At 30.1% G+C, this 115,343-nt stretch carries 118 protein-coding genes, 2 tRNA genes, 1 rRNA gene, 2 pseudogenes and 1 riboswitch (2 of these 124 running past the window's edge); of the genes and pseudogenes, 80 read left to right on the forward strand and 43 right to left on the reverse strand.

Annotated features, from left to right (window positions below; translation table 11 throughout):
- The 8 genes and pseudogenes from AC5SL9_RS00895 to AC5SL9_RS00930 all read left to right on the forward strand — a co-directional run.
- A pseudogene (locus AC5SL9_RS00895) lies at positions 1 to 823 on the forward strand (NAD-dependent epimerase/dehydratase family protein) (it extends 88 nt beyond the left edge of the window).
- 44 nt (positions 824 to 867) lie between these two features.
- Positions 868 to 982 (forward strand): 5S ribosomal RNA (gene rrf, locus AC5SL9_RS00900).
- Positions 983 to 994: 12 nt separating this feature from the next.
- Entirely contained in the window at positions 995 to 1,120 is a 126-nt protein-coding gene (ykgO, locus tag AC5SL9_RS00905; protein WP_006997331.1) for a type B 50S ribosomal protein L36, read from the forward strand.
- A gap of 5 nt (positions 1,121 to 1,125) precedes the next feature.
- Complete coding sequence (locus AC5SL9_RS00910; RefSeq protein WP_494574155.1) at positions 1,126 to 1,236, forward strand: aa3-type cytochrome c oxidase subunit IV; 111 nt, start codon at positions 1,126 to 1,128, stop codon at positions 1,234 to 1,236.
- A gap of 10 nt (positions 1,237 to 1,246) precedes the next feature.
- A complete protein-coding gene (locus AC5SL9_RS00915; RefSeq protein WP_494574156.1) occupies positions 1,247 to 2,335 on the forward strand; it encodes a Re/Si-specific NAD(P)(+) transhydrogenase subunit alpha in 1,089 nt (362 codons plus the stop codon).
- A gap of 4 nt (positions 2,336 to 2,339) precedes the next feature.
- The gene (locus AC5SL9_RS00920) at positions 2,340 to 2,648 is read left to right on the forward strand and encodes a proton-translocating transhydrogenase family protein (protein WP_494574157.1); all 309 of its coding nucleotides are present in this window, start codon (positions 2,340 to 2,342) and stop codon (positions 2,646 to 2,648) included.
- Positions 2,649 to 2,650: 2 nt separating this feature from the next.
- The gene (locus AC5SL9_RS00925; protein WP_494574158.1) at positions 2,651 to 4,045 is read left to right on the forward strand and encodes an NAD(P)(+) transhydrogenase (Re/Si-specific) subunit beta; all 1,395 of its coding nucleotides are present in this window, start codon (positions 2,651 to 2,653) and stop codon (positions 4,043 to 4,045) included.
- A 5-nt stretch (positions 4,046 to 4,050) separates the two neighbouring features.
- Positions 4,051 to 4,749 carry a transaldolase family protein gene (locus AC5SL9_RS00930; protein WP_494574159.1) on the forward strand — a complete coding sequence of 233 codons (699 nt, stop codon included), beginning with the start codon at positions 4,051 to 4,053 and terminating at the stop codon, positions 4,747 to 4,749.
- An 18-nt stretch (positions 4,750 to 4,767) separates the two neighbouring features.
- Here the strand turns inward: AC5SL9_RS00930 and AC5SL9_RS00935 are convergent.
- From AC5SL9_RS00935 to tkt, 11 genes are all read right to left on the reverse strand, one after another.
- Positions 4,768 to 4,844, reverse strand: a tRNA-Met gene (locus AC5SL9_RS00935).
- A gap of 6 nt (positions 4,845 to 4,850) precedes the next feature.
- Complete coding sequence (gene rpsU, locus AC5SL9_RS00940) at positions 4,851 to 5,045, reverse strand: 30S ribosomal protein S21 (RefSeq protein ID WP_006997326.1); 195 nt, start codon at positions 5,043 to 5,045, stop codon at positions 4,851 to 4,853.
- A 55-nt stretch (positions 5,046 to 5,100) separates the two neighbouring features.
- On the reverse strand, positions 5,101 to 5,688 hold the full coding sequence (locus tag AC5SL9_RS00945; RefSeq protein ID WP_011281790.1) for a DUF1013 domain-containing protein: 588 nt from the start codon (positions 5,686 to 5,688) through the stop codon (positions 5,101 to 5,103).
- A complete protein-coding gene (gene rpmE / locus AC5SL9_RS00950) occupies positions 5,689 to 5,919 on the reverse strand; it encodes a 50S ribosomal protein L31 (RefSeq protein ID WP_271512504.1) in 231 nt (76 codons plus the stop codon).
- 35 nt (positions 5,920 to 5,954) lie between these two features.
- Positions 5,955 to 6,695, reverse strand: coding sequence for an inositol monophosphatase family protein (locus AC5SL9_RS00955; RefSeq protein ID WP_494574160.1), 741 nt, complete (start codon positions 6,693 to 6,695; stop codon positions 5,955 to 5,957).
- A gap of 5 nt (positions 6,696 to 6,700) precedes the next feature.
- A complete protein-coding gene (efp, locus tag AC5SL9_RS00960; RefSeq protein ID WP_494574161.1) occupies positions 6,701 to 7,261 on the reverse strand; it encodes an elongation factor P in 561 nt (186 codons plus the stop codon).
- A complete protein-coding gene (gene thiE, locus AC5SL9_RS00965; RefSeq protein WP_006997321.1) occupies positions 7,258 to 7,881 on the reverse strand; it encodes a thiamine phosphate synthase in 624 nt (207 codons plus the stop codon). The genes efp and thiE overlap by 4 nt, the downstream gene beginning before the upstream one ends.
- Entirely contained in the window at positions 7,868 to 8,878 is a 1,011-nt protein-coding gene (locus AC5SL9_RS00970) for a class I fructose-bisphosphate aldolase (RefSeq protein WP_494574162.1), read from the reverse strand. Before AC5SL9_RS00970 ends, thiE begins: the two co-directional genes overlap by 14 nt.
- Position 8,879: 1 nt before the next feature.
- Complete coding sequence (locus AC5SL9_RS00975; protein WP_494574163.1) at positions 8,880 to 10,058, reverse strand: phosphoglycerate kinase; 1,179 nt, start codon at positions 10,056 to 10,058, stop codon at positions 8,880 to 8,882.
- Positions 10,058 to 11,065: a type I glyceraldehyde-3-phosphate dehydrogenase gene (gene gap, locus AC5SL9_RS00980; RefSeq protein WP_494574164.1), complete on the reverse strand. Its 1,008-nt coding sequence runs from the start codon at positions 11,063 to 11,065 to the stop codon at positions 10,058 to 10,060. Before gap ends, AC5SL9_RS00975 begins: the two co-directional genes overlap by 1 nt.
- 2 nt (positions 11,066 to 11,067) lie before the next feature.
- A complete protein-coding gene (gene tkt / locus AC5SL9_RS00985) occupies positions 11,068 to 13,026 on the reverse strand; it encodes a transketolase (RefSeq protein WP_494574165.1) in 1,959 nt (652 codons plus the stop codon).
- A gap of 53 nt (positions 13,027 to 13,079) precedes the next feature.
- Here tkt and AC5SL9_RS00990 point away from each other — a divergent pair, with 53 nt between their 5' ends.
- The 18 genes from AC5SL9_RS00990 to AC5SL9_RS01075 all read left to right on the forward strand — a co-directional run bounded on the left by AC5SL9_RS00990 (position 13,080) and on the right by AC5SL9_RS01075 (position 28,796).
- Positions 13,080 to 13,403, forward strand: a complete 324-nt coding sequence (locus AC5SL9_RS00990; protein WP_494574166.1) for a 5-formyltetrahydrofolate cyclo-ligase — start codon at positions 13,080 to 13,082, stop codon at positions 13,401 to 13,403.
- Positions 13,391 to 13,837, forward strand: coding sequence for a cell division protein ZapA (locus tag AC5SL9_RS00995; RefSeq protein ID WP_494574167.1), 447 nt, complete (start codon positions 13,391 to 13,393; stop codon positions 13,835 to 13,837). The genes AC5SL9_RS00990 and AC5SL9_RS00995 overlap by 13 nt, the downstream gene beginning before the upstream one ends.
- Before the next feature lie 4 nt (positions 13,838 to 13,841).
- Positions 13,842 to 14,285, forward strand: coding sequence for a 5-formyltetrahydrofolate cyclo-ligase (locus AC5SL9_RS01000; protein WP_494574168.1), 444 nt, complete (start codon positions 13,842 to 13,844; stop codon positions 14,283 to 14,285).
- A 100-nt stretch (positions 14,286 to 14,385) separates the two neighbouring features.
- Complete coding sequence (locus AC5SL9_RS01005; protein WP_494574169.1) at positions 14,386 to 15,192, forward strand: TIGR00282 family metallophosphoesterase; 807 nt, start codon at positions 14,386 to 14,388, stop codon at positions 15,190 to 15,192.
- A gap of 5 nt (positions 15,193 to 15,197) precedes the next feature.
- Entirely contained in the window at positions 15,198 to 15,923 is a 726-nt protein-coding gene (locus tag AC5SL9_RS01010; protein WP_018413878.1) for a YebC/PmpR family DNA-binding transcriptional regulator, read from the forward strand.
- Positions 15,923 to 16,417, forward strand: coding sequence for a RuvC family protein (locus AC5SL9_RS01015; RefSeq protein WP_271742019.1), 495 nt, complete (start codon positions 15,923 to 15,925; stop codon positions 16,415 to 16,417). The genes AC5SL9_RS01010 and AC5SL9_RS01015 overlap by 1 nt, the downstream gene beginning before the upstream one ends.
- Before the next feature lie 53 nt (positions 16,418 to 16,470).
- Positions 16,471 to 17,145: a protein TolQ gene (gene tolQ / locus AC5SL9_RS01020; protein WP_018413880.1), complete on the forward strand. Its 675-nt coding sequence runs from the start codon at positions 16,471 to 16,473 to the stop codon at positions 17,143 to 17,145.
- A gap of 1 nt (position 17,146) precedes the next feature.
- Complete coding sequence (gene tolR / locus AC5SL9_RS01025; protein ID WP_006997309.1) at positions 17,147 to 17,563, forward strand: protein TolR; 417 nt, start codon at positions 17,147 to 17,149, stop codon at positions 17,561 to 17,563.
- A 5-nt stretch (positions 17,564 to 17,568) separates the two neighbouring features.
- On the forward strand, positions 17,569 to 18,378 hold the full coding sequence (gene tolA / locus AC5SL9_RS01030; RefSeq protein ID WP_271617246.1) for a cell envelope integrity protein TolA: 810 nt from the start codon (positions 17,569 to 17,571) through the stop codon (positions 18,376 to 18,378).
- 2 nt (positions 18,379 to 18,380) lie between these two features.
- Positions 18,381 to 19,721: a Tol-Pal system beta propeller repeat protein TolB gene (gene tolB, locus AC5SL9_RS01035; RefSeq protein WP_006997307.1), complete on the forward strand. Its 1,341-nt coding sequence runs from the start codon at positions 18,381 to 18,383 to the stop codon at positions 19,719 to 19,721.
- Between the two features lie 24 nt (positions 19,722 to 19,745).
- Positions 19,746 to 20,288, forward strand: a complete 543-nt coding sequence (gene pal / locus AC5SL9_RS01040; RefSeq protein WP_006997306.1) for a peptidoglycan-associated lipoprotein Pal — start codon at positions 19,746 to 19,748, stop codon at positions 20,286 to 20,288.
- Positions 20,289 to 20,374: 86 nt separating this feature from the next.
- A complete protein-coding gene (gene ybgF, locus AC5SL9_RS01045; RefSeq protein WP_006997305.1) occupies positions 20,375 to 21,349 on the forward strand; it encodes a tol-pal system protein YbgF in 975 nt (324 codons plus the stop codon).
- Positions 21,309 to 22,364 carry a tRNA lysidine(34) synthetase TilS gene (gene tilS, locus AC5SL9_RS01050; protein ID WP_494574170.1) on the forward strand — a complete coding sequence of 352 codons (1,056 nt, stop codon included), beginning with the start codon at positions 21,309 to 21,311 and terminating at the stop codon, positions 22,362 to 22,364. The genes ybgF and tilS overlap by 41 nt, the downstream gene beginning before the upstream one ends.
- A 51-nt stretch (positions 22,365 to 22,415) precedes the next feature.
- A complete protein-coding gene (gene ftsH / locus AC5SL9_RS01055; RefSeq protein WP_494574382.1) occupies positions 22,416 to 24,302 on the forward strand; it encodes an ATP-dependent zinc metalloprotease FtsH in 1,887 nt (628 codons plus the stop codon).
- Positions 24,303 to 24,582: 280 nt separating this feature from the next.
- Positions 24,583 to 25,359: a dihydropteroate synthase gene (folP, locus tag AC5SL9_RS01060; RefSeq protein WP_494574171.1), complete on the forward strand. Its 777-nt coding sequence runs from the start codon at positions 24,583 to 24,585 to the stop codon at positions 25,357 to 25,359.
- Positions 25,359 to 26,690, forward strand: coding sequence for a phosphoglucosamine mutase (glmM, locus tag AC5SL9_RS01065; protein ID WP_494574172.1), 1,332 nt, complete (start codon positions 25,359 to 25,361; stop codon positions 26,688 to 26,690). Before folP ends, glmM begins: the two co-directional genes overlap by 1 nt.
- Position 26,691: 1 nt before the next feature.
- Complete coding sequence (gene thiD / locus AC5SL9_RS01070; protein WP_006997300.1) at positions 26,692 to 27,504, forward strand: bifunctional hydroxymethylpyrimidine kinase/phosphomethylpyrimidine kinase; 813 nt, start codon at positions 26,692 to 26,694, stop codon at positions 27,502 to 27,504.
- Complete coding sequence (locus tag AC5SL9_RS01075; RefSeq protein ID WP_011281807.1) at positions 27,504 to 28,796, forward strand: adenylosuccinate synthase; 1,293 nt, start codon at positions 27,504 to 27,506, stop codon at positions 28,794 to 28,796. Before thiD ends, AC5SL9_RS01075 begins: the two co-directional genes overlap by 1 nt.
- Here AC5SL9_RS01075 and rpoH read toward each other — a convergent pair.
- Together rpoH and AC5SL9_RS01085 are read right to left on the reverse strand one after the other, a co-directional pair.
- The gene (rpoH, locus tag AC5SL9_RS01080) at positions 28,793 to 29,674 is read right to left on the reverse strand and encodes an RNA polymerase sigma factor RpoH (protein WP_494574173.1); all 882 of its coding nucleotides are present in this window, start codon (positions 29,672 to 29,674) and stop codon (positions 28,793 to 28,795) included. The genes AC5SL9_RS01075 and rpoH overlap by 4 nt on opposite strands.
- Before the next feature lie 54 nt (positions 29,675 to 29,728).
- The gene (locus AC5SL9_RS01085; protein WP_494574174.1) at positions 29,729 to 30,709 is read right to left on the reverse strand and encodes an RluA family pseudouridine synthase; all 981 of its coding nucleotides are present in this window, start codon (positions 30,707 to 30,709) and stop codon (positions 29,729 to 29,731) included.
- Between the two features lie 23 nt (positions 30,710 to 30,732).
- Here AC5SL9_RS01085 and AC5SL9_RS01090 point away from each other — a divergent pair.
- Positions 30,733 to 30,809 (forward strand) — tRNA-Arg (locus AC5SL9_RS01090).
- A 16-nt stretch (positions 30,810 to 30,825) separates the two neighbouring features.
- Here AC5SL9_RS01090 and AC5SL9_RS01095 read toward each other — a convergent pair.
- Positions 30,826 to 31,758 (reverse strand): L-threonylcarbamoyladenylate synthase, encoded by a 933-nt coding sequence (locus tag AC5SL9_RS01095; protein ID WP_494574175.1) that lies wholly within the window; start codon positions 31,756 to 31,758, stop codon positions 30,826 to 30,828.
- A 20-nt stretch (positions 31,759 to 31,778) separates the two neighbouring features.
- On the opposite strand from AC5SL9_RS01095, the gene AC5SL9_RS01100 reads away from it, so the two are divergent.
- From AC5SL9_RS01100 to dxs, 3 genes are read left to right on the forward strand one after another with little or no spacing between them, the layout of a single operon-like run.
- A complete protein-coding gene (locus AC5SL9_RS01100) occupies positions 31,779 to 32,024 on the forward strand; it encodes a hypothetical protein (RefSeq protein ID WP_006997295.1) in 246 nt (81 codons plus the stop codon).
- Positions 32,014 to 32,886 (forward strand): polyprenyl synthetase family protein, encoded by an 873-nt coding sequence (locus tag AC5SL9_RS01105; protein ID WP_006997294.1) that lies wholly within the window; start codon positions 32,014 to 32,016, stop codon positions 32,884 to 32,886. The genes AC5SL9_RS01100 and AC5SL9_RS01105 overlap by 11 nt, the downstream gene beginning before the upstream one ends.
- On the forward strand, positions 32,886 to 34,799 hold the full coding sequence (dxs, locus tag AC5SL9_RS01110) for a 1-deoxy-D-xylulose-5-phosphate synthase (protein ID WP_006997293.1): 1,914 nt from the start codon (positions 32,886 to 32,888) through the stop codon (positions 34,797 to 34,799). The genes AC5SL9_RS01105 and dxs overlap by 1 nt, the downstream gene beginning before the upstream one ends.
- Positions 34,800 to 34,807: 8 nt before the next feature.
- Here dxs and aroC read toward each other — a convergent pair whose 3' ends face one another.
- The gene (aroC, locus tag AC5SL9_RS01115) at positions 34,808 to 35,890 is read right to left on the reverse strand and encodes a chorismate synthase (protein ID WP_006997292.1); all 1,083 of its coding nucleotides are present in this window, start codon (positions 35,888 to 35,890) and stop codon (positions 34,808 to 34,810) included.
- 33 nt (positions 35,891 to 35,923) lie between these two features.
- Between aroC and pdxH the strand changes: the two genes are divergently transcribed.
- Positions 35,924 to 36,550, forward strand: coding sequence for a pyridoxamine 5'-phosphate oxidase (gene pdxH / locus AC5SL9_RS01120; protein WP_494574176.1), 627 nt, complete (start codon positions 35,924 to 35,926; stop codon positions 36,548 to 36,550).
- Here pdxH and AC5SL9_RS01125 read toward each other — a convergent pair.
- Complete coding sequence (locus AC5SL9_RS01125; protein ID WP_006997290.1) at positions 36,547 to 37,560, reverse strand: polyprenyl synthetase family protein; 1,014 nt, start codon at positions 37,558 to 37,560, stop codon at positions 36,547 to 36,549. The genes pdxH and AC5SL9_RS01125 overlap by 4 nt on opposite strands.
- A 112-nt stretch (positions 37,561 to 37,672) precedes the next feature.
- On the opposite strand from AC5SL9_RS01125, the gene AC5SL9_RS01130 reads away from it, so the two are divergent.
- From AC5SL9_RS01130 to ppdK, 4 genes are read left to right on the forward strand one after another with little or no spacing between them, the layout of a single operon-like run.
- Entirely contained in the window at positions 37,673 to 38,479 is an 807-nt protein-coding gene (locus tag AC5SL9_RS01130; protein ID WP_494574177.1) for a S49 family peptidase, read from the forward strand.
- Positions 38,469 to 39,353: a glycine--tRNA ligase subunit alpha gene (locus AC5SL9_RS01135; RefSeq protein ID WP_006997288.1), complete on the forward strand. Its 885-nt coding sequence runs from the start codon at positions 38,469 to 38,471 to the stop codon at positions 39,351 to 39,353. Before AC5SL9_RS01130 ends, AC5SL9_RS01135 begins: the two co-directional genes overlap by 11 nt.
- The gene (glyS, locus tag AC5SL9_RS01140) at positions 39,353 to 41,422 is read left to right on the forward strand and encodes a glycine--tRNA ligase subunit beta (RefSeq protein ID WP_494574178.1); all 2,070 of its coding nucleotides are present in this window, start codon (positions 39,353 to 39,355) and stop codon (positions 41,420 to 41,422) included. The genes AC5SL9_RS01135 and glyS overlap by 1 nt, the downstream gene beginning before the upstream one ends.
- Complete coding sequence (gene ppdK, locus AC5SL9_RS01145) at positions 41,419 to 44,082, forward strand: pyruvate, phosphate dikinase (RefSeq protein WP_494574179.1); 2,664 nt, start codon at positions 41,419 to 41,421, stop codon at positions 44,080 to 44,082. The genes glyS and ppdK overlap by 4 nt, the downstream gene beginning before the upstream one ends.
- Here the strand turns inward: ppdK and nadC are convergent.
- From nadC to ygfZ, 3 genes are read right to left on the reverse strand one after another with little or no spacing between them, the layout of a single operon-like run.
- The gene (gene nadC / locus AC5SL9_RS01150) at positions 44,079 to 44,912 is read right to left on the reverse strand and encodes a carboxylating nicotinate-nucleotide diphosphorylase (protein WP_494574180.1); all 834 of its coding nucleotides are present in this window, start codon (positions 44,910 to 44,912) and stop codon (positions 44,079 to 44,081) included. The genes ppdK and nadC overlap by 4 nt on opposite strands.
- A 5-nt stretch (positions 44,913 to 44,917) precedes the next feature.
- Positions 44,918 to 45,907 carry a quinolinate synthase NadA gene (nadA, locus tag AC5SL9_RS01155; RefSeq protein ID WP_006997284.1) on the reverse strand — a complete coding sequence of 330 codons (990 nt, stop codon included), beginning with the start codon at positions 45,905 to 45,907 and terminating at the stop codon, positions 44,918 to 44,920.
- Positions 45,908 to 45,958: 51 nt separating this feature from the next.
- A complete protein-coding gene (gene ygfZ, locus AC5SL9_RS01160; protein WP_494574181.1) occupies positions 45,959 to 46,846 on the reverse strand; it encodes a CAF17-like 4Fe-4S cluster assembly/insertion protein YgfZ in 888 nt (295 codons plus the stop codon).
- A 43-nt stretch (positions 46,847 to 46,889) separates the two neighbouring features.
- Here ygfZ and AC5SL9_RS01165 point away from each other — a divergent pair, with 43 nt between their 5' ends.
- Entirely contained in the window at positions 46,890 to 48,194 is a 1,305-nt protein-coding gene (locus tag AC5SL9_RS01165; protein WP_006997282.1) for a dihydroorotase, read from the forward strand.
- On the opposite strand, the gene AC5SL9_RS01170 is transcribed toward AC5SL9_RS01165, so the two are convergent.
- Positions 48,191 to 48,523: a DMT family transporter gene (locus AC5SL9_RS01170; protein ID WP_006997281.1), complete on the reverse strand. Its 333-nt coding sequence runs from the start codon at positions 48,521 to 48,523 to the stop codon at positions 48,191 to 48,193. The genes AC5SL9_RS01165 and AC5SL9_RS01170 overlap by 4 nt on opposite strands.
- Positions 48,523 to 50,418, reverse strand: a complete 1,896-nt coding sequence (locus AC5SL9_RS01175; protein ID WP_494574182.1) for a propionyl-CoA synthetase — start codon at positions 50,416 to 50,418, stop codon at positions 48,523 to 48,525. Before AC5SL9_RS01175 ends, AC5SL9_RS01170 begins: the two co-directional genes overlap by 1 nt.
- A gap of 216 nt (positions 50,419 to 50,634) precedes the next feature.
- Here AC5SL9_RS01175 and AC5SL9_RS01180 point away from each other — a divergent pair, with 216 nt between their 5' ends.
- From AC5SL9_RS01180 to AC5SL9_RS01195, 4 genes are all read left to right on the forward strand, one after another.
- Entirely contained in the window at positions 50,635 to 51,402 is a 768-nt protein-coding gene (locus tag AC5SL9_RS01180) for a bacteriorhodopsin-like (protein ID WP_011281819.1), read from the forward strand.
- An 83-nt stretch (positions 51,403 to 51,485) separates the two neighbouring features.
- A complete protein-coding gene (locus AC5SL9_RS01185; protein WP_011281820.1) occupies positions 51,486 to 51,806 on the forward strand; it encodes a 2Fe-2S iron-sulfur cluster-binding protein in 321 nt (106 codons plus the stop codon).
- Entirely contained in the window at positions 51,807 to 52,823 is a 1,017-nt protein-coding gene (locus AC5SL9_RS01190; RefSeq protein ID WP_006997277.1) for an NAD(P)/FAD-dependent oxidoreductase, read from the forward strand.
- A complete protein-coding gene (locus tag AC5SL9_RS01195) occupies positions 52,820 to 53,446 on the forward strand; it encodes a glutathione S-transferase family protein (RefSeq protein ID WP_006997276.1) in 627 nt (208 codons plus the stop codon). The genes AC5SL9_RS01190 and AC5SL9_RS01195 overlap by 4 nt, the downstream gene beginning before the upstream one ends.
- A 4-nt stretch (positions 53,447 to 53,450) precedes the next feature.
- Here AC5SL9_RS01195 and AC5SL9_RS01200 read toward each other — a convergent pair whose 3' ends face one another.
- Positions 53,451 to 54,782: a pectin acetylesterase-family hydrolase gene (locus AC5SL9_RS01200; protein WP_494574183.1), complete on the reverse strand. Its 1,332-nt coding sequence runs from the start codon at positions 54,780 to 54,782 to the stop codon at positions 53,451 to 53,453.
- 134 nt (positions 54,783 to 54,916) lie between these two features.
- Between AC5SL9_RS01200 and AC5SL9_RS01205 the strand changes: the two genes are divergently transcribed.
- The gene (locus AC5SL9_RS01205) at positions 54,917 to 55,702 is read left to right on the forward strand and encodes an MOSC domain-containing protein (RefSeq protein WP_494574184.1); all 786 of its coding nucleotides are present in this window, start codon (positions 54,917 to 54,919) and stop codon (positions 55,700 to 55,702) included.
- 34 nt (positions 55,703 to 55,736) lie between these two features.
- Here AC5SL9_RS01205 and AC5SL9_RS01210 read toward each other — a convergent pair whose 3' ends face one another.
- Entirely contained in the window at positions 55,737 to 56,279 is a 543-nt protein-coding gene (locus tag AC5SL9_RS01210) for a TraR/DksA C4-type zinc finger protein (protein WP_018413907.1), read from the reverse strand.
- Positions 56,280 to 56,357: 78 nt separating this feature from the next.
- Between AC5SL9_RS01210 and AC5SL9_RS01215 the strand changes: the two genes are divergently transcribed.
- The 4 genes from AC5SL9_RS01215 to AC5SL9_RS01230 are packed head-to-tail and all read left to right on the forward strand — an operon-like array spanning position 56,358 to position 61,163.
- Positions 56,358 to 57,680: a glycosyltransferase family 39 protein gene (locus AC5SL9_RS01215; RefSeq protein WP_494574185.1), complete on the forward strand. Its 1,323-nt coding sequence runs from the start codon at positions 56,358 to 56,360 to the stop codon at positions 57,678 to 57,680.
- Entirely contained in the window at positions 57,677 to 58,549 is an 873-nt protein-coding gene (locus AC5SL9_RS01220) for a glycosyltransferase (RefSeq protein WP_494574186.1), read from the forward strand. The genes AC5SL9_RS01215 and AC5SL9_RS01220 overlap by 4 nt, the downstream gene beginning before the upstream one ends.
- A gap of 5 nt (positions 58,550 to 58,554) precedes the next feature.
- On the forward strand, positions 58,555 to 60,000 hold the full coding sequence (locus tag AC5SL9_RS01225) for a DUF1800 family protein (protein WP_494574187.1): 1,446 nt from the start codon (positions 58,555 to 58,557) through the stop codon (positions 59,998 to 60,000).
- Complete coding sequence (locus AC5SL9_RS01230) at positions 59,997 to 61,163, forward strand: DUF1501 domain-containing protein (RefSeq protein WP_494574188.1); 1,167 nt, start codon at positions 59,997 to 59,999, stop codon at positions 61,161 to 61,163. Before AC5SL9_RS01225 ends, AC5SL9_RS01230 begins: the two co-directional genes overlap by 4 nt.
- A gap of 13 nt (positions 61,164 to 61,176) precedes the next feature.
- Here the strand turns inward: AC5SL9_RS01230 and AC5SL9_RS01235 are convergent, their stop codons facing one another.
- Together AC5SL9_RS01235 and AC5SL9_RS01240 are read right to left on the reverse strand one after the other, a co-directional pair.
- Positions 61,177 to 62,457 (reverse strand): Y-family DNA polymerase, encoded by a 1,281-nt coding sequence (locus AC5SL9_RS01235; protein ID WP_494574189.1) that lies wholly within the window; start codon positions 62,455 to 62,457, stop codon positions 61,177 to 61,179.
- On the reverse strand, positions 62,435 to 62,830 hold the full coding sequence (locus AC5SL9_RS01240; protein WP_018413913.1) for a LexA family protein: 396 nt from the start codon (positions 62,828 to 62,830) through the stop codon (positions 62,435 to 62,437). Before AC5SL9_RS01240 ends, AC5SL9_RS01235 begins: the two co-directional genes overlap by 23 nt.
- A 165-nt stretch (positions 62,831 to 62,995) precedes the next feature.
- On the opposite strand from AC5SL9_RS01240, the gene AC5SL9_RS01245 reads away from it, so the two are divergent.
- From AC5SL9_RS01245 to alaS, 6 genes are all read left to right on the forward strand, one after another.
- Positions 62,996 to 63,565 (forward strand): SOUL family heme-binding protein, encoded by a 570-nt coding sequence (locus AC5SL9_RS01245; RefSeq protein ID WP_018413914.1) that lies wholly within the window; start codon positions 62,996 to 62,998, stop codon positions 63,563 to 63,565.
- A complete protein-coding gene (locus AC5SL9_RS01250) occupies positions 63,566 to 63,928 on the forward strand; it encodes a GFA family protein (protein ID WP_011281829.1) in 363 nt (120 codons plus the stop codon).
- Between the two features lie 7 nt (positions 63,929 to 63,935).
- Positions 63,936 to 64,862 carry a uridine kinase gene (locus tag AC5SL9_RS01255; RefSeq protein WP_494574190.1) on the forward strand — a complete coding sequence of 309 codons (927 nt, stop codon included), beginning with the start codon at positions 63,936 to 63,938 and terminating at the stop codon, positions 64,860 to 64,862.
- On the forward strand, positions 64,862 to 66,160 hold the full coding sequence (locus AC5SL9_RS01260) for a TolC family outer membrane protein (protein ID WP_494574191.1): 1,299 nt from the start codon (positions 64,862 to 64,864) through the stop codon (positions 66,158 to 66,160). Before AC5SL9_RS01255 ends, AC5SL9_RS01260 begins: the two co-directional genes overlap by 1 nt.
- Positions 66,161 to 66,264: 104 nt before the next feature.
- Complete coding sequence (gene recA, locus AC5SL9_RS01265; protein WP_018413918.1) at positions 66,265 to 67,416, forward strand: recombinase RecA; 1,152 nt, start codon at positions 66,265 to 66,267, stop codon at positions 67,414 to 67,416.
- Positions 67,417 to 67,513: 97 nt separating this feature from the next.
- Positions 67,514 to 70,183, forward strand: coding sequence for an alanine--tRNA ligase (gene alaS / locus AC5SL9_RS01270; RefSeq protein WP_494574192.1), 2,670 nt, complete (start codon positions 67,514 to 67,516; stop codon positions 70,181 to 70,183).
- On the opposite strand, the gene AC5SL9_RS01275 is transcribed toward alaS, so the two are convergent.
- Positions 70,176 to 71,390 (reverse strand): NADP-dependent isocitrate dehydrogenase, encoded by a 1,215-nt coding sequence (locus AC5SL9_RS01275; RefSeq protein WP_006997261.1) that lies wholly within the window; start codon positions 71,388 to 71,390, stop codon positions 70,176 to 70,178. The two genes, alaS and AC5SL9_RS01275, sit on opposite strands and share 8 nt — an antisense overlap.
- A 77-nt stretch (positions 71,391 to 71,467) precedes the next feature.
- Here AC5SL9_RS01275 and AC5SL9_RS01280 point away from each other — a divergent pair, with 77 nt between their 5' ends.
- From AC5SL9_RS01280 to panB, 9 genes and pseudogenes are all read left to right on the forward strand, one after another.
- Positions 71,468 to 72,115, forward strand: coding sequence for a phosphatidylserine decarboxylase (locus AC5SL9_RS01280; RefSeq protein ID WP_011281835.1), 648 nt, complete (start codon positions 71,468 to 71,470; stop codon positions 72,113 to 72,115).
- Between the two features lie 3 nt (positions 72,116 to 72,118).
- Positions 72,119 to 72,922: a CDP-diacylglycerol--serine O-phosphatidyltransferase gene (pssA, locus tag AC5SL9_RS01285; protein ID WP_006997259.1), complete on the forward strand. Its 804-nt coding sequence runs from the start codon at positions 72,119 to 72,121 to the stop codon at positions 72,920 to 72,922.
- Positions 72,923 to 73,834, forward strand: a complete 912-nt coding sequence (locus tag AC5SL9_RS01290) for a glycosyltransferase (protein ID WP_494574193.1) — start codon at positions 72,923 to 72,925, stop codon at positions 73,832 to 73,834. It begins immediately after the preceding gene.
- Positions 73,835 to 74,446, forward strand: coding sequence for an RlmE family RNA methyltransferase (locus tag AC5SL9_RS01295; protein WP_006997257.1), 612 nt, complete (start codon positions 73,835 to 73,837; stop codon positions 74,444 to 74,446).
- 37 nt (positions 74,447 to 74,483) lie between these two features.
- Positions 74,484 to 75,560: an IMP dehydrogenase gene (gene guaB, locus AC5SL9_RS01300; RefSeq protein ID WP_011281837.1), complete on the forward strand. Its 1,077-nt coding sequence runs from the start codon at positions 74,484 to 74,486 to the stop codon at positions 75,558 to 75,560.
- Positions 75,560 to 75,997 (forward strand): tetratricopeptide repeat protein, encoded by a 438-nt coding sequence (locus tag AC5SL9_RS01305; protein ID WP_494574194.1) that lies wholly within the window; start codon positions 75,560 to 75,562, stop codon positions 75,995 to 75,997. Before guaB ends, AC5SL9_RS01305 begins: the two co-directional genes overlap by 1 nt.
- The gene (guaA, locus tag AC5SL9_RS01310; protein ID WP_494574195.1) at positions 75,987 to 77,552 is read left to right on the forward strand and encodes a glutamine-hydrolyzing GMP synthase; all 1,566 of its coding nucleotides are present in this window, start codon (positions 75,987 to 75,989) and stop codon (positions 77,550 to 77,552) included. The genes AC5SL9_RS01305 and guaA overlap by 11 nt, the downstream gene beginning before the upstream one ends.
- 26 nt (positions 77,553 to 77,578) lie before the next feature.
- Positions 77,579 to 77,998 (forward strand): VOC family protein, encoded by a 420-nt coding sequence (locus tag AC5SL9_RS01315; RefSeq protein WP_011281839.1) that lies wholly within the window; start codon positions 77,579 to 77,581, stop codon positions 77,996 to 77,998.
- A 3-nt stretch (positions 77,999 to 78,001) separates the two neighbouring features.
- Positions 78,002 to 78,774: pseudogene (panB, locus tag AC5SL9_RS01320) on the forward strand (3-methyl-2-oxobutanoate hydroxymethyltransferase).
- Between the two features lies 1 nt (position 78,775).
- Here panB and AC5SL9_RS01325 read toward each other — a convergent pair.
- The 3 genes from AC5SL9_RS01325 to AC5SL9_RS01335 are packed head-to-tail and all read right to left on the reverse strand — an operon-like array spanning position 78,776 to position 80,690.
- Complete coding sequence (locus AC5SL9_RS01325; RefSeq protein WP_006997251.1) at positions 78,776 to 79,390, reverse strand: YjbE family putative metal transport protein; 615 nt, start codon at positions 79,388 to 79,390, stop codon at positions 78,776 to 78,778.
- A 41-nt stretch (positions 79,391 to 79,431) separates the two neighbouring features.
- Complete coding sequence (locus tag AC5SL9_RS01330; protein WP_494574196.1) at positions 79,432 to 79,914, reverse strand: tetratricopeptide repeat protein; 483 nt, start codon at positions 79,912 to 79,914, stop codon at positions 79,432 to 79,434.
- A 2-nt stretch (positions 79,915 to 79,916) separates the two neighbouring features.
- Positions 79,917 to 80,690: a 5-oxoprolinase subunit PxpA gene (locus AC5SL9_RS01335; RefSeq protein ID WP_494574197.1), complete on the reverse strand. Its 774-nt coding sequence runs from the start codon at positions 80,688 to 80,690 to the stop codon at positions 79,917 to 79,919.
- Between the two features lie 27 nt (positions 80,691 to 80,717).
- Here AC5SL9_RS01335 and AC5SL9_RS01340 point away from each other — a divergent pair, with 27 nt between their 5' ends.
- From AC5SL9_RS01340 to AC5SL9_RS01385, 10 genes are all read left to right on the forward strand, one after another.
- Positions 80,718 to 81,404, forward strand: coding sequence for a 5-oxoprolinase subunit B family protein (locus AC5SL9_RS01340; RefSeq protein ID WP_494574198.1), 687 nt, complete (start codon positions 80,718 to 80,720; stop codon positions 81,402 to 81,404).
- Positions 81,397 to 82,350, forward strand: coding sequence for a 5-oxoprolinase subunit C family protein (locus AC5SL9_RS01345; protein ID WP_494574199.1), 954 nt, complete (start codon positions 81,397 to 81,399; stop codon positions 82,348 to 82,350). Before AC5SL9_RS01340 ends, AC5SL9_RS01345 begins: the two co-directional genes overlap by 8 nt.
- On the forward strand, positions 82,337 to 83,218 hold the full coding sequence (locus AC5SL9_RS01350) for a DMT family transporter (protein WP_011281851.1): 882 nt from the start codon (positions 82,337 to 82,339) through the stop codon (positions 83,216 to 83,218). Before AC5SL9_RS01345 ends, AC5SL9_RS01350 begins: the two co-directional genes overlap by 14 nt.
- A 24-nt stretch (positions 83,219 to 83,242) precedes the next feature.
- Positions 83,243 to 83,332, forward strand: a riboswitch (glycine riboswitch).
- A gap of 77 nt (positions 83,333 to 83,409) precedes the next feature.
- Complete coding sequence (gene gcvT / locus AC5SL9_RS01355) at positions 83,410 to 84,516, forward strand: glycine cleavage system aminomethyltransferase GcvT (RefSeq protein ID WP_271479812.1); 1,107 nt, start codon at positions 83,410 to 83,412, stop codon at positions 84,514 to 84,516.
- The gene (gene gcvH, locus AC5SL9_RS01360) at positions 84,513 to 84,893 is read left to right on the forward strand and encodes a glycine cleavage system protein GcvH (protein WP_006997244.1); all 381 of its coding nucleotides are present in this window, start codon (positions 84,513 to 84,515) and stop codon (positions 84,891 to 84,893) included. The genes gcvT and gcvH overlap by 4 nt, the downstream gene beginning before the upstream one ends.
- Positions 84,894 to 87,752 (forward strand): aminomethyl-transferring glycine dehydrogenase, encoded by a 2,859-nt coding sequence (gene gcvP / locus AC5SL9_RS01365; RefSeq protein WP_494574200.1) that lies wholly within the window; start codon positions 84,894 to 84,896, stop codon positions 87,750 to 87,752.
- 12 nt (positions 87,753 to 87,764) lie between these two features.
- Positions 87,765 to 89,009: an NAD(P)/FAD-dependent oxidoreductase gene (locus AC5SL9_RS01370; RefSeq protein WP_271564715.1), complete on the forward strand. Its 1,245-nt coding sequence runs from the start codon at positions 87,765 to 87,767 to the stop codon at positions 89,007 to 89,009.
- On the forward strand, positions 89,002 to 89,769 hold the full coding sequence (locus tag AC5SL9_RS01375; RefSeq protein ID WP_271479803.1) for a DUF1365 domain-containing protein: 768 nt from the start codon (positions 89,002 to 89,004) through the stop codon (positions 89,767 to 89,769). Before AC5SL9_RS01370 ends, AC5SL9_RS01375 begins: the two co-directional genes overlap by 8 nt.
- Positions 89,769 to 90,947: an SAM-dependent methyltransferase gene (locus AC5SL9_RS01380; RefSeq protein ID WP_020169185.1), complete on the forward strand. Its 1,179-nt coding sequence runs from the start codon at positions 89,769 to 89,771 to the stop codon at positions 90,945 to 90,947. The genes AC5SL9_RS01375 and AC5SL9_RS01380 overlap by 1 nt, the downstream gene beginning before the upstream one ends.
- A 13-nt stretch (positions 90,948 to 90,960) precedes the next feature.
- Entirely contained in the window at positions 90,961 to 91,509 is a 549-nt protein-coding gene (locus AC5SL9_RS01385) for a DUF3833 domain-containing protein (protein ID WP_018413933.1), read from the forward strand.
- On the opposite strand, the gene AC5SL9_RS01390 is transcribed toward AC5SL9_RS01385, so the two are convergent.
- Positions 91,506 to 92,267, reverse strand: a complete 762-nt coding sequence (locus tag AC5SL9_RS01390) for an SDR family NAD(P)-dependent oxidoreductase (RefSeq protein ID WP_494574201.1) — start codon at positions 92,265 to 92,267, stop codon at positions 91,506 to 91,508. The genes AC5SL9_RS01385 and AC5SL9_RS01390 overlap by 4 nt on opposite strands.
- 21 nt (positions 92,268 to 92,288) lie before the next feature.
- Between AC5SL9_RS01390 and AC5SL9_RS01395 the strand changes: the two genes are divergently transcribed.
- Together AC5SL9_RS01395 and AC5SL9_RS01400 are read left to right on the forward strand one after the other, a co-directional pair.
- Positions 92,289 to 92,756: a TspO/MBR family protein gene (locus tag AC5SL9_RS01395; RefSeq protein ID WP_494574202.1), complete on the forward strand. Its 468-nt coding sequence runs from the start codon at positions 92,289 to 92,291 to the stop codon at positions 92,754 to 92,756.
- Between the two features lie 8 nt (positions 92,757 to 92,764).
- Positions 92,765 to 93,868, forward strand: a complete 1,104-nt coding sequence (locus AC5SL9_RS01400) for an NAD(P)/FAD-dependent oxidoreductase (RefSeq protein WP_494574203.1) — start codon at positions 92,765 to 92,767, stop codon at positions 93,866 to 93,868.
- A 4-nt stretch (positions 93,869 to 93,872) separates the two neighbouring features.
- Here the strand turns inward: AC5SL9_RS01400 and AC5SL9_RS01405 are convergent, their stop codons facing one another.
- From AC5SL9_RS01405 to AC5SL9_RS01430, 6 genes are read right to left on the reverse strand one after another with little or no spacing between them, the layout of a single operon-like run.
- Positions 93,873 to 95,324, reverse strand: a complete 1,452-nt coding sequence (locus AC5SL9_RS01405; RefSeq protein WP_494574204.1) for a protein adenylyltransferase SelO — start codon at positions 95,322 to 95,324, stop codon at positions 93,873 to 93,875.
- 8 nt (positions 95,325 to 95,332) lie between these two features.
- A complete protein-coding gene (fdhF, locus tag AC5SL9_RS01410; protein WP_494574205.1) occupies positions 95,333 to 98,101 on the reverse strand; it encodes a formate dehydrogenase subunit alpha in 2,769 nt (922 codons plus the stop codon).
- Positions 98,101 to 99,759, reverse strand: coding sequence for an NADH-ubiquinone oxidoreductase-F iron-sulfur binding region domain-containing protein (locus tag AC5SL9_RS01415; RefSeq protein ID WP_018413938.1), 1,659 nt, complete (start codon positions 99,757 to 99,759; stop codon positions 98,101 to 98,103). Before AC5SL9_RS01415 ends, fdhF begins: the two co-directional genes overlap by 1 nt.
- Before the next feature lie 3 nt (positions 99,760 to 99,762).
- On the reverse strand, positions 99,763 to 100,605 hold the full coding sequence (gene fdhD / locus AC5SL9_RS01420) for a formate dehydrogenase accessory sulfurtransferase FdhD (RefSeq protein ID WP_271615945.1): 843 nt from the start codon (positions 100,603 to 100,605) through the stop codon (positions 99,763 to 99,765).
- A 4-nt stretch (positions 100,606 to 100,609) separates the two neighbouring features.
- On the reverse strand, positions 100,610 to 101,086 hold the full coding sequence (locus AC5SL9_RS01425; protein WP_271626525.1) for an HPP family protein: 477 nt from the start codon (positions 101,084 to 101,086) through the stop codon (positions 100,610 to 100,612).
- A gap of 2 nt (positions 101,087 to 101,088) precedes the next feature.
- Positions 101,089 to 101,487: an iron-sulfur cluster assembly scaffold protein gene (locus AC5SL9_RS01430; RefSeq protein ID WP_006997229.1), complete on the reverse strand. Its 399-nt coding sequence runs from the start codon at positions 101,485 to 101,487 to the stop codon at positions 101,089 to 101,091.
- A 43-nt stretch (positions 101,488 to 101,530) separates the two neighbouring features.
- On the opposite strand from AC5SL9_RS01430, the gene AC5SL9_RS01435 reads away from it, so the two are divergent.
- From AC5SL9_RS01435 to AC5SL9_RS01460, 6 genes are read left to right on the forward strand one after another with little or no spacing between them, the layout of a single operon-like run.
- Positions 101,531 to 102,151 (forward strand): molybdenum cofactor guanylyltransferase, encoded by a 621-nt coding sequence (locus AC5SL9_RS01435; RefSeq protein ID WP_027306676.1) that lies wholly within the window; start codon positions 101,531 to 101,533, stop codon positions 102,149 to 102,151.
- A complete protein-coding gene (locus AC5SL9_RS01440; RefSeq protein ID WP_494574206.1) occupies positions 102,144 to 103,391 on the forward strand; it encodes a molybdopterin molybdotransferase MoeA in 1,248 nt (415 codons plus the stop codon). The genes AC5SL9_RS01435 and AC5SL9_RS01440 overlap by 8 nt, the downstream gene beginning before the upstream one ends.
- Positions 103,392 to 103,439: 48 nt before the next feature.
- On the forward strand, positions 103,440 to 104,345 hold the full coding sequence (locus AC5SL9_RS01445) for a DMT family transporter (protein ID WP_271564170.1): 906 nt from the start codon (positions 103,440 to 103,442) through the stop codon (positions 104,343 to 104,345).
- A gap of 5 nt (positions 104,346 to 104,350) precedes the next feature.
- Entirely contained in the window at positions 104,351 to 105,568 is a 1,218-nt protein-coding gene (locus tag AC5SL9_RS01450; protein WP_494574207.1) for an aminopeptidase P family protein, read from the forward strand.
- Between the two features lie 3 nt (positions 105,569 to 105,571).
- Positions 105,572 to 106,684: a serine/threonine protein kinase gene (locus AC5SL9_RS01455; RefSeq protein WP_006997224.1), complete on the forward strand. Its 1,113-nt coding sequence runs from the start codon at positions 105,572 to 105,574 to the stop codon at positions 106,682 to 106,684.
- A 2-nt stretch (positions 106,685 to 106,686) separates the two neighbouring features.
- On the forward strand, positions 106,687 to 107,739 hold the full coding sequence (locus AC5SL9_RS01460; protein ID WP_006997223.1) for a threonine aldolase family protein: 1,053 nt from the start codon (positions 106,687 to 106,689) through the stop codon (positions 107,737 to 107,739).
- On the opposite strand, the gene AC5SL9_RS01465 is transcribed toward AC5SL9_RS01460, so the two are convergent.
- On the reverse strand, positions 107,732 to 107,959 hold the full coding sequence (locus AC5SL9_RS01465; protein ID WP_494574208.1) for a hypothetical protein: 228 nt from the start codon (positions 107,957 to 107,959) through the stop codon (positions 107,732 to 107,734). The genes AC5SL9_RS01460 and AC5SL9_RS01465 overlap by 8 nt on opposite strands.
- Before the next feature lie 10 nt (positions 107,960 to 107,969).
- Entirely contained in the window at positions 107,970 to 108,455 is a 486-nt protein-coding gene (locus tag AC5SL9_RS01470) for a YajQ family cyclic di-GMP-binding protein (protein WP_006997221.1), read from the reverse strand.
- 90 nt (positions 108,456 to 108,545) lie between these two features.
- Between AC5SL9_RS01470 and AC5SL9_RS01475 the strand changes: the two genes are divergently transcribed.
- Positions 108,546 to 108,752: a SlyX family protein gene (locus tag AC5SL9_RS01475; RefSeq protein WP_027306671.1), complete on the forward strand. Its 207-nt coding sequence runs from the start codon at positions 108,546 to 108,548 to the stop codon at positions 108,750 to 108,752.
- 16 nt (positions 108,753 to 108,768) lie between these two features.
- Entirely contained in the window at positions 108,769 to 109,950 is a 1,182-nt protein-coding gene (locus AC5SL9_RS01480) for a BaiN/RdsA family NAD(P)/FAD-dependent oxidoreductase (protein WP_006997219.1), read from the forward strand.
- 24 nt (positions 109,951 to 109,974) lie between these two features.
- Here AC5SL9_RS01480 and AC5SL9_RS01485 read toward each other — a convergent pair whose 3' ends face one another.
- From AC5SL9_RS01485 to purF, 5 genes are all read right to left on the reverse strand, one after another.
- Positions 109,975 to 111,297, reverse strand: coding sequence for an MFS transporter (locus AC5SL9_RS01485; protein ID WP_011281876.1), 1,323 nt, complete (start codon positions 111,295 to 111,297; stop codon positions 109,975 to 109,977).
- Positions 111,298 to 111,355: 58 nt separating this feature from the next.
- Complete coding sequence (locus AC5SL9_RS01490; RefSeq protein WP_011281877.1) at positions 111,356 to 112,216, reverse strand: DMT family transporter; 861 nt, start codon at positions 112,214 to 112,216, stop codon at positions 111,356 to 111,358.
- Positions 112,213 to 113,142 carry a glutathione synthase gene (gene gshB, locus AC5SL9_RS01495; protein ID WP_494574209.1) on the reverse strand — a complete coding sequence of 310 codons (930 nt, stop codon included), beginning with the start codon at positions 113,140 to 113,142 and terminating at the stop codon, positions 112,213 to 112,215. Before gshB ends, AC5SL9_RS01490 begins: the two co-directional genes overlap by 4 nt.
- On the reverse strand, positions 113,132 to 114,427 hold the full coding sequence (locus AC5SL9_RS01500; protein WP_494574210.1) for a glutamate--cysteine ligase: 1,296 nt from the start codon (positions 114,425 to 114,427) through the stop codon (positions 113,132 to 113,134). The genes gshB and AC5SL9_RS01500 overlap by 11 nt, the downstream gene beginning before the upstream one ends.
- A gap of 81 nt (positions 114,428 to 114,508) precedes the next feature.
- A protein-coding gene (gene purF, locus AC5SL9_RS01505) for an amidophosphoribosyltransferase (protein WP_051316545.1) crosses the window boundary here: on the reverse strand, positions 114,509 to 115,343 show its 3' portion. Its footprint extends 647 nt past the window's final position; the window shows 835 of its 1,482 coding nt (coding positions 648–1,482); its start codon lies beyond the right edge, outside the window — the gene reads right to left on this strand; the stop codon is at positions 114,509 to 114,511.

Consider the following 115,343-nt stretch of genomic DNA (forward strand, 5'->3'; position numbering starts at 1 on the left):
AGTTAAAGATTATTAGCTTAGACAACTATAGCAGTGGAAAAAAAATTAATCATATAGAAAATAATAGAGTTAAATATATTAATGGTTATACAAAAAATATAGCCTCTATTTTTAAAGATAAAAAAAATAAAATAAAAACAATTTTTCATTTTGGAGAATTTTCAAGAATATATCAAAGTTTTTTAAATATGAATGAATGCATTGATTCCAATTCTATAGGCACTAATGCAGTTTTTAATTTTTGCTTAAAGTATGATATTAAATTAATATATTCAGCCACATCTGCGAGTCTTGGTAACAAAGGAAGAGATAAGAACTTATCCCCATACGCATTTACTAAATCAAAAAATTTAGAAATGTTAGAAAACTTAAAAAAATGGTTTAAAATGAAATATGAAGTAATTTATTTTTATAATGTATATGGTCCTGGGCAAATAGAAAGTGGACCTATGTCTACAGTAATTGGAATTTTTGAAAATTATTATAAAAAAAAAAACCATTACCAATCGTAAAGCCAGGCACTCAATCTAGAAGATTTACACATATTAATGATACGATAAATATTTGCTATTTAGCATGGAAAAGAAACCTTTGTAGACATTATAGTATCTCAAATAAAAAGAGTTACTCAATTAATCAGGTGGCTAAATTATTTAGATCAAAATTATATTATTTGCCTCCCAGGAAAGGCGAAAGATATGCATCTGCTTTAACAAGGTTTAGTCAATCTAATAAGATATATAGCTATTTTGGTAGCTTAAAATTATCAGATTATGTGAATGATTTCCTTAAAAAGCATAATAATAAACTTAGATTTAATTGATAAAAGTTTGTTTACAATAAAATTAATTTAGGTATAAATGCGGCGCCGGTGATTATTGCGAAGGAGTTATACCCGATCCCATTCCGAACTCGGAAGTCAAGCCCTTCAGCGCCAATGGTACTTTGTCTTAAGACACGGAAGAGTAGGACATTGCCGGCTATAAAAAATATTATGAAAATTAAAAGCTCGTTAAAATCATTAAAAAAAAGAGACCTTAATTCTAAACTTGTTAGAAGAAGAGGAAGAGTTTACATAATTAATAAAACAAACCCAAAATTTAAAGCAAGACAGAAGTAGTTTTTATGGAGAACCAAGACCATAAAAGTACCTGGAATAATTTCACAAAGTTTGTGTTGTGGGGAACTGTCGCTGTTATAGGTGTTTTAGTTTTAATGGCAATATTCTTACTATAGAGTTTACTCTATGAGAATCGTTTCAATTTTAGAAAATCAAAAAGTAGAAAAAAGAATAGCAATCACTCCTGATATTGCAAAAAAATATATAGCTCTTGGTTTTAAAATTTCTATAGTTGAAAAATATGGAGAACACTTAGGATTTAAAGATAGCGACTATAAGGAGTTAGGTGTCGAAATCTCAAGTAATAAATCTGAAGTTTTAAATAGTGCTGATATCATTATTCAATTAGGTTTATTATCAGATGAAAATATATCAAATTTAAAAGAAAACCAAACTTTAGTTGGGGTGTTTAATCCCTATGTAAATAAAGAAAAAATAGAAAATTTATCTAAAAAGAATATTAATATTTTTTCCTTAGAAATGTTACCCCGAATAACTAGAGCTCAATCAATGGATATTCTCTCTTCACAAGCCAACCTTGCTGGCTATAAAGCAGTAATAGAGTCGTTCGCAAATTTTGAAAAAGCAATACCAATGATGATGACTGCAGCGGGTACAATTCCGGCAGCAAAAGTATTGGTGGTTGGTGCGGGTGTGGCTGGCCTTCAAGCTATTGCAACTGCAAAAAGAATGGGTGCCATTGTTTTTGCAACAGATGTTAGAATGGCTTCAAAGGAACAAGTTGAAAGTTTAGGAGGAAAATTTTTAACAGTTGAGGGTTCAGAAAATTTAGAGACGGAAGGTGGTTATGCAAAAGAAGCATCTGAAGAATTTAAAAAAAAACAAGAAGATCTTTTAGCTGAAACTTTAAAGAAAATTGACATTGTAATATGTACTGCTCTAATCCCAGGTAAAAAAGCTCCATTAATTATTAAAAGCTCTATGATTGATAATATGAATTCTGGATCAGTTATTTATGACTTAGCTGCAGTTCAGGGTGGAAATGCAGAATTTACTGAAGTTGATAAAGTTGTGGTAAAAAATGGAGTAAAGATTATGGGTGAAACAAATATTTTAAATAAGCTTCCTGTTTCGGCTTCAAATCTATATTCAAAAAATGTATTTAATTTTGTGTCCAATTTATATGATAAAGAAAATAAAAAGATTAATATTAATTTAGAAGATGAGATAATTGAGAAAACTTTAATAAAATAGATTTATGGAAATAGACCCTTTTATATTTAGATTAAGCATATTTATTTTATCAATTTTTATTGGTTATTATGTTGTATGGAGCGTAACTCCATCTTTACACACACCATTAATGTCAGTTACTAATGCCATATCGTCAGTAATTATTGTTGGTGCTATAATCGCAGGGCTAGCTGGAAGTGCAGACAATGTATTTACAGTCTCTAATATTCTCGGTTTTTTAGCAATATCACTTGCAGCTGTTAATATATTTGGTGGATTTTTGGTCACTCAAAGAATGCTACAAATGTATAAAAAAAAGAAGAAAGATAAATAATTATGTCAGCAAATTTATCAGCAATATTCTATTTAATTTCAGGGGTTCTGTTTATATTGGCATTAAGAGGTCTTTCATCTCCAGAAACATCAAGACAAGGGAATTTCTTTGGAATTATAGGTATGGTGATAGCCATTACAGTTACTTTTTTATCGGTTGGAAGTTTTTCTAGTGGACTAATTTATGTACTAATTTTTTTACTGGTTGGAGGACTTATAGGGGCATTCATAGCTTACAAGATACCAATGACGGCTATGCCAGAATTAGTGGCAGGGTTTCACAGCTTAGTTGGATTATCAGCAGTTTTTGTTGCAATCTCAGCTTTTTTGAATCCTGAAGCATTTAATTTAGGATCAGTAGGCTCTATTAAACTTGCAAGCTTAATCGAGATGTCAATTGGTGCTGCAGTTGGTGCGATAACATTCTCAGGTTCAATAATTGCTTTTTTAAAACTTCAAGGAATAATGTCAGGGTCACCAATCACTTTTAAGGGGCAGCATTTTCTTAATGCTTTATTGTTAATTTCAATTCTAATTTTAACTTACTTACTTTGCTCATCGCAGTCATCTAGCTTTTTTTGGATATTAATAGCAGTTTCATTTCTAATTGGGTTTTTATTAATCATTCCAATTGGTGGAGCAGATATGCCCGTGGTGATTTCGATGTTAAATTCATACTCTGGTTGGGCTGCTGCAGGAATTGGTTTTACTTTAGAAAATACCGCATTAATTATAACAGGTGCTCTTGTTGGATCTTCTGGTGCAATTTTATCCTACATAATGTGCAAAGGTATGAACCGTTCTTTCTTTAATGTAATTTTAGGAGGGTTTGGTGCAACAGAACAGTCGGCATCAACTGGAAATAAAGAACAAAGGCCAGTTAAGAGTGGTAATGCGGAAGACGCAGCTTTCTTAATGAAAAATGCATCATCAGTTATAATTGTTCCAGGTTATGGAATGGCTGTAGCTCAAGCACAACATGCGCTAAGAGAAATGGTAGATACCTTAAAGAAAAATGATATTAAAGTTACTTATGCAATTCATCCTGTTGCAGGAAGAATGCCAGGACACATGAATGTATTATTAGCTGAAGCTAATGTTCCATATGATGAAGTATTTGAGCTAGAAGAAATTAACAATGATTTTGCTAATGCAGACGTTGCATTTGTAATTGGGGCAAATGATGTAACAAATCCTGTTGCAAAAACTGATCCACAAAGTCCAATCTATGGAATGCCAGTTTTAGATGTTGAAAAATGTAAATCAGTATTATTTGTAAAAAGAAGTTTATCTCCTGGATACGCTGGAATTGATAATGACTTATTTTATAAAGAAAATACTCTGATGTTATTTGCAGATGCAAAAAAAATGACTGAGGATATAACTAAAAATCTTTAAAATTAATGACAACAAAAATATTTTGTGACATTGCAGAATTAAATTTAATAAAGAAATTTAATAAGAAAAAAATAGTTAAAGGTTTTACAACCAATCCCAGCTTAATGAGAAAAGCTGGAGCGAAAGATTACAAGTCTTACTCAAAGAAGATATTAAAAATTTGCAAGAATAAACCTGTTTCACTAGAGGTGTTTGCTGATGAATATAAAGAGATGAAAAAACAAGCTCTTCAGATTAATACCTGGGGAAAGAATGTTTATGTAAAAGTACCAGTTGCTAATTCTAAAGGAATTTTTATGGGTAAAATTATTAAAGAGCTTAACAATTTAGATATTAAGCTTAATATCACAGCAGTTTATAGTGCAAAGCAAACAGAAAAAATTCTAAAATTAATTAATAAGAAGACTAGAGTTATAATTTCAATATTTGCTGGTAGAGCAGCGGATACTGGTAAAGATCCAGTTCCAGAATTTAAAAAAAGTATAGCTTTAGCAAAAAAATTTAAAAATGTAGAGATACTTTGGGCGAGTGTTAGAGAGCCCTATAATTACTTACAAGCAAAACAATTGGGTTGTCATATTATTACTATTCCACCAACAACTATTGAAAAAATAGAAAATTTTGGAAAAACATTTGATCAACTAACAATAGAAACCGTTAAAGCATTTTTAGTTGATAGTAAAAAATCTAGGTTTAAAATTTAAGTAATTTGTCGAGAGGATTGGTTGCGGGGGACGGATTTGAACCGCCGACCTTCAGGTTATGAGCCTGACGAGCTACCAGACTGCTCCACCCCGCGGTATATTTAAATTCTATTTTTAAGCTTATTAAGCTTTTTAACTCTTTTAATGTTCTCTTGTAGAATTCTTTTTTTCTTTTCAGAAGGTTTTTCATAAACACTTTTTAATTTCACTACTTTAAAAAAACCATCTCTTTGTAATTTTCTTTTAAGCACTCTAAGTGCTTGTTCAATATTATTATCTTTAACTTCTATTTTCATAAATATTTTTTAAGAATGTTTAACTACCATTATATAATTTTGGTGTCTATTAAAATTATTCAATGTTTGAAACTTCTCTTGTTAGTTTTGCTTTCTCTTTTTCTTTTTTTTCTCTTTTTATTCTTCTTTCAGCTTTTTCAATAGCTTCGATTAGATCCTTTTGAGAAAATAGACCTAATGCTACAGGGTCTTTAGGATTTAAATTGTTATAATTCCAATAACTTTTATTTTTAATTGCAGTAACAGAAGCTTTTGTTATTCCAACTAGTTTTGCTATTTGTGAATCTTTTAATAAAGAATGGTGTTTAATTAACCATAAAGCTGAATCTGGTTTGTCTTGTCTTTTAGATAAAGGAATGTATTTTTTAATTTTTTTATCTTCAGTTGAAATTTCAATGTCAGTATTTTTTATCTGTAATTCTTTATTTTCATCTTTTGAAGCTAACTCAATTTCTTCTCTAGTAAGTTGACCTGATATAATAGGATTATAAGCCATTATTCCTTTTGCAACTTCACCATCTGCAATACCTTGCACTTCAACCTCGTGTAAATTACAAAACTTTGAAATTTGTTTGAAAGTAAGTGTTGTATTTTCTACTAACCAAACAGCTGTTGCCATTGGCATTAATGGTACGTTTGACATTTAATCTTTCTTTTCTGATCTGAAATTTTGGAATTTTTTATTGAATTTGCTCACACGACCCTTGTCCATTAATTTTTGTTTTCCACCTGTCCAAGCAGCATGAGATTTTGGATCGATTTCTAATTTTAAAACCTCTCCTTCTTTTCCCCAAGTTGATCTTGTCTCAAATTGAGTTCCATCAGTCATTTCTACTTTAATTGTGTGGTAGTTTGGGTGTATGTCTTTTTTCATATCGAGACTTATAGCAAAAGAATTTTATAAAACAATTAAAAGTTCTTTAATTTTTCAAGCATTTTGTCATTAATTGCCATACTAGAAGCTCTTATTTTGATGTTTTTATTTTGTGAGAGGTCAATTTCATTAATTAAGCCACCTGCTTCTTTTACCAATATTATACCAGCAGCTATATCCCACAAATTTAAATCATTTTGAAAATAACCATCATACCTACCAGCTGCAACATAGGCAATATCAAGTGCTGCACTTCCAGATTTTCTCAAAGGCAAATCAACTTCATTTTTAGTTATGCCGCCTGTAGCAAACAAGCAACTATTAAGCTCTCTTTTTTTTGATACTCTAATTCTTTGATTATTAAAGAACGCTCCACTTTCTTTTTCAGCATAAAACATTTCGTCTTTTATAGGATCATAAATTAATCCTGAAACTATTTCATCAACAGATTTTAAAGCAATTGAAATTGCAAAGTGAGGAACGCCATGCAAAAAATTAGTAGTGCCATCTATAGGGTCTATTATCCATGTATGTTCTTTATCTTTATTAGTTTCAGAACCTTCTTCTTCACTAATAATAGAATAGTAGGGTCTTGCTTTTTTTAACTCTTCTATAATTATTTTCTCAGCTTTTAAATCAGCATTTGATACAAAATCAGTAGGTCCTTTGATTGAAACTTGTAGTTTTTCTATTTCTCCAAAATCTCTAATTAAAGCTCTAGACGCTTTTTCTGCAGCCTTTATCATAACATTTAGATTGGCTGATATTGATTGCATATAATTTATATTTTTTTGACATATTCCATAGTTCTCGTATCGACTATGATTTTATCTCCGCTTTCAATAAATGGAGGGACTTGAATATTTACACCATTATCTAAAGTTGCGGGTTTATAAGAAGAGGAAACTGTTTGCCCCTTTAAAGCAACATCAGTTGTATCAACTGTGCACGTTACCTGATTAGGCAATTCAACTGTTAAAGGTTTTTCATTATAAAAACTTATACTGACTTCTAAGTTTTCAGTTAACATTTTACCTTTTTCTCCAATTGTTTCTTTTTTAATATTTATTTGTTCATAAGATTTTGGATCCATGAAATAATAATCAATTTCATCGCTATAAAGATAATTAAATTTTATTTCATCTAATGAAGCTTTTTCAACAGACTCACTTGATCTAAATCTTTCATTTAATTTTGTATTTTTGTTAACACTTTTCATCTCAACTTGGGCAAAAGCACCACCTTTGCCAGGTTTTACATGTTGTGTCTTTAAAACTTGCCAAAGATCATTTTTATATTCAATTAACATTCCAACTCTAATTTCACTTGCGTATAATTTCATTTTAATTTTCTAATAGCTTCTAATGGTTTGTATTTTTTATTATTCCAAATGTAGCCTGAAATAGCCAAAAAGTTAGCTTTATTCAATAAAAGTTTTTTATAATTACTAAGTTTTATACCTCCAATAGCTACAATTGGTAAGGAGGTTATTTTTTTAATAGATTTTAATACAGTTAAACTGGCTCTATATTTAACTGTTTTAGTTTTAGTTGCATAAAATGCACCAAAAGCTAAATAATCAGCACCATCATTAATTGCTTTTTTTGCTAGATTTATAGAATTATGACAGGTCACACCAATAATTTTGTTCTTTAATATTTTTCTAGCTTTTATTAAGTCCATATCTTTTTGACCTAAATGACAACCGTCTGCATTTAGTTTTTTAGCAAGTAAGGGATCATCGTTGATTAAAAATTTAACTTTGTACTTATTACAAATTTTTTTAATTTTTTTTCCAATAATTAGTTTATTTAAATTTGTTTCTTTTTTAAGCCTTAGTTGAAAAAAACTTATTTTTTTTGAACTTAATACAAGAGCTAAATAATTGTAAAAATTTTTATCAGATATTTTATTTGGAGAAATTAGATAAACAAATTTCTTATTTATTTTATTCTGCTTCAAGTTCTTTTGACCATTTACCTTGAGCTGCAAGTGTGCACATATTTGCTCTGTGGTTAAAGACTTTTTGAGTGCCACTAGTATTGTTAATATCTTTTGACCAAAATTTAAGAGCACTTTGTTGTAAGGCTCTACCATATGAATAAGTCATAATAAAATTTGTGTCATTATACTTATTAATTAAGTTTAAATTTTCTGTTGCTTCTACTTCTGTTTGTCCACCAGATAAAAAAGCAATTCCTGGTACATCTGTTGGTACATTTTCTTTTAAGCATTTTAGGGTAAGCTTTGCAACTTCTTCACTTGATATTTTCTTATCAGCAGTAGTTCCTGCTAAAATCATATTAGGCTTTAAAATTATTCCACTTAAATCTATTTTATTAATCATTAATTCTTCAAAGCATTTTTTAATAACTTCAGAAGTTTTATTAAAACAAGTTTCGGCAGAATGATCTCCATCCATTAATACTTCAGGTTCTACAATTGGAACCATTCCACATTCTTGGACTAAAGCTGAATATCTTGCCAGTGCATGAGCATTGGAGTGCATGGATAATTTGCTTGGATATTTATCTGAAATATTAAAAACACCTCTCCACTTTGTAAATCTTGCACCAAGTTTATAATAATCTTTTAGTCTTTCTCTTAAGCCATCCAAACCTTCTGTAATTTTTTCCTTATTAGACCCTGCTAGAACTTTTGCACCTGTATCGACTTTAATTCCTGGAACTGCTCCAGACTTAGAAATTAATTCTGGAATAGTCTGCTTAGAGTTAGATGTTTGGTTGATGGTTTCATCGTATAAAATAACACCACCAATAAAATCTTTCATACCACTTGATGAAAAGAGAGTTTCTCTAAATAAAAGTCTATTTTCTGGGCTGGAAGGTACATTAACTGACTCTAATCTTTTGGTCATGGTTCCATTGCTTTCGTCTGCTGCAAGGATTCCCTTACCATTAGACAATATTTTTAATGCAATTTTATTAAGTTCTGACATTTTAATTCAGAGCCTTTATACCAGGAAGTTCTTTACCTTCAAGATATTCTAAAAAAGCACCACCCGCAGTTGAAACAAAATTAAAATTATTAATTGCCCCAATACCATTCAAAAGAGAAACAGTATCACCACCACCTGCAACTGAGTAAATTGTATTATTCTTATTTTTTTCAATAATTTTTTTTGCTATTTCAATACTTCCTTTGGCAAAGTTAGGATTTTCAAAATAACCTGCAGGCCCATTCCATAAGATAGTACTACTTTCTTCAATTAATAAATTAATAGCTTTAATTGTCTTGGGACCAATATCTAAAATTAACTCATCTTTAGAAATATTATTTAGTTCCTTTATTTCAGCTGATCCTTCTAAGCTTTTTCCTACCACAACATCCTCAGGGTAAATTATCTTACAGTTTTCTTTTTTTGATAAAGAGAATATTTCTTCAATAATTTTATCACAATTATCTTCTTGAATAGATTTTCCAATTTCGTATCCTTTATTTCTAAGTAAATTATTAGCCATCCCACCAACTATTATAATATTATCAAATTTAGCAATTAAATTCTTAATGATATTAATTTTAGATGAAATTTTAGAACCACCTATGATGCATGTTATAGGTCTTTGAATTTCAGATGTAATTTTAGTTAGTGCATCAATTTCTAGATTTAATTGAAGGCCAGCGTATGAAGGAATAAATTTAGTGATTTCAAAAATTGAAGCATGAGCTCTATGCGAACATGAGAAAGCATCATTAACATAGATATCTGCTAAACTTGCTAAATGCTTTGCAAAGCCATTGTCATTTTTTTCTTCCTCTTCATAAAACCTAAGATTTTCAAGTGTTACAATTTTTTCATCTTGTTCATTAAATAAATCATTAGAATTAATTTCTTTTATATTTTTTGAAATTAATCGTATATTTTCATTTAGTTTATTTTTTAGATCCTCACATATTGGTTTAAGGGAGAGTTCACTTACAACTTTGCCCTTGGGTCTACCTACATGAGATAGTATTATTATCTTTGCTTCATTTTTTAATAAAAAATTAATAGTAGGTAAAATTTTATCTATTCGAGTGGTGTCAGTAATTTTTCCATTATCTAATGGAACATTTAAATCCAACCTAAGTAATACTTTTTTTTGATTAAGATTAGTCTCGTCTTGAATATTTCTCATTAAGAGACTTGATGAAGATGTTCTGCTATGTCACACATTCTATTTGAAAAACCCCATTCGTTATCATACCACGCTGAAATTTTTCCCATATTTTTACCAACCACATTAGTCAAAGATAAATCAACAATTGCTGAAGCTGAATTATGATTAAAATCAATTGAAACTAATTTTTCTAATGTAACTTCTAAAACTTTCTTTGATTGTTCTTTAGAGGCGATAGTAAATGCCTCATTAATTGTCTCTTTGCTCATCTCTTTTTTTGTACAAAAAACTAGCTCTATAAGGGAAACATTAGGAGTTGGCACTCTCATTGCAATGCCTTCAAGTTTTCCTTTCAATGAAGGTATAATTTCACCGATTGCTTTTGAAGCACCTGTGGAAGTTGGTACAATCGATTGACTAGCAGATCTTGCTCTTCTAGGATCTTTATGGGAATTGTCCAAAATTCTTTGGTCACTTGTGAAAGCATGAATAGTTGTCATAAACCCTTTTTCAATTTCAAAAGTTTCATTTAAAATGTTAGCCACAGGTGCAAGACAGTTAGTTGTACAAGAGGCTGCAGAAACAATTTGATCATCTTTTGTCAAAATATTTTCATTTACGCCATAGACAATTGTTTTATCTGCATTTTTGCATGGAGCTGAAACTATAACTTTTTTGGCGCCATTTTTTATATGAGCTAATAATTTTTCTTTTGAATTAAATTTTCCAGTACATTCAAAAACATAATCAACATCAAATTTTTTCCAGTTAATATCTTCAATTTTAGATTCTTGTGAAAATGTTATTTTATTATTATTAATAATTAAATGCTTTTCATCATAATCTAAATCTGCATTAAATTTACCATGAATAGAATCGTATTTAATTAAAGAACAGCTGGCTTCAGAATTTGATCGGTTATTGATATGTTTGATTTTTATGTTTTTGTTTTGGCTTTCAATGATAGCTCTAATTACCATTCTACCAATTCTTCCCATTCCATTGATACCAACTTTTATTGTCATATTTAACTCTTTATTAGTTTTTTTGTTTTTTGTGAAATATTTTGAACTGTTAATCCAAAATATTTATAAATTTCTTTGTAGGGTGCACTTTTACCAAATGTATCAATTCCAAAAGCTAAACCCTCAGTTCCAATATATTTTTTCCAGCAATCAGTTGAAGCTGCTTCAATAGATATTTTAAATTTTGTTTCATTAAGAATTTTTTTCTTATATGCTTTTGACTGCAAATCAAAAATATCCTGGCATGGTACTGATATAACCTTAGAATAAATTTTATCTTTGGCTAATTTATGGCTAGTCTCAATTGCTAAATTAACCTCAGAACCACTAGCAAATATTGTTAAATTAATTTTTTTATTTGTTCTTAAAGCCTCATAAGCACCTAAAGAGCATTTGTTCATATTTGAATATTTTTTTCTAATAGGTTCAAGGTTTTGTCTAGTTAAAGATAACACACTTGGTGTCTTCGAGTTTTTTAATGCTAGTTCCCAACACTCGATAGTTTCCATTCTATCGGCTGGTCTAAAAACATTTAAATTAGGAATAGATCTTAATCCGGACAGTTGTTCTATAGGTTGGTGTGTTGGTCCATCTTCCCCTAAGCCAATTGAGTCGTGGGTCATTATATAAATAACCCGTTGCTGCATCAAAGCAGATAAACGAATGGAAGGTTTACAATAATCAGAAAATATTAAAAAAGTTCCCCCATATGGAATAAATTTACTATGAAGTGCTAAACCATTCATTATTCCAGCCATGGCGTGCTCCCTAACACCATAGTGAATATAATCACCATTAAAATTAACAGAATTAATAGCATTATGATGTTTGGTTTTAGTGTTATTAGATCCTGCTAAGTCAGCTGAACCACCAATTAACGTATTATTTTCTCTCGTAAGAGCATTAAGAGTTAACTCAGAAGCTTTTCTTGAGGCTAGACTTTTGTTTTCTACAAGAGAATTTTGCTTTTCACTTTTTAAAGCTTTAGAGAAATTATTTTTAAAGACTTTATCAACTAAATTTTTTTTTCTTTTATAAATTTTACTCCATGCAGAATCAAGTTTTGCACCCTTATTACCAATTTTTCTCCATTCACTTAAAATATTTTTAGGAATTTCAAAAGGTTTATGTTTCCAATCTAATACTTTTCTAACTAATTTGATTTCATCTAAACCAATTGGACTACCGTGCGAAGAGGCTTTACCAGATTTATTAGGTGAGCCATAACCAATTTTTGTTTTGCATGAAATAACAGTTGGTCTTTTAGCATTTTGAACTTTTTTTAATGCTGAAAAAATTTCTCTTTCGTTATGACCATTTATTAGTAAGTAATCCCAACCATAACTTTCAAATCTCTTTTTGAAATTATCTGAAACTGCCAAGCTAGTTGGTCCATCAATAGATATTGAATTATTATCAAAAAGCATAACTAGATTTTTTAACTTTAAGTGTCCCGCTAAACTCATTGCTTCATGGCTAATGCCTTCCATTAAACATCCATCTCCAGCTAAAACATAAGTTTTATGGTTTATTATTTCTTTACCAAGTTTTTTCTTCAAAATTTCCTCTGCAATAGCGAAACCAACTGAATTAGCAATTCCTTGTCCAAGAGGACCTGTTGTAGTTTCAATACCAGAACCAGGGTGATACTCAGGATGACCTGCACAAATAGATTTTAATTGTCTAAAATTTTTAATATCATTTAAAGAAATACTTTTGTACCCAGTTAAATGTAATAAAGAGTAAAGAAGCATAGATCCATGACCAGCAGATAAAACAAATCTGTCTCTATTTATCCAGTTAGGATTTTTTGGATTAAATCTAAGAAAATTTTTAAACAAAACTGTTGCTACGTCTGCCATACCCATCGGCATTCCAGGATGACCCGAATTTGCCTTTTGTACAGCATCTATAGATAAAAACCTTATTGCGTTTGATAAATCTTTATGTAATTTGTTCAAAAATATCCTATCTAGACTTAGAAGACTCAATTTAATAATATAAATATATATATATGAAAACAGACAGTGAAAAAGAAAAAAAGCTCAGTTTTGCACTTAATAAATTAAAGAGTTTGAATTTACAAAACCCAACGCTAAAGTCTAATTTAGAAAACTTAAACATTCAAAAAAATCAATTAGAAATTGAAAAAAAACAAATAGAAGAAAAATATCAAAATTTAGAAAGTGAATACAAAGCTCTTAATCAAAAATTAGAAGATATTAAACAGCAAAAAATAGAAGAACAAAAAAAAGAGACAGAATTTTCAGAAAAAATAGATGAATTAAATCAAGAAACAGATACTTTATTAGAAGAAATAGACAAATGGCAAATGTAAATATTAAATTTAATGGCAAAGAGTTTCTTCTATCTTGTGATGATGGACAGGAAGAGCATTTAGAAGAATTGTTAACTCATATTAATGAAAAATTTAGCAGTTTAAAGAATGACCTTGGAAACATAGGGGAAAATAAACTTTTATTGATCACTTCAGTTCAAATAATGGATGAATATTTTGAAACTAAAAAAAAAGTAGAACAAAAAAAAACTGAATTACAGAATTTATCAAATAAATTTAGAGAATTGAAGTCATTAGTTTATGATTACAGAGATAGAAAAGAAGAAGAGATGAAGAAACTACAACAAGATCATGAAAGTTTTAAAAAAGAAATAGAAAAAAATAAAGAAGATTATGAAAAAATAATCGAAGCTGCAGCAGATGAAATTGAAAATTTTGTTGAAAAAGCAAATTTAGAAAATCCAATTCAATAGATTTGTGTTAAAATCTGAATTAAGAAAAAAAATTCTTAAAGTAAGAAAACAATTTAATACAAAAAATATTCAGCTCAACTTTAAGCAAATTGTAAAAATTCTTAAAAAAGAAAAGATAACCAATCAGATTATTATAGGTGGATACTATCCGATAAACTTTGAGATAGACGACTTGACACTATTAAGAAAATTTAAAAAGAATAAATTTAATATTTCTTTACCCATAATTAAGAAAAACTTTCAAATGGATTTTTATTCATGGTCATTTTCTGAGCCTTTAAAAATAAATAAATATGGAATACCTGAACCAGAAGCTAAAAATATAGTATACCCTGACGTTTTATTAATTCCCTTGGTAGCATTTGATAAAAATTTAAATAGACTTGGATATGGCGGTGGATACTACGATAGATTAATTGAAAAATTATCAAAAAAAAAAATATCATAAAGATAGGTTTAGCTTTTTCAATTCAAGAAATTGATAAAGTACCAACTAATATGTATGATCAAAAATTAGATTATATTGTAACAAATAAAAATATTATAAAATGAAAATACTCTTTTTAGGTGATGTAGTTGGCATTTCAGGACGGTCGATGATTTTGAATAATTTACTATCAAAAATTAAAGATGAAAAAATCGATTTTGTAGTTGTTAATGGTGAGAATGCAGCTGACTCAGGTGTTGGTCTTACAGAGGAAATATGTAAAGATTTTTTTAACTGTGGTGTAGATGTTATTACAACGGGCAATCATGTATGGGATCAAAAAGAAACAATGTCTCATATTGAAAAAGAAAATCGACTTCTTAGACCTAAAAATTTATTTGAACCATCTCCAGGAAAAGGCTTTGGAATATTTATTGCTAAAAATGAGATGAGAGTAGGAGTGCTTAATTTGATGGGAAATGTTTTTATGAAGAAATGTGAAGATGTATTTGAAGCAGCTGAAAAATTTATGAAAAAATATGAGCTTAAAGAAGATTATGATTTTTTATTAGTCGATTTTCATGGTGAAATAACAAGTGAAAAGTCAGCTATGGGACATTTTTTTGATGGTAAAGCAACATTGGTTGTTGGAACTCACACGCATATTCCAACAAATGATACTAGAATATTAAAAGGTGGTACTGCTTATCAAACTGATGCAGGAATGTGTGGTGATTATGACTCAGTTATTGGAATGAATAAAGAAAATTCAATTAATAGGTTTTTAAAAAAAAAGTCCACAAAACACTTTCCAGCAATTGGTGAAGCTAGTTTGTGTGGTGTGATTGTTGAATGTGATGTAGAAACAGGGTTAGCAAAAACTGTAAAAAATTTTATACATGGAGGAGAATTAAAAAATTCTCAATAATTATTATGTCGGGTCATTCAAAATGGGCAAGTATAAAACACTCTAAAGGAAAAGCAGACAAACAAAGATCTAAAGTATTTTCAAAATTATCTAAAGAGATAAGCGTAGCAGCAAAACTAGGTGATAAAGATCCTGCGATGAACCCAAGACTTAGATCTGCAATTCAAGCAGCAAAATCAGCCAACATGCCAAAAGATAATATTGAAAGAGCTATTGCTAAATCTTCGGTTAATTCTGAGACAAATTATGAAAATTTAAGATATGAAGGATTTGGTCCAGATAAAATAGCTGTAATTGTGGAAGCATTAACTGACAATAAAAATAGAACAGCTTCCAATGTTAGATCTATATTTGTAAAAAGTGGTGGCAATTTAGGTACTCAGGGATCTGCTTCACATAACTTTAATCAGTTAGGGATTATAAAAATTGATAAAAAAGAAATCTCAGATGAACAAATTTTTGAACTAGCAATTGAATCTGGCGCAGATGAGTGTATTTCAAATGATGAATTTCATGAAATTCAATGTCCTATGAGTGAAATTTATAATGTAAAAAAAAATTTAGAAAAAACAATTGCAAATTTTATTTCAACTGAGATTGAATGGGTTCCTTTAAATAGTGTAGATGTTGAAAAAGATAAAGTGGAAGCTGCAATAGAGTTTTTAGAAACATTAGAAGATGATGATGATGTTCAAAGTGTTTATTCAAATATAAATTTTAAGAATAGCTAATGCTTATTATTGGAATAGACCCAGGCATAACAGGTTCTATTTGTTTTTTTCAAGACGGTAAAATAATTGATGTTATTGAAATGCCCAATATGCCTGAAGGGAAAAAAAATAAAAAACAAGTTAATGGTGCTCAAATTTATTACGAAATTTCTTCAAGAATTAAGGATATAAAAAAGGAAGATATCAAAGTTATAATTGAACAAGTATCAGCTATGCCAGGTCAAGGTGTTACTAGTATGTTTAATTTTGGACAATCGTTTGGTATTTTAAAAGGAATTTGTTCTGCAATGCAATTACCGATGTATTTTGTAAGACCGACAAAATGGAAAAAGTATTTTAACCTTATTAATTCAGAAAAAGACGCTAGTAGAACAAAAGCAATAGAGGTATTTCCTTATTTTTCATCAGAGTTATCAAGAAAAAAAGACTCAAATAAAGCTGATGCGATATTGATTGCTAGCTTTTATTACGAAACTTATAAAATAGAAGAATAAATAAAGACTTTAAAAGTCAAATTCATGACACATTTAAGTGTGAAACCTTCAATATGGAAGCTGACATTACATCTCAAGCAGTAGGCCTTGCCTCAAATACCGATTTTTCCTTGTGGAGTTTATTTTTAAGAGCAGATTTTATTGTAAAGTCAGTAATACTTATGTTGATTGGCTGCTCTATATATTCATGGGCCGTTATTATTGAAAAATTTAGACTGTTTAAAAAAATTAATTTAGAGTCTGAGGAATTTGAAGAAAAATTTTGGAAATCAAAATCAGCCGAAACTTTTTACAATAGTTTGCCAGCTGATGTAGAAAACCCTACAGCTTTATTGTTTAAAGATACAATGCAAAGTTTATTAAAAGCCAAAAGTAAAACTAACCTAAATGAAAGAATGGCAAGCATACTTGAGGTTAATATTGAAAAACAAATTTCAAAAATAGACAAAGGTTTTACCTTTTTAGCAACAGTTGGTTCAACTGCACCTTTTATAGGTTTGTTTGGAACTGTATGGGGAATAATGAACTCATTCCAATCTATAGCAATCTCAAGAAATACAAGTTTGGCAATTGTAGCGCCAGGAATCGCTGAAGCCTTATTTGCAACTGCTCTTGGATTATTAGCTGCAATACCTGCGGTTGTTGCCTATAATAAATTTAATAACGACTCAAAAAAATATTCACAAAGATTAGAAAATTTTTCTAAAAGATTTTTATCAATAATATAAAATGGCTTTTAATCTCAAACGTTCATCAAAAGAGCCTATGAGCGAAATAAATGTCACTCCATTTGTTGATGTAATGTTGGTGTTATTAATTATATTTATGGTGACAGCACCATTATTAACAGTTGGAATACAAGTTGATCTACCCGAAAGCTCTGCTGACTCATTACCTGAAGAATTAGAACCATTAACATTATCTATAAACTCTAAAGGTGAAATATTTATTCAAGAATCTAAAGTTGAGTATGATAAAATTATTGCAAAGATTTTAGCTGTATCTAAAAATAGAACAGACACTAGAATTTATGTTAGAGGAGACAAATCGATAAACTATGGTAGAGTTTTAGAAATAATGGGAATGCTATCTGGCTCTGGCTTTACTAAAGTAGCATTAATTTCTGAGCCATATAAAGAGAGGTAACTAAAGTGAATAGAAATATTGTTATTTCTTTTGGGCTTCATATATTTCTTGTGGTAATCACAGCTATGAGCTTACCATTCCTTGCTAAAAAACCGATTGATCTTCCTCCGATTATATCAGTTGAGTTGATTCAAATCACAGACAAAACTAATATTCCTTTTGCACCAAAAGCAAAAAAAATAATAGAGAAAGTTAAAGAAAAAGAAAAAAAATTAGTTTCTGAACAGGCACCACCAAAAAAAATAAAAAAACAAAAGCCAGATGCTGTTCCATTGCCAGATGAAAAAATAGAAAAAATAAAGAAAATTAAAGATGAAAAACAAAACCCTGAAAAAGAAGAAACAGAAATTAAACAAATTTCAGAGTTTGAAAAAAAAGAACTATTTGACACTAATAGTATTGCTGCATTAATTGATAAATCTAAGACTGAGAGTGCAGAAACAAATAAAAAATCTAATCAAGTTACCCAAGATCAGGATAAAGATATGGATTTTTCTGGATTAACTTTAAGTGAAGAAGATGCACTAAAAGCTCAAATTTTTGGTTGTTGGAGTATTCCTCTAGGGTTGCCGTTTAACGAAGATTTATTAGTTAGAATTAAGTTACAATTAAAGCCAGATGGTTCTATTATAAAAACAGAGATTCTTGATCATGCTAGAATGAATAGGCCTGGACAAGGATTTTATAAAGTGTTAGCTGAAAGCGCATTAAGAGCTATAAAGCTTTGCCAACCTCTTAGAGTACCTAGTACAGGTTATGAAAGATGGAAAGATATGCAGCTGAACTTTGATGCTAGAGAAATGTTAGAAGGATAAAAATGTTATTAAGATATTTATTTATATTATTTATTATTATTCCCATTAAAGCTTTTGCTTTAATTGAAGTTGATATTACTAGAGGAAATTTAAATCCTTTACCAGTTGCTGTATCCCCTTTATCAATAGATAATAAATCAAAAGAAAATTTTAAAAAAATTTTAAAACAAGAAGATTTAGGATCAGAAATTTCAATAGTTGTTGAGAATAATTTAAGACAATCTGGTCTATTTAATCCACTAGACAAAAATGCATTTCTTCAAGAACCAGATGTGGCTAATTTAAAACCAAGGTTCGAGGATTGGAATTTAATTAAAGCACAAGCTCTAGTAACAGGCAAGGTTACATTTGTAGATGAAAAACTAAGAGTAGAATTTAGATTGTGGGATGTTTTAGCTGGAAAAGAAATGATGGCTTTGGCATTTACCACTGTTCCTAGTAACTGGAGAAGAGTAGGTCACATTATTACAGATAAGGTGTATGAACGCTTAACTGGAGAAAAAGGTTATTTTGATACTAGAATAATATATGTTTCTGAGGAAGGTCCTAAAACTAAAAGAATAAAAAAATTAGCAATAATGGACCAAGATGGCTTTAATAATAAATATTTAACACTTGGAAATGAATTAGTTTTAACACCAAGATTTAGCCCAACAAATCAGATGGTCACATATCTTTCTTATTTTAGAAATTTACCTAGGGTATATTTATTAGATATTGAAACTGGAATGCAAGAAGTAGTTGGAGATTTTCCTGGAATGACATTTGCTCCAAGGTTTTCACCTGATGGAAAAAAAATTATAATGAGTTTTGCTAAAGATGGCAATTCTGATATTTATACTATGGATCTTGAAAACAGAATTGTTGAAAGAATTACCAATCATCCATCAATTGATACATCACCCTCTTACTCACCAGATGGAAAAAAAATTACTTTTAACTCAGACAGAAGTGGCTACCAACAAATTTATGTAATGGATAGTAATGGAAAAAATGTTAAGAGAATCTCATTTGGGAATGGCTTGTATGGAACGCCAGTGTGGTCTCCAAGAGGTGATTTAATTGCATTTACAAAGCTTCATAAAGGAAAATTTTATATAGGAGTAATGAGAACAGATGGAACTGGTGAAAGACTGCTAACAGAGAACTTTTATCAAGAAGCTCCATCATGGTCACCAAATGGAAGGGTTCTTATCTTTTATAGAGAAACTAAGACTAACTCTAAAGGAGAAGGATTTTCAGCCAAATTATGGTCTATTGATTTAACAGGGTACAATGAAAAGATGGTTGAAACCGAAACTGATGCTTCTGACCCATCTTGGTCGTCTTTATTAAGCAATTAGTCTTAATTTTACTTGATTTTTAACTTGAAAGGTCTAATTAAATATGAAAAATATAAAGTATTACAAAACAAGGATCAAGGAGCAACAATGAACTTAAGCAAGATTTTAAAAAATGGATTTCTAATTATTTTAGCAAGTTTAGTATTAACTGCTTGTGCTACAAAAAAAACAACAACAGGACAAATGCAAGGTGATGTTTATACAGGAACAGATTCTGTTGAATATTTAGCTTCTGGTGTTCCAGATAGAGTTTTCTTTGCAACAAATGAAACTGTACTTACAACAGCTTCACGAGAAACTTTAAGAAAACAAGCTGCATGGTTAAGAAAAAATTCAGATATTAACGTTGTATTAGAAGGTCATGCTGATGAAAGAGGTACAAGAGAGTACAACTTAGCATTAGGTGAAAGAAGAGCTAATTCAGCAAAAGACTATTTAATGACATATGGAATTTCTTCAGAGAGAATTTCTGTATTAAGTTATGGTAAAGAGAGACCAGTAGATTCTGGATCTAACCCTTTAGCATGGTCTAAAAATAGAAGATCAGTTACTGTTAAAGCGAACTAATCAATTTAATAAATTATAAAAGACCCTATCACATTTGTGAATAGGGTCTTTTTTTTGCCATCATTATAATTACTACTCAATTTATTATGTTTAATTATAAAAAAATAATTCGATTAAAATTAATATTAGTCTTTATATTTTTTCCAAATATTATTTTTGCTGACAATCATAATGTAAATGAAATTTTAGAGTTAATTCAAAAAGATTTAAAAACCCTGGAAAAAGCTGTTTACTCAGGGTCAATTAATTCAAATAGTCAAACAGGCACAAACGAAAACTCTGAGGATGTTTTAACAAGACATCTTCTAAAATTGTCTGATGTTGAAAAACAATTTCAAGAACTGACTAATAAGTTTGAAGAAATTAATTTCAAGTTAGATAAATTATCAAATAGGCTTTCTAAGGTTCAAGCAGACAACCAAATTAGATTTCAAGATCTGGAAAATGCTTTATCATCTGGAGAAATTGGAAAAAAATTAACTTCAATACCAAAGGAACAAGTAGACAAAACTTTACCAGGCTCTTCACAACCTCAAGACTTAGGGTCTATTTCATATAAAGATACAGAAAGTGAAGAAACTAGTCAGCAAATACAATCAGTAGAAACTACTTCGTCAATAGTGACAGAAAACTTTGAATCAGAAAAAAATATACTTCCAAATGCTACTCCAGAAAAACAATATGAATTTGCAACTAGTTTTTTAAAGGTAGGTGATTACAGCACTGCAGAGAGAGCTTTTAGAGAATTTGTGATAAATAATTCAGAGCATAAATTGGCAGGTAATGCTCAATATTGGTATGCTGAAACGTTTAGAATAAGACAGCTTTATACAGATGCAGCTACTGCTTATCTTGAAGGATATCAAAAATATCCAAAAGGTGAGAAGGCTCCTATAAATTTATTAAAACTTGGTGTATCAATGGTTCAAATAGGAGAAAAAGAGCAAGGTTGTAAAATGATTGTGGGGGTTGAAGAGCAATATCCTAAAGCAAATCAATCTGTGCTTCAAAAAGCAAAATATGAATCAAAAAAGTTTGAGTGTTCAAAACAAAACTCATAAACAAATTCTTAGTTTTTTAAAAGATCGAAAAATCTCAAAGGTTTATAGTGAATTCTCTTCCTCTTTAAATTCTGAGGAAAATTTAGCAGTAGCAGTTTCGGGTGGACCCGATAGTTTAGCATTGGCTTACTTGGCTAAATGCTATTCAATAAAAAATAAAATAAAAGTTAAATTTTTTTTAGTTGATCATAGACTTAGAAATGAGTCGACAAAGGAAGCAACGTTAGTAAAAAAAATTTTACAAAAAATTGGTATTACATGCAAAGTATTAATCTGGAAAGGTAAAAAACCTTCTAGAAATATTCAATCTTTAGCAAGGGAAGCAAGATATTCTTTACTATCAAAAGAATGTAAAAAAAATAATATTAAGTACTTATTATTCGGACATCATTCAAATGATTTAGTTGAAAATTTTTTAATTAGAGTGGTTAGAGGGAGTGGACTAAATGGATTGGTATCTTTTAACAAAAGTGTAAAATATAAAGATGAAGATCTAAATATTTTAAGACCATTACTAAACTTAAAAAAAAATGATTTAATTAATATTTCTAAAATAGTATTTAAATTTTTTATAAAAGATCCATCTAATATTAATGAGATATACAAAAGAACAAGAATTAGAACTTTATTAGAATCTCTTGAAAAAGAGGGATTGGACTTAAAAAAACTAAAATTAACCATTGATAATTTAAGAGACTCAGACAAATCAATTAAGTTTTATGTTAACAAAAATTTGAAGGATAATTCTACACATATTAAAACAAAAGATACTTATATTTTAAGTCATAATTTTTTTGATCAATCGCATGAAGTTGTTTTTAGATCTTTGACATTTGTTATTCAAAAAATAGGAAAAAAATACTATCCTGTTAGAGGAAAAAGTATTAATGAACTGATTAACCGAATTATCCTAAAGACATTTTCAAAAATAACTTTAGGAGGTTGTTTTGTTGAAAGAGTTAACGAGACCATATTAATTTCAAGGGAAAACACTAATAAAGTTAAGGTTTTGTAACAATTTGACACTTGTTTAATTAATAATAATTATTATCTTATAAGTATGAATATGAAGAATTTAGCAATGTGGGCAGTAATTGTTTTTCTAACAATAGGCCTTTATAATATGTTTAAGAACCCTCAAGCTAATGTAGGCAAAGGTAATTCTATTATATTTTCAGAATTTTTATCAGAAGTTGATAATGGTGGAGTTATAAAAGTTGATATTCAAGGAAACAATATTAGAGGAGTATTAGCTAATGGAAATACTTTTTCTACTTATTCACCGAATTATCCAAATTTAATTGAGAAGCTATCTGAAAAAGGGGTAAGTATATCAGCTGCTCCTTTAGAAGATAAGATGCCGTCTTTGTTTGGTGTTTTATTGTCGTGGTTTCCGATGTTGTTACTAATCGCTGTTTGGATTTTCTTTATGAGACAGATGCAGGGTGGCAAAGGTGGAGCCATGGGTTTTGGAAAATCTAAGGCAAAGATGATGAATGAATTAAAAGGTAAAGTTACTTTTGATGATGTCGCTGGAGTAGAAGAAGCTAAAGAAGAAGTAGAAGAAGTTGTTCAATTTTTAAAAGATCCTAAAAAGTTTAGTAGACTTGGTGGAAAAATACCAAGAGGATGTTTATTAGTTGGCCAACCTGGAACAGGTAAAACTTTACTTGCTAGAGCTATAGCTGGGGAAGCAGGAGTTCCGTTCTTTACAATATCAGGATCAGATTTTGTTGAAATGTTTGTGGGTGTTGGAGCCTCAAGAGTTAGAGACATGTTTGAACAAGGTAAAAAAAATTCACCCTGTATTATTTTTATAGATGAGATAGATGCTGTTGGAAGAAGCAGAGGTGCTGGTCTTGGAGGAGGTAACGATGAAAGAGAGCAAACTTTAAACCAGTTATTAGTTGAAATGGATGGCTTTGATACGAATGAAGGTGTAATAATTATTGCCGCTACAAATAGACCTGATGTATTAGACCCAGCATTATTACGACCAGGTAGATTTGATAGACAGGTAGTTGTTGGACTTCCAGATATAATAGGAAGAGAAAAAGTATTAAAAGTTCATATTAAAAAAATTAAAATGGCACCTGATGTAAATTTAAGAACAGTAGCTAGAGGAACCCCAGGTTTTTCAGGTGCAGATTTAGCAAATATAGTTAATGAAGCGGCATTACTTGCTGCAAGAAAAAATAAAAGACTAGTTACTCTAACTGAGTTTGAAGAAGCAAGAGATAAAGTGATGATGGGATCAGAAAGAAGATCCATGGTCATGACAGAAGAAGAAAAAACATTAACAGCTTACCACGAAGCTGGACATGCAATAGTAACTATTAATGAGGATGCGGCTCATCCAATTCATAAGGCAACAATCATTCCGAGAGGTCGTGCTTTAGGAATGGTTATGCAACTACCTGAGAGAGATCAGCTATCTCAAACAAGAGAACAGCTTCATGCTCAATTAGCTATAGCTATGGGTGGAAGAGTAGCAGAAGAAATCATATTTGGAGAAGATAAAGTTACAACTGGTGCATCTAGTGATATTGAACAAGCAACTCAAAGAGCAAGAGCTATGGTAATGCAAGCAGGCCTTAGTAAAGAGTTGGGACCAGTTGCCTATGGTTCGAATGAAGAAGAGGTATTTTTAGGAAGGTCTGTTGCGAGAACTCAAAATATGTCTGAAGAAACCTCAAAGAAAGTAGACTCAGAAATTAGAAAAATTGTAGATAAAGGTTATGAAAGAGCAAGAACAGTTTTAACTGAAAAAATTGACGATCTACATAAATTAGCTAAAGCTCTCTTAACATATGAAACACTTACAGGTGAAGAAATTGAAAACCTGATAAATAAAAATATATATCCAAGCAATAAAGAGGATTTAAAAGTTGAAGATGAAGATAAAGGTTCAGCTTTAAGTTCAATGGGTCTTAAGCCGAAAATAGTTCATTAAAACTAAATGAAAAAATATTACACAAGAGCGTGTAATTTTGCTTATGGTCAATTTTCAATTGAATTAGTTAGAAAAAAAAAATCTTCCACTAAATGGTAATAAGAAAATTTCTTTTGGACAAATTGAAATTCTTACACGAACTTCTATCAAAAAAATTGATCTTAAAGATATAAAAAAATTACCCAAACTACTGAAAAAAAAAATTAATAAAGATCTCAAGACTATCGTTAAAAAAAATAAAAACTTTTCAAGTTTAAATTTTAATAAAATACCTAATATAATGGGTATATTAAATTTAACACCGGATAGTTTTTCTGATGGGGGTAAATTTAATAAAAAGAAAAAAGGAATATCTCATGCAAAGAATTTATTTAAATCTGGAGCAGATATTATTGATGTTGGTGGAGAATCAACAAGACCTGGATCTAAACCTGTAAGTAAAAAGGAAGAATGGAATAGAATAAAAGAAATATTAAAAGATGTTAATAAAAAAATTCCACTATCATTAGATACAAGAAAATCAGAAATTATGATTAAAGGGATTCATTTAGGAGTTAAACTTATAAATGACGTGTCAGGTCTAAGTTATGACCCTAAAACAGTTAAGGTATTGATAAAAAGCAAAACTCCATTTGTCATTCAACATTCGCAAGGTACACCAGAAAAAATGCAAAAAAACCCTAAGTACAAAAATGAATTATTAGATATTTATGATTTTTTTGAACAAAAGATTAAATTTTTAAGATCCATGGGTATAAAACATAATAATATTGTAATTGATCCAGGAATTGGTTTTGGAAAAAATTTGAAACATAATATGAATTTAATTAGAAGCGTTTCTATTTTTCATACTCTTGGTTTTCCTATATTACTTGGACTTTCTAGGAAAAAATTTATTAAGGATTTATCTGGAAAAAATGATAGCAAGGAAAGATTAGGTGGAACAGTAGCTTCTTCCATGTATGCAATAATGCAAGGAGTTCAAATTCTAAGAATTCATGATGTGAATGAATTAAGACAAAGTATAAAGGTGTTTAAAGAATTAATTAAAAACTAATGGCAAAAAAATATTTTGGAACAGATGGAATAAGAGGTGCCGTTAATAGTAAAAATATTAATGGAGACATGTTTTTTAAATTTGGTCTTGCAACAGGAACTTACTTTAAAACTCAAAAAAAAAAGAAACAAATAGCAATAATTGCTAAAGATACGAGACTCTCAGGGTATAGTTTGGAACCTGCGTTAGTATCAGGACTTACATCGGCTGGTATGCACGTTTATACATTAGGCCCACTTCCAACTAATGGCTTAGCAATGCTCACAAAGAGTATGAAAGCTAATATGGGAATTATGATTACAGCATCTCATAACCCATATCATGACAATGGGTTAAAATTATTTGGACCTGATGGGTTAAAACTGTCAAATAAAATTGAAAAGAAAATTGAAACTTTAATTGATCAAAAGATTGAAAAATCTTTATCAAAACCAAAAAAATTGGGCCGTGTAAAAAGGTTAGAAACTGCAAATAAAGATTATATAAAAATTTTAAAAAGTAATTTACCAAAAGATTTTAATCTAAGAGGTTTAAGAATAGTAATTGATTGCGCAAATGGCGCTGGATATAAGGCAGGACCTGAATTATTAAAATCTTTAGGTGCTAAAGTATTTTCAATTGGAATAAATCCTAATGGTCTTAATATTAATAAAAATTGTGGATCTACTTTTCCAAATAAAATCAGATTTGCAGTAAAGAAATATAAAGCTCATATAGGAATTTCACTTGATGGAGATGCCGATAGAATTATTATGTGTGATGAAAAAGGTATTGTAATTGATGGAGATCAAATAATTGCTGCAATAGCAATGAGATGGAAAAGAAAAAAAATGTTAAAAGGAGGTGTAGCCGGCACGTTAATGTCTAACTATGGATTAGAAAAGTTTTTTAAACTACATAATATAAAATTCTTAAGATCAAATGTAGGAGATCGCTTTGTAAAAGAGAAAATGCAAAAAAATAATTTTAATTTAGGTGGTGAGCAATCTGGGCATATTATTCTAGGCAAATTTGCAACCACTGGAGATGGCTTATTAGTTGCTTTAGAAGTTTTATTTTCATTAAGAAAAGGAAAAAAAGCTAGTAGTTTTTTTAATACCTTTAAGAAAACTCCACAAATATTAGAAAATATTGATGTTAAAGACAAAAATATAATTAAAAATATTGATATTAAAAATTCTATAAAATCAGCAGAAAAATTAATTAAAGGTCAAGGTAGAATATTAGTTAGAAGTTCAGGAACGGAGTCTAAAATCAGAGTAATGGGAGAGAGTGATAATATTAAATTGCTTCAAAAATGTTTGAAAATCATTTTAAGAAAAATTAAATAAATTGAAACCAAAATCTAAAATATTAGTTATTGCTGGATCAGATTCATCTGGTGGTGCTGGCATCCAAGCTGATATTAAAACTATCACAGCTTTAGGTTCGTATGCCATGACAGCAATAACAGCTGTCACAATTCAAAATACAACAGGTGTAAAATCAATAGTACCAATTGATCCAAAGGAAATTTCAAATCAAATAGAATTTACCTCAAAAGACATTAAACCTGATGCCATAAAAATTGGAATGTTGCATTCTACAAAAGTAATAAAATCAGTAATTCATTCATTAAATCTTATTAAAGTTAAAAAAATAATTTTAGATCCTGTTATGGTAGCTAAAGGTGGTGCAAAACTTATTGATGATAAGGCAATTCAGTTATTAAAAAATGAACTAATTAAAAAAGTTAGCCTAATTACTCCAAATATTCCAGAAGCTGAAATATTAACTAAAACTAAAATAAGAACAAAAGAAGATATGATTTTTGCTGCCAGCATACTAATAAAATTAGGAGCAAAAAATGTTTTTATAAAAGGTGGTCATTTAGAGTCTAAAATTGTCCAAGATATTTTTGTAAACAAAAATGAAATTTTCATTATAAAAAATAAAAGAATTACAACCAGGAATACACATGGCACAGGTTGCACCCTTTCTTCTGCTATTTCTACATTCTTTTCATGTGGAAAAACCTTAAAGAGATCTTGTGAGCTTGCAACTAAGTATGTACACAATTCAATAAATTCAAACCTTAAATTCGGTAAAGGTCATGGGCCTATCAACCATTTAAGCTCAGTAACAATAGAAAAAAAATTTAGATAATGAAAAATGTTGTAGTTGTTGGATCTCAATGGGGAGATGAAGGAAAAGGTAAAATAGTCGACTGGTTATCAGACCAAGCAGATGTTGTTATTCGTTTTCAAGGAGGACACAATGCTGGACACACATTAGTAATTGATGGAACAACTTATAAATTAAGATTACTACCTTCTGGAATTGTAAGAAAAAATAAAATTTCTATTATAGGAAATGGAGTTGTTGTTGACCCGTGGGCACTATTAGAGGAAATAGAAGAAATTAAATCTAAGGGTGTTGAGGTTAATGTGGATAATTTTATAATTTCAGAATCTGCAAATCTTATTTTACCATTTCATAGAGAGATGGATGAAATAAGAGAAGATGCTGCTGGAAAAGGAAAAATTGGAACAACAAGAAGAGGAATTGGGCCAGCCTATGAAGATAAAGTGGGAAGAAGATCAATCCGTGTTATGGATCTAAGATCTGAGACTAATCTAGACCATAGATTGGAAACAGTGCTTCTTCATCATAATGCAATTAGAAAAGGGTTAGGTAAAAAAATTTTTGAAAAAGATAAACTTAAAGAAGAACTCTTAAAAATTGCTCCAGAAATATTAAAGTTTTCTCAACCTGTTTGGCTTAGAATTGATGAATTTAAGAAACAAAAAAAAAGAATATTATTTGAAGGTGCACAAGGAATACTACTAGATGTGGATCATGGAACCTACCCTTTTGTAACATCATCCAATACTGTTGCATCTGCGGCTGCAACAGGAACTGGTTGTGGTCCTAATTCTATTCATTATGTTCTTGGAATAACAAAAGCTTACACTACCAGAGTTGGTGAAGGACCTTTTCCAACTGAGTTAACAGATGATATTGGAGAATTGCTTGGTTCAAGAGGAAAAGAATTTGGGACGGTCACTAGTAGAAAAAGAAGGTGTGGTTGGTTTGATGGTGTTTTGGTTAGACAAACAATTAAAATTTCAGGCATAGACGGAATAGCATTAACTAAATTAGATGTTTTAGATGAATTAGATGAAATTAAGATGTGTGTCGAGTATGAGCTTGATGGCAAAAAAATGGATTACTTACCTGCTGCAGTTGAGGATCAGTTAAAAATTAAACCAATTTATAAAACTTTTCCTGGATGGAAAAGTTCCACACAAGGAATAAAGAATATTGAAAATTTACCAGAAAATGCAAAAAATTATATTTATGCATTAGAAGATTTTATTGGAACAAAAGTTTCAAGTATTTCAACAAGCCCTGAACGAGAAGATACTATTCTTTTAGAAAACCCCTTTGAGGTTTAGTTTACTGGAAGTAGATTTTTAGATTTAGCAGACAATAACATGTGTTTTTGAAGCTTCTCAAATGCTTTATTTTCAATTTGTCTAATTCTTTCTCTACTAATTTTGTATTTTTTACTTAAATCTTCAAGTGTTGTAGGTTCATCATTTAATCTTCTAGAGTATAAAATCTCTTTTTCTCTTTCATTAAGAATTTTTATAGAATCTTTAAGTAAGTTTTGTCTTTGACCCATTTCTTCTTGATGTGCAAATTTAAGATCATGATCAAGCTCTTTATCTACCAACCAGTCTTGCCACTCATCACCATCTTCTCCAACTTTTGCATTTAAAGAAAATTCTTTGCCAGATAGTCTTCTGTTCATTGAAATTACTTCATCTTTGTTGACATCTAACTTGTTTGCAATTTCAGTTACATGTTCAGGTCTTAAATCACCTTCAGATTGAGGAGCGATTTGATTTTTAATTTTCTTTAAATTGAAAAATAATTTTTTTTGAGCAGTTGTTGTTCCTATTTTTACTAAGCTCCAAGATCTTAGAATATATTCTTGTATAGAAGCTCTAATCCACCACATTGCATAAGTTGCTAATCTAAATCCTTTCTCAGGTTCAAATTTTTTAACAGCTTGCATTAGCCCAACATTTCCTTCTGAAATCATTTCATTTACTGGAAGACCGTATCCCCTGTAACCCATCGCAATTTTTGCAACGAGTCTTAGATGACTAGTAACAAGTTTTTCTGCAGCTTTAACATTTCCTGTTGCCTTCCAATTTTTTGCAAGCATATATTCTTCTTCTGCTGCCAGCATAGGAAATTTTTTAATTTGTTCCAGATAAGCTGATAAACCACCTTCATTAGAAAGTGCAGGAAGATTACTATTCATTGTAGTACTCATAAGTTGTATTTATTTAATTGACTATAGTATTATTTCAAGGTTTTATTTGCCAGTATTTCTAAGTAATACTAAAATATCTTCAAGTTCTTGTGGCAAAATTGAGGTAAAAACCATTTCCTCATTAGTTCTTGGGTGAATAAACCCCAATGTTTGAGCATGCAAAAATTGTCTATCTAATTTATAAATTAAATTTTCTAAATTAGTATCGATATTTTTAAGTTTTTTATATTTTTTTTTATATTTTCCATCACCCATAATACTATTACCCATATGTGTCATGTGAACTCTTATTTGATGTGTTCTTCCAGTTTCCAATCTGCATTCCACTAAGCTTAATGTAGGAGTTTTATCATTTTCAAAAATTTCAATTGTTTTGTAATTAGTGATTGCTCTTTTGCCTTTAGAATTGCTGACTTCCATCATCTGTCTATTTTTTGAGCTTCTAGTTATAAACGTATCAATTTTTCCAGAGGACGGTCTTAGTTTCCCCCAAATTAAAAGCTGATAAACTCTTGTAATTGTGTGCTCACTAAATTGATGTGATAAGTTTTCGTGTGTTTCATTATTTTTAGCAATAACTATTAATCCAGAAGTATCCTTGTCAATCCTATGAACTATGCCAGGTCTTAGTTCATCACCTATTGTTGATAACGAGTCCTTGTTATAATGCATTAAGGCGTTAACAATTGTTTCATCATAATTTCCTGCACCTGGATGCATGATTATACCTGCCGGCTTGTTGATTATTAGCAAATCATCATCTTCATAAACAATTTGTAACTTAAAATTATATGGCTTTAATGATGCTTCTTTAGGTTCTGGAATTTGAAGATTTATCTCATCTCCACTCAGTACTTTTTTTGAGGGACTATTAATAATTTGATCATTTATTTTTAATTTTTCTTTAAGAATTAAATTCTTAATTCTGGATCTGCTAATTAAGTTTTCTCTTTTATTGATGAATACATCAAGCCTGAGATTATTTTCATCTTCACCAACTATTAAATTAATGTTTTTTTCCATAAAATGTAATATTAATACTATATGCGCTTGTAGCTCAACTGGATAGAGCGCCTGACTTCGGATCAGGAGGTTCTGGGTTCGACTCCTAGCAGGCGCACCATAACCAAACAAAATGTCTAATACTTTGATGCCCTCCGCAATCTATCATTTATAGCTTTACCAAGTCCTATATTAGGAATCTTTTCCACAGCAATCGATTTATAACCCTCATTTTTTATTTTTCTTAGACACGAATAAAGGTTTTTTGCTGCTTCATCTAAATTACTTTTCGAAGTTAAATAAAAATAATTTTTTGGTTTAGTTTTCTTTTTCTTAATTATTATGAAAGCTTCGTCATTTTTTGGTTTTGTGACGTTCATTCTTAAAGGAATACCAGGAGAGTAATGTAGCCGTGATTGACCAGGGGTTATTTTTTTCTTAGGATTGGTAGATATATTCATCTTGAAACCTAAAGCTTTTTGAATTTTTGAAATATCTAGACCTCCTAATCTCAGTATAGTTGGTCTAGCTGTAAGATTAACTATTGTAGACTCTATTCCAATAGCGCAAGTACCTCCGTCTAAAATATATTTAATTTTATTACCGAATTCTTCTTTAACATCTTTTGCATTAACAGCACTTACTTTAGTTGTAATATTAGCACTAGGTGCAGCTAATGGATAATCTAGCTGTTTTAGTAAATTTTTAAATATTGTGTGTTTTGGAAATCTTACTGCTAAACTTTTCTTATTATTAGTTACATATTTTGAAATCTTAGAGTTTTTTTTTAATTGTAATACGTATGTTATTGGGCCAGGTGAAAATTTTTTATAAAGTTTAATAAAATTATCATTTATCAAGCAATCTTTTTTAAGAGAATCGATATCGTGATAATGTACGATTAAAGGGTTGTTTTTTGGTCTCTTTTTTAAATTATAAATCTTATTTACTGCTGAATTCTTGTATGCATTAGCGGCTAGACCATAAACAGTTTCAGTAGGTACGCCAATACAGTAATTTTTATCAAGGTATTTTTTTGCTTTTTTGATATTTGATTGATTAGATTTCATGTATTAATAATTATTATTATATGAAAGATAAAAATTTACCACTTGATAATAACACACTGTCTCTTGAGGAGTTAACAAAAGAGGCCAATAATATTATTGAATCTTTAGAGTCGGAGAAAGACTTGCAGAATTCAATTGATTCATATCAGCAATTATTAAAATTAAATAATATTATTGAAAAAAAATTCTATAAAACTTCAAAAATGATCAATGAAGAAACAAAAAAAAAAATTAACAATATAAATTCAAAAAAAAATGCAAAATAAACTTGCTAGAATAGCAAAAGATACAAACTTATTTTTAAAGCAATTTATTAAAGGACAAAAAAGAACAGAATTAATAGCTGCTATGGAATATGGGTTATTTCCTGGTGGAAAAAAAATTAGATCAAAAATTTTAATTGATATAGGAGCTATATTTAAAATTAATTATAAAACATTAATTTCTATTGGTGCTGCAGTTGAATGTATTCATGCTTATTCATTAATACATGATGATTTACCTTGCATGGATGATGATAAAATAAGAAGAGGAAAAATTTCTACACATATTAAATTTGGAGAATCAACAGCGGTACTAGCAGGAAACTCACTTTTAACAATGGCTTTTGAAATCTTGGTTAGTTCGAGCTTAAAGTTAAATGAAAAAATAAAAGTAGATCTAATAAAAAAACTCTCAGAGACTTCTGGACATCTAGGAATAGCTGGTGGTCAATATTTAGATCTTAGTTTTGAAAAGAAAAAAGTTTCTAAAAGTAAAATTATAGACATGGAAATAAAAAAAACAGGCAAGCTCTTTAGCTTTTGTTGCACTGTCCCAGTTATTATTAAGAGAAAAAGTAATACACAAATAAAGTTTTTTGAAAATATAGGGTCAAATATTGGACTTTTATTTCAAATTGCTGACGATTTAATAGACTTTAAGGGCTCTACAGTTATTGCTGGTAAGTTAACAGGTAAGGACAAGAAAAAAGGTAAAGCCACTTTAATCAGTTTACTAGGATATCAAAATGCTATTAAATATGCTGATAAAATTAAGTCTAAAATAATTAAAGATTTAAATAAATATAGTTCAAACACTAACAGTTTAAATGAAACCCTAGACTACATTTTAAAAAGAAATAAATAATGCAAAACTATAAATTTCTCAAAGATATTAATTTTCCTTCTGACTTAAGAAAATTATCAGAGAACGATCTTCAAGAAGTTTCTAACGAAGTTAGAAAAGAGATGATTGATGCAGTATCTGAAACAGGAGGACACTTAGGTGCAGGTCTTGGGGTTGTTGAGCTAACCGTAGCTTTACATTACGTATTTGATACTCCAAATGACAGACTAATTTGGGATGTGGGTCATCAAACTTATCCACATAAAATTTTGACTGGAAGAAAATCAAAAATTAAAACATTGAGACAAGGTAATGGATTGTCTGGTTTTACAAAAAGATCTGAAAGTGAGTATGATCCATTTGGTGCAGCACATAGCTCAACATCAATATCATCAGCTCTAGGCATGGCAGAAGCAAATAAGTTATCAAATAAATCAAGTAATATAATCGCAGTTATAGGAGATGGAGCAATTAGTGCAGGTATGGCATATGAGGCTATGAATAACGCAGGTGCTTCAAAAACTAAAATGATTGTTATTTTAAATGATAACGATATGTCGATTGCAAAACCAGTAGGTGCTATGAGAACTTATTTAGCTAAACTGTTAACAGGAAAAATTTATTTCAGTTTAAGGGAAACTTTTAAATTAATAGTTTCTGCTTTTTCTAAAAGATTTAGTGCTAAAGCTGGAAAAGCTGAGGATTTTTTAAGATCAGCTGTAACTGGTGGTACTCTTTTTAATTCTTTAGGCTTTTATTATGTTGGTCCAATAGATGGACATGATTTGTCTACACTCATACCAATTTTAAAAAATGCAAGAGACTCAAAGCATCAAGGTCCAATTATGATTCATATAAAAACTCAAAAAGGTAAAGGATATTCTTATGCTGAAAAAGCTAGTGATCATTATCACGGTGTTTCAAAATTTAATGTTGTAACTGGCGAACAGGTAAAAAGTGGAACAAATCTTCCAGCTTATACAAAGGTTTTTGCAAACACTTTAGTGAAACATGCAGAAAGAGACAGTAAAGTTGTAGGAGTTACTGCTGCTATGCCAGGTGGAACGGGTATGGATATTTTTGCCAAAGATTTTCCAAAAAGAATGTTTGATGTTGGAATTGCTGAGCAGCATGCTGTTACTTTTGCAGCAGGGTTAGCCACTGAAGGCTATAAGCCATATGTTGCAATCTATTCGACTTTTTTACAAAGAGCTTATGATCAAGTGGTTCATGATGTGGCTATTCAAAGTTTACCTGTGAGATTTATTATAGATAGAGCAGGTTTAGTAGGTGCTGATGGATCAACTCATGCTGGCTCATTCGATATTACTTATCTTTCTACTCTTCCTAATTTTATAGTAATGGCACCTAGTGATGAAGCAGAATTAGTTAAAATGATAAATACATCGATGTCAATCAATAACAAACCTTGTGCTATTAGATACCCAAGAGGAAATGGCATAGGAGTGGAATTACCATCAATAGATGAGAACATAGAGATTGGAAAAGGAAGAGTTATTCAAGAAGGGAAACAGGTTTGTATTTTAAGTATAGGAACTAGATTGGAAGAATGTAAAATTGCAGCAGCAGAATTAAAAAATAAAGGAATTGAGTCAACGATAGTTGACGCTCGTTTTGCTAAACCCTTGGACCAAGAACTTATTTTAAAATGTGCGCGAGAACATGAGGTTATGATTACTGTAGAAGAGGGATCTATTGGAGGTTTTGGCTCTCACGTAGAAAATTTATTATCAGAAAAAGGTATATTTGATAAAGGTTTAAAATTTAGAACCATGATATTGCCTGATATTTTCATCGAACAAGATAGTCCAAAAAAAATGTATGATGTTGCTGGTCTTAACGCATCTCAAATATCAAAAAAAATACTAGACATCTTATTTACAAAAGAGTCGATAAAAGTAGTTAAAAATTAAATTTAAAATTAGCTACACTGAGCTTTGTTCATTAAGTAATGGTCTAACAAAACACAATTCATCATTGCTTCCCCTACAGGAACTGCACGAATACCAACACAAGGATCATGCCGACCTTTAACTGAAATAGTAGTATTTTTTCCAAACTTATTTATAGTTTTTCTAGTTGTTAAAATTGATGATGTTGGCTTAACAGCAAATGAAACAACAATTTCTTGTCCTGTTGAAATACCACCAAGAATTCCACCTGCATTATTAGAATCAAATTTTAATTTTTTACCTTTTTGTGAAATTTCATCTGAGTTTTGTTCTCCACTTAATTGTGCAGAATTCATTCCAGATCCAATATTAACACCTTTAACAGCATTAATACTCATCATTGCAGAGGCAATATCCATATCTAATTTAGAATAAATTGGAGCACCTAAACCAACAGGAATTCCTCTGGCTCTTACTTCAATAACTGCTCCACAAGATGATCCAGACTTTCTTATATCTAACAAATATTTTTCCCAAAGTTTCAGCATATTCTTATCAGGACAAAAAAAGGGATTTTTGTTAATTGTTAGGTCGTTCCATTTTCTAGTATCACATCCCAATATTCCTAATTGAGTAACAGCCCCTACAACTTTAAATTTTTTACCTAATTTATTCTCTAAAACTTTTTTAGCAATTGCACCCGCAGCAACTCTTGCAGCTGTTTCTCTTGCAGAGGATCTTCCACCGCCACGGTAATCTCTTATTCCATATTTCTTAAAGTACGTAAAATCAGCGTGTCCAGGTCTGAATTTATCTTTGATATCTCCATAATCTTTTGACCTCATATCTTGATTGTAAATAATTAAAGAAATAGGTGTTCCAGTCGTTTTGCCCTCAAATACACCTGATAAAATTTGTACTTTATCATCTTCTTTTCTCTGTGTTGTAAATTTTGATTGTCCTGGTTTTCTTTTATCTAGCTCAACTTGAATATCTTGCTCTTTTAAGTTTATATTTGGTGGACAACCATCAACGACACAACCTAATGCTGGGCCATGAGATTCTCCCCATGTTGTGAAACGAAATTGCTTTCCAAAAGTATTAAATGACATTATCTATAGTATATAGATTATTTTGTTAAAATTATGAATCAAAAAAACTCATTAGGCCTTAATAAATGCTTTTTAGATAAAATTGATCCAATAGATTTATTTGAAGTTTGGATGAATGAAGCAAAAAAAACAGAGTTAAATGATCCAAATGCACTAGCTTTAGCCACATCAGATCAAAATAATTTTCCATCAATTAGAATGGTCTTATTAAAAGATTTTAACAAAGATGGATTTGTTTTTTATACCAATCTAAATAGTCAGAAGGGAAATGTATTAAAAAATAACCCAAAAGCATCCATGTGTTTTCATTGGAAAAGCCTTCTAAGACAAGTAAGAATTAATGGAATGGTGCAAAAAGTTTCTAATAAAGTGGCAGATGAATATTATAGCAGTAGAGGTTATGAGAGTAGAATTGGTGCATGGGCCTCAAAACAAAGCACTGTAATAAATAATAGAGATGAACTTTTAAACTCAATAGAAGAATATAAAAAAAAATATAGTAATAAAAATGATGTACCAAGACCAGAGCATTGGTCAGGTTGGAATTTGATACCCACAAGTATAGAATTTTGGTTAGATGGAGAGAGCAGAATTCATGAAAGACTTAAATATACTAAAGATACCGAGGGAAACTGGGTTAAATCTTTATTAAGCCCCTAAAAGGTTCTTTGCAGACTAAATGATGTAAGACTCTCTAAAATCTTTTTTTCATCACTATCCTTAAATACAGTTAAAGAATTTGATGCAAGGTTAATAAAATGTTCAGCTTTTTTGTAGCATTCATTTATTATGTTGTATTTCTTAATAAGCTCTAAGGTTAAATTTAAATCTTCATTTGATCTTGTTTCTTGTTTAAAAATATTTTTTAACTTATCTTTTTCTATTGATGATACATTCTGAAATAATAAAATAACAGGTAAAGTAATTTTACCCTCAAGAAAATCTTTACCAATTTTTTTACCAAAAAATTTTAGATCAGAATTGTAATCTAATGTGTCATCAGCAATTTGAAATGTTAAGCCTAAGTTTTTTCCATAAAACTCTAGTGCCTCTTTTTCTTTTGTTTCTTTATTAGATAAAATTGCACCAACCTTAGTTGCTGCAGAAAAAAGTTCAGCTGTTTTTGCTGTAATAATCTTAAAATATGTTTCCTCCAACATGTCTACTTCACCTTTGTGTTGTAGTTGTAATACCTCTCCTTGAGCGATCTTTGACGAAGTTGAGGATAAAAGTTTTAAAACTTCTATATTACCATCATCGACCATCATTTCAAAACATCTACTTAAAAGATAGTCACCAATTAATACAGAAGAGTGATTTCCCCAAATTGAATTTAATGTTTTTTTACCTCTTCTAATATTTCCAAGATCAATGACATCATCATGCATTAAAGTGGCCCCATGTATCATTTCTACACATGCTGCTAAATTAATATCTCGACCTCCTTTAGTGTAGCCACATAACTTAGCTGACCCAAGTGTTAGTAGGGCTCTTAATCTTTTTCCACCAGTGTCGATATGATATTCAGTCATTTTTTGAACGAGGTCTACATCACTCAAGAGTTTTGATTTAATCTTTTCTTCAACTAAAACTAATTTTTCATCAACAGAATCTTTTAGCTGATAATATGAATTATTTATTTGGTTTCTAAGTTGAACTACAGTTCCCATAAAAAATAAGTTAGTATAATTAAGTTATATTTATTACTTATCAATTGACGCACCTTAATCTTCAACTATAAGTAGGCTTTATATTAAATCAAAAATTCTATAAGGATTAACAATGTTCTCTTTTTTTAAAAAGAAAAAAATAATAGCTCATATCAAGCTAAATGGTGTAATTGGCAATGCTGGAAAGTTTAAACAGGGCATAGATTTTGCAGGACAACAAGAGATTATAGAAAAGGCTTTTTCACTAAAAAAAGCAAAAGCAGTGGCAATTACTATAAATTCACCGGGTGGATCGCCAGTCCAATCACATTTAATCTACAAATTTATTAGAGCTCAAGCTAAGAAAAACAAAATAAAAGTAATAGTGTTCGCGGAAGATGTTGCAGCTTCTGGTGGATACTTAATAGCTTGTGCAGGAGATGAGATATATGCAAATTCAAGTTCAATTATTGGATCAATAGGGGTTATTTATTCATCATTTGGATTTACAGAACTAATTAAAAAAATTGGTGTAGAAAGAAGAGTTCATACAGCTGGAAAAAATAAAAGCTCATTAGATCCCTTTCAAGAAGAGAAGTCAGAAGATATTGAGAGACTTAAGAATATCCAACTAGATCTGCATAAAGATTTTATTAAAGTTGTAGAAGAAAGCAGAGGATCTAAACTTAAAAAGGATGGGATTGAATTGTTCTCAGGAGAGTTTTGGGCGGGTAGTAAATCAAAAGAGCTAGGCCTAATTGATGGACTTGGTAATGCTAATGAAATTTTAAAAGAAAAATTTGGTGAAGATGTGATTATCAAAAAATTTGAAAAATCTAAGGGTTGGTTAAGTAAGAAATTATCTTCATCTAGCAATCAAATAGATCAACTAGCAAATATTTTAGAGGAAAGATCTATCTGGCAAAGATATGGCTTCTAAGGAAAAAATTATAAAACCTAAATTTCAATCGTTTCAAGATACTATTTTGAATCTTCAAAAATATTGGAGCAAACAGGGATGTATTCTTCTACAGCCATATGACATAGAAGTTGGTGCAGGAACCTTTCATCCTGCTACAACCTTAAGATCATTAGGACCTAAGCCATGGAAAGCAGCTTATGTTCAGCCATCAAGAAGACCCACTGATGGAAGATATGGAGAAAACCCAAATAGATTACAGCATTATTATCAATTCCAAGTTTTAATAAAACCTTCACCAGATAATATCAAAAAACTTTATTTAAATAGTTTGGCTGTAATCGGTATTAATCATAAAGAACATGATATTAGATTTGTTGAAGATGATTGGGAAAGTCCAACTTTAGGTGCGGCAGGTTTAGGATGGGAAGTTTGGTGTGATGGAATGGAAATTACTCAATTTACATACTTTCAACAAATGGCTGGATTTGAATGTAAACCTGTTTCAGTTGAAATAACATATGGTCTTGAAAGAATTTGCATGTTTACTCAACAAATGAAAAATGTTTATGATCTAATATGGAATGATGAAGGTGTAAAATATGGGGATGTGTTTCTTCAAGCTGAAAAAGAGTTTTCAGCATATAATTTTGAACATGCCAATACAGAAAATCTATTCAAAATGTTTGATATGTTTGAGCTTGAAGCAAAAGCATTGGTAGATAAAAAAATTTCATTACCTGCATATGATCAATGTCTAAAAGCAAGCCATGCATTTAATATTTTAGATGCAAGAGGAGTTATAAGTGTTGCTCAAAGAGCGGGTTATATAGGGCGTATTAGAGACATTACAAAAGCAGTTGCCGAAAGTTGGTTAAGCAGTCAAACAGATTAATGTCAGATTTTTTTATAGAGTTGTTTAGTGAGGAAATACCAGCTGGTTTACAGAGTAACTCACGTAATGTTTTATTAGAAAATTTTCAAAATTTATTTGAGGAAAAAAAAATTCTGTTCAAAAAAAGTTCTTCATTTTCAACACCAAATCGTCTTATAATTTTATTTGAAGGCCTATCTAAAGAAATAATACAAAACGCTGAAGAAATAAAAGGACCAAATGTTAAAGCTCCAGAAAAAGCTATTGAGGGGTTTTTAAGGTCAAATCAAATAGAAAAAAAAGATCTTCTTAAAAAAACATTGGAAAAAGGAGAATTTTATTTTTTCAAGAAAGCATCAAGTAAAATTAATACCATAGATTTACTTCAAGAATATACACCTATAATCCTTGATAAATTACAATGGAAAAAATCTATGACATGGGGAAACTATAACCTTAGTTGGGCGAGACCATTAAAATCTATCCTAGCAGTTTTTGATGATAAAAGTTTAAATTTTAAATTTCATCATTTAATAGCCTCTAACTCAACATTTATTGACAAAGAGTTTGAAGATAAAAAAAAAATATTTAAAAATTTTAAAAGTTATAAAGATTTCTTTAGTCAGTCTGGCATAATTATAGATCACGTATTGAGAAAAGAATTTATTGTTAAAGAAATTGAAAAAATATCTAGAAAAAACAATTTCATTGTCGAGCCTAATAATAAACTTTTAGATGAAGTTACAGATATTGTTGAGCAACCAAATATTTTAGTGTGCAAGTTTGATCAGAAATTTTTGAATATTCCAAAAGAAATTTTGATTATTACAATGCAATACCATCAAAAATATTTTCCAACATTTGATAAAAAAGGAAAAATTACCAATGAATTTTTAGTTGTGGCAAATAACAATGATGAAAAAGGTTATATTAAGATGGGTAATGAAAGGGTTGTAGAAGCAAGATTAAGCGATGCTCAATTTTTTTGGGAAAAAAATAAATCTCAAAATTTAGTTAAACAAGTTTCAAAATTAAAAAATATGAATTATTTTAAAGGTCTTGGGTCTTATTTTGACAAAATTCAAAGAATGAGAAAACTTGGAGGAATGATTTCTGATGAATTATTAATTAGCAAAGATCAAGTTGAACTATCAGCATCGATTTGCAAAGTTGATTTAGTTTCTGATATTGTTGGTGAATTTCCTGAGCTTCAGGGAATTATGGGTGGACATTTTGCTGAAGTGCAAGGTTTTGATAAAGAGATAGCGCTAGCAATAAGTGAGCATTATCAACCAGTAGGTCTTGATAGCAAAACTCCAAAGAAACCATTTAGCATTGCTTTAGCTTTAACTGACAAAATTGATACCTTAGTAGGTTTTTTTGGAATTAACCAAAAACCAACTAGCTCAAAAGATCCTTACGCGCTTAGAAGGTCTGCACTTGGTGTAATAAAGCTATTAATTGATAATAATAAAGAGTTTAAGATTAAAGATCTTATTAGTTATTCCACTTCACTGCATAAAGACCAAGGGTTTATTTTTTCAAACGACTCATCTCAAAAAGAATTATCCGATTTTTTAATGGACAGATTAAAATACTACATGAAAGAGAAAAAGATTAGATCAGAGATAATAGAAGCCAGTATAAAAGCACATGGATTAGATCATATGAACAAAATATATAAAAAAGCTTCAACACTTAATGGGCTAATTAGCAAAGTCATAGGAGAGGAAATTATCACAAGCTATAAGAGAGCTTACAGTATACTTGAAAGTGAGTTAAAAAATACAGATCTTGAACTATCAAATACAACTGACCCTGGTATTTTTAAAAATGACTATGAAAAAAACCTATTTAAAAAAATTAATGAAATAAGAAAATATTTTACAAATATTGGCAAAGATGAAAACTACAGAGAAACACTTGAAATTCTTGCTGGCGCTAAAAAAGCAACTTCAGAGTTTTTTGACAATGTTAAGGTCAATGATGATGATAAAAATATTAAAAAAAACAGATTGGAACTTTTACAAATGTTATGTAGAACATTTGATAATTACATAAATTTTTCAAATATAGATATCAAACAGTGAATAAGCTAATTTTAAACTTTAAATCAAAAGACTCAAAAAAAATTAAAAATCCTAAAAATTTTTTAGGTGGAAAAGGGGCAAACCTTTCTGAAATGGGCAGAATGGGACTGCCAGTTCCTCCTGGATTTACAATTTCAACAAAAGTTTGTGAATTATTTTATAAAGATAAAAAAAAATTAAATTCAAAAATTGTTAATATTATAAAAAAGGAATTAAAAATTATCGAAAAAGAAGTAGGGAAAAAATTTGGTGATTTAAAAAATCCTTTATTATTATCTGTTAGATCTGGTGCAAGAGTTTCAATGCCTGGCATGATGGACACAATTTTAAATTTAGGATTAAATGATAAGACCGTTCTTGCACTATCAAAAAAAACTTCTAATAGCAGATTTGCAAAAGATAGTTATCGAAGATTTATTCAGATGTATGGCAATGTTGTTATGGGTGTTGAGGGCTATCACTTTGAAGAATTAATTGAAAATTACAAATTAACTAAAGGTGTTCTTTTAGATACAGATCTTGATGCAGATGATTGGGAGGGATTAATTAATGATTTTAAAAAAGTTATTAAAAATCAAACCAAAAAAGAATTTCCCCAGAACGTATATGATCAATTATTAGGAGCTATTAGTTCGGTATTTCTATCTTGGGAAAGTAACAGGGCAAAAGTTTATAGAAAACTAAACCAAATTCCTGCTGAATGGGGAACTGCAGTTAATGTTCAATCAATGGTATTTGGCAATATGGGTAATGATTGTGCAACTGGTGTTGTCTTTACAAGAAATCCATCAGATGGGGTTAATGAAGTGTATGGTGAATACTTAATTAATGCTCAAGGAGAAGATGTGGTGGCAGGTACAAGAACCCCTCAGTATATAACCAAAAAAGCAAGAAAAGATGCAAAAGCAAAAGAAGCTTCGATGGAAGAAGCTATGCCAAAAGTATTTAAACAATTAGATAAGATTTTAAAAATTTTAGAAAAACACTACAAAGATATGCAAGACGTAGAATTTACAGTTGAAAATAATAAATTGTGGATGCTACAAACAAGATCAGGAAAAAGAACTTCAAAGTCAGCTGTTAGAATTGCAGTTGATATGGTTAAAGAAAAGTTGATTTCTAAAAAAGAAGCAGTAATGAGAATAGATCCGGCTTCTTTAGATACATTGTTACACCCTACATTAGATGAAAAAAGCACACTAAACGTTATAGCAAACGGTTTGCCAGCATCTCCAGGCGCTGCAAGTGGTAAGGTTGTTTTTACATCAGAGGAAGCAGAAAGATTAAATAATGTTATGCAAGATACTATTTTAGTACGTGTAGAAACGTCACCTGAAGATATTCATGGAATGCATGCTGCAAAAGGAATTTTAACAGCAAGGGGTGGGATGACTAGTCATGCTGCAGTGGTTGCAAGAGGAATGGGAAGACCATGTGTTTCTGGCTCTAGTGAGATTGATATTAACTATGAAGCGAAAACCTTTAAAACTTCTTCTGTTGAAATTAAAGAGGGAGATATTATTACAATTGATGGTTCAACAGGAAGAATTATCCTAGGAGAAGTGCCAACGGTTAAACCAGAAATTTCAGGAGACTTTTCTAAATTAATGAGCTGGGCAGATAATTTTAGAAAACTAAAAGTGAGAACGAATTCAGAAACACCATTAGATACAAAAACTGCAAGAGACTTTGGAGCAGAAGGCATAGGACTTTGTAGAACCGAACATATGTTTTTTGATGAAGAGAGAATTTTATCTGTTAGAGAAATGATTTTATCAAAAACAGTAGAAGATAGAAACAGGGCGCTAGCAAAACTTTTACCACATCAAAAAAAAGATTTTGTACAAATATTCAAAATTATGAATGGTCTTCCTGTCACAGTGAGACTGTTAGATCCACCATTACACGAGTTTCTTCCAAAAACAGAAAAAGAAATTAATGATGTAGCAAAAGTTGTGGGGTTACCATTAAAAGAAATTGAGTCTCGAATTAACGAGTTACATGAACAAAACCCGATGCTTGGTCATAGAGGGTGTCGATTAGGAATTTCTTTTCCAGAAATTTATGAAATGCAATGTAGAGCAATCTTTGAGGCTTTATCTGAACTTAAGATAAAAAAAATTAAGTCGGCATTTCCAGAAATTATGATCCCTTTAGTATCAACTGAAGCTGAGATTAGAATAATGAAAGATTTAGTAGTCAGAGTTGCAAAAGAAGTTCAAAAGGATAAAAAAATTAAAATAGATTATTTAGTTGGTACAATGATTGAATTACCAAGAGCAGCAATTAAAGCTGATGATATAGCTAAACATGCTGAGTTCTTTAGTTTTGGAACTAATGACTTAACTCAAACAACATTCGGTTTAAGTAGAGACGATAGCGGTAAATTTTTAAATGATTATCTTGAGAATAAGATTTTTTCTATAGATCCATTTATCTCTATAGATGACGGAGTCGGTGATTTAATAGAAATTGCAGTTGAAAAAGGAAGAAAAACTAATAAAAAAATTAAACTTGGAATTTGTGGAGAACACGGTGGAGACCCTAAAAGTATTCACTTTTGTGCTAATGCAGGTTTGGATTATGTTTCTTGCTCACCATATAGAGTGCCAGTAGCAAGATTAGCTGCTGCGCAAGCTGAACTTTCTAAAAAAAATTAGATTTCAAATTTAAAATCTATAGCTGGTACACTATGAGTGATACTTCCAATTGAAACTCTATCGACACCCGTTGCTGCAATTTTTTTAATAGATTTCAAATTAACGTTCCCAGAAGCTTCTGTTTCATAATGTTTTTTAGCTATTCTAACACCTGCCTTGAGTGTTTTATTTTTCATATTATCAAACAAAACAGTATTAAATTTTAAACCCATTATTTTTTTGAGCTGATTTAAATTATCAACTTCTACTGTAATTTTTCTTCCTTTTTTATTTTTGATTGCAAGAGATACTAAAGTTTTAATATCAGAGCTGGCAATATGATTGTCTTTAATAAGAAATTCATCACTTAAATTAAACCTATGGTTTGTACCACCACCTAACGAAACGGCATATTTTTGTATTACTCTTAAGGTTGGAATTGTTTTTCTAGTACAGCAAATTTTAGTTTTTTTATTAGCTAATTTAACAAATTGATTAGTCTTAGTAGCAATTCCAGAGATATGACTTAAAAAATTTAAAGCAACCCTCTCACCAATTAAAATATTTTCAGCCCTACCCTCAATTGTTGCCACTACGTCGTTCTTTTTGACTATTGAACCTTCTTTTTTTTTAATAATAAATTTAATTTTATTATCAATTAATTTGAAGGTTTGTTTAGCAAACTCTAAGCCAGCAATTACAGCTTGTTGATTTGAAATTAATTTGATTTTTATAACTTTACTATTCTTAACTAAACTTGAAGTAATATCTCCATTTGGATAAAGATCCTCATTTAATGCAAGCTTAACTTTATTCTTGATATAATATTTGCTTAATTTAATTTTAGGCACATTTATTATCTGCCAATAGCAGTCATTCTTTCAACGGGTATTCTTGCTTTGTTGATAGTTTCATTATCCATAATTATCTCACCAGTTTCATTTTCTAAACAGGCCAAAATTTTTGGTAGAGTAATTCTTTTCATATGAGGACATAGGTTGCATGGTTTAATAAATTCAACATTAGGATTTTCTACCTGAATATTATCACTCATAGAACATTCCGTAACCATCATTACCTTTTTAGGTTGGTTGTCCTCTACATATTTGATCATTCCTGAAGTTGAACCAGCAAAGTCACTTGCTTTAATTACATCGGGTGGACATTCAGGATGTGCAATAATCTTTATTCCTGGATTATTTTTTCTTATATCGTGGATTTCTTTTTCGTTAAATTGGTCATGAACAATGCAAATTCCTTTCCAAGCAATAATTTCAACATCTGTCTGAGAAGCTACATATTTAGCTAAATAATCATCAGGTAGAAATATAACTTTTTTAACACCAAGAGAATTAACAATCTTAACGGCATTAGCTGATGTACAGCAAATGTCAGTTTCAGCTTTAACATCTGCCGAAGTATTTACATAGGAAACAACAGGTACCCCTGGATATTTTTCTTTTAATAATCTTACATCCTTACCTGTAATAGAGGATGACAAGGAGCATCCTGCAAGCATATCGGGTAACAAAACTTTTTTTTGTGGACTCATTAATTTTGCTGTCTCTGCCATAAAGTGTACACCAGCCATTACAATAATATCTGCTGAAGTTTTTGAAGCTTCTACTGCTAGAGCCAAAGAGTCAGCTGCAAAATCTGCTACACCGTGATAAATTTCTGGTGTTTGATAATTATGCGCAAGAATAACTGCATTTTTTTCTTTTTTTAATTGATTAATTCTATGAATATAGGGAGCATGAACTGACCATTCAATCTCAGGTAAAACCTTAGAGATTTTTTGATAAATTGGATCGGTTGCTTTTTTTACTTCTTCAGTAAACTCCATATTAAAACCTATCAATTTGATACAATCTTGTCATGCATTTATTCTGACGCACTAATTAATCCAACTAGGAATTTTGATTTTTAACTTAGCGTTTTTGCTTTTAAACTCATTTTCTTGATTAAAATTATCATCCAAATATTTAATTAAAGCAAAAGGATATTCATTACTTATTAAAACTTTTCCTATCTCAAAATCACCATTATAGATTAAATCATCTTGATTTATTTCTCCTTCAATTAAATAAATAGGTAATAATCTTTTTGAAAGTTTATTTTTTAATTTAATTCTTGCGGTATTCTCTTGCCCAACATAACAGCCTTTTTTAAAGTCTATTCCATTCAATTCTTCAAAGTTACATTCAATTCCAAATAGCTTATTCTGTAATTTATTCATGTTTTTTTGAGGAATTCCTAATTGATGACTCAATTTATAATATTCAGTAATTGGAGAATCTTTTAGCTCTAATTTTTTTAAAGACAGATAAAGCTTTTCTAAATTGATGATAAGCCTTGCACCTAAATCTTTATTTCTTGGGTCTAACAAGATGGAATCTTCTCTATATTTAATTGTATTCCCAGCAATATCTTTTGATCCTTCAAATTCTAAAAATTTTTCTTTATTAAACGCAGCTACAACAAATTCGTTACTAAGATTCATAATTTCAACTTTTGATCTAAGTTTATAGACACTAAGTTGTTTGAAAAGTGCTTCTGTTTGAGATTTTTCACAGTCAATGAAGTAGCCAGACTTGTGTTTTATGATAATAAAAGCAAAAAGAAATTTTCCTTGAGGAGTTAATAGTGATGCAAAACAACTACTGTCTTCACTTACTTTATTAATATCATTACTAATCATATTCTGTAAAAATTCTTTAGCATCTGCACCGTTTATATACAGAATTCCTCTATCTTCTAAAATGTATACATTTTGATTATTCATAATTGATTGATGTCTTAATATAATATAATTACTTTTTTCATAAATGTTAGATCTAATAATTAAAAACGGTTCTTGCTACATAGATAAAGATCTTAAAGATCAAGATATAGCAATCAAAGATGGTAAAATCATAGAAATTGGTAAAATTGATAGTGAAGCAAAAGAAGTTTTTGATGCCAAGGGATTAACTGTTTTACCAGGATGTATTGATACTCAAACTCATTTTAGGGAACCCGGATCAACTGACACAGAAGATCTTCATTCTGGAAGTAAGGCAGCAATTGTTGGAGGAATAACGAGTGTTTTTGAAATGCCAAATACTAATCCACCAACTTCTAATAAAATTGAATTTCAAAAGAAATTAGATCTTGCAAAAAATAGAATGTATTGCAACTATGCTTTTTATTTTGGTGCAACACCAGACAACGCTGATGAGTTAGCAGACTTAAAAAACTTAGAAGGATGTTGTGGAATTAAGCTTTTTGCTGGTTCTTCGACAGGAAATCTATTGGTTCAATTTGAAGAAGATATTGAGAAAGTATTTAAAAGTAGCTCTAAAGTTGTTTCAGTTCACTCTGAAGATGAAGAAATTTTAAATAGGAATAAAAAATTAATTAAAGATGGAGATGTTCACTCACATCCAATTTGGAGAAGTGAAGAATGTGCAATTTCATCGACTAGAAGAATTGTAAGAATAGCTGAGCGATATAAAAAAAAAGCACACATCCTTCATGTAACAACCAAACAAGAAATTGATTTTTTATCGCAGCACAAAGGTAACATCACATTTGAGATAACACCTCAACATCTAACAATCTATGCCCCAGATTGTTATGATAAACTTGGAACATATGCTCAAATGAACCCACCAATAAGAGATAAGTCTCACTATGACAGGTTATGGTATGGAGTAAAAAATAATCTTAATGACACAATTGGGTCTGATCATGCTCCACATTTAAAAGAAAACAAAGAAAAAAAATATCCCAATTCACCATCTGGAATGCCAGGTGTTCAGACACTTTTACCAGTTATGTTAAACCATGTTAATGATGGAAAATTAAGTTTAGAACAATTAATGAATTCTATATGTGAAAATCCAGTAAAAATTTTTGGCATTCAAGACAAAGGTTTTATTAAAGAAGGATTTGATGCAGATTTCACAATCGTTGATATGAATAAAAAAATTACAATTAAAAATGAAAATATTGAAAGTAAATGTGCTTGGTCACCTTTTGATGGGTATGAATTTAAAGGAACTCCTGTGTCAACAATTATTGCTGGCCAAATCAAAATGAGAGATGGTAAGATTTTGGGTGAACCTGACGGTAAGCCTTTAAAATTTTAAATAGTTTTTATAGTAAAGCTATTTACCAGAACAACACCAGTAACAATAAAGAATAACCCTAAAACAGCCTGCCATGATAGTGATTGTTTGAAGAAAATATATCCTAATATTGCAATTGTAAATATACCAAGACCACTCCATGTTGCATAAACGATGGCGATAGGAAGTTTATCAACCACAAATGTTAAAAGGTAAAATGAAGATAGATACAAAATTGCAAGTGTTGTAGTTGGAATTATTTTGGTAAAATTTTGTGACACGGGTAATAACATTGTTCCACCTACCTCACAAAAAATTGCAATAGTTAAAAATAAATATGTCTTTATCATTATTTAAGAATATTTTTTTTCATTAAGTCTTCTTTTATCTCAGTTAAAATTGCAGGATCATCAATAGTTGCTGGCATTTTATAATCTTCCCCATCAGCAATTTTTCTTATTGTTCCTCTTAATATTTTTCCAGATCTTGTTTTTGGTAATCTTTTAATAACAATTACAATCTTAAATGCAGCAACAGGACCAATTTTATCTCTAACCATCTGAATGCACTCTTTTGAAATTGTTGCGTGATCTTTTTCAACACCAGATTTAAGAACGACCAGACCAATTGGCAATTGTCCTTTTAATTTATCCGCAACGCCTAATACTGCACACTCAGCAACTGATTGGTGTTCTGATAAAACTTCTTCAATTGCTCCAGTTGATAATCTGTGACCTGCAACATTAATAATATCATCTGTTCTAGACATAATCCAAATGTAACCATCTTCATCTATATGACCTGCATCATAAGTTTCATAGTAACCGTCATAGTTGGTCATGTAATTATCTTTGTATCTTTGATCTGCATTCCATAGTGTTGGAAAAGTTCCAGGAGGCAAAGGTAATTTTATAACTATATCTCCCATCTCATTAGGTTTTGCTAAAGTTTGATCTGGCTTCATAATTTGAACGTCATAACCAGGAACTGCCTTACAAGCTGAGCCATACTTTGTTTTCATCATTTCAATTCCTGTACAATTAGAACTAATTGCCCAACTTGTTTCTGTTTGCCACCAATGATCAATTACAGGAACTTTTAATAAATTTTCTGCCCACTTAATAGTATCAGGGTCAGCCCTTTCACCAGCTAAAAATAATGACTCAAATTTACTTAAATCATACTTGGAAAAAAACTTTCCCTCAGGGTCTTCTTTTTTAATAGCCCTAAAAGCAGTTGGTGCAGTAAAAAGTGATTTTACTTTATAATCAGAAATTATTTTCCAAAAAGCACCGGCATCAGGAGTGCCAACAGGTTTTCCTTCAAATAGTACTGTGGTGCAACCTTTAAACAAAGGAGCATAGACTATATAAGAATGACCAACTATCCAGCCAATATCACTTGCTGACCACCAGACATCATCAGTATCAATATTGTAAATATTTTTCATAGTCCATTTTAGAGCAACTATATGACCACCAATATCTCTAACTATTCCTTTTGGCACACCCGTAGTTCCTGAGGTATATAAAATATAAGCTAAATCATTTGAATTCATTTCAACACAATCTACTTCTTTTGCATTTGAAAGCGCTTCATCCCAACTGATTTCTTTTGGAGCATTTATATTTGCTTCATTTCCAGATCTTTGAAATAGGATTAATTTTTCTATCTTATGAGATGCCATTTTTATGGCCTCCTCCACTAGAGGTTTGTACTCAACAGTTCTTCCAGGTTCAAAACCACACGAAGCCGTAACTAATATTTTTGCTTTACTATCATCGATTCTGCTTGCTAATTCACTGGATGCAAAACCACCAAACACCACAGAGTGAATTGCTCCAATTCTTCCACAAGCCAACATTGCAATAACTGCCTCTGGGATCATGGGCATATAGATTATAACTCTATCTCCCTTATTAACCCCTTGATTTTTTAAAGCTCCTGCAAATTTTGAAACTTTTTCTTTTAATTCTTTATAGGTAAATTGCTTTTTGTTGCCAGTTATGGGACTGTCATAGATTAAAGCTAATTTTTCACCTCTACCTTCATCAATATGAAGGTCTAAAGCATTATAACAGGTGTTAGTAACTCCATCCTCAAACCATTTATAAAAAGGAGGATTAGATTTGTTTAGAATTTTTGTTGGTTTTTTAAACCAAAAAATATCGTTAGACACTTCTTGCCAAAAATCTTCAGGGTTTTTTATAGAGTTTTGATAAATTTCACTGAATTTTTTATTCATCTCTAATGATTCTTTATTTTGATATTTTAAGACTTATTAAATTAAAAATTGTATTAAAATTCAAAAAGTAAGTAAAATCAACACAAATTAGAGGCAATTAAACCTTCTAAAAACTTAATTATTTTGATAGTTAATCCTCAACATGACTTAAGCATTTGTTTAAGTCTAGTTTATATAAACTAAAAAGTTAAAAACTAACGAAAGAGGGAGTTTTTTATGAAAAAACTAAAATTGTTTGCTCTTACAGCTGTAGCCCTAATGGGTGTTTCAGGTGTAGCAAACGCAGAAACTACACTGTTAGCTTCTGATGACTTTGTTGGAATTTCATTCTGGCTTGTGTCAATGGCGTTATTAGCGTCAACGGCATTCTTTTTTATTGAAAGAGCATCGGTTCCAGCTGGCTGGAGAGTTTCAATCACTGTTGCAGGACTAGTTACTGGTATTGCATTTATTCACTACATGTACATGAGAGATGTGTGGGTTATGACTGGTGAGTCACCAACAGTATACAGATATATTGACTGGTTAATTACAGTTCCATTATTGATGTTAGAATTCTATTTTGTTCTTGCAGCAGTAAATAAAGCAAACTCTGGAATTTTCTGGAGATTGATGATTGGTACTTTAGTAATGTTAATCGGTGGATACTTAGGAGAAGCAGGATACATCAACACTACACTTGGTTTTGTAATCGGTATGGCTGGATGGTTCTACATTCTTTATGAAGTATTCTCAGGCGAAGCAGGAAAAAATGCAGCGAAAAGTGGAAACAAGGCTCTTGTTACTGCATTTGGTGCAATGAGAATGATCGTTACAGTTGGTTGGGCTATCTACCCATTAGGTTATGTATTTGGTTACATGACTGGTGGAATGGACGCAAGCTCACTAAACGTGATTTACAACGCAGCTGACTTTTTGAACAAGATCGCTTTTGGTCTAATCATTTGGGCAGCAGCAATGTCTCAACCTGGTAGAGCTAAGTAGTTTTACTCGTTAAATAATTAGAAGAAGGGCAGGTATGTTTTTACATACTTGCCCTTTTTTTTTATCTCATTATATTTAGATATATGCCAAAGATTACATACTTAGAAGATAATGGAAAGTCTCATACCATAGAAGTCTCCAATGGATTGAGTGTAATGGAGGGCGCTGTTCAAAACGACATTCCTGGAATTGATGCTGATTGTGGTGGTGGAATGGCTTGTGCTACTTGTCATGTTTATGTCAAAGAAGAATGGTTTGACAAACTTCCAAAAAAAGAAGATGGGGAAGAAGATATGTTAGATATGGCGTTTGAACCAAAACAAAACAGTAGATTGAGTTGTCAAATATTAGTTTCAGATGAATTAGATGGACTAACAGTTAGCATTCCATCAAAACAAGGTTAAATGATTAAAACAGATGCATTAATAATTGGCGCAGGTCCAACAGGATTATTTTGTGCTCATCAACTAGGTTTAATTGGATTGAATTGTGAGATAGTTGATAATTTAGATAAAATTGGAGGCCAATGTATTGAACTTTATCCAGACAAACCGATTTATGATATTCCAGCAGTTCCAGAATGTACTGGAGAGGAATTAACTAATAATTTAATCAAACAAATAAAGCCTTTTAATATTAAATTTCATCTTAATGAAAGAGTAGAAGAAGTTAATAAAGTTAATAATAAGTGGATTGTAAAAACAAATAAAAATAAAGAGTTTGAAACACCAAATATAATTATTGCTGGTGGAGTGGGATCATTTGAGCCAAGAAAATTTTCGCCAAAAGAATGTGAAAAATATGAAAATAGATCTTTATTTTACTCAATTAAAGATAAAACAATTTTTCAGGATAAAACAATTTCAATATTTGGAGGAGGAGATTCAGCATTAGATTGGGCAATTGAATTATCAAAAAGCTCATATGTAAACTTAATACACAGAAGAGATGAATTTACAGGAGCTCAATTGAGTATAGATAAAATTAAAGAATTAGAAAAATCTGGAAAACTAAAAATTTATACTAAATACCAATTAAACTCAGTTAAGGGAGAGCAAAATATTAAATCAATAGAAATAAAACATGACGATGAAAGTTTAAAAGAGTTAGAAACAAATTATGTTTTGGGCTTTTTTGGACTGATTATGAAGCTTGGTCCTATTGTAGACTGGGGTTTAAACTTAGATAAAAAAACAATTCCTGTTAACACAGAAAATTTTGAAACAAATCTAAACGGTATATTTGCAATTGGAGATATTTGTACCTATCCTGGAAAACTAAAATTAATACTTTCAGGATTTCATGAAGGAGCTTTAGCTGCTAGAGGATGTTTTAAATATGCTAGACCTGATGAAAAATTAAGATTTGAATTTACTACCACATCAAAGGCAGCCCAAGAAAGACTTGGCGTTAAAAAGTGATAGAATTATTTACAGCAGATACTCCAAACGGAAAAAAAATTACAATAATGTTAGAGGAAATAGGTTGTGATTTTAAAATTACTAAAATTGATCTGTCAAAAGATGAACAATTTAAAACAGATTTTAAAAAGATAAGCCCGTTTGGAAAAATACCAGTAATTATAGATCACGAAAATGGACAGTCATTATTCGAGTCTGGAGCAATACTTATATATTTAGCAGAAAAATATAATAAATTTTATGAAGTAAAAGATCGAAATGTTATAAATCAATGGTTGATGGCACAGATGGGAATTATTGGACCAATGATCGGGCAACATCATCAATTTCATCATTATAATCCTGGTAAAAGTGAATTTGGAGAAGAAAGATATTTTAAAATTACAAAAAGAATTTATGGCGAATTGGATGAAAGATTATCTTCATCAAAATACTTAGCAGGAAATGAATATACGATTGCAGATATTGCAACTTGGCCATGGATTGCAAGACATGAATGGCATGATATTGGTCTTAAAAATTATAACAACTTAACTAGATGGTATTTAGATATTGCAAAAAGAGAAGCTGTTATAAAAGGGTATGATCTTTATAAGATCGGTAGTCAAATTCCAAAAATATAAAATTTTATTTTTTTATCTCGATATAAACCTTAAAAAAAGTTTCTTTTGTAGAAGTGCCCCATATTTTTTTATTAATTTTTCCATTAAAATGATAATATTCAGATCGATCTTTACCATCCAAAATATCAAGCTTAATTGATCCATCTAATACCCCATCTTTATTTATTGATATCATGGCTGTTTTTAAAAATTCTTTTGGACCAGTTTTAAGCTTACTTTCTTTTACTAAAAAAAATAATTCTCCATCTTTTACTTCAAGTTTACCATTTCCAATTTTGGTTTTATTTTCTTCTGATGATCTATATAATTTAAATTTATACTTTCCATCATATAGATTTGATTTTTTTTTAGTTTTTATTTCATTTTTAGAGAAGTGTTCAATTACTTTAGTATTACTTTTTTTATCCATCCAATTAGTGACTGCTTCTTGGAGACTAATATTAAAATAATTTTTTTTATAAGTTTTATCATCCCAAGCTAAGACATGCCCCCAATCTTCAAAACCTGATACTTTTCTTTCCTCAGCTTCAATACTGAATCCAGCGTTATAGAAATCTATATCTTTTTTAATAGCTATTTTAATTGCTTCTTTATCTTTTACACCTTTTGCGTATTTGTCACCTATATTCCAAATTAAAAATACATCATTGATATTATTTTTTTCAAAATTTTCTCGAGAAGGGAAACAAGATACCCAGCTATCATTGCACAACTTCATAGAACTTCTGTATAAAAAACTTCTGTCATGTTTTTTTTCAAAATCTTGATAAAATTTTTTAGTTTCATTATCGAACCAAAAACTATCAACAATTATTCGTACATTTTTAAATTCACTTATTTTTTTTGCATTAAATCCAATTCCAATTGCTCCTGCCGAATAACCTGCAAAAATAATCTCATCAGCTTTTTTTAATTTTGAATAAATCTGGTCAATTACACTCTCAAAAATGACACGACCTTTGAATGGAACTTCTTTATTATTAATCAAATTGATATGATTTCCTTGAAAAAGATCACTTGAGCAATATGGAATAAAAACCATATTGTAATCTCTTTTTTCAAGATCTTTTTCTATTCCTTGATTGAAAATATGGGCTTTTTGTTCTGGCTCTTTCATGTTTTGAGATCGATTAATATATTCATCATTATTTCTAGCCACTCCACCACCAGGTAAAATAATAACCCATTTATTTGAGTTACCTTTTTTAATTGTAAAAGTAGCTCGTTCCCCGTTATTACAAACTGCGTTATGATTGTTAATAAAATTCAACTCGCTTGCTTGTAGGAAATTTAATTTAAAGATTAATACCATTAATATAAAAATTATTTTTTTCATAAGATTAATAATCTCCTTCTTATTTCTTTTACTTTTTCCTTTGAAAAAATATTAATTGGAGACACAAATCCTTCATCTTCATATTGTTTAAGTTGATTTGGTGAAAGATAAGCCATATTATTTTTAAACTTTATATGAACGCAACAATTTCTTCAATAAATTACTGTCCAGTTAAATCTGTTTCATTTCAGATGATTGAAAGTTGTAAAATCAAAAAAAATATTGGAATTATTGGAGACAGAGTATTTGCATTTGCTAAAAATCTTGATTTGGAACAGGCAAAATTATTTGAAAAAAATCCAGATGAAAGAAAAGGTAAATGGAATAAAATTTTAACTCTTAAAAATTCACCTGCCTTGAATAAATATAATTTTTTATTTAAAGATCAAAAGTTAACATTGACACTTAAGGATCAAGAAATTTTAACTATAGACATCAATCAATTAAGTGAGAGAGAAGCACTTTCAAAAAAAATCATAGAATTAGAAAACTTCCTAGAACAACCAATAGTTTTGATGCAAAATAATCAATTTCCTTTTTTTGATTCATCAATTTCAAATAAAGTAGATTTTGTTAATTCAATTTCACTTTTAAATGTTCAAAGCATCAATGATTTTGAGAAAAAAACTAATAAAAAGATTGAAGCCTCAATATTTAGGGGAAATATTTGTATTGATGGAATTAAGCCTTGGAAAGAACGTGAATGGATTGGTAAAATAATTAAAATTAATAACGTTTCTTTTAAAGTTGAAAAAAATATACCAAGATGTGTAGCAATTAATTTAAAGCCACAAACTGATGATAGTTATTTTAATTTTCTTCAATCGTTAAAAAAAATTTATAATCACTTTGATATGGGGATATATTTAACAGCTTTAAATGATGGTAAGATAGAAGTTGGCAATAAACTAGAGTATTAATGAAAAAGAGGTCTTAAGTATTAATTTTGAAGTTTTAGTCGTCAGCGTATACTTTTTCATCTTTTTCATGCTTTTCTTGAGCAGCAATACAAAGATGGGCAACTGGTCTTGCCATCAATCTTTTTAATCCAATTGGTTCAGCAGTTTCTGCACAAAATCCAAAAGTTTTATCTTTTATTCTTATTAAAGCTTGGTCAATTTTAGAAATTAATTTGATTTGTCTATTAATTGCTTTCATTTCTACAGTTTTATCTGTGTAAGAACTTGCTTGATCAACAATATCTGCTGAAACACTATTGTCGTCCATTGACCCATTGTAAAGAGCTTCATTATTTGCTTTTACCAATTCTTTTTTCCATTCAGTAAGTTTTATCTTAAAAAAAGATAAATGTTTATCGCACATATATTTTTCTGTTTCTTTTGGGATATATGTTTTTGAAATTTTAATTGGTGCCTTTACTTTGATTTCAGGTGTACTATTTTTTTTTATTACTTTAGTAGCTTTTTTGACTACAGCAGCAATTTTTTTTGTTTTAACTATTGTCTTTTTAGTAGATGATTTTGAGATTTTAGGCATATGTATAAATTTAGTGGCCGGAGTATATTCAGCAATTAATACGTGTCAAGCAAGCTTAATTCATATAAAATCAATTAAATGCTAATCAATATAAACAATATAAACAAATTGTTTTATAGCTTTCTTATAATTCATTTAATTTTATGGACATTGGTTCCAACATTTACAAATAACAATTTACCACTTGATACAATTGAAGCCTTAGCTTGGGGAAGTAATTTAGATTGGGGATTTAATAAACATCCACCAGCAAGTGCATTTTTTCCTGAAGTTATTTACCAACTTTTTGGACCGCAGGATTGGGCTTATTACTTATTAAGTCAATTGCTTGTAGTAACTGCATTTATTATTGTTTTTAAATTTGCTGAAGAATTATTTAAGAATAAAACTTTAAGTTTAATATCGGTACTTCTTCTAGAAGGTATTTATTTCTATAATTTTACAACACCTGAGTTTAATGTGAATGTTTGCCAATTACCTTTTTGGTCGTTATGTGTTTATTATTCGTGGAAACTATTTGATAAAAAAGCAATTAACTTTAAGGATTGTTTTTTGCTTGGAGTTTTTGCAGCTATAGGCTTTTTATCAAAATATCTTTTTATTTATCTTTTAATATCAATAGATTTATTGTTTTTTTACATAATTTTTATAAAGAAATATCAAAAATTTGATTTCAAATATCTAATATCTCTGGAGGTCTTTATTGTTTTGTTGGTCCCCCATTTAATTTGGCTAGCTAATAATGATTATATTACAATTAGATATGGGCTAGCTAGAACAGGGCTGGAAAACTCAAGTTTATTAGATCATATAATCTACCCTTTAATATTTTTAGGCAAACAAATAGGAATATTAATTCCATTTTTTATAATGTCATTTTTTTTAATAAAAAAGATTAAGTTAAAGATGACTTTAAAAGATAAGAAATTATTGTTCTTATTATTTATTAACCTAGTTCCAATTGGATTAATGTTCTTAACTTCCATGTTAACAGGGTCTAAAATAAGAACAATGTGGATGACCCCATTTTATTTATTTTTTGGCGTACTAATTGTCTATATTTTTCAAGCTCAAATAAATCTTAAAAAATTAAATGGGTTTATATCAATATTTTTAATTTTATTTATTTTTTCACCTTTCGCTTATGCCTATATTTCAATTATAGAAACAGATAAAAGAACAGATTATTTAGGTAAAGAAATAGCAATTAAAACTGAATACTTATGGAAGCAAAATCATAAATTGCCAATAAACGTTGTGCTTGGTGATGAATGGCATGCTGGAAATTTATCATATCACCTAAATTCTAGACCAGCTTGGGAAGGGCTGATTACAAAAGATAAACTTAAGTCATTGTCAAAATTTATTTGCATCGATAATATTTGCGTAGGAAATAGATGAGCAAAATAATAATCTTAATACCCATATATAATGATTGGCAGTCAGTTTTTAAGCTAATAAAAGATATTAACTTACAAGTTTCAACATTAAGTGATGAGTTTTCAGTAATAATAATCAACGATGCCTCTATCGAGAATAGACCAGAGTTTTCACCTGATTTAAATAATTTAAAGTCTGTTCAAATTATTAATATGAAAAAAAATAGGGGACACGCTAGGTGTATTGCTTCTGGGCTTAAATATATTTATGAAAAAAAAGAATTTGATTATGTGATACCAATGGATGGTGATGGAGAAGATAGACCTGAAGAAATTAAAAATTTCATAGAACTTACAGATCAATCAGAAGATAAATCAATAGTGGGCGAGAGAGTAAAAAGATCTGAAAGTTTATTTTTCAAAATTTGTTATCTATTTCATAAATTCTTAACATTAGCCTTTACTGGTCAGTCTATACGATTTGGTAATTTTACTTGTTTGTCAAAGATAACAGTCGAGAAAATGATCAATGAAAAAGCGACATGGAATAGTTTTTCTGGTTCTTTAAAAAAAGTAGAAAAAGACCTATCATCGATTCCTTCAATTAGAGGTACTCGATATTTTGGACCATCAAAGATGAGTTTTTTTAATCTATTAAAACATTCTTTGTCAATCATTAGCGTTTTTAGAAAAACAGTTTTAATTCGTTCAGCTTTGTTTATTATTTTTTATATTCTTATTATAAAAAGCTATGCATCTATCATCACTTCAATACCTTTAATTTTATTATTGATCATGATTTATTCAATTTCAACTCTTACTTTAAGAGAAAACCTAGACGAATTTGATAAATCCCTAGAAAATATTAACGGAATTGATAAGATTAAATAATTAAAATGAAGAATTTTTTTAGAAAAGTAGCGTTTGGATTAAAACCCGATGAGGAAATCCCATCAGACCCATTAAGCTGGGCTCAAAAACAAGTTGAAGCAGTTCCCGAATTAGATTGGAAAGGTAAGTATATTTTTTCTGAAAAAGAAATGAGAAAATATTGGATTACTCAAAGAGTTGAAGAAAATACAACTTTAAGAAAAAAATTTAAAAATGATCCGCAAGGTTTTGAAAGAGCAGAGAAACAGTTAGAGTATGATACGGGTGGAAAATATTGGCCCAGCAATGAAATTTGTATAAGACATGCAGAGGGGGTCAGAAGTAATAATCCTGTATTTGCTAAACTTTGGTATTTTTGGACTAATCATTTCACAATAAGTCAAACACAAAGACTGCATCAATATTCAACTGGGGCTTATCAAAGAGAATTTATAAGAGCTAACATGGACAAAAATTTTGAAACAATGGCCACAGAAGCAACTATTGCTTGGCCAATGATAATGCATTTAGATAATAAAGATAATATTGGTCCCAAATCTGAGAGTGGTAGACAAGAGTGGAGAAGAAAAGAAAAAAAACCAGCGACGCTTAATGAAAATCATGCAAGAGAATTAATGGAGCTTCACACAATATCTCCTAAAGGAGGATACTCACAAGAGGATGTTCAAGAACTTGCAAAGATTATGACTGGGTGGAGGCCTAAATGGACAAAAAAATCTGATCATGGAACAGACATAAAATTTATGTCTGATCGCCATGAACCCGGAAAAAAAAAAGTTTTAGGAAGAGAATATAAAAAAGGAAGAAAAAGTTTAAAGATTGTAATTAAAGACCTAGTAAATCATCCCTCATGTAGAGAATTTATTGCAACAAAGCTTTGTAGATATTTGATTACTGATAATCCAACAAAAGACATGATTGTTCCAATTATAAAAGCATGGGAAAGGTCAGATGGATATTTACCTGAAGTTCATAAAGCTGCAATTAAAGTTGCCTTTGAATATAATGACAAATATCAAAAATTCCAAAATCCTGAAAATTGGTGGTTACAAGTAATTAATATGTCAGGCGCTGGATATGCTTATCCTGTTCCAGAAAAAATGATGGATAAATTTCAATTAGGCTATCCAGTTGCTCAAAATTTAAGAGAATCTGACTGGCGTTTAGAAGATATAGGATGTCATCCATACAGATCGCAACAACCCAACGGATACTCTGATATCTCAACTGATTGGTTGTCTACTGAATTAATAATCAGAAGATTGATGTATGCTAAAGAAGCTTTTTTTAAATATAAAATTAAAGATCAATTAGATGACAAGATTCATGAAAAAATTATACGAACAAATTTTGATAATCCAGATAAAATATTAAAGATAGTATCAAAAGCTAAGAGTAATGAAGAAAAACATATGATTTTGTTCAATCTACCAGAGGTATTAAGAGCATGAAGATATCAAGACGAGATTTTTTAAAAGGTTCTGCTACAACCTTATTTTTAGCAGGATTTAACCTTCCAGCTTTAGCAACTGTATCAAAGAAAAAAAACTTAGTAGTTATTATGTTGCGTGGAGGAATGGATGGTCTTTGTGCAGTTCCGGTAATTGGAGATAAAAATTTTGAAAAGAGAAGAAAAAATATTCTAATTGAAAATACAATTAAACTTAATTCTGATTTTGCATTACATCCACGATTAAAAGGATTTAATGAGTGTTGGAAAGAGAACACAGGGTCAATAGTCCATGCAACCAGTATTCCCTATACACAAAGATCACATTTTGAAGGTCAAAATTTAATGGAGACTGGAGGAAGAGTTGCTTATAAAGAAAAAACAGGATGGGTTGGTAGAGCCATGAAACTTGCAAAACTTCAAGGTGATGGACTAGCACTTTCACTACCAATGCCTTTGTTACTAAGAGGTGTACCAAAAAATAACAATTATTTTCCAGCTAGTGGAAGACTTCCACGAAAAGAAACTTTGGATCTTTTAAGATCAGTTTATGCTGAAAGTTCTGAAGATGAACTTTTAGAAATGATGAATTACATAAAAAAAAGAAAAGATGAGCAAATGATGGGTGGTTCCTCAGGTCATGGAAAAAGAAAAAATAAAAATCTTGCAAAACAAGCTGCGGTATATTTAAGAAAATCAGATGGTCCGAGAGTTGCTGTATTTGAAGTTAATGGCTTTGATACTCATGCTGCACAAGGTGGAGTAGATGGTACCCATACAAAATGTTTAGTTGAAATGGACGATATTATTAAGAATTTAAAAGAAAATCTTAAAGAAGCTTATAATGATACAGTTATTTTAACAGTGACTGAGTTTGGAAGAACAATAAAACAAAATGGTGGAAATGGAACAGAGCACGGTTATGGAACAGCAATATTTATGGCAGGGGGGTTATTAAAGAAAAGCCAAGTACATACTGATTGGCCAGGGCTAAAGAGAAAAGAAATGTATGATGGTAGAGATCTTAATGCAACAATTGATGCTAGATCAGTTTATGCATCAGCAATGTCGACAGTGTTTGACTTAGACTTTAAGCGTATCCAAAAAGATGTGTTTTGGGGTGAAGACTTACAAAATTTATCTGACAAGTTATTTAAAGCTTAATTAACAGTCATCTTTAATTAGCTCTAATCGTTGGTAGTGAATGAAAATCAGCTGTATCTATCTTGGAGGAGTGCTCTCTTTTCATATTCCACTTCTTGTTAACTCCAGCGCTAGCTAAACTTAATGTTGATCGTCCATACTTATAATTTGTGCTATCAATAGATCTCATTAAGCCTTTAATTTTCTCATCTTTTTCAGTGGAAAATAGATTTGTACTGCCACTTGAACTAACTAAACCAGTCAATGTTATGCCTGCTTTTTGATATCTGTATCCATTAATAAAGATTTCATTTAAAGCAATCAAAGCAGTTTTAACTATTTCAATACTATTATTGGTAGCTATTGGAAAATCTATAGTTTTAGCATTTGAATAATACACCCCTCTATTTTGAAAAGGGCTTGTTCTAACAGACACAGTTATTGATTTTGCTATTAAAGATTCTGATCTAATTTTTTCTGAAGCATTTAAACAATAACTTGCAACTGCCTCTTCTAACTCTTGAAACTTTTCAACCCTTGTACCAAATGACCTTGACACTACACAACTTTTTCTTTTTGAAGTTTTAGTTTCTAACGGTATACAAGGAATACCTCTAAGCTCTAATGCCGTTCTGGAACTTAAAACATTAGAACTTTTTTTGATCCAAGTATTTGACATATTTTTTAATTGTTTGGCATTATAAATTCCATTTTGATGATAAAATTTTGTCATCTGTTTACCAACTCCCCACACATCATTGATATCTATTTTTTCTAATAGCGGATCAATATTTTCAATTCCTATTAAGTTCGTAACACCAGATTGTTTTTTCTTTGCTATATGATTTGCAATTTTGCTTAGCGTTTTTGTTTTAGCAATACCAATGCTAGTTGGAATTCCTGTCCATTGTAAAACAATGCTTCTAATTTCTTTTCCCACATCTTCTACCTCATCATCTGGATAATTACTCAAATCTAAAAAAGCTTCATCTACTGAATATATTTCTAACTCAGGATTAAATCTTTTTAAAGTTCTCATCACTCTTCTAGATAAATCTCCATACAAAGAATAATTTGAAGAAAATACATAAACTTTATTTTTAAGTATTATTTCTTTAGCTTTAAAGTAAGGCTCACCCATTTTAATACCAAGAAACTTTGCCTCATTTGATCTTGCAATAATGCAGCCATCATTATTCGACAATACGACAACTGGCTTATTTCTAATCTTAGGATTGAATAATCTTTCACAGGAAACATAAAATGAATTACAATCTACTAATGCTATTTTCTTAGTACGTTGAATGGATGACATAAGTCACAACTCCCCAAATAAACACTTCAGTTTCATCTCCAATAATTATTTTATCTTCAATATTTTTTGAACCTGATGTTAAAAATTGACCATCTTTTGATTTAACAAAACTTTTAACAACTAACTCATCATGAACATTTGCAACCACTGTTGAAAAATTTTTAGGTTTTAAGCTTCTATCAATAACTAATAAGTCACCATCATAAATACCAACATCAGTCATCGATTTTCCCTGAACTCTAATGATAAAAGTTGCAGGAACATTTTTGATTAAGTGAACATTAAGATCTACATCTTCTTCAATGTAATCTGTTGCAGGAGAGGGAAAGCCAGCTCCAGCTTTATGCAAGTAAAAGGGAATAGTTAATTTCATGTTCTTGTTTTGTTCTAATTTATAGACTAGTTATACAGTACACGCAATAGGTTGTATTTTGAGTCTGTAACTGAATCAAAGGTGAATCAAAACGTGAACATTGAAACTACATTTTGTGCTCTTGTGGATAACTTCAACCAGAGATAGTTTAAGCTTCATATTAAAATGAAAAAATTTCTATCAATTGTGTTTCTTGGCTTAATTATAACTTCTAACAGTATGTCATATGAAGAAGCAAACTATGAAGTAGTGAAAAAAAATGAAGTTTATGAAATCAGAAAATATTCTGATCGTTTAGCAATTGAAACAGATATATCAAATGAAGGCAACAGTTTTAGAAAATTATTTAACTACATATCAGGCAACAATGATAAAAATGAAGAGATTAAGATGACAACACCAGTCACCCAAATGCAAAAAAAAGGAAATATGACCATGCAATTTTATTTACCTTCAAGATTTAATAAAGAAAACATACCGAGCCCGTCTAATCCAGATGTTAAAATATTAAATATTAAAGGTGGTTATTATGCAGTTATTAGATACTCAGGAAGGGCTTCTGATAAAAATTTTATTAAACATAAAAGCATTTTAGAAAATGAATTAAAAAAAGATAATATGATAATTTTGAGCCCACCTATTAAAGCAACTTACGATGGACCTTTCACGCTACCCATGAATAGAAGAAATGAAGCAATGTTTGAAATAAATATAAAAAATAAAGGAGAAATATAAATGAAAAAACTAACATGTCACTGTGGAGAAGTAGAAGCAGAAATAAACATGCCTGATAACTTAGAAAAAGTTTTAAAATGTAATTGTTCTATTTGTAAAAGAAAAGGAGCAATAATGTCTATGGTTAAGAACGAAGATTTTAAAATAATTAAAGGTGAGGATAAGTTAAAACTTTATCAATTTCATTCAAAAATTGCGAAACACTATTTTTGTTCGAACTGCGGAATTTATACACATCACAATCCAAGAGCCAATCCAGCTATGACAGGATTTAATCTTGGATGCGTAGATGAAATAAATACGTTTGAATTAGAAAATGTTGCAGTCAATGATGGACAAAATCATCCTCTAGACAATAAGTGATTTTTTTATGCAAGCAGTTAATGATTGTTTTAAAAAAGTAAAAAAAGATTGTTTTAAATTTATCTCTTCTCAAGAAACTAAGAAGGATAAATTTAAAAATAAAGATAAGATGATCAAATCCTTTTTAATACCTGTTAGTTTTTGGATAGCAAAAAAAGTTAATAAAAAAAGACCATTAATGATAGGTTTAGCTGGAGGACAAGGGTCAGGCAAAACAACTATCTCATCAATTTTAACTTTAATTTTAAAAAAATATTTTAAGTTAAATGTTTTTAAAGTTTCTATTGATGATTTTTATAAAACAAGAAAAGACAGAATATTATTGTCTAAAAATAAACACCCTTTATTAATGACAAGAGGAGTACCAGGAACTCACGATGTAGATTTAATGTTAAATTTTTTTAAACAGATTAAAGATAAAAACTTTAAAAGTTTACAAATTCCAACATTTGATAAAGCAATAGATGATAGGTGCCAAAAGAGTTTATGGTATAAAATCAAAACAAAGCCTGATGTGGTTATTTTTGAAGGTTGGTGTGTTGGAGCAAGAGCTCAATCAAGTAGCCAACTTAAAAAACCAATTAACTCACTTGAAAAAGTTTATGATCAAGGAACTAAATGGAGAACCCATGTTAACAATCAATTAAAAACTAAATATAAAACCTTATTCAAACAATTAGATGGATTACTGTATCTAAAGGCTAAAAACTTTAACTTATTAAGAGAATGGAGATTAAAACAGGAGCGAAAGCTCTGGGTTCAAACAAAAAACAAGAAAAACCTAAAGATTATGAGCAGTGGAGATGTGATAAACTTTATGCAGACTTATCAAAGAATTACTCAACAAATGTTTAAAGATGCGATAAAAAGCTCATCAGTTATAATGAATTTAAATAGTAATCATCAGATTGAAAAAATAAAATTTAAAAAATAATGAAAAAAATAATATTAATATCCTTAGCTATTATTCTTTTTAATGGAAAAGCTTTTTCAGTACCTTTATCAAAAGCATTGTTACAAGCGTACAATGAAAACCCGGTATTAAATGCAGAACGTGAAAATATTCAAGTTTCTAGAGAAGATGTAAAAATATCAAGAAGTGAATTTTTACCAAGTGTAACACTATCAGGTTCTAAGAGCCAAGAAAATACAGAAAAGTTAACTGATGGAACAGGTGCTAATTCATCTTTTACTGATGTCGATCCAAAAACTCAATCAATAAATATTGAGCAAAAATTATTCCAAGGATTTGCAGGTATAGCTAGCATGGAAAAAAGTAAAATTGGATTAACTTTAGCTGAGGCAAAACTTTTAAAAACCGAACAGGAGATTTTGTACCAAGCTATTGAAGCTTATTCAGGTTTAGTTTTTTCTGATGAAAAACTTAAGATTAATCAAGATAACGTTAACCTTTTAAAGAGGCAAGTTGAGACCAATCAAGCAAGATTAGAAAGAGGTCAAATTACTATATCTGATTTAGCACAATCTGAGTCTTCACTTGCAGGTGCGCAAGCACAATTTTTACAAGCAAAAAATGAAACAATTACAGCTAAGCTAACCTATGAAAAAATTATAGGCCCAATTGTAAATACTAATACTTTGAGCAAGAATTCAGATTTAACTTTTGAATTACCAAAAGATTTAAATGAAGCAATTGAAATTTCAAAAACAACTAATCCAAATTTAATTATTTCAAGGTTAGAGTATGAACAATCTGAACAAGATGTAGCTATAGCCAGATCTGATCTATCACCGTCTGCATCTTTATCCTTTAATAGTTCAAAATCAGACAATGTAAGTTCAAGTATTGGAGAGCGTGATAAAGAAATATTAAAAGCAACTATTTCATGGCCAATTTTTAATGGTGGAAAAAATACTGCCTCATTAAATAAAAGTAAAAATTTGAAAAATAGAAAAAAATTATTATTAGATAATACCTTAAAAACAAATGATGCAAATATTGCAAGTGCATGGTCAAGCTTTCAAGTATCAAAAAGTTTATTGAATTCAGTTACTGCGCAAGTTAAAGCTGCAGAAACGGCAAACGAAGGAATAACAGTTGAATATGAAACAGGTCTTGGAAGATCTACACTTGATGTTATTCAGTCAAACTCAATTTTATTAAACTCAAAAATAAGCCTAGCAAATTCTGAAAGAAATTATTTACTTTCACAATTTAAACTTCTTCAAGCCATTGGTTTGTTGAATAGCAATTACTTAAAAATACAGTAATTAAGCCATTTTATTATAAAAAAAATAACTATTGAAAATAAGAACAAAATGTGTACATTTAAGAGACGATTCGAACACTAATTATTTAATAAAAAAGGCATAAAATGACTAAAAACAACCTAAAAGTAGTTAAATCTACAAAAGCGCAACAATCAGAAGGCAACGAAAAAAACAAAGCTTTGGACGCGGCAATGAGCCAAATTATCGATAATTTTGGAAAAGGATCAGTAATGAAACTTGGCCAAAGAAGAGCGATGGACGTCGAGTCTATTTCAACTGGATCATTAAGTTTAGATGTAGCGCTTGGAATAGGTGGTTTACCAAAAGGAAGAGTTATTGAAGTCTATGGACCAGAATCATCTGGTAAAACAACTTTAGCATTGCAAGTATTAGCAGAAGCCCAAAAAGCTGGAGGAATTTGTGCGTTTATAGATGCAGAGCATGCCTTAGATCCAATTTATGCAAAAAAACTTGGTGTAGATACTGAAGAATTATTAATTTCACAACCTGATACTGGCGAACAAGCTTTAGAAATAGCTGATACTTTAGTTAAATCAGGATCGATTTCTGTTATCGTAATTGACTCTGTTGCAGCGCTAACACCTAGAGCTGAAATTGAAGGAGAAATGGGAGATCACCATGTAGGACTTCAATCAAGATTAATGAGTCAGGCTTTAAGAAAACTAACAGGCTCAATCTCAAGCACGAACACAATGATGATTTTTATTAACCAAATTAGAATGAAAATTGGAGTTATGTTTGGAAGTCCAGAGACTACATCTGGTGGAAATGCACTTAAGTTTTATTCATCTGTTAGAATGGATATTAGAAGAATTGGTGCCATTAAAAATGGAGATGAAATTATTGGTAACTCAACAAGAGTTAAAGTGGTTAAAAATAAAGTAGCACCACCATTTAAAGTTGTTGAATTTGACCTAATGTACGGCAAAGGTATTAGTAAAGTGGGTGAATTAGTTGACCTTGGTGCAAAAGCTGACATTGTTGAAAAAGCTGGAGCTTGGTATGCTTATAAAGGTGAAAAAATTGGCCAAGGAAGAGAAAATGCTAAAACTTATTTAGAGCAAAATCCTAAAATTGCAGCAGAAATTGAAATGGCAATTAGAGAAAAGGCTGGAGTGATAGCAAAAAAAATTGAAGGTAATCCACTAGATCCAGAAAAAGCAGCAAAAGATCAAATAGAGGAGCCTAAACTGGAAACAAAGGAAGAAGTAACACCTCCATCTAAAAAGAATTAGTTAAAGTCATCTTTAATTATTAAAAGGCGCTTAATTTAAGCGCCTTTTTTCCCTACACTTATCTAGACATCAAATAAAAAAGCTGTATTTTAATTATATGGCTGACAAAACGTTAAATCAAATCAGAACAACTTTTTTAGATTATTTTGAAAAAAATGATCACAAGATTGTTGAATCTAGTAATTTAGTTCCAAATAATGATCCGACATTAATGTTTGCAAATTCAGGAATGGTACAATTTAAAAATGTATTTACTGGATTAGAGAAAAGAGACTATGTAAGAGCAACAACTTCGCAAAAATGCGTAAGGGCAGGTGGTAAGCATAACGACCTTGAAAATGTAGGCTATACACCAAGACACCATACATTTTTTGAAATGCTTGGAAATTTTTCATTTGGAGATTATTTTAAAGAAGAGGCAATTAGTTACGCATGGAATTTAATAACTAAAGAGTTCGGAATTGATAAAAATCGCCTGTATGTAACAGTTTATCATGACGATGAAGAAGCATTTAACTTTTGGAAGAAAATAGCTGGTTTTAGTGATGATAGAATAATCAAGATAGCAACGTCAGATAACTTTTGGTCAATGGGTGATACAGGGCCTTGTGGACCATGTTCTGAAATATTTTATGATCACGGTGATCATCTAGAGGGTGGTTTACCTGGCACTAAAAACGAAGATGGTAATAGGTTTATAGAAATATGGAATTTAGTATTCATGCAATATGAGCAAATTTCAAAAGATAAGAGAATAAATTTACCAAAACCATCTGTGGATACGGGTATGGGTCTTGAGAGAATAGCGGCACTATTACAAGGAACACACGATAACTACGAAACAGATCATTTTAAAAAACTAATACTATCTGCATCTGACACATTAAACGTTAAAGTAACTGATGATAATCAATCAAGCTTTAGAGTAATAGCAGATCATTTACGAGCAAGTTCATTTTTATTAGCAGAAGGAGTTTTACCTTCTAATGAAGGCAGAGGATATGTGCTTAGAAGAATTATGAGACGTGGAATGAGACACTCACATTTACTTGGTTCTAAAAAACCAGTTTTCTATAATATTTTTAAAACGCTTCTAGAAGAAATGTCTAATAATTATCCAGAACTTGAAAGAGCACAATCTTTAATAAAAGAAACATTAAAAACAGAAGAAGAAAAGTTTTTGGTTTTATTAGATAGAGGGATAAAAATATTAAATGAAGAGCTAGAGAAAGTAGAAAAGATATTGCCTGGTGAAGTGGCATTTAAGCTTTATGATACATTTGGTTTTCCATTAGATTTAACAGAAGATATTTTGAAAAATAAATCAATGACTGTCGATGGGGAGAAGTTTGATTTATTAATGAAAGAAAGTAAAAAATTAGCAAAAAAAAATTGGAAAGGATCAGGGGATAGTTCGGTAGATCAAATTTGGTTTGATATAAAAGATCGTTTAGGGGCAACTGATTTTTTAGGATATTCTACAGATAAAGCAGAAGGTGTAGTCACTTTAATTCTTAAAAATAATAAAGAGGTTCAAGATCTACAAGAAAACGATGAAGGCATTATAATAACAAATCAAACACCATTTTATGGAGAGTCAGGAGGACAAGTTGCAGATACTGGAATAATCTCTAAAGAGATTTTTGAATTTGAAGTGTCTGATGTTCAAAAAAAATTAGGGGATTTATTTGCTCATTACGGAAAAGTTAAAAAAGGTTCAGTTAAACTAAAAGACAGTGTTGAATTAAAAATAGATACACAGAGAAGAAATAATATTAGAGCTTACCATTCTGCCACTCATTTGTTGCACGAAGCATTAAGAAGAGTTTTGGGTGAGCATGTAACCCAAAAAGGATCTTTAGTTCAATCTGATCGATTAAGATTTGATTTTAGTCATATGAAACCTATTTCAGACGAAGAGATTAGAAAAATTGAACATTATGTAAACTCAATAATTGAAAAAAAGTCAGAGGTGAAAACAAGAATAATGACACCAAAAGAAGCTGTTGAAAATGGTGCCTTAGCTTTATTTGGAGAAAAATATGGCGATGAAGTTAGAGTTTTGTCTATGGGAGATGAAGAAGGTAAATTTTTCTCAACTGAATTATGTGGAGGAACTCACGTTGTAAACACAGCTGATATTGGAAAATTTAAGATTATTAGCCAATCATCTATTGCTGCAGGCGTAAGAAGAGTTGAAGCATTAAGAGATGTGCAGTTAACTGATTTTTTAAAAGAAAAAGAAAACCAATCCAATTTGTCGGATCAAAAAAATGAGGCAGTTATAAAAGAATTAGAGACAAAGATTATTAAATTAGGAGGAAAACCTAATCTTCAAAACAAGGATCAAGTAACTTTAATAAAAGACCTTAATAAACAATTTGATCAACTTTCAGTTATCTCAATATTAAAAGATAAAGATAAAAATAAAGTCAACGATCAAACTATCAATGGATTTAAAGTTAGATTTCAAAATATTATGGATTTACCATTTAAGGATTTACGTAAGCTAATCGATGAAGGCAAAAAAGAAATTGGTGAAGGGTTAGTTATAATTTATGCAATCAATGATAATAAAGTTGGCTTAGCTGTAGGTGTTACCAAAACATTAGAAAAAAAGTTTGATGCTGTAAAAATTGTTAGAGCTGGTTCAGAAGTTATTGGGGGTAAAGGCGGTGGTGGCAGAGCTGACTTTGCACAAGCCGGAGGAACTTTGCCTGATAAAATTGAAGAGTCTTTTGAAAATATTAAAAAATTAATTAATTAAGCTTTTTCTTAAGCTGACCATCTAATTCATCTAAAAATTGATTAGTCGTTAGATAATTACTTGAGGGCCCAATTAAAATTGCCAAATCTTTTGTCATTGATCCATTTTCAACACAATCAATACAAACTTTTTCTAATGTAGTTGAAAATTTAATCAAATCTTCATTACCATCTAATTTTCCTCTATGTGCCAAACCTCTAGTCCAAGCAAAAATTGAAGCAATTGGATTTGTAGAAGTCTCTTTACCTTCTTGATGCATTCTGTAGTGCCTAGTTACAGTTCCGTGAGCCGCTTCTGCTTCCATAGTTTTTCCATCTGGTGCAAGAAGAACACTTGTCATTAGCCCTAATGATCCATAACCTTGAGCCACAGTATCAGATTGAACATCTCCATCATAATTCTTACAAGCCCAAATATATTTACCACTCCATTTCATAGCACAAGCAACCATGTCATCAATTAGTCTATGCTCATAAGTAATGTTAAGTTTATCAAAATCAGATTTAAACTCTTTATCAAAAATATCTTGGAAGATATCTTTGAACCTACCATCATAAATTTTTAAAATAGTATTTTTTGTAGAAAGATAAACAGGCCATTTTTTAATTATTCCATAGTTAAAGCAAGATCTTGCAAAATCTTCTATAGATTTATCTAAATTGTACATCGATAAAGCAATTCCTGGTCCAGGAAAGTTAAAGACCTCATATTTAATTTCATCACTGCCATCTTCTGCAGTCCATTTTATTTCCATTTTACCTTTACCAGGTACTTTAAAATCTGTTGCTCTATATTGATCGCCAAAAGCATGTCTTCCAATAATTAAAGGATCTGTCCAAGTTGGAACAAGTTTTGGAATATTTTTACAAATTATAGGCTCTCTAAAAACTGTACCTCCAAGAATATTTCGTATCGTTCCGTTTGGAGATCTCCACATTTTTTTTAATTTAAACTCTTCAACTCGTGCTTCATCCGGAGTAATTGTTGCACATTTTATACCAACACTATGTTCTTTAATTGCGTTAGCAGAATCTATTGTTATTTGATCATCGGTATCGTCACGACTTTTCATACCAAGATCGTAGTATTTAATATCCAAATCTAAATAAGGCAAAATCAGTTTACTTTTGATGAATTCCCAAATGACTCTAGTCATCTCATCACCGTCTAGTTCAACAACTGGATTTTTAACCTTTATTTTAGCCATAAATGAATAATATATATTAGTAATTGTAATTTAGTGCTTTATATACATATTAATAAAAAATTATCAAATAGAAGCTTATGTTAGAGAAAATTTTCCCAAAAATTCATTCTGAAGGTTACAAATTTTTAGCGATAGCTATCATTGTAACAATATTTTTATATGTCCTGAGCACTTTTCTAGGATTAATTGGTCTAGTATTATCGATATGGGTTTATTATTTTTTTAGAGATCCAGAGCGAATTTCAATAAATGATGAAAACTATCTAACCAGTCCTGCTGACGGTGAAGTTTTGATGGTCCATGAAGTAGATGGTCCAAAAGAATTAGGTTTAGAAGATAGAAAATTTACTAAGATTAGTATCTTTATGAACGTATTTGATTGTCACGTAAATCGAACTCCTTGTGAAGGTAAAATTTCAGAAATACTTTATAAGCCTGGAAAATTTTTAAATGCATCACTTGATAAAGCAAGTGAAGACAATGAAAGAAACTATTACAAGATAACAAATACTCATGGCGAAGAAATAATAGTTGTTCAAATCGCCGGTTTAATTGCCAGAAGAATTGTTTGCGAATCTTCAAAGGATCAACAATTACAACAAGGTGAAAGAATTGGTATGATTAGATTTGGAAGTAGAGCTGACGTTTATTTTGAGAATTATGAATCGTTAGTTAAAGTTGGACAAAAAACAATTGCTGGTGAAACACTATTAGCTAAAAAGTAGCTTATGGAACAACCAAAAAATAATTTTAAAATAGTATCAGATAAAAAAGCTAGAATGCTTTTGCCTAATGCACTGACATTAATAAATGTGTGTATTGGATTAAGTTCCATTAAATTTGCATTAGATGAAAAGTTTGAATTATCTATTATAGCTATTATTTTTGCCGCAATTTTTGATGCATTAGATGGCAGAGTTGCAAGGATGTTAAAAGGAACTTCTTTAGTTGGAAAAGAATTAGACTCATTAGCAGATTTAATTAGCTTTGGAGTAGCTCCAGCTTTTATAATGTATTTTTGGTCTTTAAATAATTTAGGTAAATTTGGCTGGTTACTCACAATGATTTTTGTAGTTTGTGTTGCTCTTAGACTTGCAAGATTTAATGTAAGTTCAAACTCTGAGCCATCATGGAAAGATAATTACTTTGAGGGTGTGCCGTCACCTGCAGGTGGAATTTTGGTATTGATGCCTTTAATATTAAGTCTAAGCGAGATAAATTTAATCAAAATTAATTACGATATAGTAGTACCAATACTGTTTATTTTGATATCATTTTTATTGATCAGTAAAGTACCTACATTTGCATTTAAAAAAATTTCTATTCCTCGTCACTTGACAATTTTTGCATTGTTTGGTGTTGTTTTATTTTTTGGACTTTTATTAATATACACATTTAAAGTTTTGGTCATTTGTGGATTAATCTATATTTGCTTAATTCCAGTTGGATATTTTAGTTATCAAAAAATTTATAAACAGAAAATTTTAAATGGTGAAAGTGACACTAAAGAAGACCTTGAAGACATTCTATAGATGAAAAAAAATGTAATTGTATCTCTGGCAGACTCAAATTACTTTGAATTACTAAATGAATTGGTCGATTCTATTAAAAGTTTTGAACAAAGCAAAGATACAGCAATTTGCATTCTAGATGCAGGTTTATCCGAGCAACAAAGAGCTATATTATCTAAAAAAGTAGACGAAATTAAATCAGCCGAATGGGATATTGATGTTCCAGCATTTAAAGTTAAAGGAAGAGAATGGTTAAAGAGTCAGGTATCTAGAGCTTTCTTACCAAAATATTTTCCTAGTTATGAAAAATTCTTATGGATAGATTGTGACGCTTGGGTAGGGGATTGGAATTCAATAGAGCTTTATTTTAAGGCCTGTGAAGATGGAAAATTAGGAATTACTCAAACCTTTACACCAGGATATAAAATAATGTCCAAAGTTAAATGGATATTTGGACAATTAGCAATAATTAAATCTCAAAATTTTAAACATGCAATAAAGTCAAAAATTGGAATAGATAAAGCGCGGAAACTTGCTTTCGCCCCACATATTAATATTGGTGTTTTTTCTTTAGAAAAAAATTCAGTTGGCTGGACGACTTGGCAAAAAAATTTAGAACAAACACTTAAAGCTGGAAATATTTTTGGTTCAGAACAATTGGCTATTAACATGTCAGTTTACATTGACGATTTAGAAACAGAGTTCCTACCTCATAATTGCAATTGGTTAGTTAGTAATCTTTTACCAAAATTTAATGAAAAAGAAAAAAGCTTTGTGGAGCCTTACTTGCCCAATCATAAACTGGGTATAATACATCTTGCATCTGGGATTTGGGATGGAGATAAAGACATGAGATTACATAGAGAAGTAAAGATAGATATAAAAACTTTAGAGGGTAAAATTTTATCAAAAAGCTTAAGGTTTGGTCATTAATTGAAAAAAAATAGAATTTCTAAAAACTGGATTAATAAACAAAAAAGAGATATTTATGTTAGACAATCTCAGGTAGACGGGTATCGAGCCAGATCAGCATATAAATTAATAGAAATAGATGAAAAATTTAAGATATTTAAAAATGGAATATCTGTAATCGATTTAGGGGCATCACCTGGTAGCTGGTCTCAATATATTTCAAGAACAGTAAAAAGTGGAAGGTTGGTTTCAATCGACTTAAAAGGTATGGAAGAAATTGAGAATACGATCCAAATCAAAGGTGATTTTACTGATTTAGAATCTCAAGAAAAAATAAAAGCTTTATTCAAATCAAAAGTGGATGTTGTTGTCTCTGATATGGCTGTAAATACAACGGGTATAAAAGATATAGATGCAATTTATACTGGTGAACTTGCAATGGAGGCTATGAATTTTTCCAAAGAAATGTTGGTTAAAGAAGGACGATTTGTCTCTAAGATTTTTCTAGGCTCATCATTTAACGAAATTGTTGCTTTGGGCAAAAAATTATTTAAAGAAGTGAAGGTGTTTAAACCCAAGTCTAGCAGAAAAGAATCTAAGGAAAGTTTTATTATTTGTAAAATCTTAAGATAGGGACTTTTTTTTTGAGGGGAATCATATATAAATGATTATGGATCCTATAAAAGAAGCTCTCACTTTTGACGATGTTACAATGGCACCAAAATACTCAGAAGTTTTACCTTCTGAAGTTGATACCAGCACTAAATTATCATCTAATTTAACATTAAAAATACCTTTATTATCCTCTGCAATGGATACAGTTACTGAGAGTAAAATGGCTATAGCAATAGCTAAAGCAGGAGGCATTGGTGTAATTCATAGAAATTTGGATATTAAAAAACAAGTTGAAGAAATTAAAAAAGTTAAAAAATTAAACTTATTAGTTGGTGCGGCAGTTGGAGCTGGTCCTTTAGAACTTAAAAGAGCAAAAGCAATTTTAAAAGAAAAAGTTGATTTAATTGTTGTGGATACAGCTCATGGACATAGCAAAAAAGTAGCTGAAATTATTAAAGCTATAAAAAAATTAAAAACAAACAAAACAACTCTATGTGCTGGAAATATTGCAACAGCTGAAGCAGCAAAATTTTTAATAAAATTAGGAGTAGATATTATTAAAGTTGGAATAGGGCCAGGATCAATTTGTACAACTAGGCTAGTCGCAGGCATTGGTGTACCACAATTAAGTGCGATCCTTGCAGTTAAAAAAGGTGTTAAAAACAATAAAGTAAAAATAATTTCAGATGGTGGAATTAAATATTCAGGTGATTTAGCTAAAGCATTGTCAGCAGGTGCCGATGCTATAATGATTGGATCTTTGTTTGCAGGAAGCTTAGAAACACCTGGAAAACTAATTAAAAAAAATGGTAAGTTATTTAAAAGTTTTAGAGGAATGGGATCAGTTGGTGCGATGAATAAAGGATCAGCTGATAGATATTTTCAAACCAAACAAAAAGATATATCTAAATATGTTCCAGAGGGAGTAGAAGGTTTTGTGAAATATAAAGGTGATGTGAAAAGTATAATTTATAAATTAATTGGAGGATTAAAATCATCTATGGGATATCTAGGTGCAAAAAAAGTACCAAACCTTAAAAATAAACCAAATTTTGTAAAAATAACTAAGGCTGGTTTTTATGAAAGTATGGTTCATAATGTTGATCAAGTTAAAAATGAGAGCAAGTATTAATGAGAACAATAAATAAATTAATAATTGTCCTATTTATAATTTTAAATTTTGGAAGCTCTTCTTTTGCAGAAAATAACTTTTTTAAAGAAGGAAAAAATAAATACGATGAACAAAAATATGAAGAATCTAAATTTTTATTTCAAAGAAGTATTGTTTTTAACCCTAAGGACAAAGATTCATATTTGTATTTAGCAAAAATTTATAATTTTGAAGAGAACAAAAGAGAAGAACAAAAAAATATAGATACAGTGTTATTACTTGATCCAAAAAATGAAGAAGCAAACTACATGCTTATGGAAATAGAGTTAAAAAGATCTAATTATTCCAAAGTAAAAGAACTAGCAGATAATTTTTCAAAAATTTGCAATAAATTGTGTGATAAGAAAAATTCTATTTTAGAATCCTTAAAGAATTTGGAACCTAAAAATGAGTCTTAGTAATAATTTAAGTAAAATCTTAATAATCGATTTTGGTTCTCAATTTACACAATTAATTGCAAGAAGAGTAAGAGAATTAGGGGTTTTTTCAGAAATTGTAAGTCATAAAAAAATAAAAATAGCTCAAATTACAAAAGATAATATTGCTGGAATAATACTGTCTGGTGGGCCTCTTAATGTTTATGAAAATGATAAATTTAAATTTGATAAGAAGATATTAAAACTTGGAATTCCAATCCTGGGTATATGTTTTGGACATCAGATATTGTCAAAACTATTAGGTGGCAAAGTTAAAAAATCAAAACATAGAGAATTTGGTTTAGCCACTATAAACAAAGTATCCAATAGTACTTTAACTAAGAATTTTTTTAATAAAAATAATAGAAGTGATGTTTGGATGAGCCATGCTGATCAAGTATCAAAAATGCCAAAAAATTTTAAAATTATAGCTTCTACAAAAAACTCTAAATTAACAATTATTGAAAATATTAAAGAAAATTTTTATGGTGTACAATTTCACCCTGAAGTAACACACACTAATAAAGGTAAAATTTTATTAAGAAATTTTGTTTTTCTTATTTGTAAAATTAAAAAAAACTGGTCATCAAAAGATCAAAAATTAAAATTAATTAATGAAATTAAAGACCAAGTAGGTGACAACAAAGTAATTTGTGGATTGTCGGGTGGTGTGGATAGTAGTGTGGTTGCACAATTATTAAGCAAAGCAATTGGAAAAAATTTAACTTGTATTTTTGTTAATAACGGTCTCTTAAGAAAAAATGAAGAAATACAAGTAGTTAATACTTTTAAGAAAAAATTAAAAATTAATTTGATTTATGTTAATGCTGAAAAGGAATTTATTAGAAAATTAACAAATGTATCTGATCCTGAAAAAAAACGAAAAATCATTGGTAATCTATTTATTAAAATATTTGAAAGATATGCAAATAGAATTAAGAATGTTAAATTTCTTGCTCAGGGCACTCTTTATCCAGACTTAATTGAAAGTAAATCTGTGACCGGTAGTCAAACTTCAAAAATAAAATCACATCACAATGTAGGGGGCCTTCCTAAAAGAATGAAATTAAAATTAGTAGAACCTCTTAAATTTTTATTTAAAGATGAAGTTAGAAAATTAGGATTAGAACTTAATTTATCTAATGACATAATCTCTAGACATCCATTTCCCGGTCCTGGTCTAGCTATTAGAATGCCTGGTATTATAACCAATGAAAAAATTAAAATTTTAAAAGAGGCTGATTTCTATTTTATAAAAGCTTTAAGACAACATGGGTTATATGATAAAATTTGGCAAGCATATGCTGCACTCCTACCAGTAAAAACTGTGGGTGTTATGGGAGATAATCGAACATACGAACATATTTGTTTGTTAAGAGCAATTACCTCTGAAGATGGAATGACTGCTGATTTTTTTGATTTCCCTAAGGGTTTTATGCAATCAATCTCTAATCAAATTATTAATAATATTAGAGGTATAAACAGAGTTGTTTATGATGTTACTTCAAAACCACCTAGTACCATTGAATTAGAGTAATACTTTACTATAGAGTACATAATATTATGAAATATTTACACACCATGATCAGAATCTCAGACGTGGAAAAATCATTAGATTTCTACTGTAAGGGATTAGGTTTAATTGAAACTAGAAGAATGGAAAATGAGCAAGGCAGATTTACCTTAATTTTTCTAGCAGCACCTGGCGATGAAAAAGCTGAACTAGAGCTAACCTACAATTGGGATGGTGATGAATTAGGTGATGGATCTCGTAATTTTGGTCACTTAGCATACCGTGTTGAAAATATTTATCAAACTTGTGAGAGACTTCAAGATATGGGATATACAATTAATAGACCACCTAGAGATGGTCATATGGCATTTGTCAGATCTCCAGACAATATTTCTATAGAAATCTTACAAGAGGGTAATTTAGAAATTAAAGAACCTTGGGCCTCAATGAAAAATGAAGGTGTTTGGTAAAAAATGAGACAAAAAATCTTAAACTTTATTAAAAAAAAAATAAATCCAAAATTATAAGTCTTACTGCTTACTCTAAAAATATAGCATCAATAATAGATAAACACTGTGACCTTGTATTAGTAGGCGACTCCCTTGGCTCTGTACTTTATAGCTTTTCTTCTACAAAAAAAGTAACACTGGATATGATGATTGAACATTCTAAAAGCGTAAGAATGGGTGTTAAAAAAAGTTTAATGGTAGTAGACATGCCTCATAATACTTACCGTAACTCAAAAGAAGCCTTAAGTAATGCAAAAAAAATAATCTCTAAAACGAAGTGTGATGCAATCAAGCTTGAGGGGGGTAAAAAGGTAGTTCAAATAATTAAAACTTTAATTAAGAATAAAATTCCAGTGATGGGACATCTTGGTGTTCTGCCACAATCTGCAACAAATTTTAAATTTAAAGGAAAAGAAATAGCAGAAAGAAAAATTATTTTAAGAGATTCTAAACTTTTAGAAGATGCTGGTGTATTTTCAATAGTTTTAGAGTGTGTTGAAAGCTCATTAGCAAAAGAAATTACTAAAACTGTTAAAGTTCCTACAATTGGAATTGGGGCATCAGTACATTGTGATGGTCAAGTTTTAGTTACTGACGACTTGATAGGTCTGAATAAAATTAAAGCTAGATTTGTGAAAAGGTATTCAAATATTGAAAAACAAATAAATGATGCTGCACTAAAGTTTAAGAAAGATGTAATTAGAAGTAAGTTTCCTACTAAAAAACATTCATACTAAATTAAAAATATTGTTTGAATGTTTCGTTAATTGATAAGACGCCATAATCATTTAAACCACCAATTATTAGTTGAAGAGCTACAATTAAAATAAAACCTAACCCTACATAGGCTATCCATAAGTTTTTTTGAATATAATTAGCTAAATAAGTAGCTAATGCTCCAGTTAATACTACAGATAAAACAAGACCAAATATCATGAAACCAAAATGACCTTTTGCAGCACCAACTACCCCAATAACGTTATCAAAACTTATTGTAATATCTGCAAATAAAACTTTATAAATACTTTTTACAAATGAAGGTTCTGTTGATTTTTTTACTGGTGATTTAATCTTATTCTTCATTTCAACTAAATCTTTCCTTAAATCATTAACAATCCAAATTAGAAGTAGTCCACCTAAAATTTTAATATAATAAAATTCAAATAAGTAAGTAGCAAAAAGAGCAAAAATAATTTTAAAAACTAAAGCTCCAGCTACACCCCAGAGAATTATTTGCTTTCTATTTTTTGGTACAAAGTTAGCAGCAATTAATCCAATGATAATAGCATTATCAGCTGCTAAGATGATATCAATAAAGATGATTTGAGTTAAAATTATGAATTCTTCGATCAAGATTTTTTTATAATATTAAATAATTATTTTAATTCAATGTTTTAATATTTAGACTTCTTTGAACCGTCGATAATTTCTTTTAGCTCCTCATATTCTTCACAATTACAAGTTTTTAAAACTTCTAATCTTTCTTTAGCCATATCTATTCGGTTTGTAACCACATAAAGCTCACCAAGGTACTCATTTATTCCATTATGATTAGGTTCAATTTCTAGACCTAGTAGGTAAAATTTCTCACCTTTTTCATAATCTCCAAGTTTTCTAGTAGTAAAACCTAAATAATTTAAAGTATCTGCCTGCAGTGGTTTTTCATCATTAGATTTTAAAAGAAGTTTCTGTGCTTTAGCATATCTTTCTTGTGCTTTGTCAATTTTTCCTTTTTTTTCATATTTCTTAGCTGAGTTAATTAAATTTTTTGCTTTTGTGTAGTCTGAAGCTTTAGCAGTAGTATTACTATCACCAGCTGAAATTGAATTATTAGTAAGAGCTATAATTATTAGTAAAGTATAAATAAGTTTTTTCATTTTTAATTAAATTTTTCCATTTTGTTTAAAGGTTTCAATATTAACCCATTATTAACTAAATTATCTTTAATAGATTTTGCAGTTGCCAATGAGCTTTCATTATCACCATGTATACAAACCGAGTCAATCTCACAAGGTATCTGTTTACCACTGAGACAATTTATTGCCTGATTTTTAACCATGTTCAACACATGTTTCTTTGCTAATTCAGGGTCAGTGATTAAAGCATTTGGTTTACTTCTAGAAATTAAGTTTCCATTATCTTCATAATTTCTATCTGCAAAAATTTCACAAGCTATTCTCAAATTATTTTTCTTAGCAGCAACTTCCATTTGTGAACCCGTTGGTACCAGATAAATAATATCTTTATTAATCTCTTTAATGGCCACAGCTAGAGTTGTGGCTAATTCCAGGTCTTCACAAGCCATATTATTAAGAGCTCCATGGGGTTTAATATGAGTAACATTTTCATTATATTTCTGAGCAATTTTTTGTAATATTTCATATTGATCGAAAATTAGTTTTTTTATTTCTAAGGAACTTAAATTCATTCTTTTTCTTCCAAAGTTTTCAGGATCTTTAAATGATGGATGGGCACCCAAGCTAACACCATTTCTTTTTGAAATTTGAATAACCATCTCCATTGTTTGTTCATCACCTGCATGGTAACCACATGCAATGTTGGCAGAATTTACAATATTGAGTAATTCTGGATCATTCTCGATAGAATGAAACTTAGATTTTTCTCCTAAATCACAATTGATATTAATTTCCATACTCTTTACTCTCTAGTATAACATGGCATGGTTAAAAATATATCAAATCTTGGTGATGCGGCAGTATATTGTGATTTTGGCTCAGAGGTTAATGAAAAAATAAATGCAAATGTCATAGATTATTTTCACCATACATCAAAATTAATAAAAGATAAAAAAATTGAAGGAATAATTAATTTAACACCCTCTTATAATAAATTAATCATTAATTTTGATTTATCTATAACCAACTATAAAAAAATCAAAAATTTTATAGAAGGTTTAACTATTAGTAGAGATATTAAAGATAATAATCAAAAAATTAGAATACCAGTTTGTTGTGATGATGAGTATGGACTAGATTTTTTGAGGCTAACTAAAAAATTGAATATAGATAAAGATAAAATATTAGAACTATATTTTGGTAAAGAATATTTTTGCTACATGACAGGATTTATTGCTGGTATGCCTTTTCTAGGAGATATTAATAAAGGTATCAGATGCGATAGATTGGAAACACCAAGAGTAAAAGTTCCAAAAGGTTCTGTGGCCATAACCGAACAATTTACAAATATTTACACTTTTGAAAGCCCTGGTGGCTGGAATATTATTGGAAACACGCCAAAAAAGGTTTTTGATAAATCAAATTTATTAGATCCAACCTTAATTAAACCAGGTAACAAAGTGATCTTTTATCAAATTTCTAAGGAGGAGTATCTAGACTGGAATGAGTAATTCATATTTTGAAATTATAAGATCAGGAGTTAACACAACCATTCAGGATAGAGGAAGAAATCACATGTATTATGTGGGTATTACTGTAAGTGGGGCAATTGATCAAAGAAATTATAAACTAAGCAATAAGTTAGTTGGTAATAATTTAGATGAAGCTGTTATTGAATTTGCTTATCAGGGTCCACTTCTAAAATTAAAAAATGGGAAAATTAATCTTAGTGTTACTGGGGATGTGCTTTTCAAGATAATTAGAAAAAATTCAAACATTGAAAATGGTGTTTGTTATAAAAACTATATTTTAGAAGACGAAGATCAAATTGATTTAATATCAACAAAAAATACTGCTTATGGATATTTATCAATTAGTGGGGGTTTAGAATTGAACAAAACTTGGAATAGTTATTCTATAAATACCAAGGCAAATGTTGGTCCAAATAATGGAAAAAAATATTCTATAAAAGATAAAATTTTTATAAAAAATTCAGATTTTAAAAAAATTGAAGAAATAGAAATTAATTATAAAGAAGTTCCAGATAATATAATTAGAGTTATTAAAGGTACCAATTTTGATTATTTTTCAACAGAGGCTCAAAATAATTTTTTTAACAAAGAATTTTCAGTTACAAAATTAGCAGATAGAATGGGTATTAGACTAAGTGGTCCTAAGTTAGAAAACATCGTTAGCTCTAATATAAAATCTGAAGGTCTTGTAAAAGGAGTAATACAAGTACCTGCTGATGGAAACCCTATTGTAATGTTGTCTGATCACGGAACTATAGGTGGATATCCCAAAATAGGTGTTGTTATTTCAGCAGACTTAGATCGAGTAGGTCAATTAACACCAGGCACTATTATAAATTTTAAGGAAGTAAGTCTTGAAGAAGCTCAGAATATATTTAAAGCATACACAGAAGATACAAATAAATATTTAAATGAATGTAATTAATAAAATTCCAGGTCCTATATTAGTTTTTATGGGAGCTTGCTGCTTAAGCTTTGGAGGCTTAATTGTTAAATCATTTGAAGGATCAACATTATGGCAAATATTATTTTGGAGATCTTTATTTTTTTCGCTTACAGTCTTACTTTTTTTAATAATTACTTATAAAAAAAAATTATTTAAAGCGTTTTACGATTCAGGTTTACCAGGACTTATTGGTGGAGTTATTTTATCATTTGGTTTTTGTGGGTACGTCTTTGCGATGTATAATACAACTGTTGCCAATACTAATTTTATTATTTCGACGCAAATACTCTTTTTAGCAATATTTGGTTATTTATTTTTAAAAGAAACAATTTCATCTATTACTTTAGCTTCAATTATTTTAGCAATTACGGGTGTCCTATTAATGGTAGGTAATTCTTTATCACCAGGAGAGATGTCTGGAAACTTAGCGGCTTTTAGCATGCCAATTACATTTGCAGTCTTAATTATAATTGTTAGAAAATTTCCTACAGTTGACATGGTGCCAGCTCAATTTATAGCTGGTGTGAGTTCATGCTTTATTGGATTTTTATTATCTGAGAAGCTTATGATTTCTTCACATGATATATTTTTAGGTTTTACAGCAGGTTTTTTCCAAGTAGGATTTGGTTTTATATTTATAACTATGGGTGCACGTAGCACACCATCTGCAATGGTTGGTATAATCATGTTATCCGAATCTGTGTTGGGACCAATGTGGGCCTTTTTATTTGCAGCTGAACGACCTTCTTTATTTACTTTAATTGGAGGTGGAGTAATTCTTTTTGCTGTATTATTGCAATTTTACTCACTACTTTTTTCAAATAAAAAAGAAAAAATTATTAATTGACTCTGTTACATATCTGGTAGATTATTCTTATATACGGGAGAGACTACAAACAATCGTAGCGCCGAAGGAGCAACCACCCAGGAATCTCTCAGGCAAAAGGACCGTAACATATTAACTCTGGAAAGAGATTAAGTTCTCGCCGACGGAATAAAACTCTCAGGCAAACATACAGATGGGTACAGTAAGTTAATATGGATATTTTAAAAACCGCACTTTACAGTTTACATCAAAAGCATGGAGCTAAGTTTGTTCCATTTGCTGGGTATCAAATGCCAATTCAATATTCTAAAGGAATTATTGAGGAACACAAAAGTACAAGAGAAAATGCAGGTATTTTTGATGTGTCCCATATGGGTCAGTTATTCATTAAAGGAGATGATAAGTTGGCAAAAGATCTTGAAAAAATTTTTCCAGCTGAATTGAGTAAGGCTAAATTAAATCAATCAAAATATAGTTTTTTAATGAATGATGAAGCAGGAATTTATGATGATTTAATTATCACAAAAGTTGAAGGTGGTTTTAACATTGTATTAAATGCTGCTTGTAAGAATACAGATTTTAAACTTTTAACTAAATTGTTAGAAGATAAGTATGAAATGATTTTAAGTGAAGAGCTATCGCTTATAGCAATTCAAGGTCCTAAAGCAGTCCAAATACTAGAAAAGATAATCAACGGAGTGTCAGATCTGAAATTTATGAATGGTGATACGTTTAATTATCTTAAAGAGGATATTTATATCACAAGATCAGGCTATACCGGTGAAGATGGATTTGAGATATCGATCAAAAATGAGAACGCAGAAGCGTTTGTGCAAAAACTCATAGATGAAGGGGCTAATTTAATTGGATTAGGTGCCAGAGATACCTTGAGACTAGAGGCGGGACTTTGTTTGTATGGTCATGACATGGATATTAATAAAAGCCCAGTAGAAGCAAATTTAAAATGGGCGATATCAAAAAATAGAATTCTTGAGGGCGGGTTTATTGGATGTGAAAAAATTAAATCTCAAATCGAGAAAGGAGTAAGCAAAATCCGCGTAGGTATTAAGCCAGAAGGAAGAATTATAGCCCGTGAAAAAACTTCAATATTTAGTGAGGATGATAAAAATATTGGGGAAATTACAAGTGGAACTTTTGGACCCAGCGTTCAGGCCCCAGTTGCAATGGGTTATGTAGAAAATTCATTTTCTAAAATTGATACTAAGGTTTTTTTAGAAGTGAGAGGAAAAAAATATCCGGCAATTATAAGTAATTTGCCATTTTATAAAAAAAGTTATGTGAAAGGAGCTAGTAAATGAGTGAAGTAAAATATTCTAAAGAACACGAGTGGATAAAGTTAGATGGAGACACTGCTGTTGTAGGAATTACACAACATGCAACCGAAATGCTAGGAGATATAGTTTTCGTAGAGTTACCAGAAATAGGATCTTCTGTAGTTAAAGATGGCAATGCTGGAGTTGTAGAATCTACAAAGGCTGCAAGTGATATTTATACTCCTGTATCTGGAGAAATTATCGAAAATAACCAAGCCATTGTTGACGATCCTGCAAAAGTTAATTCTGATCCAGAAAATGAAGCATGGTTTTTTAAATTAAAAATTACTGATAAGTCTGAAATGGATTCATTAATGAATAAAGAAGAATACGAAAAATTTTCAAAAGAAAGTGGTAGTTAAATGTTAAAGAATGCTCAAAAAGATTTTATACAAAGACATATAGGTCCATCTATTGATGAACAAAAAGTTATGCTTAAAGAGTTGGGATACCAAAATCTTGATGATTTAATAAAAGATACTGTACCAGAAAAAATTCTTCTTAAAGATGATTTGGATATTGGTGATCCAAATTCTGAATATAAAGCACTTAGAAAATTAAAAGATATTTCTAAAAAAAATAAGATTTATTCTAGCTTTATAGGAATGGGTTATTATGGAACTTATACTCCCTATGTAATACTTAGAAATATTTTAGAAAATCCAGGATGGTATACTTCTTATACCCCTTATCAGCCAGAAGTAGCACAAGGCAGATTGGAAATGTTATTAAATTTTCAACAAATGATAATTGACTTTACTGGAATGGATATTGCTAATGCCTCTCTTTTAGATGAAGGAACAGCTGCAGCGGAAGCTATGGGATTGAGTTATAGAATATCTAAGTCTGAATCTAAAAAAGTTTTTGTTTCAAAAAATTGTCATCCTCAAACAATTGATGTGATTAAAACAAGAGCTGAACCTTTAGGCCTAGAAATAATAGTTGGTGACGAAGATAAAGATATTAAAGAAGATATTATATGTGGTATCATTCAATATCCAGGAACCCTTGGAGATATTAAAGACCCAAGTGAGGCTATTAGTAAAATACATAAATTTAATGGAAAAGCAGTTTTAGCATGTGATTTGTTAGCACTTGCTAAACTAAAAACACCTGCTGAGTTAGGTGCCGATATTGCTGTAGGTAGCTCACAACGTTTCGGAATTCCAATGGGTTATGGTGGTCCCCATGCTGCATTTTTTGCTACAAAAGATGAATATAAAAGATCAATGCCAGGCAGAATAGTAGGTGTGTCAGTAGATAGACATGGGAAAAAAGCATATAGACTTGCCCTTCAAACAAGAGAGCAACATATAAGAAGAGACAAAGCTACAAGTAATATTTGTACTGCACAGGCACTTTTAGCAATAGTTTCTGCAGCTTATGCGGTCTATCATGGTCCACAAGGAATTAAAAAAATTGCAGAAAGTGTCTCTCAATTAACTAAAAATTTTGCAGATAAATTAAAGCAATCTGGTTATGAACTTTATTCAAATGAATTTTTTGATACGGTTACAATAAAAACTCTAGATAAAACAGAGAAGATATACAAAAATGCTTTAGATCAAGGAGTAAACATCAGAAAAGTGAATTCTGAAATGTTAGCAGTATCTTTTGATGAGAGAAAAAATCTTTATAGAGCAAATCAGTTACTAAAAATCTTTAATTGTTCAGAAACAATTAAAGAGTCTATGAATGAAAGTTTATCTAATATTCCAAAAAACCTATTAAGAACTTCAACTTATTTAGATCATCCAGTTTTTAATAGTTATCATTCGGAAACAGAAATGCTTAGATATTTAAAAAAATTAGAAGATTCTGACATTGCTTTAAATAAATCTATGATTGCCTTAGGCTCGTGCACTATGAAACTTAATGCAGTTGCAGAAATGATACCAGTTACCTGGAAAGAATTTTCACAGCCACATCCTTTTTCTCCTGTAGAGCAAATGGATGGTTATAGAGAATTATTTACAGATTTAAAAAACTGGTTGAGATCAATTACAGGATTTTCTGGAGTTTCATTGCAACCAAATGCTGGTGCTCAAGGAGAGTTTGCTGGTCTAATGGTAATACGTAAATTTCATGAAAAAAATGGTGAAACGAATCGTAATGTTTGTTTAATTCCAAGTTCAGCGCATGGCACAAACCCGGCTAGTGCTCAAATGGTTGGTATGAAAGTAGTTGTTGTTAAATGTGATCAATATGGAAACGTAGACTATGAAGATTTAAAAAATAAAGCTGAAGAACATTCAGAAAATTTAGCTGCCCTTATGGTCACTTATCCATCAACACATGGTGTATTTGAAGAGAAAATAACTGACATATGTGAGTTAATTCATAATCATGGTGGGCAAGTTTACATGGATGGAGCTAACTTAAATGCATTAGTAGGTATTGCTAAACCAGGAAATTTTGGACCAGATGTTTGTCATATAAATTTGCATAAAACATTTTGTATACCTCATGGCGGTGGTGGACCTGGTATGGGACCAATAGCGTGTAAAAAACATTTAGAAATATTTTTGCCAAAACATTCTGTGATAAAAGATTGTGGTCCAGTGACTGGAATGGGAGCGGTATCTGCAGCTCCTTGGGGTAGCTCAAGTATCTTATCGATTTCATGGATGTATATAAAGATGATGGGTTCTGAAGGCCTAAGAAAAGCATCACAAGTTGCAATACTAAATGCAAATTATATTGCCCACAAATTAAAAGACTCTTTTCCAATTTTATATAAGGGTAAAAGTGGCAATGTAGCTCATGAATGTATCATTGATATTAGAACGATAAAAAGTGAAACAGGGATCACTGAAGAAGATATTGCAAAGCGATTGATTGATTTTGGCTACCATGCTCCAACAATGTCTTGGCCTGTTGCTGGTACAATGATGATTGAACCTACAGAAAGTGAAAGTTTGAGTGAAATTGATAAATTTTGTTCTACTCTTATAAAAATAAAACAAGAAATAGATAAAATTCAGTCGGGTGAATATGACAAGACTGACAACCCATTGAAGAATGCGCCACATACTCACGTTGAATTAACATCCAATAAGTGGGATCATAAGTATGAAAGAGAAGAGGCCGCTTATCCTTCAGAGTTTTTAAGAACAAATAAATATTGGCCTCCAGTTGGTAGAGTAGATAATGTTTATGGAGATAAAAACTTGTTTTGCACATGTCCATCTATGGAAGAGTACGAAGACACAGCTGCTTAGATATTTACTAAGATGAAAATTGCTGTAGTAGGTGCTGGTATATCAGGATTAAGTGCTGCTTATTACCTATCTAAAAAACATAAAGTTGATTTATTTGAAAAAGAAAATCAATTTGGGGGTCACGCAAATACAATAAAGGTTGCTTACAACCCTAACAAAGAAATTCCAATAGATATTGGATTTATGGTTTTTAATAAGCAAACATATCCAAATTTAATTAATTTTTTTTTAGAAAATAAAATAGAGATTGAAAAAAGTGATATGTCATTTTCTGTTACTGTAGAAAATAGTGGATTAGAATATTGTGGAAAAGGATTAGGTGGAATTTTTTCTAATAAAAAAAATTTATTTAATCCAAAATTCTTAAAAATGTTTTTTGAAATTTTAAGTTTTTATAAAAACTGTGAAAAAATAGAAATTAAAAAAATTAGTTCGATAACATTAGGGGAGTATTTAACAGAAATAAAAATTTCAGAATATTTTATTAATTATCATATTATACCAATGGTATCTGCTATATGGTCGATGCCTCCATATGAAGCAAAACAAATGCCATTATCTTTTTTTCTAAGCTTTTTCAAGAATCATGGACTGTTTAAAATTAAAGATAGACCTCAATGGTTTACGGTTACAAATCGAAGCAAAACTTATGTCGATAAGATAATAGGCCAAGTTAGTGGAGAACATTTTAAGAATTACAATATAAATAAAATCACTAGAAATGATTTAGGTGCTAAAATTTTTTATGGGGAGGAAAATGAGTTCTTTGAATATGATAAAGTTGTAATAGCAACTCATGCAGACGAAGCATTAAAGATAATTGATAATCCAACACTAGACGAGAAGTCAATATTAAGAAAATTTAAATATAGAGCAAACACTGCAGTAATACATTTTGATGAAAGTGTTATGCCTAAAAATAAAAAAGCATGGTGTGCTTGGAATTCTTCAATGGACTCAAATAATAATGAAAAGACAGCTGTAACATATTGGATAAATCAGTTACAAAATTTAAAGATAGATAGAAATATTTTTTTAACAATTAATCCATTTAAAGAAATTCCAAATGATAAGATATTTAAAAAAGTAGCATTTACTCACCCTTATTACGATACAGAAGCATTAACCAATCAAAGTAACCTGCATAAAATTCAAAATAAAAAACATATTTTATTTTGTGGTAGTTATTTTGGTTATGGTTTTCACGAGGATGGAATAAAGTCCTCTATTGATATGCTAAAAACACTTAATGATTAAAAATTCTTATATTTATACAGGAAATGTAATTCATAAAAGATTTAAGCCCAAAATTCATAGTTTTAATTACAATGTATTTTCACTTCTTATAGATTTATCGGAAATAGATTTACTACACAAAACTTTAAAGATATTTTCATACAATAAACTAAATATTATTAGTTTCTTTGATAAAGACCATGGAGCAAGAGATGGGAGCTCTCTTAAGGAATGGGTTTTAGATAATCTTAGAAAAAATAATATTGAAACTAACGATGTTCATATTAAACTTTTATGTTACCCAAGAATATTTGGATATGTATTTAATCCATTAAGTGTTTTTTATGTCTACGACAAAAATTTTGATCTAATATCTATTTTATATGAAGTAAAAAACACATTTGGCGAGCAACATGTTTATGTTTTTAAAACTAAAAAAGACCAAAATCTGATTCAACATATGTGTAAGAAGAAATTTCATGTATCTCCATTTATAGAAATGAATTGTATTTATTTTTTTAGACTATTGAAACCTGGTAATAAAATATCTGTAATAATTGATCTAAATGATCCAGTTGGCAAAGTATTATATGCTTCACAAGATGGTATTAAAAGTGAATTGACCAATAGAAACCTACTTAAATCTTATTTAAAACATCCATTAATGACATTCAAAATCATTATAGCGATACATTATGAGGCATTTAAATTATGGACAAAAGGAATTAAATTTATAAAAAAAAAATTAAATATTAAGAATAATATTACTATCGAAAACTAATGTTAATTTACAAAATTTCAGATTTGATTGTGTTTAGTGCATTAAAAAATATTAAGCATGGTTTTCTTGAAATTAAAAAAGTAAATGGTGAAGTTTTAAAGTTTGGCAACCCTGATGAAAATTTAAAAGTTTTTTTAGAAATTAAAGATGAAAGCCTAAATTATAATTTGATTAAAAGTGGAAGTATTGGTTTGGGAGAGTCTTATATGAAAGATCTTTTTATAACAAATAATCTTTCTGATTTGATTGAGTTAACAGCAAAGAATATAAAAACTATTTATAAATTTTCTGGAATCTTCGATTTGCCTTTTATCAATTTTATTAAAAATAAAATTATAAAAAATACTAAAAATAGAAGTAAAGAAAATATTGCCAAACATTATGATTTAGGAAATGATTTTTTTTCATTATGGCTTGATAAAACTTTAACCTATTCCAGTGCTATATTTGAAAGCCCCAAACAAGAACTTTTTGAAGCTCAGAACAATAAATATCAAAAACTAATTGATCTTATAAGACCCTCAAGTGGTAATAAAATTTTAGAAATTGGTTGTGGTTGGGGTGGTTTTGCTGAGTATTTAGGTACTAATTATGATGTTAAATTAGATTGTATTACTATTTCCAAAAAACAATATGAATTTGCTAAAGAGAGAATTCATCGATGTGGACTTAATGAAAAAGTAAATATTCAAATTAAAGATTATAGAGATTTAAAGGATAAATATGATCATATTGCATCAATAGAAATGATTGAGGCTGTAGGTCAAAACTATTTAGACAGTTATTTTAATACGATTAAAAATAATCTAACACCCTCGGGTACCGTGGGCATTCAAGCCATAACTATCGATGATAGTTTATTTAATAGATATAAAAATAAAAAAGATTTTATACAACAATATATTTTCCCAGGTGGTTTTTTACCCTCAAAAAGTGAACTACAAAATTATGTTGATAAAAATGGATTAAAATTTGGTGAGTATAATTCATATGCCAATCATTACTCCGAGACTTTGATTATTTGGAGAGAAATATTTAATAAAAAATGGGACTTAATTAAAAAACAAGGCTTTGATTTAAAATTTAAAAAAATGTGGGAATTTTACCTTTCATATTGTGAAGCTGGTTTTAAATCAAAAAACATAGACTTAATTCAATTTTCACTACAAAATAAATAACTATAGGAGCTACATGATAAACTTAAAGATAATTAGATTAACAGTATTAATATTTGCTTTATTCTTTACAGCAAGTTGTATAAACAATAACTCTATGAAACCGACAGATTTTAAAAACACTGAACCAACTATGACTATAGAGCAATATTTTAATGGTCCGGTTAAAGCATGGGGTCTACTACAAGACCGTAGTGGTAAAGTTACTAGACAGTTTAAAGCTGATATGACAGGTAGTTTTGAGGGAGATATTTTAACTCTTAAAGAAGATTTTTATTGGACAGACGGAGAAAAACAAAATCGTATATGGAAAATCAAAAAGATTGATCAAAATTATTACGAAGGAACGGCACCCGATGTCGTGGGTACAGCTAAAGGTTATCAATATGGATCAGCTTTTAAATTTGAGTACGATTTAATGGTCCCATTTAAAGGAAAGAATATTAAAGTTTCTTTTGATGATTGGATTTTTAAACAGGATGAAGATGTTGCAATTAATCGAGCTACACTTACAAAGTTTGGATTTAAAGTTGGTGAATTGACAGTTTTCTTTAAAAAAAATTAATAATCAATCTTCTTCATACCTCTAGCAACTAGTTTAAAATATAAACTACTAGGTAGCATTTGAAGGAATTTTAAAAAATAGGTAAAGGCTTTGGGGAAATGTATTTCAAAACCTTTTTTGATTACTAATCCTTTATAAATTTCATCTGCAGCAAATTCTGGAGTTTTGATCATGGGCATTGGAAAATCATTTTGATCAGTCATAGGCGTTTTTATGAAACCGGGGCTGATTAACGAAACACGCACATTCTTCATTCTCATATCAAAGTTTAAGCTTTCAGCAAAGCTAGTAAGTGCTGATTTTGAAGCACAATATGCACCAGCTGCAGGTAATCCTCTATAGCCCGCAACTGAAGAAATTATAGATATTTGGCCATTTTTTTTCTCAGAAAAATAATCATAGATTGAATTAATTGAATTCATGGTTCCAAAAAAATTAACTTCCATTATTTCTCTTATCTTGTCTAAATTAAATTTTTTCTCTGATTTTGGATCATGCATGCCAGTACCGAACACACAGATATCAATATTATTAAATTGTTTGATTATGTCTTTTGCGACTAATTTACATGCATCGACTTCAGTAACATCCAGGGGAAAAGGAAATATATTTTGATTAATTTTTTTAAGTTCATTTAATAAATTTTCACGTCTTGCAGATGCAGCAACCATCCACCCATTTTCTGCAAATTTGATTGCAAGAGCCTTACCAATTCCACTACTTGCACCTGTTATCCAAATAACTTTTTTATCTTCCATATTCTATTGTATAATAGAAATATGTTAAAAAACAAATTCTTATCTTTTTTATTGTTTGCTCTTGTAACTTTTTCTGCATCTGCAATAGGAGGTTTAGCTACTGTAGGTTTTAAAGAGCCTTGGTATTCTTTAATCATCAAACCTTCATTTAATCCACCAGATTGGATTTTTGCACCAGTTTGGACAACACTCTATTTTTTTATGACAATTGCTATCTGGAAATTTTGGCATAGTAAAAATAGAGACATGAACACTATTTACCTTTATTTCATTCATTTAATTTTTAATACAACTTGGAGTATAGTTTTTTTTGTTTTTAATAAAATAGTTTTAGCTATGATTGTATTAGTAATTTTAATCTTATTGATAATTATTCTCATAATTAGATTTAAGCGTGTCAACTTGTATAGTTATTATTTAATGATTCCTTATTTACTTTGGTGTCTCTTTGCTTTACTTCTTAATATAAGTTTAATCATATTAAATTAAAATAAATTATGGATGATGTAGTAATAGTAGGTGGTGGAATAATTGGAACTGCTACAGCTTATTTTTTATCTAAAGAAGGTAGAAAAGTAAAAGTTATAGAAAGAGACCCAACTTATAAAACAGCTTCATTTCCATTGTCCCTTGGTGGATTTAGAAGACAGTTTTTTCAAAAAGAAAACATATTACTTGGAAAGTTTGCTAGAGAATTTATTTTTCAAATACCAGAATTACTTAAAACTGAAAAAAATCCAAATCCTACAGCAAGCATGGTTACAAATGGATACTTGTTAATGTTTGGTCCAGAGCATGCTGAGGAACAATATGAAGCCTTAAAAAATCATGAAGCTTGTGAAGCTGGAACTAAAAATATCAAAGGTTCTGAACTATCAAAAATATTTCCTTATATAAATAGTGAAGGTATTGAAACAGCAACTTATACTGACAACCAAAGTGAGGGATGGATTGATCCTTTCATGTTTCATAGCGCCTTAAAAAGTAAGGCAATTGAATTAGGCGCTGAATTTATTAAAGGCGAAGTAAAAAATATTTCTGATATCAAAGCTAAAACAATTATATCGGCAGCAGGATGTTGGACTAAAGAATTATTAAAAGATATTCCGGTAGTTCCACAAAAACACACAGTTTTTAGAGTTAAATGTCCTAAATATATTAAAGAAATGCCATTAACAGGAGATTTAACAACGGGCGTTTACTGGAGACCTGAGGGTAGAGAGTATTTAGCAGGTTCACCTAATTCAGTATTTGATGCTACTGATCTAGAACCAGCTTGGAATGATTTTGAAGAATTAGTATGGCCTGCATTAGCACAAAGAATTCCTGCTTTTGAAGAATTAAAATTAACCGGTGGATGGGCTGGTTATTATGATTGCAATAAATTAGACAACAATGCCGTAGTTGGCAAACACCCTAAATATGAAAATGTATATATGGCTTCAGGATTTACAGGCAGAGGATTAATGCAAGCTCCTGGAATAGGAAGAGCATTAACTGAATTAATTTCTACAGGATCTTATCAAACGATTGATATTAGTGATTTTTCTGTTGAAAGAGTTCTTGATAATAATGCTAGACCAGAGCCTTACGTTTTATAAAAAATTAAGTTCCACAAAAAGTTTGATACTTCACATGACCATGTGGAGCAGGAGACATAAATTCTAAATCATCTTTATTAACCTGATATGGATTTTGTAATATTTTTGTTAATTTATTAAACAAGGTTAAATCACCATTATTAGCTAACATTAAAGCTTCTTCAACTTTATGATTACGAGGTATTATCATTGGATTAGATGAATTCATTAATTCCATAGATTTATCATGAGTGTTACCAAACATTACTAATCTTTTCATCCATTTAGTTTTCCACAAATCAAAGTCCGCATTATCATAAACTTCAGAATTTTTAATTGTTTTATCCATCAAAAAAATAAAAGTATTTGTATAATCTGCTTTATTTTCATACATCCAATTTAATAATTCCATAATTAAATTTTTATCTTCTTTATCTTCACCATATAATCCAAGTTTATCTCTCATCATATTTAACCATTTTGTTTCATAATTTTGTTCAAATTTATCTAAAGCTTCTGTAGCTAATTTAATCGCTTCATCTTCGTTTTTACTAATAAGAGGAATGAGACATTCAGCAAACCTTGTTAAATTCCATTTGGTAATTTTTGGTTGATTATCATAAGCATATCTACCTAATTGATCTATTGAACTAAAAACTGTTTTAGGATCATAAGTATCCATAAATGCACAAGGACCATAATCTATTGTTTCACCAGAGATAGACATATTGTCAGTATTCATAACTCCATGAATAAAACCGACACGCATCCAGTCAATTACAAGTTGGGTTTGTTTTTCGATTAAAACATTTAATAAGTCTAATGTTTTATTCTTTGATGATTTTATATTGGGGTAGTACTTTTCAATTGTGTAATTAATCAAAATTTCTAAATCATTAATATTTTGTTTTGCAGCAATGTATTGAAATGTTCCAACTCTTAGATGGCCTAAGGCCACCCTTGTAAGAATTGCACCTTGTGAAATTTGTTCCCTAACCACATCTTCGCCAGTTTTAACTACTGCTAAACTTCTAGTAGTAGGTATTTTTAAAGAATGCATTGCTTCACTTATTATATATTCTCTCAACATTGGGCCTAAAACAGCCCTACCGTCACCACTTCGTGAGAATGGAGTTCTACCAGAACCTTTGAATTGTATATCAAATCGTTCATTGTTTTTGGTCAGGTGTTCGCCGATTAAAACAGCTCTTCCATCACCAAGCATTGTAAAATGACCAAATTGGTGACCAGCATAAGCTTGCGCTATAGAGTTAGACCCTTCAGGCAATATATTTCCTGAAAAAATTTTTGATAAATCATCATCATTAACATCTGAAAAATCTAGATCTAATTTATTTGCCAGATCTTTATTTAATATTAATATTTCTGGTGCATTTACTGCAACAGGGTTGATATTTTCTTTGAATGTTTTTGGTAATCTTGAATAACTATTGTCAAAATGCCAACCAATTGTCATTTTATCGATTAGTTAACTTCTGCTTGATTTTCTTTTGGCTTGATTTCAGTTTTAAATTGGTTTGAGATTTTTTGAACTTCAACTGCTGACACTTTATATTCTGCACACATTGTTTCTTCATCTTTACCATGACCGGTTACCATATTGACCATATGTTCTGGAAAATGGAATGTTGTGAATACTATGCCTTCTTTAACTTTATCTGTAACCTCTACTTTTAGAGCAACTTCTCCTCGTCCAGAATAAAGTCTTGCTATGTCACCTGTATTTAACTCTCTTTTGTTAGCATCATTTGGGTGAACTAATAATAAGTCTTCAGAAACTATATTGATGTTACTTGTACGTCTTGTCATTGTTGCAGCATTGTAATGTTGCAGAACTCTACTAGTTGTTAAAATTAATGGATATTCTTTTTTATTAGTTTCAATTTCTGTAGACTCTTTCCAATCAAAGTTTTTAAGACGTCCTTTTCCAAGTTTGAAAGTTTCTTGGTGTAAAATTTGAGTGTCTGTTCCATCTTCTTGAACTGGCCACTGTAATCCCATTTTACCAAGTCTTTCTCTTGTTACACCTTTAAAGAATGGAACAACATCTGCTATTTCTGCTAGAACTTGATCAGCGTCATATTCAGGTTGGTCAAAGCCTAATTTTTGCATCATGTCTGTTACAATTGTTCCATCAGTTTTAGTACCAGGTAATGGAGGAACAGCTCGATTAACTCTTTGAATTCTTCTTTCGGTATTAGTAAAGGTTCCATTTTTTTCTAAGAAAGTTGTTCCAGGTAATACTACTGTTGCAAGTTTTGCTGTTTCACTCATAAAAATTTCTTGAACAACTAATAATTCTAACGAGTTCATTGCCTGAACCACATGTGCACTATTTGGATCTGTTTGAACAATATCTTCTCCAATAATCCAGACTGCTTTAACTTCTTTATTAATAGCACCATCAAACATTTCTGGAATTTTTAATCCTGCTTTGGTTGGGTGAACCACCCCATATTTTTCAGTGTAGAAATTTTGAACTTTTTCATCAGCTACTTCAAAATAACCTGCACCTTGATGAGGTTGACAACCCATGTCAGCTGCACCTTGGACATTATTTTGTCCTCTTAATGGGTTAACTCCAACACCTTTTCTACCAATATTTCCAGTAATCATTGCAAGATCAGCAATTAACATCACCGTCTTAGACCCTTGTTCTTGTTCAGTAACTCCTAAACCATGGAATTCCATAGAGTTTTTAGCTGTCGCATAAGCAATTGCTGCTTCTTTAACTAACTGTTTATCAACACCAGCGACTTTCGCTAGATGATTCATATCTTGTCTCTCAATTTCTTTAATGAAATTCGCAAAACCTTCAGTTCTATCTCTAACAAAATCTTTATCATAAAGGTTTGCTTTTAATATAAAATGTAACATCATATTTAAAACAGCCACATTTGTTCCTGGTCTAAGTTTAATATGATAATCAGCAAGTTTAGCAAGCTCAGTAGTAATTGGATCTAAAACTATTAGTTTTTTTCCTTTCATTACTTGTTGTTTAATTTTTGCTCCGGTAACTGGGTGAGCATTTGTAGGATTTGCTCCTATAACCATAAATAAATCTGCGTGATAAATATCTTCTGTAGAATTAGTTGCAGCACCAGTTCCAAAAGTTTGTTGCATTCCCCAAGCTGTTGGTGAGTGACAAATTCTTGCACAACAATCAATATTATTAGTTCCAATTGCAGCTCTAATCATTTTTTGAAATACATAATTTTCTTCATTAGTACATCTTGCAGAAGAAATTCCAGCTACAGCATCAGGACCACTTTCTTTTGTAATTCTATTTAATTCTTTTTTAATAAAGTCATATGCTTCATCCCATGATGCTTCTTCAAATTTTCCATTTCTTTTAATTAGAGGAGTTTTTAACCTATCTGGATGATCGTAAAATCCAAATGCATATCTTCCTTTAATACAAGTGTGACCTGCATTAACTTCAGATTCTTTAGGCGTAGATATTGCAACAACTTTATTATCTTTAATTGATGCTTCTAAATTACATCCAACACCACAGTAAGAGCAAGTTGTTCTAACTTTTTTATCTACTGCAACAGATTTTGATTGGTAAACATCAGAGATAGCATCTGTTGGACATGTGTGTGCACAAGCACCACAAGATACGCAAGACGAATCTCCAAACAATGCATCGTTGTCAGTTGTGATTTTAGATTCAAATCCTCTACCACTCATTGTTAAAACAAAAGATCCTTGAATTTCGTCACAAGCACGAACACATCTTCCACAGTTAATACAGTTATCTAAATTCATTCTCATATAATCGTGAGATGTATCTTTAGTAATGCCCTTGTGTTGCTTTGGACTGTTATATCTATGATCTGATATGCCTAAATCATTTGCAACATCTTGTAGTTCACAATTATTATTTACTTCACAAGTTCCACATTCCATTGGGTGGTCAGTTAAAACTAGTTCGACAATATTTTTTCTTAAAGCCGTTAAATTTTCATTATTTGTAAAAATGTATTGGTTTTCACCAACTGGTGTATGGCATGATGCTACAACTTTAGTTGGACCATCTTTTACAAGAGCCACCTCTACAGAACAAACTCTACAAGCACCATAAGGGGCTAAATTTGGATCATCACAAAGAGTTGGAACTTTTTTTTCACCCAAATAACTTTTTACAAAATTTAAAACAGACGTATGGTTTGGGCCAATTTCATATGGCTTTCCATCTATGTAGGCGATTTTTCTTTTTTCTGAGCTCATTAATTATCCTTCACCATATCATCCTTCATTTCATCACCAAAATATTTTAATATATTCATGATGGGAGTAGGAATTGCTCCACACAAAGCACATAAACAGCCTTTTTGCATAGTTACAAGCAGCTCATTTAGTAATTTTAATGGAATCTTAGCAGTTTTATTTTTTGCTTGATCAAACATTTCCTTACCTCTGTAAGAACCAAGTCTTCCAGGAAAGCATTTTCCACATGATTCTTCGGCAGAAAACTCAAATAAATGATGGATATATTCAATCATAGGAAAGTCTTTTGGAATACTTACTATACTTGCGTGTCCTAACATAAAACCTGCAGCAGTAAATTCTTGAAAATCTAAATTTAATTTTTCAATCTCGGTAATAGGAATTACACCTCCTAATGGACCTCCAATTTGTAATGCTTTAATGGGTTCTTTAAAACCACCACCAATATCATTTAAAACTTTTTTCATTGGTGTTCCCATTTCAACTTCATAAACACCTGGATTATTGAAAAAACTATCAAAGCAAACTAATTTGGTTCCAGCAGATTTTTTATTTCCAATTGCAGAAAACTTATCAGCTCCATTGATAAGTATACCCGTAGCTGCAGCTAATGTTTCAACATTATTTACAACTGTTGGTTTCTTGTAAAGACCTTCAGTGACAGGGAAGGGAGGTCTTACATCTACTTCAGCTCTTCTTCCTTCAATTGATGCAATCAATGCTGTTTCTTCTCCACAAATATAAGCACCTTGACCAATACAAATATTTAAATCAAAAGAAAATTTAGTTCCTAAAATATTTTCACCAAGTAAGCCTGCTTTTTTTAAAGAATTAATTGCTCCATTTATTGCTTCTATAGATTTTGGGTACTCTCCTCTTATATATAAAACACCTTCATCACTACCAATAACATAACCACAAATAACCATTCCAAATAAAACTTTTAATGGTTGATCTTCTAATAAATATCTATCAGAGAAAGCACCTGAGTCACCTTCATCGGCATTGCATATAACATATTTTTTTTCAGAAGGAGCTTTTCTACAAAAATCCCATTTCATACCAGTAGGAAAACCAGCACCACCTCTGCCAGTTAAATTAGAGTCTAGAAGGGATTTAGTTATCTCTTGTTTGTCAGTTGCAATAAATTTTTTTAACAGTTCCTTAAATTGATCTAAATTAGAAAGTTTGTCATCCATTAAAAAACTAGTTGAGGCATAACTTTTAGAAAAGAATTTTTCTTGAACTATATCTTCACCTTTAATTATTTGATCAATCTTATTGATATCATTTCCGGCATAATTCTCGCCATCATAATGAAAAGCATTATTTTCATAGCAGTGACCAAGGCAAAACATTTCACCAACTTTATCGTCACCTAATTTTTCTTGTAATTTTTTTTTAAGCGGCTCTTGAGTACCAGCACACATGCAAGCACTTCCATTGCAAACAAAAGCTTTTTTTTCTCTATGAGAGGGTCTTAAAAATTCATAAAAACTTTCTGCACCATGAATAGTTGAGACACCCATGTTATATTCTTTTGCAATTTCCTTAATACCATCAGCATTATTTGATTTTAAAGATCGTTCAGATATTTTTTCAAACAGATTATTCTTTAAACCTATTCTGCCGGATAAATTACTTATATTTTTTGACACTTATTAACCTTTAATTATCACTCTGTCTTCGTTACTATAAATATTAAAACTATCTTCTTTTACAAAACCTATCAATGTAATGTCAAACTTATTAGCTAAATCGATCGCTAGACTTGTTGGCGCACCAACTCCAATTAGAATACCAATATTGGTCATTAAAACCTTTTGAACTAGCTCAAAATTTAGTCTTCCAGAGCACGTTATAAATTGGGAAGAGGGGGTTAATAATCCCTTATTTAATGAATAACCAATTAATTTATCAAGAGCATTATGTCGACCAACATCCTCTTTTACACACACTATTCCACCATCGCTTGTAAATAGGCCACTAGCATGAATGCCACCTGTCTTAGAAAACTCTGATTGATTATCCCTTAGCACAGAAGGAGATTTGATAATTATTTCTTTAGAGATTTTAGGTAAAGATTTTAAGACCTTATCTTTTTTGATAATCTCTAATGAATCTAAAGAGGTTTTACCACAAACACCGCAAGATGAATTTGTTAAAAAATTTCTTTTAATCTTATCGATATCAATGTTTTCAGAATTGTTTAATGTGACAACAATTTTATTTTGAAGTTTATATTCACCTACATATTCTCCAACACTCTCAATTTTCTCAATATATTCATTTTTTTCAATAATCTTTTCATTAAAAAGAAAACCTCTAACTAGGTCTTCATCATTACCTGGTGTTCTCATTGTTATAGAGATTATATTTTGTATCCAAGTTTCTTTAGTTTTAAATTTAATTGAAATTTCTAAAGGCTCTTCAATAGAGATTAAATCTTCTACATTATTTAAATTATTAGACTTATATTTTTGTATTTTATATTTTGAATTCATTTAATTAACTTAAGGGGTAGTTCTTTTTTAAAAGAAATTTATTTAAGATTATTCCAAAAATTAAAATTATTAGACAACCAAAAATAATAGGATTTATTAAATATTCAAATGAAACACCTCCAATGATGACCATAATAGGGTTTCCACCTGCTGGTGGATGAACAACATCTAACACAATCATAAAAAAAATACCGAAACCAACTGCTAAGGCAATATTTATAAATATTGGTAAATCAACATAGTTTACAAACAAAATTCCTATTAGTGCAGTTAAGAAATGACCAAAGAATATATTTTTAGGTTGAGCGAATGGGCTTTCAGGAAATCCGTATAGTAATACCATTGAAGAACCAAAAGAGGCTGCCAAAAATAACCCCATTGTAGTTTTATATGTAAGCAGTGTAAGAAACCCAATAGTAATAGTTGATAAAACTCCTGCGATAGATGCTTTTAAAAGTTTATCTTTAGTAATGTTAATCATGATTAAAACTTCAATGCCTTCGATATTGTTTTAAACGGTAATAAAAGACATTCTTTTCTTGAGATATTATCTTTATTCATAATTTCTTTGAAATCATTCCATTTTTTTTCAATTTTAATATCTGTTTCATTAAACAAACCTTCAATTGAAATAATAAGAGACTTAATATCACTTATATTTTGATCAATAATCTTTTGAGACAGCATACTAACTGATGCCTGACAATATACACATGAACGACACTGGTAACCCATATCCTTAATTTTATCATTTTTCACAATTAATCTGATTTCCATTTCATCACCACACAAGGGGTTTTTATTTTTTGAGTGATGGGTATGATTTTTAACTATTTTGTGATTTGCCGTATTAGATGCAATTTCGAGAATTCTTAGGTCCATTATAATTCTTTAATTAAGAGATTAATGTTTTATATTTTGATTTATGAATGATAACAATATTTTAGCTGTTGTACTAGCAGGTGGAAAATCAAAAAGATTTGGGCAAGATAAAAATTGCGTAAAACTTGGATCCAAAACATTGCTAGAGCATGTTTTGTTCAAAATTAGCAATAAATTTGAAGAAATATTGATTGTCTCAAGTAATCCATTGAAGATAGAAGAAGCAAAAAATACCACAGTAATTCCAGATTGTTTTAATGATCTAGGACCTTTAGCAGGAGTGCTAAGTTCCATGAAGTGGGTAAAAGAAAATAAAAAATCATACAAATGGATTGCAACTTTTCCATCTGATACTCCATTTTTTGATCCAATTATTATTGAAGAATACAAAGCAAGAATTGAACAAAGTAAAAGTAGTTTATATTTTGTTAAATCTAACAAAAAAAGACATAATATTTTTGGTTTATGGTCAATTGATTTAATGGAAAAATTAGAAGAAGATTTAATAATAAATAATTATCGAAAAGTTGAGGAATGGGCTAATAAAGTTGGTGTGAGCACAATTGATATTAAAATAAAAAATTACGATCCTTTTTTTAATATAAATACCAAAGAAGACCTTGATGTTGCTCAAACTATTTTAAATCTTGATAAAAATGATTGATTACAAAAAAGCAAAAAGTATTTTAATAAAATCAAAAATAAACATTAAAGATGAAGTTATAAACACATCAAAATCATTAAATAGAATTAATGTTCAAGATATTTATTGTCCTGTGAATTATCCTGCAGGAACTAATGCTGCATTTGACGGTTTTGCCATTAATTCTAAAGATACATCTACGATTAATAAAAAAAATCCTAAAGAATTTAAAATTTTAAAATCAATATCAGCGGGTGATAATCCTAAATTAAATAAAGTAAAAAAATTTCAAGCTGTTGAAGTGATGACGGGTGCTCTAATTCCTAAATATTTTGACACCATTATTCCCATAGAAAAAATTGTGTTTACTAACAATAAAAAGTCTATCGTAATAAATGAAAAGATTAAAACTAATCAACATATAAGACATGCAGGATCTGATTATAAAAAAAAGGAATTAGTTATTAATAAAGGAACTATTATTCAGCCATCGCATATCTTAGCCTTTAAAACATTAGGTATTAAAAGCATTAAAGTTAAAAAGAAGCTTAATATTTTATTTTTTTCAACAGGAAATGAAATTTCAAATAATGTAGATATTGCTGATTGGAAGGTTAGAAATTCAAATAGTCATTATATAAAATCTTTATCTAATAATTTTTTGTTTAATTATATAGAAGGTGGAATTTTGAGAGATAAAGATGAACAGTTTTTTAAAAAACAAATTGATAAAAATCTTAGATCAAAAATAGATATCATAATTACCTCAGGTGCTGTTTCAGCAGGTAAACATGATTTTATCCCCTATGTAGTAAAAAAATTTAATTTATCAAATTTTTTCAAAGGAGTGGCCATTAGACCGGGTAAACCAATTTTATTTGCTAAATTTAAAGGAAGTGAAAAGGCTTTCTTTGGGCTTCCAGGTAATCCTATTTCTTCTTCCGCCTGCTTTAGATTTTTTGTATATCCCTATATTTTAAATATCCTTGGAGTTAAGGAGGAAAAACCTTTTAAAGCTAAGTTAAAAAATTCTTTCTTTAAGAAAAAAAATTTTACTAGATTTATAAAAGCAAGGCTTACTACAACTCATAATGGAAATTTAGAAATCAAGGTACTCAAAGGTCAGGAATCTTTTAGAATAAAATCTTTTGTAGAGTCTAATATTTGGGGCCTATTTAAACATGGTCAGTCAAATTTTAAAAAGAGCGAACTTATTGATTGCTATTCTCCAATCGGTTCAAATATTAATATTTTTAAATAGATCTCATTTTTATTGTAGTGCCAATTAATAAGCATTAAGTATCGAATTATGATTGAGCTAAAAAATGAAAAAATTGCAATTCCAGTAGTTTTATTAGCAGGTCTTATATGGTCCTTTGGACCTTTGGTTGTAAGATACATGGATCAACCCAATTTAGTTCCATGGCAATATATTTTTGCACGGGGTCTTACAATTTTTTTGATTTTAAATCTTTATCTTTTTTTTGAAGAAGGAAAAGATTTTTATAAGAATTATTTAAAAATCGGAATGTCGGGTATCATTGGTGGAACTGGACTTGGTATTGCAATGATTACCTTTATTTATTCAATAACAAATACTAGTGCAGCTGTTACTTTACTCTGTTTAGCTGCAATGCCATTTTTTACAGCTTTATTAGGTTTCTTATTTTTAAAAGAAAAAATTTCACTTAATGTTTGGATAGCTATATTTATTGCAACAGTTGGAATAATAATTATAGCCATTGGTAATACTGAAAAAAATTCTTTATTAGGGCTTATTTTTGGAATGACTTCTTCAATTGGGTTTTCTGTTTTTTCAGTGACTTTGAGATGGAAAAAAGAAACACCAAAATTTACAACAGTAGCTTTTGCAGGTCTTTTTTGCTTTGTAGTTGCTGCAATAGTTATTTTATCTAATGATATGGTTTTCTTGTCTTCAAGTTATAACGGAGCACTATTTTCTATACATGGAACGTTAGTTTGTATGGGTTTAATTTTATATTCTATTGGATCAAAAGCAATCCCCGCTGCAGAACTTACTTTATTATCACTTACTGAGGTTATAGGTGGAATATTTTGGGTATGGATTCCAATTTTAGGAATTAATGAAATTCCGTCGACTAATACGATAATAGGTGGCTTCTTTCTTTTTATGTCTATCATTTATTATAGTCTTACAATTAAAACTAATAGACGGTTTATTGCTCTTAATTAATTATAATGGAAAGACCTAATTTTTTTACTCTAAAGAATGGTGAAAAGGCTAAACTACCTTTTACAGATCAAGAATATCAAAGTCGATTAACTAAATTAAGAACCACAATGAGTAAAAATAATCTTGATATGATTATTTTAACTTCAATGCACAACATTGCTTACTATACAGGATTTATTTATTGTTCTTTTGGTAGACCTTATGGCTGTGTAGTAACGGCTAATAAAATTTCAACAATTTCAGCAAACATTGATGCTAGTCAACCTTGGCGTAGATCTCATAGTGATAATGTTATTTATACTGATTGGAAAAGAGATAATTTTTTAAAAGCAATTGTTTCAATTATTGGAAGAGATGAACCTCCTAAGAATATTGGTATTGAAAATGATCATGTAACCTTAGATGTTAAAGAAAAGCTTACGTCTATTTTTACTTTTTCAGTTTTCAGCGATGTTTCAAAAGATTTAATGGAACTTAGAATGATTAAATCTGCTGAAGAAATAGAAATTATTAAAAATGGCGCAAGAATTGCTGATCTTGGTGGCGAAGAAATTGTCAAAAATATTAAAGTTGGAGAAAGTGAGCTTGAAATTGCAATAGCCGGTAGAGATAGAATGGAGCGTGAAATTGCAAAAACGTATCCGGATGCTGAATATATGGATACCTGGGTTTGGTTTCAGTCAGGACTTAATACGGATGGTGCTCATAACCCCAAAACCAATAGAAAATTAAAATCAGGAGATATTCTTTCTTTAAATACTTTCCCTATGATCTCAGGGTACTACACAGCTTTAGAGAGAACTCTTTTTTTAGATAAAATTGATGATGCATCCTTAAAAGCTTGGGAAGCAAATGTTAAAGTTCATAAAAGAGGACTAGAGCTAATAAAACCAGGTGTAAAATGTTCTGATATTTGTCATGAGTTGAATGAACTATTTGCTGAACTTGGTTATCTTCATTATCGAACATTTGGTTATGGTCATTCATTTGGTGTCCTATCTCATTTCTATGGAAGAGAAGCAGGATTAGAACTTCGTGAAGATATAGATACCGTATTAGAGGAAAACATGGTGGTTTCTATGGAACCAATGATCATGATACCAGAGGGTAAACCTGGAGCTGGTGGATATAGAGAGCATGATATCTTGGTTATAGGAAAAGATAATGCTGAAAACATTACTAAGTTCCCTTTTGGTCCAGAACATAATATTATTAAATCATAAATTATGAGTGAAAAAACTGTAGTTAATAGTTGGAATGAATGGGACCCTTTAAAACATGTAATTGTTGGTAAGGCTGATGGCACTTGTATTCCAGCACCAGAACCCGCATTAGATGCAAAAGTTCCAGAGGATAGTGATATGCGAGGTCAGTTTGGACCAAGAACAAAAGATACAGTTGATAAGGCAAATGAACTTTTAGACAATTTTTCAAACATGCTTGAAAAAAGAGGTATCAAGGTCGATAGACCAGACCCAATAGATTTTAGCCAAAAAACATCCACACCAGACTGGGAGGCGGAAACAATGTTTGGCTGCATGCCACCACGAGATGTGTTGTTAACTGTGGGTAGTGAAATTTTAGAGGCGACAATGAGTTATAGATGTAGATGGTTCGAGTACCTTTGTTACCGACCATTATTACAGAAATATTATAATGATGACCCTAATATGAGACACGAGTCTGCGCCAAAACCAAGGTTAACTGATGCAGATTATAGGAAAGATTATTTATCAGATAAAATTGGTATTCAAAAAAGATTAGAGTGGACTGAAGATAAGTTTTTTGTAACAACTGAAGAAGAACCATTATTTGATGCAGCAGATGTTTTAAGATTTGGAAAAGATTTAGTAGTTCAACATGGATTTACTACTAATCTTAAAGGAATTGATTGGCTTAAAAGACATTTTAAAGATCATAGAGTTCATGCTGTTAATTTTCCAGGTGATCCTTATCCAATTCATATCGATGCAACCTTTACTCCTATTAAAGAAGGATTAATCATTAATAATCCTCAAAGAAGACTACCAAAAGAACAAAGAAAATTGTTTGAAAATAATGGATGGGAAATTATTGATAGTGCACAACCCGCACATAATGAACCACCACCATTATGTTATTCTTCAACTTGGTTATCAATGAACGTCCTAGTATTGGACCCAAAAACTGTTTGTGTTGAAAAAAGTGAAGTATATCAAGCAGAACAATTAGATAAATTAGGAATGGAAGTAATCCCTGTTGAATTAAGAGATGCTTATGCATTTGGTGGAGGTCTTCATTGTTGTACAGCAGATGTTTACCGTGAAGGTGAATTAAAAGATTATTTTCCAAAACAATAAATATGGCAACAGTTAAAACAAAAAGAGAGCGAATAAAATTTGCTTCTGATAATGTAGCGGGCGCATGTCCTGAGGTGTTAGATGCGGTATTGAAAGCTAATGATGGTGATAGCACTCCATACGGTAATGACCAAATATCAGCTGATTTACAAAAGAAGTTTTCAGAACTATTTGAAAAAGATGTAATTGTTTTTCCAACCGCATCAGGAACGGCTGCTAATGCTTTAGCTTTAGCAACAATGACACCGTCATATGGTAATATTTATTGTCATAAACTTTCTCATATTAATACAGATGAATGTGGGGCACCTGAGTTTTATACAGGGGGTGGAAAATTAGTTACTTTAAATGGGATTAATGGAAAAATAACACCTGAAGAATTAGATAAAGCTATTACCGGTAAAGGCATTGTGCATCATACTCAACCTGCTTCAGTAAGCATTACCCAAGTTTGTGAAACTGGAGAAGTATACCAATTAGATGAGATTAAAAAGATTTCTGAAATTACACATAAGCATAACTTAAACATGCACATGGATGGAGCAAGATTTGCAAACGCTTTAACTGCATTAAATTGTACTCCTGCTGAGATGACCTGGAAATCAGGCATTGATGTTTTGTCATTTGGAGCAACCAAAAATGGTTGTCTTGCAGCTGAAGCAATTATTTTTTTTAATAAAGATCTAGTTGGTAATATTGCTTTTTTAATGAAAAGAGCAGGGCATTTATTATCTAAAATGCGTTTTGTATCTGCTCAGCTTGATGCATATATTTCAAATGATGTCTGGTTAAGGAATGCAAGACATGCAAATAAGATGGGAAAAAAATTAAGTGAAGGATTAGCAAAACATAATAGTATCAAACTAGCATACCCAACAGAAGCAAACGAAGTTTTTGCAAAATTTCCAAGAAATATGATTGAGCATTTAAATTCTGAAGGCTACAAGATGAATGAAGATGAGCTTGATGGACAAGCAGTTAGATTAGTTGCTGCCTGGAATACTCAAGAGAGTGATGTGGATCAATTATTAGAGACCTTAAAAAAATCTAACTAGGATTTTGTTTTAAAAATTCAATATATTTAACAACTTCATCAAATTGTTCGTCAGGTATATCTTTATAAGAGTTCTCAAACTTTTCTTTGACACATAAAGCAACATGGGCGTAGGGGTTTCTTCCTTTAGGATGATTTGGATGGCTCGGTAACTGACCTAGTAAATAAAGGCCGGCTTCCTGTATTAAAGTCCAGAGTTTACTTGCGTTTTCTTTATTCATCAAAGTGAAATTAATCTCTAAAGTTTACAAATTCTACGGGAAGACCAATATCAATAGCAGTTATTGCTGACATTGCTTCTTGAAGGTCATCTCTTTTTTTTCCTTCAGCGCGTAACTCTTCTCCTTGAATTTTAATCTGAATTTTAAGCTTTAGTTTTTTTATTTCAGCAATAATTTTTTTTGCATTTTCTTGGCTAATACCTTCTTGAAGTTCACTAACCTGTCTAATCGATGAACCTGCAGCATTTTCTGAGTTTTTGATTGATAATACTCTTGGATCTACCTTTCGTCGTATAAGATGAACCTGTAATAATTCATTAACTTGTTTTAATTTTAGCTCATCGGGAGCTAAGGTGGTGATAATCTTATCTTTTCTTTCAATTGAGATATGAAGCCCTTTAAAGTCAAATCGATTACCAATTTCTCTAAGGCAGTTTGCAAGAGCGTTATCAAACTCAGGGTAACTAACTTTACTGATTACATCAAATGAAGGCATAATTTTTTATTATATAATGAATTGACCTTAACAAAAATTTTCATAATTGACTATTTGATTTATTTTGAAACTCTTTTAAGTTGCAATTATATGGAAGATTTAGTCAAAAAATTAGAAGAACAGATCAGCTTTCTTCAAAATGAAATATCGCAAATGAGTGATGAAATGTATTCTCAACAAAAAGAAGTATCAGTTTTAAAAAAACAAGTTTCAAATCTTGAAAAAAGAATTAACGAATTAGAGAGCAGTGATGAAGCGGGTATGGTTATGATTGATAAAAAACCCCCACATTATTAAACTTTATTATTAATCCATGACAGAACAATTTGATGTTATTGTAGTAGGTGCGGGTGCCGCCGGCATGATGAGTGCTATAGAAGCTGGCAAACGGGGACGAAAAGTTCTTTTAGTCGATCATGCAAAAAAAATAGGAGAAAAAATTAGAATATCAGGTGGTGGACGATGTAATTTTACCAACATACATACTCATCCTAGTAAGTTTATTTCAAACAATCCTAAATTTGTAATATCAGCTTTAAAACAATACACCCAAAATAATTTCATAGATTTAATAAAGAAACATAATATTAAATTTCATGAAAAAAAATTAGGACAGCTCTTTTGTGATGAAAGTGCTCAACAAATTATAGATATGCTACTTTTAGAGTGCGAGATGGCAAAAGTAGTTTTAAAAAAAGATACAACTATTGATGATATAGACAAACAAGATGATAACTATTTTATAGTTGTTGGAAGTGATAAATATTTCAGTCAGTCATTGATTATTGCAACAGGCGGTCTGTCTATTCCAAAAATTGGAGCAAGTAAATTTGGCTATGATATTGCTCAAAAATTTGGTTTAAAAGTTATTGAAACATTACCTGCACTAGTTCCTTTAACATTTAGTGAAAAAATACTAGCAATTTGTAAGGAACTTACTGGATTATCTGTTGAAGCAGTTGTTTCATTTAAAAAAACTTTTTTTGAGGAAGGAATGTTATTTACTCATAGAGGTTTGAGCGGACCTTCTATATTGCAGATCTCTTCTTATTGGAAATTAGGAGATAATATCAAAGTTAATTTATCACCAAAACTTGATGTAGATAAATTTCTAAATGATAGAAAGATCTCTAGTCCTAAACAAGATATAGGCATTATAGTTTCTGAAATTCTCCCTAAACGGTTAGCTCATATAATTTGTAATGAAAATAATGTTAATGGAAATATATGTGAATTATCCAACAAAGTATTAACTAGTTTGAGTAATTCTATAAACGCGTGGGTGATAAATCCAATAGGAACCGAAGGTTATAGAACTGCTGAAGTAACTTTGGGTGGTATTGATACTGAAGAAATTTCTTCTAAAACAATGATGTCCAATAAACACCCTGGATTATTTTTTATCGGAGAAGTTGTAGATGTTACTGGTCATTTAGGTGGTTATAATTTTCAATGGGCTTGGTCTTCTGGATATGTGGCAGGTCAATATGCTTAAAGACTAGTTATTGGTGGAATTATCTCAGTTTTTTTTATATTCAACACCTTTTCTATCCAGTATTTCTTTTACTTTATCAGAATAAGGTTCATCAATATGTTCGGTAGTAGGATTTAATTCGATTCCGGCTGGCGTGATAGTAGATGGCATAGCAACGAACTGAGAATCAGGATTTTCAACTGTTTCTCTAACCCTCATTCTGTAGATACCAAACACACCTATTAAAGCATGAAAGAAAAGTAAAAATACAAAAAAACCATTAGAGCCAACAATATTCATAAATATTGAACAAAGGAATGGACCACTCATAGCACCCAAGCCAAATGTAAATTGTATACCAGCTCCAGCTGCTACAAATTTTTCTTTTGGTATATAGTCATTAGTGTGCGCACAAATCAAAGAGAACATTGGTAAGCTACAAATTGAAAATAAAATTAAAAAAATAAAAAACCATACTTTACTTGTGGCAAGTTCACCAGGTAAGTACATCTGACCTGATGATAGAATAGCAAGTAAAGCAAATAAAGATGCACCAAATGTTGAAATTATTATTACTTTTCTCCTATCATATTTATCAGAAAGTTTTCCAATAGGATATTGAGAGATAGCACCAGAAATTGCTAAAAGAAAAGTCACAAGTGATATTTGAAAAATAGTAAAATTCATTGAGGCCGCATATACTGCTAACAATGTAAATAGTGCAGACTGGATTGTTCCATAAAAAAGAGCACTTACCATTCCAAATGGTGAAGTTTCATAAAGTTCTTTTAAAGGCATACCTTGAATTTTTTTAAATGTAGGTGGTTTTTTTTTAGTTAAGAGAATAGGTATAAGGGCAAGAGACGTAATAATTGAAACCAATATAAAGGGTTGATAATTTTCAGGTCTACTAAAGTTCAATAAAAACATTCCTATACCCATTGATCCATATAAAATAACCATATAAATCGATAAAATACTTCCTCTATTTTTATTGCTTGATCTGTCATTCAACCAACTTTCAGCAACAGTATAAATACAAACCATACTTATTCCTGTTAAAACTCTTAGAATAAACCATACATAAGGATTAATAAATATTGAGTGAACCAAGATAACCAAAGATGCTAAAGACGCAAAAGCTGCAAAAACTCTAATATGACCTACTTTGGAAATAAGATTAGAAATTGTCATTGCACCTATAAAGTACCCAACAAAATAACCTGACATCATAAACCCAGTTGCCGTTAGACTAAATTGTTCTTGAACAGCCCTTACACCTAATAGGGACCCTTGAAATCCATAGGCCATCATTAAGAACCCAATACCTAAAAACAATGCCCAAGAGTTCTTTAAAACTTTATTCATAAAACTGACCGTACTTATTTGCGATCTAGATGTAAATCAAGTCTTTATTATGATAAAATTATGAATTTCTTAGTTTAATAAAAGAGTGAATGGCAATCGCTGTGATGATAACGGCACCACCCTGGATAGTCTCAAGGCTGGGTTGTTCTTTAATAATTAACCACACCCAAATAGGACCAATTATAGTCTCTAGTAAGAAGAATAGGTTTACTTCAGCTGCAGGTATGAACCTTGGAGCTATAGTCACTAGCACAAAAGGTATAGCAACACACATAACACACATTAAAGGAACAATAATTAGATCACTATCAACTAGTGCAAAGCTTTCAATGAACAGAAGTGCAAACATTGCTACAATTAATTTTCCAACAACAGCTGCTGGGATTAAATTTTTATCCTTTGCGGATCTAATAGTAACTGCTCCAACTGCCAAACCTAAAGCAGTTATTAGGCCTAATATATCTCCAAAAAAGTTACCTAATTGTATTGAATCGTAGAATATATAAATAGCAGCAGTAAAAGTTACAAATATTGTAATCCATGTTTTTCTATCAGGTAATTCTTTTAAAAATATTGCACCAAGCACTGCAGATAACATAGGAGCCATTGCAATCATAACTAATGTGTTTGCAACATTGGTATTTTGTATTGAAACAACAAAGGTAATATTAGTTACAGAGAAAGTACCAATATAAAGTAAGCCATGATAGCCACTTGAAAAAAGCATTTTAAAGAAATTTAATTTATAAATTAATAACATTCCTAAAAATACAGTGATGAAAGGAATAAGGCCTCGATAAAAAACAAGCCCCCAAGTATCAACATTAGAAAGTCTTATAAATAAACTATCGGGAGTAATAAACATTACTGCAACAAATGCGAGTAAAGATCCTTTTTGCTGGTCGGATAATTTGTTCAAGCTTTTAATCCTTTCCAAAATGTTTTTGCAAGATTAATGCTTGTAAGATCATAAAAAGATTTTAATCCTGTAGGAGAGGTTACATTAATATCTCCATTTAATTTTTGGTCGATAAAATCAATACCAGAAAAATAGATGTCATTTTTTTTAAGATCTTTACCAATTATATTTGAAATTTTATTTTCTAATTTTGTTAATTTAGCTGAGATAGGTATCGCTCCTTTACTCATGTTGCTTAAAAAGGATCCTTTTTTTGGAACTCTAGAGATCGCACCGCAAACTTTACCATTAATTATAAAAACTCTTTTATCTCCAAACTTAATCTTTGGTAAAAACTTTTGACACATAATATGTCCATGTTTTTTTATAAAATTTATAATCAATTTCTTATTTATTTTATTTTGAAATAAGTGAATATCATTTCCACTAAAACTATGAATAGGTTTTATAATCATTTTTTTATTTTTAGAAAAAAACTTATTAATTTCATTTATATCTTTTGTGAAAATTGTATCTGGCATATATTTTTGAAAAGATGTTGAGTATAATTTTTCAGAGATATTTCTAATAGAGGTTGGATTATTAATAATTTTAACTTTATTTTTTATCTTATCCAAAATGTAAGTTGTTGAAATGTATTCTAAATTAAAAGGAGGATCTTGCCGTATCAAAATATACTTACATTGTGTAAGTTCTAGTTTTTGTTGGTTTAATATTTTAAAATAACGCTTATTTGAATAATTAAACTCTACGTAAAATCCATTCACTACGACCTTATCGTTAATAATTGAAAGGTCTTTAGGTTCATAATAAAAAATTTTGTATTTTAACCTTTGTGCTTCAATGGCTAGAAATATACTAGTATCCGTTAGAGGCTTTAGTTTTGAAGGATGATCACCTTGAATTGCAACTATCTTATTTGTCATATAAATCGTTTAAATTTTCATTCTTAGAAAATTTATCTATCATATGATCTGCGTTTGTTGTCTTATTATCAATCAGTTTATCTAAGTGATTTAAAAACTTAGCCTCATTATCATTAGATTTACTCAAAATGTCTCTGTTTAATAATCCTTTTCTAGAAATCCCAAGGAGCAAGGATGACCAATGTAATAGGTCTTTTCCCATCAACTCAGTGTTAAACCCTTTTTTAGGTGCTTCTAGGTAGGCATTAATTATTTTATTCTTATCCCACTTAGAAATTAATTCGTAAGCCTCATCTAAATTTCCATATAATATTCCAGTATTAAAAGCAGGTCCAGAACACAAACAATCCCAACCACAAGTGTCCATTGATCTTAACTCTATATATTTCTTAAGTCTATTTTCTGTAAAAATTGTACTTAGGTGAGTGGTTAAATCGTCTTCAGTTGGAAGTCGGTTGTTAATTTCACTAATTTTTCCATTCATGAAATCTGAAAATGAATAATTGCTTCCTGATAAATATTCTTTTTCGTTTTGAATAAATAATAAAGGAAAGTTTATTGAAAAATCTGCATATTTTTCAAAATCCATATTATCAAAAAAAACTTCAGGTAAACCTCCTCTCGATGTTTCTTGCCAAACTTTAGAACGATAAGAACTGAAACCACTATTTTTTTTTTCAATTATTGAAGAATTTGCAAAAAGGGCAATAGATATTGGAACTATAGAATTAACTATCTTAAACTTTTTAATAAAATCTTTTTCAGAATCGTAATCCAAGTTAAGTTGCGTACCACAAGTTCTATACATCATATCTAAGCTTAAAGAACCACCATTAGGCATATCCTTAGTCATTACTTGATATCTTTGTTTTGGATTATTAGGAACTTCACTAAGGGTTGAAATTGGATCAAAACCAGCACTAACAATTTTTAAATTTAATTTTTTTGTTACTTGCTGTAACTCAAATAAATAATCATGAGACTCAGCACATGCTTCATGGATATTATTTAGTTTATCCCCAGATAGTTCAATTTGATTTCCAGGTTCAAGAGTAATACTTTTTCCTTGTTTCTGTAACCCAATAATATTTTCTTTTTCCATTATTGGCTTCCAGCCAAATTCACTTAGAAGTGAAAACATTTTAAGGATAGTAGGGTAATCTACTCTTTTGTTTGTTTTTTCATCAAATAAAAATTTTTCATGTTCAATGCCAATTTTAAAATTTTTAACATCTTTAATTCCAGACTCAAAATATTTGATTATATGTTCTTTATGAGTGATCATTGATTTATATATAAGGATTTAAAGTTCATTTTAAAGTCTTTATGTTTAACTCTTCTGTTTGAAAATTTTGTATTGGTTGCTTTAGTTGTTTGAAGCGGTGCTTAGTAATGATAATTGAGTAATTTTATCATCCCCTAATTCATCTATAGGTTTAACAGGATATTCACCTGTAAAATAATGATCTGTTAATTGAGGATAATTATTATCTCTTTTGTTAAAACCCATTGCTCTATAAACACCTTCTAAAGATAAAAAATCTAATGATTTAGCACCAATATATTCACAAATTTCATCATTAGTTTTATTTGCAGCAAGTAACTCTTTTTTAGTAGGAGTATCAACACCATAAAAATCAGGAAATCTAATTTCCGGACAGGCAATTTTTACATGAACTTCTTTGGCTCCTGCATCATATAACATTTTCACAATTTTATGAGAAGTTGTCCCTCTTACAAGCGAGTCATCTATTAAAATAATTATTTTATTTTTAATAGTTGATTGATTTGCATTTAATTTTAATTTCACACCAAGACTTCTAATTTTTTGACTAGGTTCAATAAAGGTTCGACCAACATAATGATTTCTAATCAAACCTAATTCAAAGTTAATTCCTAAGTGTTGAGCAAAACCAAGGGCTGCTGCATTACCAGAGTCTGGTACAGGAACTACAATATCTGCTTTGATTTTGTTTTCTTTTGCAAGTTCAATTCCAAATTGCTTTCTATGTTCATAAGCAGATTTACCATTTAGTAAACTGTCTGGTCTTGCAAAATAAATATACTCAAAAACACACGGACGAACTTTTCTAGCAGGGAAGGGTTTGATGCTTTTTAGTTCATTATTCTCTATATAAACAACCTCACCGTTTTCTACATCTCGAATATATTTTGCACCAATTATATCTAGTGCACATGTT

Source organism: Candidatus Pelagibacter sp. PS_37 (genome assembly GCF_059417825.1).

Coding starts and splice junctions, on each gene's coding strand:
- ykgO (WP_006997331.1), top strand. CDS start 995: ATGAAAATTAAAAGCTCGTTAAAATCATTAAAAAAAAGAGACCTTAAT.
- AC5SL9_RS00910 (WP_494574155.1), top strand. CDS start 1,126: ATGGAGAACCAAGACCATAAAAGTACCTGGAATAATTTCACAAAGTTT.
- AC5SL9_RS00915 (WP_494574156.1), top strand. CDS start 1,247: ATGAGAATCGTTTCAATTTTAGAAAATCAAAAAGTAGAAAAAAGAATA.
- AC5SL9_RS00920 (WP_494574157.1), top strand. CDS start 2,340: ATGGAAATAGACCCTTTTATATTTAGATTAAGCATATTTATTTTATCA.
- AC5SL9_RS00925 (WP_494574158.1), top strand. CDS start 2,651: ATGTCAGCAAATTTATCAGCAATATTCTATTTAATTTCAGGGGTTCTG.
- AC5SL9_RS00930 (WP_494574159.1), top strand. CDS start 4,051: ATGACAACAAAAATATTTTGTGACATTGCAGAATTAAATTTAATAAAG.
- rpsU (WP_006997326.1), bottom strand. CDS start 5,045: ATGAAAATAGAAGTTAAAGATAATAATATTGAACAAGCACTTAGAGTG.
- AC5SL9_RS00945 (WP_011281790.1), bottom strand. CDS start 5,688: ATGTCAAACGTACCATTAATGCCAATGGCAACAGCTGTTTGGTTAGTA.
- rpmE (WP_271512504.1), bottom strand. CDS start 5,919: ATGAAAAAAGACATACACCCAAACTACCACACAATTAAAGTAGAAATG.
- AC5SL9_RS00955 (WP_494574160.1), bottom strand. CDS start 6,695: ATGCAATCAATATCAGCCAATCTAAATGTTATGATAAAGGCTGCAGAA.
- efp (WP_494574161.1), bottom strand. CDS start 7,261: ATGAAATTATACGCAAGTGAAATTAGAGTTGGAATGTTAATTGAATAT.
- AC5SL9_RS00970 (WP_494574162.1), bottom strand. CDS start 8,878: ATGTCAGAACTTAATAAAATTGCATTAAAAATATTGTCTAATGGTAAG.
- AC5SL9_RS00975 (WP_494574163.1), bottom strand. CDS start 10,058: ATGAGAAATATTCAAGACGAGACTAATCTTAATCAAAAAAAAGTATTA.
- gap (WP_494574164.1), bottom strand. CDS start 11,065: ATGACAATAAAAGTTGGTATCAATGGAATGGGAAGAATTGGTAGAATG.
- AC5SL9_RS00990 (WP_494574166.1), top strand. CDS start 13,080: ATGAAAACAGACAGTGAAAAAGAAAAAAAGCTCAGTTTTGCACTTAAT.
- AC5SL9_RS00995 (WP_494574167.1), top strand. CDS start 13,391: ATGGCAAATGTAAATATTAAATTTAATGGCAAAGAGTTTCTTCTATCT.
- AC5SL9_RS01005 (WP_494574169.1), top strand. CDS start 14,386: ATGAAAATACTCTTTTTAGGTGATGTAGTTGGCATTTCAGGACGGTCG.
- AC5SL9_RS01010 (WP_018413878.1), top strand. CDS start 15,198: ATGTCGGGTCATTCAAAATGGGCAAGTATAAAACACTCTAAAGGAAAA.
- AC5SL9_RS01015 (WP_271742019.1), top strand. CDS start 15,923: ATGCTTATTATTGGAATAGACCCAGGCATAACAGGTTCTATTTGTTTT.
- tolQ (WP_018413880.1), top strand. CDS start 16,471: ATGGAAGCTGACATTACATCTCAAGCAGTAGGCCTTGCCTCAAATACC.
- tolR (WP_006997309.1), top strand. CDS start 17,147: ATGGCTTTTAATCTCAAACGTTCATCAAAAGAGCCTATGAGCGAAATA.
- tolB (WP_006997307.1), top strand. CDS start 18,381: ATGTTATTAAGATATTTATTTATATTATTTATTATTATTCCCATTAAA.
- ybgF (WP_006997305.1), top strand. CDS start 20,375: ATGTTTAATTATAAAAAAATAATTCGATTAAAATTAATATTAGTCTTT.
- tilS (WP_494574170.1), top strand. CDS start 21,309: ATGAATCAAAAAAGTTTGAGTGTTCAAAACAAAACTCATAAACAAATT.
- ftsH (WP_494574382.1), top strand. CDS start 22,416: ATGAAGAATTTAGCAATGTGGGCAGTAATTGTTTTTCTAACAATAGGC.
- folP (WP_494574171.1), top strand. CDS start 24,583: ATGGGTATATTAAATTTAACACCGGATAGTTTTTCTGATGGGGGTAAA.
- glmM (WP_494574172.1), top strand. CDS start 25,359: ATGGCAAAAAAATATTTTGGAACAGATGGAATAAGAGGTGCCGTTAAT.
- AC5SL9_RS01075 (WP_011281807.1), top strand. CDS start 27,504: ATGAAAAATGTTGTAGTTGTTGGATCTCAATGGGGAGATGAAGGAAAA.
- rpoH (WP_494574173.1), bottom strand. CDS start 29,674: ATGAATAGTAATCTTCCTGCACTTTCTAATGAAGGTGGTTTATCAGCT.
- AC5SL9_RS01085 (WP_494574174.1), bottom strand. CDS start 30,709: ATGGAAAAAAACATTAATTTAATAGTTGGTGAAGATGAAAATAATCTC.
- AC5SL9_RS01095 (WP_494574175.1), bottom strand. CDS start 31,758: ATGAAATCTAATCAATCAAATATCAAAAAAGCAAAAAAATACCTTGAT.
- AC5SL9_RS01100 (WP_006997295.1), top strand. CDS start 31,779: ATGAAAGATAAAAATTTACCACTTGATAATAACACACTGTCTCTTGAG.
- AC5SL9_RS01105 (WP_006997294.1), top strand. CDS start 32,014: ATGCAAAATAAACTTGCTAGAATAGCAAAAGATACAAACTTATTTTTA.
- dxs (WP_006997293.1), top strand. CDS start 32,886: ATGCAAAACTATAAATTTCTCAAAGATATTAATTTTCCTTCTGACTTA.
- aroC (WP_006997292.1), bottom strand. CDS start 35,890: ATGTCATTTAATACTTTTGGAAAGCAATTTCGTTTCACAACATGGGGA.
- pdxH (WP_494574176.1), top strand. CDS start 35,924: ATGAATCAAAAAAACTCATTAGGCCTTAATAAATGCTTTTTAGATAAA.
- AC5SL9_RS01125 (WP_006997290.1), bottom strand. CDS start 37,560: ATGGGAACTGTAGTTCAACTTAGAAACCAAATAAATAATTCATATTAT.
- AC5SL9_RS01130 (WP_494574177.1), top strand. CDS start 37,673: ATGTTCTCTTTTTTTAAAAAGAAAAAAATAATAGCTCATATCAAGCTA.
- AC5SL9_RS01135 (WP_006997288.1), top strand. CDS start 38,469: ATGGCTTCTAAGGAAAAAATTATAAAACCTAAATTTCAATCGTTTCAA.
- glyS (WP_494574178.1), top strand. CDS start 39,353: ATGTCAGATTTTTTTATAGAGTTGTTTAGTGAGGAAATACCAGCTGGT.
- nadA (WP_006997284.1), bottom strand. CDS start 45,907: ATGGAGTTTACTGAAGAAGTAAAAAAAGCAACCGATCCAATTTATCAA.
- ygfZ (WP_494574181.1), bottom strand. CDS start 46,846: ATGAATAATCAAAATGTATACATTTTAGAAGATAGAGGAATTCTGTAT.
- AC5SL9_RS01165 (WP_006997282.1), top strand. CDS start 46,890: ATGTTAGATCTAATAATTAAAAACGGTTCTTGCTACATAGATAAAGAT.
- AC5SL9_RS01170 (WP_006997281.1), bottom strand. CDS start 48,523: ATGATAAAGACATATTTATTTTTAACTATTGCAATTTTTTGTGAGGTA.
- AC5SL9_RS01175 (WP_494574182.1), bottom strand. CDS start 50,418: ATGAATAAAAAATTCAGTGAAATTTATCAAAACTCTATAAAAAACCCT.
- AC5SL9_RS01180 (WP_011281819.1), top strand. CDS start 50,635: ATGAAAAAACTAAAATTGTTTGCTCTTACAGCTGTAGCCCTAATGGGT.
- AC5SL9_RS01185 (WP_011281820.1), top strand. CDS start 51,486: ATGCCAAAGATTACATACTTAGAAGATAATGGAAAGTCTCATACCATA.
- AC5SL9_RS01190 (WP_006997277.1), top strand. CDS start 51,807: ATGATTAAAACAGATGCATTAATAATTGGCGCAGGTCCAACAGGATTA.
- AC5SL9_RS01200 (WP_494574183.1), bottom strand. CDS start 54,782: ATGAAAAAAATAATTTTTATATTAATGGTATTAATCTTTAAATTAAAT.
- AC5SL9_RS01205 (WP_494574184.1), top strand. CDS start 54,917: ATGAACGCAACAATTTCTTCAATAAATTACTGTCCAGTTAAATCTGTT.
- AC5SL9_RS01210 (WP_018413907.1), bottom strand. CDS start 56,279: ATGCCTAAAATCTCAAAATCATCTACTAAAAAGACAATAGTTAAAACA.
- AC5SL9_RS01215 (WP_494574185.1), top strand. CDS start 56,358: ATGCTAATCAATATAAACAATATAAACAAATTGTTTTATAGCTTTCTT.
- AC5SL9_RS01220 (WP_494574186.1), top strand. CDS start 57,677: ATGAGCAAAATAATAATCTTAATACCCATATATAATGATTGGCAGTCA.
- AC5SL9_RS01225 (WP_494574187.1), top strand. CDS start 58,555: ATGAAGAATTTTTTTAGAAAAGTAGCGTTTGGATTAAAACCCGATGAG.
- AC5SL9_RS01230 (WP_494574188.1), top strand. CDS start 59,997: ATGAAGATATCAAGACGAGATTTTTTAAAAGGTTCTGCTACAACCTTA.
- AC5SL9_RS01235 (WP_494574189.1), bottom strand. CDS start 62,457: ATGTCATCCATTCAACGTACTAAGAAAATAGCATTAGTAGATTGTAAT.
- AC5SL9_RS01240 (WP_018413913.1), bottom strand. CDS start 62,830: ATGAAATTAACTATTCCCTTTTACTTGCATAAAGCTGGAGCTGGCTTT.
- AC5SL9_RS01245 (WP_018413914.1), top strand. CDS start 62,996: ATGAAAAAATTTCTATCAATTGTGTTTCTTGGCTTAATTATAACTTCT.
- AC5SL9_RS01250 (WP_011281829.1), top strand. CDS start 63,566: ATGAAAAAACTAACATGTCACTGTGGAGAAGTAGAAGCAGAAATAAAC.
- AC5SL9_RS01255 (WP_494574190.1), top strand. CDS start 63,936: ATGCAAGCAGTTAATGATTGTTTTAAAAAAGTAAAAAAAGATTGTTTT.
- AC5SL9_RS01260 (WP_494574191.1), top strand. CDS start 64,862: ATGAAAAAAATAATATTAATATCCTTAGCTATTATTCTTTTTAATGGA.
- recA (WP_018413918.1), top strand. CDS start 66,265: ATGACTAAAAACAACCTAAAAGTAGTTAAATCTACAAAAGCGCAACAA.
- alaS (WP_494574192.1), top strand. CDS start 67,514: ATGGCTGACAAAACGTTAAATCAAATCAGAACAACTTTTTTAGATTAT.
- AC5SL9_RS01275 (WP_006997261.1), bottom strand. CDS start 71,390: ATGGCTAAAATAAAGGTTAAAAATCCAGTTGTTGAACTAGACGGTGAT.
- AC5SL9_RS01280 (WP_011281835.1), top strand. CDS start 71,468: ATGTTAGAGAAAATTTTCCCAAAAATTCATTCTGAAGGTTACAAATTT.
- pssA (WP_006997259.1), top strand. CDS start 72,119: ATGGAACAACCAAAAAATAATTTTAAAATAGTATCAGATAAAAAAGCT.
- AC5SL9_RS01290 (WP_494574193.1), top strand. CDS start 72,923: ATGAAAAAAAATGTAATTGTATCTCTGGCAGACTCAAATTACTTTGAA.
- guaB (WP_011281837.1), top strand. CDS start 74,484: ATGGATCCTATAAAAGAAGCTCTCACTTTTGACGATGTTACAATGGCA.
- AC5SL9_RS01305 (WP_494574194.1), top strand. CDS start 75,560: ATGAGAACAATAAATAAATTAATAATTGTCCTATTTATAATTTTAAAT.
- guaA (WP_494574195.1), top strand. CDS start 75,987: ATGAGTCTTAGTAATAATTTAAGTAAAATCTTAATAATCGATTTTGGT.
- AC5SL9_RS01315 (WP_011281839.1), top strand. CDS start 77,579: ATGAAATATTTACACACCATGATCAGAATCTCAGACGTGGAAAAATCA.
- AC5SL9_RS01330 (WP_494574196.1), bottom strand. CDS start 79,914: ATGAAAAAACTTATTTATACTTTACTAATAATTATAGCTCTTACTAAT.
- AC5SL9_RS01335 (WP_494574197.1), bottom strand. CDS start 80,690: ATGGAAATTAATATCAATTGTGATTTAGGAGAAAAATCTAAGTTTCAT.
- AC5SL9_RS01340 (WP_494574198.1), top strand. CDS start 80,718: ATGGTTAAAAATATATCAAATCTTGGTGATGCGGCAGTATATTGTGAT.
- AC5SL9_RS01345 (WP_494574199.1), top strand. CDS start 81,397: ATGAGTAATTCATATTTTGAAATTATAAGATCAGGAGTTAACACAACC.
- AC5SL9_RS01350 (WP_011281851.1), top strand. CDS start 82,337: ATGAATGTAATTAATAAAATTCCAGGTCCTATATTAGTTTTTATGGGA.
- gcvT (WP_271479812.1), top strand. CDS start 83,410: ATGGATATTTTAAAAACCGCACTTTACAGTTTACATCAAAAGCATGGA.
- gcvH (WP_006997244.1), top strand. CDS start 84,513: ATGAGTGAAGTAAAATATTCTAAAGAACACGAGTGGATAAAGTTAGAT.
- gcvP (WP_494574200.1), top strand. CDS start 84,894: ATGTTAAAGAATGCTCAAAAAGATTTTATACAAAGACATATAGGTCCA.
- AC5SL9_RS01370 (WP_271564715.1), top strand. CDS start 87,765: ATGAAAATTGCTGTAGTAGGTGCTGGTATATCAGGATTAAGTGCTGCT.
- AC5SL9_RS01375 (WP_271479803.1), top strand. CDS start 89,002: ATGATTAAAAATTCTTATATTTATACAGGAAATGTAATTCATAAAAGA.
- AC5SL9_RS01380 (WP_020169185.1), top strand. CDS start 89,769: ATGTTAATTTACAAAATTTCAGATTTGATTGTGTTTAGTGCATTAAAA.
- AC5SL9_RS01385 (WP_018413933.1), top strand. CDS start 90,961: ATGATAAACTTAAAGATAATTAGATTAACAGTATTAATATTTGCTTTA.
- AC5SL9_RS01390 (WP_494574201.1), bottom strand. CDS start 92,267: ATGGAAGATAAAAAAGTTATTTGGATAACAGGTGCAAGTAGTGGAATT.
- AC5SL9_RS01395 (WP_494574202.1), top strand. CDS start 92,289: ATGTTAAAAAACAAATTCTTATCTTTTTTATTGTTTGCTCTTGTAACT.
- AC5SL9_RS01400 (WP_494574203.1), top strand. CDS start 92,765: ATGGATGATGTAGTAATAGTAGGTGGTGGAATAATTGGAACTGCTACA.
- AC5SL9_RS01405 (WP_494574204.1), bottom strand. CDS start 95,324: ATGACAATTGGTTGGCATTTTGACAATAGTTATTCAAGATTACCAAAA.
- fdhF (WP_494574205.1), bottom strand. CDS start 98,101: ATGAGCTCAGAAAAAAGAAAAATCGCCTACATAGATGGAAAGCCATAT.
- fdhD (WP_271615945.1), bottom strand. CDS start 100,605: ATGAATTCAAAATATAAAATACAAAAATATAAGTCTAATAATTTAAAT.
- AC5SL9_RS01425 (WP_271626525.1), bottom strand. CDS start 101,086: ATGATTAACATTACTAAAGATAAACTTTTAAAAGCATCTATCGCAGGA.
- AC5SL9_RS01430 (WP_006997229.1), bottom strand. CDS start 101,487: ATGGACCTAAGAATTCTCGAAATTGCATCTAATACGGCAAATCACAAA.
- AC5SL9_RS01435 (WP_027306676.1), top strand. CDS start 101,531: ATGAATGATAACAATATTTTAGCTGTTGTACTAGCAGGTGGAAAATCA.
- AC5SL9_RS01440 (WP_494574206.1), top strand. CDS start 102,144: ATGATTGATTACAAAAAAGCAAAAAGTATTTTAATAAAATCAAAAATA.
- AC5SL9_RS01445 (WP_271564170.1), top strand. CDS start 103,440: ATGATTGAGCTAAAAAATGAAAAAATTGCAATTCCAGTAGTTTTATTA.
- AC5SL9_RS01450 (WP_494574207.1), top strand. CDS start 104,351: ATGGAAAGACCTAATTTTTTTACTCTAAAGAATGGTGAAAAGGCTAAA.
- AC5SL9_RS01455 (WP_006997224.1), top strand. CDS start 105,572: ATGAGTGAAAAAACTGTAGTTAATAGTTGGAATGAATGGGACCCTTTA.
- AC5SL9_RS01460 (WP_006997223.1), top strand. CDS start 106,687: ATGGCAACAGTTAAAACAAAAAGAGAGCGAATAAAATTTGCTTCTGAT.
- AC5SL9_RS01465 (WP_494574208.1), bottom strand. CDS start 107,959: ATGAATAAAGAAAACGCAAGTAAACTCTGGACTTTAATACAGGAAGCC.
- AC5SL9_RS01470 (WP_006997221.1), bottom strand. CDS start 108,455: ATGCCTTCATTTGATGTAATCAGTAAAGTTAGTTACCCTGAGTTTGAT.
- AC5SL9_RS01475 (WP_027306671.1), top strand. CDS start 108,546: ATGGAAGATTTAGTCAAAAAATTAGAAGAACAGATCAGCTTTCTTCAA.
- AC5SL9_RS01480 (WP_006997219.1), top strand. CDS start 108,769: ATGACAGAACAATTTGATGTTATTGTAGTAGGTGCGGGTGCCGCCGGC.
- AC5SL9_RS01485 (WP_011281876.1), bottom strand. CDS start 111,297: ATGAATAAAGTTTTAAAGAACTCTTGGGCATTGTTTTTAGGTATTGGG.
- gshB (WP_494574209.1), bottom strand. CDS start 113,142: ATGACAAATAAGATAGTTGCAATTCAAGGTGATCATCCTTCAAAACTA.
- AC5SL9_RS01500 (WP_494574210.1), bottom strand. CDS start 114,427: ATGATCACTCATAAAGAACATATAATCAAATATTTTGAGTCTGGAATT.